This is a genomic window from Variovorax sp. 10N420 (assembly GCF_056394705.1).
The window spans coordinates 222,126-332,195 of the sequence record NZ_JBFTIJ010000007.1; the positions used below are offsets into that span (position 1 = coordinate 222,126).

Sequence of the window (110,070 nt, forward strand, 5' to 3'; positions counted from 1 at the left end):
CCGCAGACCAGGAAGCCGAGGCTCAAGTAGCGATAGCTCGGCGTTCCGATCGCCTGGCCGATGGCTTCGCGTGCAGTAAGCGGCTTGATGCCGCTGGCGGCCGCGGACTGCGCTGCGAGTTGATTCGAGTTGCCCTTCAGCACCAAGACGGCAGGCAGCGCCAGCAGGATCAGAACGGCCAGCCATTGCATTGCGCTCGCCCAGCCAACGGTGGCCATCAGGCCGATTGCGATTGGCGCCATGGCGAACTGGCCGAAGGAGCCGCCCGCATTCACCACACCCGTGGCAAGACCGCGCTTGTGCGCCGGTACGAGGCGCGTCGTCGCGGCCATCAGCACAGATGGCCCGGCCATGCCTGCGCCTCCGGCGGCCAACACGCCGATGGCGAAGATCAGGCCACCCGTCGTGCTCATCAGCGGCGTAATGAAGGTGCCGAGCGCCACCAACACCACGCCCATGAAGACCACGCGCCCCGTGCCGATGCGATCGGCCACCGCGCCCGCAAAAGGCTGCGTCAGGCCCCACCAGAGCTGCCCGAACGCGAACGCGAGACTGATGCTGCCGATGCCCAGGCCGGTCGACGTGTTCAGCGACGAGAGGAACAAACCCATCGTCTGCCGCACGCCCATGGTCAGCGCGAAGGTGCCGGCGGCCGCGAGAAGCACCAGGCCGATGGCGAAGCCCGCGGCTGGTGCGACTGGTGCGACAGGCGCTGCAGCGGTGATGTTTCGATCATTCATGGGCGTTTTCCTCGGTCAGTTGGTCGGCGATCTGCAGCAGTTCGATGCTTTCGTCGATCAGCGCATGCAGAGCCACCACACGCTCGATCCCGAGCACTTCATTGAGCTGCTCTTGCGCCGCGCGCCAATGGCGCTGGGCTTCGGCGCGCTTCTCGCGGCCTTCGTCCGTGATTTCGATAAGGCGGCTGCGCGCGTCGGGTCCCTCGCCCTGCAAGAGCCAGCCGGCGGCAATCATCGGCTTGAGATTGCGCGTCAGCGTCGACGCTTCAACGCCCATGGCCTGCGCCAGGTCCACCGGCCGCAGCGGCCCCAGGTGAAGCACGTGCGACAGCAACGAGTACTGCGTGGTCTTGAGCCCGCTCTTGGCGACCTCCGCGTCGTAGTGGCGCGCGACCTGCCGCATCAAGTGACGCAACCTGAAATTGGTGCAGCCCTGGGGTTTGACGGTGGCATTCATGCGAACGATTGTAGCTACAATCATTGCATATGCAACTGTTAAGGAAACCTGAATGACATCGACGGATCGACTGGCTGCCTGGATCGCCGAGGAAGACGCCATCAACAAGCGGCTCGACGCTGGCCCTGGGCCCGGTCTCGCAAGGCCAGACCAGATTGCCGGCAAGACCGGACTTGAAGTGATGCAAGCGATGCTTCAAGCGGAGATTCCGTACGCCCAAATGGCGAAGACCCTGCATTTCCAGCTGATCGACGTCGCGGCAGGTCGCGCGGTCTTCCAGGGAACGCCGCTGCAAGAGCACCTGAATCCGCTCGGCACCGTCCACGGAGGCTGGTTTGCCACGCTGCTCGATTCGGCACTCGGCTGCGCGGTGCACACCATGATGCCGGTCGGCCGCGCCTACACCACGGCTGAGTTGAGCGTGAACCTGGTCAAGGCGCTGACGCCCAAGGTCCAGCGCGTGCGCGCCGAAGGCACTGTGATCCACTGCGGCAGGCAGCTTGCGACCGCCGAAGCCCGGCTCGTCGGCGCGGACGGCACCCTGTATGCACATGCGACGACGACCTGCCTGGTGTTCGAGATGCCGAATCGCTGATCCCGCGCCCAAGCGCGACAATCGTCGACCAACAATTTCAACGGCGACCCACGAGATGCGAATCCTCCACACCATGCTGCGCGTTGGCAATCTCCAGCGCTCCATCGATTTCTACACGCAAGTGCTCGGCATGCAACTGCTGCGCACCTCCGAGAACTCCGAATACAAGTACAGCCTCGCGTTCGTCGGCTACGAAGGCAATCCGGCCCAGGCTGAAATCGAACTGACCTACAACTGGGGAACGGAAAGCTACGAGCTCGGCACCGCCTACGGCCACATCGCACTGGGAGTCCCTGACGCATACGCGGCGTGCGAAAAGATCAAGGCGTCCGGCGGCAACGTCACGCGCGAAGCCGGCCCGGTCAAGGGCGGCACCACGGTCATCGCTTTCGTGACGGACCCGGATGGCTACAAAATTGAACTGATCCAGCGCGCCGAAGCCGCTGCGGGCGGCGGACTGCGCTAGAGCACCGGCTCGGCGGCGTCGCTGATCCGGATGTGATCGGGCGCCAAGCCGCGCTGATGGCGGTCCCACATCGCCTCGTAGGCCGCTTCGATCCGCCGTGCGAAAAGCGGCGAATCGAACAGCGGCATGGTCTTGCGATTCATCTGCAGTCGGCCACGAAGTTCGGCGAGGCGTTCCGGCGAGGTCGCCAGCGCCAAGGCCAATGCTTCGTACGCCTCAACGGTGTGGGTCACCAGCTCGGGCAGGCCTACTGCGCCGAGTAAGCTCGCGCAGACGCGTGAAGCGAAGGTCGGGCCGGCCAGCGTCAACACGGGAAGCCCACTCCAGAGCGCATCGCCCCCCGTCGTGTGCGCGTTGTAGTGGAAGGTGTCCAGGAACAGATCGGCATGGGCGTGCCGCGCCAGATGCTCAGCCAGCGGCATGCGCGGCGCCCAGACGATGCGCTCCGCACCCGCGCCGCGCCGGCTCGCTTCGGCCTCGATCGCACTGCGGGCATCGGCGTTGCCCTCCAGCAGCCACAGCACACTACTGGGCACGTTTCGCAGCAACCGCATCCAGACGTCGAACACGTCTGGCGTGATCTTGTAGTTGCTGTTGAAGCACGCGAAGACGAAACCATTGGGCGGAAGGCCCGAGCTTTCGCGGGTGGTCATTCCCTCGGCGACGCGCTTCGTGTTGTCGTTCGCTTGGTAGGAGTCCGGCAGCACGACGATCTTTTCCGCGTAGTGCGCGTATTCGTCCGGCGCGATGAGCGTCGCATCGGCCACGATGTAGTCCATGTAGTCGCAGCCCATGGTGCCGGGGTAGCCGAGATAGTTGACCTGCACGGGCGCCGCGCGCCGCGCGAAGATGTCCGGCCGCGCGCCTTCGGTAAAGCCGTTGAGGTCGACCGCGATGTCGATGCCGGCATCACGCGCCATGGTTGCGATGGCTGCATCGCTTCGGTCCCCGACATGCGCGAAATGATCGAAAGCCGCCGCAATGCGCGCGCCCATCTCGTCGCGCACCGGAGGCCCAAGCGCAAAGCCGAACCATTCGAAGCGACCGCGATCGTGGCACTCCAGCACGCGCGCAATCAGCTGCGAGACCGGATGCTCGCGGAAGTCGGTCGAAAAGTAGCCGACCCGCAGCTTTCGCCCCGGGTCACGTACAACCGGAGCGAGAACTGCTGTCGGCTCGCGCGCGGGGTGCTTGTCCTGCGCATAGGTGCGAGCACATTTCAGCAAGATGGCCGAACTCGCGGGCGTCGCGGTGAGCGCGAAAGGCATCGCCGCCTTTTCACCGGCTTCGACCCGCGCCACGATGTCACCGACCTGATCCGCCCAGCCGTCCCATCGGCCGACGAACATCGCCGCATGCAGCCGCTGCCCGCGCAGATAGTCCGTATCCGGCGCAAGACGGGCGACCTCGTCATAGCAGGAGAGCGCTTCGGCGTGTCGCTTGAGCACGGTCAGCGTGGCGGCGCGGTTCATCAAGGTGGGCACGTCTTCAGGCGCCAGCGCCAATGCGCGTGTATAGCTTTCAAGTGCGTCCGGCCCGCGACCGAGTTCGGTCAGCACCGTGCCGCGATTCGCCCAAGCCTGTACGAATTTCGGATCGAGCGTCAGCGCGCGGTCGTAGTGCTGGAGCGCCTGCCCGAATTGCTGCAATGCCGCCAGCGTGTCCGCAAGGTTGGACTGCAATTCGCGCGATCGCGGATTGAGACGCTCGGCCCGCCGAAAAGCCTGCAAAGCGGCGTCATGCGCCCCGAGCGCACTGTGCGCTACGCCCAATTCGTGCAGCCCCTCGAAGAATTCTCCGGCCTGCTTCATCGCGCGATCGAACGATCCCACCGCCTCGCGCGCCCGCCCGCGTTGCAACTGCGCTCGTCCGAGATAGAACAGCGCTTCCGGGGAACACTGGGGCAGGGCTGCCGCCTTCTCCAGGAATTCCTCGCATGCCGCCAGGTCCTGGCGATTGCCGCAGATGTACGCCAGCAGCTCGTAGGCCTTGGCGACCTTCGGATCGCGCGCGATCACCTTGCGCAACAGATCCTCGGCAAGCGCGGCTTGCCCGGCCCTGAAGTGGCGCTCCGCCTGAGCCGTTTGCTGCGCCGTGGATTGAAGCATCAGCAGCCCAGCAGATCCGCCAGATGGCCGATGTCGCGAGCGTGCAGCGTGTTCTCGGGCTGGGGCGACACATCCTTAGGCCGCGAAGGTCCGAATTCAAGCGGCCGCTCGATGTAGCCGGTGCGCAGTCCGCAGGTCCGCGCAGCGGCCAGGTCATCGTGATGCGCAGCCGCCAGCATCACCTGCCCGGGAGATACGTCGAAGACACTTGCGACGCCGACATAGGTGCGCGGGTCCGGCTTGTAGGCCTTGAACACTTCGGCGGAAAGCACGCAGTCCCATGGCAGTCCGGCGTGCTTGGCCATTTCCGTCAGCAGGCCGATGTTGCCGTTCGAGAGCGTGCAGATGATGTACTTGCGCTTGAGCCGTGTCAGCCCCTCCACCGTGTCGGCCCACGCGGGGAGCCGGTGCCATGCCTTGTTGAGGTCGCGCTTTCGCGTCGCATCGAGATCATCGATGCCGAAGTCGCGCAGCACGTTGCCGAGCATGCCCATGTGCAGTTCGTCAAGCAGCGTGAAACCGCCCTCGCCTGCCGCGATTCGCGCCATCACGCTCCGCATGGCGGGCTGGTAGCCTGCCCGCCAGGCCAGCGCAAAGGCGCCTCCGTCGACGCCCGGGACGATTCGCTCGGCCTCGGCGGCAATGCCGGAATACCAGTCGACGACCGTGCCGAAGACGTCGAAGGCGATGACCTTCAGGTCACCGAGCTCAGCCGTGCCGCTCATCGCGCCAGCTTGCTCGCCTCGCGCGCGAGCGCCTCGATCCGGGACCAGTCACCGGCGGCAATTGCGTCCGTCGGTACGATCCACGACCCACCGACGCAGGCGACATTGGCGAGCGCAAGAAACTCACGCGCATTGCCCGCGTGAACGCCGCCAGTCGGGCAGAACTTGACGTCGCCGAAAGGCCCCTGCCAGGCCTTCAACATGGCAAGCCCCCCCGCCTGCACCGCAGGAAAGAACTTGAGCTCGGTGAAGCCATCCTCCTGGGCAAGCATGATTTCGCTGCCCGTGGCAACGCCCGGGAGCAGCGGCAGACCCAGGTCGTGGCAAGCCTTGCCCACCGCGCGCGTGTAGCCAGGGCTCACGCCGAACTTCGCGCCCGCCAGCGCCGACGCCTGCGCATCGGCGGCGCTGCGGATCGTGCCCGCACCGGCGACGGCCTCGGGCACTTCCTTGGAGATGATCTCGATGCATTCGAGCGCTTCGCGGGTGCGCAGCGTCACTTCGAGCATGCGGATGCCACCCGCCACAAGGGCGCGCGCCAGCGGCACTGCGTCCTTGACGTCGTGCAGCACGATCACCGGAATCACTGGCGCATCGCGCATCACGTCGAGCGCGGAAATCGATTCGGTCACAGCCATGTGCAGGCTCCTTCTTCTGCTGTCAATGCATTGCGGCGCATGCCGGCGAACAAGTCGCGGCCCAGGCCTACGCCGTTGGCCACGCGCTGCTCCGGCGATTGGGTCGCGGGCTGGCGCGACGTCCATTCGTCTTCGGGAAGCAGCACGGTCAGCGTGCCGGCCACCGCGTCGAGCCGGATCAGGTCGCCGTCGAGCACCTTGGCGAGCGGACCGCCGGCGGCGGCCTCGGGAGACACATGGATCGCCGCCGGCACCTTGCCTGAAGCGCCGCTCATGCGCCCGTCGGTGACCAGCGCCACCCGGAAGCCCTTGCCCTGCAACACGGACAGAGGCGGCGTCAACTTGTGCAGCTCGGGCATGCCGTTGGCCTGCGGGCCTTGCCAGCGCACCACGCAAACCACGTCGCGCTCCAGCTCGCCGGCGTTGAATGCCTGCTGCAGCGCGCCTTGCGAGTCGAACACGCGGGCCGGCGCCTCGATCACGTGCCGATCGTCCGGAACGGACGAAACCTTGATCACGCTCCGGCCGAGATTGCCGCTGAGCAGCTTCAGCCCGCCTGTCGCGCTGAAGGGCGCGGACACGGGTCTCGTCACGGCGTCATTCCGAAGCGGAGCGGCGGGCTGCCACTTGAGCGAATGCTCGTCAGAGGGCGCACCGGACAGCGCCGGAATATTCGCGAACTCGCGAATGCCGCCAGCCCGCACCGTCAGCACGTCTGCGTGCATCAGGCCGGCGTCGAGCAGTTCGCCGATCACGAAGCCCGGACCGCCTGCAGCCTGGAATTCGTTGACGTCGGCGCTGCCGTTGGGATAGACCCGCGTCAGCAGCGGCACGACATCGGAAAGCTCCGAGAAGTCGTTCCAGTCGATGAGGATCCCGGCCGCACGCGCGACCGCAACCCAGTGGATCAGGTGGTTGGTCGAGCCGCCCGTCGCAAGCAGTGCAACCATCGCATTGACGATGACGCGCTCGTCGACCATTTGGCCGATCGGAGGCACGGCATGGGGTGCATCGGAAGCGCGCCCCAGCACGGTGCGCGCAGCTTCGCGCGTCAAAGCCTCGCGCATCGAATCGCCGGGCTGGATGAACGCCGTTCCGGGCACGTGCAGTCCCATGGCTTCAAGCAACATCTGGTTGCTGTTGGCCGTGCCGTAGAAGGTGCACGTGCCTGGGGCGTGATAGGCCTGCATTTCGGCCTCGAGAAGCCCCTGCCGCCCGACCAGCCCCTGGGCCGCCTGTTCGCGAACCTTGGACTTGGCGCTGTTGGAGAGCCCCGAAGGCATCGGCCCCGCCGGCACGAACACCATCGGCAGATGCCCGAAGTGCAAGGCGCCGATCAGCAGCCCCGGCACGATCTTGTCGCAGACGCCGAGCAGCAGCGCGGCATCGAACATGTCGTGCGTGAGCGCCACCGCCGTGCCCATCGCGATGACGTCCCGGCTGAAGAGGCTGAGCTCCATGCCGGGCGTTCCCTGCGTCACGCCGTCGCACATCGCCGGCACGCCTCCCGCGACTTGCGCGGTGGCGCCCTGGCGGCGAGCCTCGTGCTTGATGATGTCCGGATAGCCTTGGTACGGCGAATGCGCCGACAGCATGTCGTTGTAGGCTGTGACGATGCCGATGTTGGGTGCGCGCTCGGCCACCACCTTGATCTTGTCGTTGGCAGGAATACCCGCAACGGCATGGGCCACATTCGCGCAGCCCATGCGGTCCGAACCGCGATCACGGTCGCGGATTTCGCTCAGACGCTGGAGGTAAGCGCTGCGCAGCGGACGGCTGCGCTCGCGGATACGGTCGGTGACATCGCGGACTGTGGGGTGTGTAGTCATGGAATTTGTCGCACTGCCGATGAGCTGCCATGTGCGGCAGCTCGGGGGTGAATCGTACCGGCTCCCGCGAGGCACTGGTGGAGGCACTGGTGTAGGGCTAATCCACCAACTTCACTTCGACCCGGCGCGCTTCCGCGTCGTCGCCGGTGCCGGCGGTCACGGGCGGTCGCTTCAGCTCGATCTTGTCCGCAGGCACGCCCAGGCCGGTGAGGACATCGCGAACCATTCCGGCGCGCTTCTTGGCGAGTTCCTCGTTCAGCGCCGCGTCTCCGGTGGTGTCGTGGAAGCCGGACACGACTGCCTTGTGGCCGGCTTCGACGCCCTTGATCACGATCGCCAGTGCTTCGGCAGCGCCGGGCGCGATGTCGGCGCTGGCCGTTGCGAAATAGAAGTTCACGACGTCGCCCGCGACGCGAATGCTCGCGCCTTCCGGAATCACGACGGTCACGGTTTCCGTGACGACGGCCACGGTGGTCGCCGGCGCGGCTGCGGACGCGGCGACGGGCCCGGCCGGCGCGGCGCTCATGTGATTCCTCTGGTAGAGCACGATGCCGATCACGAAGAGGATCACCAACGCTATCAACCCCATGACCAAGGCGAGGATGAAATTCTGCTGGCTGTCGTCTTCGTTCATCACTGACATGGGCGGGTCTCCGTAATCGAGGGGTCGGTAAATAATGGTGCGGTGAACCATGATCACGAAATTGTAGGCGTCGCCCTCAGCAACCAAGCTGCCGACCCGGGCCCTCCGGGGCTGGACCCGATGCCCAAGCCCCTGCGGGACCCGAAGCCCATGCTCGACCGTGTGATCGACGAATGGGGCGGCCACCAGGATCTATGGCTCTTCGGCTATGGGTCGCTGATCTGGCGGCCGGAGTTCGGCTTCATCGAGCGCCTGCCGGCACGAGTGCACGGCTGGCACCGCGCGCTCAAGATGTGGAGCCGCGTCAATCGCGGCACCGTCGAAAACCCCGGGCTGGTGTTCGGGCTGTTGTCGGGTGGATGCTGCCGGGGGATGGTTTTTCGCGTGCCGGCCGCCGATGGGCTCGAAACGCTCGGACGACTCTGGCTGCGGGAGATGCCGACTGGCGTCTACGACCCGCGCTGGCTCGAATGCGAGACGCCGCATTCGACGGTGCGCGCACTCGCCTTCACCCTGTCGCGGCACAGCCCGAATTTCACCGGCGAACTGACTGACGAGCGCTATCGGCACATCTTCGAGACCGCGGTCGGCCGCTATGGGAGTTCGCTGGACTATGCACAACAGACATTGCTGGAGTTGAAGCACCACGGCATCCACGACGCGGCGCTGGCGAGGCTGGTCAAGCTGGCCGAATCCCGCCTGTCGTCGCAGGCCATTGGCAGCGATCAGCCGCCTCCGGTATACCCTTCGGAGCCATCGCTCTCACCCACGCCTCAACCCAAGGAGTAACGCCAATGCCGCACCTGCCGAGCCGATTGATCGCCATCGCTGCCACCTTTGCATCTGCCAGCCTGATCGCTGCTTGCGGCACCATGGGCTCGGGAGTGGGCGCCACCGCCAATCTCGCGCCGACCGCAGCGATTTCGCCGAACCCGACCATGGGCAAGGTGACTTTCACGCCGCTCGAACATGGCGTGCGCGTCGCGGGCGAAGTGCGTGGTCTTCCGCCTGGCACCGAGCATGGCTTCCATATCCACGAAAAAGGCGACTGCGGCGACAACGGCAACGCGTCGGGCGCCCACTTCAATCCATCCGGGGGCACGCATGGCAAGTTCGCAGCGCCGGGCAGCCATGCGGGCGAGTTGCCCAGCTTGGTCGCCGATGCCAGCGGTGCAGCCAAATTCAGTGTCGACGTGCATTCGATTTCGCTGACGGAAGGCGCGGTGAACAACGTGGTCGGACGGGCGCTGGTCGTACATCGCGACCGCGACGACTTCACCTCGCAGCCGGCCGGCAACTCGGGCCCGCGCATCGCCTGCGGGCTGATCACTCGCGGCTGAGCCGCTCCAGCAGCAGCGATTCGGCGTGCGCCAGCTGCTCGGGCGTGTCGATGTCGGTGACGATGCCGACATCGTCCACCTCGATCTCGGCGACCTGGTGCGTCTCCCGGAGCGCCCGTAGCACGGCCGCTGCTCCCACATTGCCGGACAGCGCTGCCAGTTGCGCGCCGCATGCCGCCGCAAACCCGACCGGGTGACCTCTCTGGCCGTCGTAGTGTGGCTGAGCGGCGCGCATCGGCTCGACCAAGGCCCGAGCGATGGCGAGCAGAGTGGCCGGCTGGACCAAGGGCAGGTCGGCCGGAAGAATCAGCCAGCCGCCCGCATCGGGCGTGGCGCGCACGGCCGCTGCGATCGAGTCGCCCATGCCGGGGTGCCCCACGTCCTCGACATGCCATGGCAAGCCGCTCGCACGCACCGAGGCGAGCGTGTGCGCAAGCACTGTCGCACTGCCCAGCGGCGCCTGGAGTTTGTGTCCGACGCCGCCGGCCGCCTTGAAGCGCTCGCCACGGCCGGAGGCCAGCACGATGACCGTCGGCCGACGGGGCTCGGACGCTTCGTTCAGCTCATTCATCTCCGCAGTATCTTCCCTTCGCATGCGCAACAATGGCGGCATGAGTTCTCCCACCGAATCGCTGGCCGCACTGCGCAAGAGCTACGAGCGCGCCGAACTTGACGAAAACGGCAGCGCCGCCGATCCGCTGCAGCAATTCGAACGCTGGCTGGCCGAGGCTATCGACGCCAAGCTCCCCGAGCCGAACGCGATGACGCTGGCCACCGTCGGCGGCGACCTGCGACCTTCCACCCGCATCGTCTTGATCAAGGGCTACGACGCTCGCGGAATCGTCTGGTACACGAACTACAACAGCCGCAAGGGTCAGGACCTCGCCGGCAACCCGTACGCAGCGCTGCAATTCCACTGGGTCGAACTCGAACGGGTGGTGCGCATCGAGGGCCGCGTCGAAAGGGTCAGCGACGCCGAAAGCGACGCCTACTTTGCAAGCCGCCCGCTCGATTCGCGCATTGGCGCGTGGGCCAGTCCGCAAAGCGAAGTCATCAGCGGGCGCGACGTGCTGGTGAAGAACGCCGCGGTGCAGGCGGCGCGACATCTGCTTTCGCCGCCACGGCCGCCGCATTGGGGCGGCTTTCGGCTGATGCCCGATCGCTGGGAATTCTGGCAAGGCCGCAAGAGCCGCCTGCACGACCGGCTTCGCTATCGGATCGAAAGCGGCGCCTGGGTGCGCGAACGCCTCGCACCCTGACGCGCGCTGGCGCCCCTGCGCTAGAGGTGATTCGCGAGCGCCATGACGAGGGTCAGCGTGACGAGCGCCAAAGCCGTGGACACGACCATGCTGGCGGTCACGAGTTGTTCGGCGGTGCGATAGCGCTGCGAAAACAGGAAGACATTGGCGCCGATGGGCAGTGCCGCGGCCACCACCATCACCGTGAGCGGTATCCCCCGCAGTCCCAGCGCCAGACCGATGCCGGCCACCAGCAGCGGGTGCACCAGGTTCTTGACGAGCGCCTGGACCAGCGCGCCACGCCAGTGCTCGCCCACGGGCGTCAACGCCAGCGTGATGCCGACCATGACCAGCGCAACCGGACTGAAGGCGCCCCCCAGCAAGGCGATGGGCGTGTCGATGGCCTCCGGCATGTGCAGCCCCGATTGAGCGAACAGAAGACCGGCAATGATCGGCAGCGGCACTGGATGAATGATCGCGTGATAGAGCGCCCGACCGACGACTCTCGCCGAGGCCGGACGCGCTTCGCCGCTGCTCGCGGCATGCTCGTGCGCCACTGCCATTTCGAGTACGACGGTCGCGCTGGTCAACAGCACCAGCGAATGCAACGAGACCAGCGTCAGCAGCACGACCATGCCCTCGGGTCCATACGCCAGACTGACCAGCGCAATCCCGATCATCACCGTGTTGCTGTAAGTGTTGGCGAGCGCGAGAACAGCGGCCGTGCGGTTGAAGCCCCGCCACAGCATCGTCCCCCCGAAGATCAGCCCGGCCGCGATGAAGTACGCGGCCACCGGCCGAAGGCTGAGTTCCTCCACGCGCACGGTGCTCATCGACCGGAAGAGCAGCGCCGGCGCCAGAAGGAGGAAGATCAGGTTCGACAGGTCACGCAGTGCGCCCCCGCCGACCCAGCCCATTCGCCCTGCAAAGAACCCGACGGCGATGAGCAAGACGACAGGCAACAGTGAGGCGAGGACGGAAGCATTCACGGCGGCGAGGATACCGGCCTAAGCGGTGGGCAGGCGTTCGAACCCATCCAGCCTCTTGGAAGGCCGCTGCACGTCCGTAACCTCGATCGAGTCGACCCGCGCTCCCGGAACACCCGTGCGCAGCCACTCGCACATGTGCGCCAACTGGCTCGGCCATCCTTGCAGCAGGACTTCGACCGAGCCGTCCGCCCGATTGCGCACCCAGCCGGTGACGTCGAGCGCGCGTGCATGCCGCACGCACGCTTCGCGATAGCCCACGCCCTGCACCCGGCCGCGGACCCGGACGGACCGGCTCTCCAGCCCGCCCGTTTCGCTGGAACTCATCGAGCGCTCCGAGTCAAGCTTTCAGATACGAAGCGAAGGTCTTCTGGAACTTCTCGACCTTCGGCCCGACGACGAAAGAGCAATAGCCCTGGTTCGGGTTGTTCAGGAAGTAGTCCTGGTGATAGGCCTCGGCCGTCGAGTAGTTGTCCAGCGCCTTCACCTCGGTCACGATGGGCGAGCGATAGGTCTTGCTTTCGGTGATCTCGCGGATCACGTCTTCGGCCACCTTCTTCTGCGCATCGTTCGTGTAGTAGATGCCGCTGCGATACTGCGTGCCGACGTCGTTGCCCTGGCGGTTGAGCGTGGTCGGGTCATGCACGACGAAGAAGATCTCCAGGATCTGTCGAAGCGAGATCTCGACGGGGTCGAATTGCACCTTCACGACTTCGGTATGGCCGGTGCGCCCAGTGCAGACCTGTTCGTAGCTCGGATGCATGACCTGGCCGTTGCTGTAGCCGGATTCGACGTCGACCACGCCGCGGACGCGATCGAACACGGCTTCGGTGCACCAGAAGCAGCCGCCGCCGAGGACGATGGTTTCCGTTTGCGCCGTCGTTTTCGTCGTGGCTGCCGTTGTGGTTGTCGGGTCGGTCATGAGGGCTCCAGAGACGTATTTGTCGAACCAGCATTTTGACGGCTTGACGCAAATTGGGCGCCTCACTACATTACTAACCCGCCAGTCAGTAACCCAATGCCAGCCCCCCGATTCCTCAGCGACAAGATCTGTCCGGTGCGCGCCAAGCGCGAGCGCCGCAAGGAAGCCCGTCCGGGCGAGTTGCTCCAGGCCGCGCTTGATCTGTTCGTGGAAAAGGGCTTTGCCGCCACCCGATCGGAAGAGGTCGCGGCGCGGGCCGGCGTCTCCAAGGGCACGCTCTTTCTCTACTTCCCGAGCAAGGAAGAGCTCTTCAAGGCGGTCGTCGTCGAAAACCTCTCCGGCCGATTCACTGAATGGAACCGCGAGTTCGAAGCCTTCGAAGGCTCCACGGCCGACATGCTGCGCTATTGCATGCGCATCTGGTGGGAGCGCGTCGGCTCCACCCAAGCCTCCGGCCTCGCCAAGCTCATGCTGAGCGAAGGCCGGAATTTCCCTGAGCTCGCCGAGTTCTATCGGCGCGAAGTGGTCCGCCCCGGACACGCGCTGCTGCGGCGCATCGTGCGGCGCGGCGTCGACAGCGGCGAGTTCGCGCCGGTCGACGTGGACCTTGCCATCTATGCCGTCATCGCTCCGATGATGTTCCTGATGCTGTGGAAGCACTCTGCTGCCATTTGCGTCGACGGAGAATCCGAAATCGACCCCCAGAAGTACCTGGCCCTCCAGGCCGAAATCGTCCTCAACGGCCTGCGTGCGCCCAAGGCCGGCGTATGAAGCGTTCCATCAAGTGGGTCGCCGCGGCCCTCATCCTCGTTCTTGTGCTCGGCGGCATCGTGCGCGCCATTGGCGCCCGCAAGGCGCATCAGGCAGCCGTTGCGGCAAGCGCCAAGCCGGCCGCAACCGTGGTGGAGCTTTCATCGGCCGACGTGGTGCGGGCGACCCGCCGCGAACTCGCCGAAACCCTGGCGGTGTCGGGCACGCTCAAGGCGGTCGACTGGGCAGCGGTCAAGGCACGCGTGGCGGGCGAACTCATCGGTCTCACGGTGCGTGAAGGCGATACCGTCAAGGCAGGCCAGGTCATCGCACGCATCGACCCGATCGAATACCGCTCCCGCATGCGTCAGGCCCAGGAACAGGCCGATTCCGCCCGCGCCCAGGCCGAAGTGGCACAGCGCACCTTCGACAACAACAAGGCCCTGGTCGACCAGGGCTTCATCTCGCGAACGGCGCTGGACACCTCGCAGTCGAATCTCAATTCCGCACTCTCCACGCATCGCGCGGCGCTTGCCGCCGTGGATGTGGCCCGCAAGTCGCTCGACGACACGGTGCTCAGGAGCCCCATCACCGGACAGGTGGCTCAGCGGCTGGCGCAGTCCGGCGAGCGCGTGGCCATCGACACCAAGGTGATCGAAGTCGTCGACCTGAGCCGCATCGAAGTCGAAGCCACGCTGGCCGCCGCCGACTCAGTGGCGGTTCGTGTGGGCCAGCGTGCGGTGCTTCAGATCGAAGGCGGCGGCGCCGACCGCCAAGGCAGCGACCGCAGCCTCGGCGCGACCGTGGTGCGCGTCAACCCCAGCGCGCAGGCAGGCAGCCGCAGCGTGCTCGTCTATCTGCAACTGGACCGCAGCACCGGCTTTCGCCAGGGGCTCTTCGCTCAAGGCACGATCGACGTGGGCCGCACGGAAACACTCGCATTGCCTTTGTCCGCGGTGCGCACCGACAAGCCCGCACCTTACGTGCAAATCGTGATCGACGGCCGCATCGCGCATCGCACGGTCGAAACGGGCATGCGTGGCCACGCGGAAGGACAGACCATGGTGGCGGTGCGCGGCATCGACGATGGCGCGACAGTGATCGCGGGCAGTGTCGGTCCGCTTCGCGAAGGCACCGCGGTGCGTCTCACGCCGGTCGCCTCGGCCGGCTCGGTTGCGAGCGCGGTCGTGCGTTCCAACCCCTGAGCGGCGCACCATGTGGTTCACCCGTGTCAGCCTGAAGAATCCCGTCTTCGCGACGATGCTGATGCTCGCGCTGGTCGTGCTCGGCGCCTTCTCTTACCAGCGCCTGCAGGTCGATCAGTTTCCGAACATCGACTTTCCGGTGGTGGTCGTGATCACCGAATACCCCGGCGCATCACCTGAAATCGTCGAAAGCGAAGTCACCAAGAAGGTCGAGGAAGGCGTCAATTCGATCGCCGGCATCAACGCCCTCACCTCTCGCAGCTATGAAGGCCAGTCGGTCGTCATCATCGAATTCCAGTTGTACGTCGATGGACGCAAGGCGGCAGACGACGTGCGAGAAAAGGTCGCGTCGGTGCGCCCGCTGTTCCGCGACGAGGTCAAGGACCCCCGCGTGCTGCGCTTCGATCCGGCCTCGCGCGCGGTCTGGTCGGTGGCCGTGCTGCCCGACGGCAAGAAGGACACGCAACCCAGCGCCGTGGAGTTGACCAACTGGGCCGATCAGGTCCTGAAGAAGCGTCTCGAAAACGTGCGTGGCGTGGGCTCTGTGACGCTCGTCGGCGGCACCCGGCGCGAGATCAACATCTATCTCAACCCGCAAGCGATGGAAGCCTTTGGCGTCAGTGCGACGCAGGTGGTCGATGCGGTCCGCAACGAAAACCAGGCGTTGCCGGTCGGCTCCGTGCGTTCGCTCGAGCAGGATCGCGTGGTGCAGGTCGATGCGCGCATGGAGCGGCCCGAGGACTTCGGCAAGATCATCATCATGCGCAAGGGCGGTGCACCGATTCGCGTGGAGCAGGTCGCGACGGTGAGCGACGGCGCCCAGGAAATCGACAGCCTCGCCCTCTTCAATGGCCAACGCACGCTGCTGTTGTCGGTGCAAAAGGCGCAGGACGAAAACACGATTCAGGTGGTCGATGGCCTGACCAGGGCGATTGCCGAGATTCAGCCCCAACTGCCGCCGGGCGTCAGGCTCGAACCCATCGCGGATGCCTCGCGGCCGATCCGTGTCGCGGTCGAGAACGTTCGCCACACGCTGATCGAAGGCGCGGTGCTCACGGTGCTGATCGTGTTCCTGTTCCTGAACTCGTGGCGCTCGACGGTCATTACCGGCCTGACCTTGCCCATTGCGCTGATCGGCACCTTCTGGTTCATGGCGATGTTCGGCTTCACCATCAACATGGTCACGCTGATGGCGCTGTCGCTGTGCGTGGGGCTGCTGATCGATGACGCCATCGTGGTGCGCGAGAACATCGTGCGCCACGTGCAGATGGGCAAGACACCCTTCGCGGCTTCGCTCGACGGCACGCAGGAAATCGGCCTTGCGGTGCTTGCGACCACGCTTTCGATCGTCGCGGTGTTCCTGCCGATCGGCTTCATGGAAGGGATCATCGGCAAGTTCTTCCACGAGTTCGGGATCACCATCGTTGCCGCCGTGATGATCTCGATGTTCGTGAGCTTCACGCTCGATCCGATGATGTCGAGCATCTGGCACGACCCGGCGATCGATCGGCAAGGCAAGCGCGAGGCGCCGGTCACCTTCTACGACAAGACCATCGGCCGTGTGACCGGATGGTTCGATTCGGCGACCGAGCGGATGGCCGAGGGCTATCAGGGCATTCTGCGCTGGGCGCTCGTGCACAAGCTCACGACGCTGCTCGCGGCACTCGGCATCTTCATCGGCAGCATCTTCATGGTGCCGCTCCTGGGCACCGAATTTGTTCCCAAGGCCGACTTTTCAGAGACGGCGATCAACTTCTACACGCCGGTCGGCTCATCGCTCGAAGTGACCGAAGCCAAGGCGCGGCAAGTGGAAGCCGTGCTGCGCGAAATGCCCGAGGTGCGCTACACGCTCACCACCATCAACACCGGCGATGCCCAAGGCAAGATGTACGCGAGCATCTACGTGCGGCTGGTGGACCGCAAGGCGCGCAGCCGCAGCGTCGACCAGATGTCGACGGTGCTGCGGGAGCGGCTGCGCTCGGTGCCAGGCATCACGGTTACGCACGTCGGGCTGCGCGATTCCGTCGGCGGCAACAAGCCCATCGAGTTCTCGCTGCAAGGCACGGATTTCAAGGAACTCGAACGGCTCACGCAACGCGTGATGGATGCGATCCGTCCCATTCCGGGGCTGGTCGATCTGGATTCCAGCCAAAAGCCGAACAAGCCGACGGTGAGCGTGGTGGTGCGGCGCGATGCCGCATCGGACCTCGGCCTAGGCGTCGCGCCGATCGCTGCTTCGTTGCGCACGCTGGTGGCGGGCACCACGGTCGGCAATTGGCGCGCCCCGGACGATCAGACCTATGACGTGAACGTGCGGCTCGCTCCAAACGTGCGCAATTCGCCGGCCGACCTCGCGCGGTTGCCGTTCGTCAGCACGGCCGTGGGCGCCAACGCCGACGGGTCGAGCCGCATCGTGCGGTTGCAGCAGGTGGCCGAAGTGCGTGAGTCGACCGGGCCGAACCAGATCAACCGCCGTGCGCTGGCGCGCGAAGTCGCCATCAACGCCAACGTCGATGGCCGCTCGGCGGGCGAGGTGTCGGCGGACATCCGCAAGGTACTCGCGGAAATCGCCTTCCCGCCCGGCTATGGTTGGCAGTTCAGCGGATCGACCAAGAACATGCAGGAATCGTTCGGCTATGCCGTCTCGGCGCTGGCCCTGGCGATCATCTTCATCTACATGATCCTCGCGAGCCAATTCAAGAGCTTCCTCCAGCCGCTGGCGCTCATGACAGCGCTGCCGTTGACGTTGATCGGCGTGGTGCTGGCACTGCTCATCTTCGGCTCGACGCTGTCGATGTTCTCCATCATCGGCATCGTGATGCTGATGGGCCTCGTGACGAAGAACGCCATCCTGCTGGTGGACTTCGCGATCCGCTCGCGCGAGCCGGGCATCGATCAAAACGGCACCGCGGTGCCTGGGTTGCCCCGGTCGGAAGCGCTGCTGCTGGCCGCTCGCGTGCGCCTGCGTCCGATCCTCATGACCACGCTGGCGATGATCTTCGGCATGGTGCCGCTGGCCTTTGCGGTCAGCGAAGGCTCCGAGCAGCGTGCGCCGATGGGACAAGCGGTGATCGGCGGCGTCATCACCTCGTCGCTGCTGACGCTGGTCGTCGTGCCGGTCGTCTATTGCTACATGGACGATCTGGCGAACTGGGCTCGCCGACGCTGGGGCCGTACTCCGAAGGCCGCTCCCGCCGGGGCAACCCTGGAGCCCGCGCCTAAAATTGAAGGTTTGTCCTGAGCCCGACGTAGGAAAAGCACATGAATCCCACCCCTTCTCTGGAGCGCCTGCGCTTCAACATGATCGAACAGCAGATCCGCCCCTGGGATGTGCTCGATCTCGAGATCCTCGCCCTCCTCTCGAAGATGCGTCGTGAGGACTACGTTCCCCAGGCGCACCGTGGCCTGGCCTTCTTCGACATGGAAATCCCGCTCGAAGACGTCAGCACTCCCAGGGAACCCGGCCAGTGCATGCTTTCGCCCAAGGTCGAGGCGCGCATGTTGCAAGACCTCCACGTCCAGAAGCACGAATCCGTGCTCGAAATCGGCACGGGTTCCGGCTTCATGGCCGCACTGCTCGCTCAACGCGCCGCGCAGGTGCTGACGCTCGAAATCGACCCCAAGCTCGCCGCCACCGCCGCAGAGACGCTGCGCCGCAATGGCGCGATGAACGTCGAGGTGCGCCATGCGGACGGCTCCAAGCCGCTGCCGAGCGGCCCGACCTTCGACGTGATCGTGCTGAGCGGCTCTGTCGCGCGCATTCCGCAGGGCCTGCTGAGTTCCCTCAAGCCGGGCGGCCGGCTTGGAGCGATCGTCGGTGACGAGCCGATGATGCGCGCCAACTTCGTCACCCGCGTGAGTGAAGGCAAGTGGGACACCACGCAGCCGTGGGACATCGTTGCGCCCCGCCTGCTCAACTTTCCTGTGCCTTCGCGATTCAACTTCTGATCCCCGCCCTTTCATGATCGATCAAATCCGACCCGCCGATCTCGCCGATTGGTTCGCACGAAACCCGAACGCGACGCCGGTGGTTCTCGACGTGCGCGAGCCGTGGGAACTGCAGACGGCCAGCGTGGACCCGAAAGGTTTCACATTGGCGACGATCCCGATGAACGAGATTCCGGCGCGGGTCGGCGAGCTCAATCCAGGGCAGCGCATCGCCTGCCTGTGCCATCACGGCGCACGCAGCCAGCGCGTCGCGGCATTCCTCGTGCAGAACGGCTTCGACGAAGTGGCCAACATCGTTGGCGGCATCGACGCGTGGTCGGCTCAACGCGATCCTGGCGTACCACGGTACTGATGGCTCGCCCCCAGGCTTCGCGCACTTCGTGTCGCTTCGCCCACCCCCTGCCGGGGGCAACACCGGCGGCCTGGCAAAGCCAGTTCCGCGGTGTTCCTGGGTTTGGCTGCGAGGGCGTTCGCTCGATGCTCGGCAAATTTGCTTTTGATTCTTTCAAGGACGTTTCATGCCCGTTCCCAGGCTTCTTCCTCTTTCGGCAGCGCTCGCGACGTTGTTCGCAGCGGCGATCGCGCTGCCGGCTCATGGCCAGAGCCTGATTGAACTTTATGACTCGGCGCGCAGCTATGACGCTACGTACCAAGGGGCGCGTGCTCAGTTCGATGCGAGCTTGGCGCGGGCTGCGCAGGCCAAGGCTGGGATCTTGCCGACGGTCGGGCTTTCGGCCAATGCCTCGTCCACGCACCAGGAGCTGTCGACCGACAACTTGTCGGCCACTCGCGGCTTTCCAAATCAGTCTGCCGGCATCAACGCGACGCAGCCGCTGTACCGCCCCGCCAACTGGGCGCTCTACGAGCAAAGCAAGCGCCAGGTCGACATTGCACAGGCGACCCTCACGATCGCTGAGCAGGATCTGGTCGTGCGGGTGAGCCAAGCCTATTTCGACGTGCTTTCCGCGCAGGACAGCCTGGCGCTGGTCCGCGCGCAGAAAGTCGCGGTGGCCGAACAGTTCGCTTCGGCCAAGCGCAACTTTGAGGTCGGCACTTCCACCATCACTGATTCGCGGGAGGCACAGGCGCGCTACGACCTCGTTCTCGCACAGGAGATCACGGCCGAGAACGATCTGCAGGTCAGGAAGATCGCGCTTGACCAACTGGTCGGCCGCACAGGAACCAACCCGACGCCATTGGCCGCGCCGGTGGTTCTGCCACCGGTGCTGCCGGCCGACATGAACGCCTGGGTGACACAGGCGGAGGCTGTGCATCCCGCCATTCAGCAGGCGCAACTCGGACTTGACGTGGCCAAGCTCGAAGTCGAGCGGGCCGAAGCCGGTCACAAGCCGACACTGGACGCGCAGCTTGGCTACAACGCCACGAACAATCCGCAAGGCACCAGCACAAGCACCAGCACTGGCCGCGTGAACGTGCGGGCGGCGAGCGTGGGAGTGGTGTTCAACCTGCCGCTCTTCGCGGGCTTCGCGACCGAAAACCGCATCAAGGAAACGCTTGCGCTCGAAGAGCAGCAGCGCCAGTTTCTCGAATCGACCCGACGCAACGTCTCGCAAAGCACGCGCTCGGCGTACCTGGGGCTCATCTCGGGCGCGGGACAGGTCAAGGCGCTCGAAGCCGCGGAGGCTTCCAGCCAGAGTGCGCTTGACGCCAACCGGCTCGGCTATGAGGTCGGCGTGCGGATCAACATCGACGTGCTGAATTCGCAAAGCCAGCTCTTCCAGACCAAGCGCGACCTCGCGGTGGCACGCTACAACGTGCTGGTGGGCAATCTCAAGCTGCGGCAGGCAAACGGCACGCTGACGGCGGACGACCTGCTTGCGGTGAACAACACACTCGCGACCAATGGCCGCGCGAGCGTCGACAGCGCCGCCTCACCGGACCAGCCTTCGGCGGCAACGCAGAGCCCGGTACCTGTCGAGCCGACGCCGAGCCTGACCCCACCGCCGAGGATGGCCGTGCCGCCACCGCCGCCGGTCATCGCGCCGCAAAGGCGCTAGTTGCCGGACCGAATAATCGCAAATCGTCGTTTGCAGGCAACTCCCCAAACGCTCACAATCGACGCACAATAGGTTACGGGTGTTCCGGTTCTTCCCGCGTTCTCCCGCGGTTTCCGGGTCATCGGATGGGTCCAGAAGGAGGGTTCGGCCGTGCGTGATGCGTCTCCTCTGTCAGCGGGCAGGTCGCCCGGGCAACGCGTACCGCGGTTAGCGGTCGCTGCCGCACTGTGCGCCGGCAGCGTTGGTGCTTATGCGCAGCAGTGTCCTACGTCCGGCTTCGGCGCGGCCGCCCTTTGTTCCGCCGGCCGCCCGAGCAATTTCAACAGCGATGCCGCGGCCGATGTCACGCAATGGTCGCTCTTCAGCGGAACCGACCGATTGCACCTGGGCACCACCGTCACCAGCGACCCGACACGCCTCGGAGACTCTCCCGGCGGCAGCATGGGTATCTACGGCACCTGGTACCAGGACGATCGGACTCGGCAAGGCTGGTACGCCGACCTGCGCGGGCAGTTCGGCGCATCCGACAACCGCGTGGCGCCCCTCTCCTTGGCCGGGACGGATGGCCGTTCCCGCGTGGGCCTTGCGTCTGCCGAACTCGGCTATGCCATCCCGCTCGGCGAGGCAGGCGGCTGGACACTGCAGCCTCAAGGGCAGCTGATCTATCTGCGCAACAACAACTACAACCTGCTCGACACCGACTTTTCCAGCATCGAGGCCAGCAAGCGCGCTGGCTGGGCATCGCGAATCGGTATTCGCGTGCAGCCGAACTGGGTGCAGAACTCGGGCTGGCGCTTTCGCCCCTATGCCGCCATGAACTGGTGGCACGACGATCTCAGCGATGAAATGCTGATCACCCAGCCGCCGACGCGCGACCTCTATCCGAGCAACCGCTACGAGTTGAAGGCCGGCGTCAACGTCGACTTCAAGCAGGGTTTGGGCGCCTGGGGAGACCTCGGGTGGCAATGGAACAACCAGTCGACCCAGCCCTATCAGGCCTGGACCGTGCGCGCCGGCATGAAGTACGCCTGGTAGATCTCCAGCGCCGCAGTCACTCCAGGTGAGGCTCGGCCCGCTCTTCGGGCTCGGTGGGCGACGCCCGCTCGGCGATCTCAAGCAATGCAGCGGCGGTACGTTCTGCCGCGCCGCGATTTGATGAAGCAAAGGCGAACGCCGCCTGGGCCATCGCTTCGCGCCGTTCGGGTTTTTCGACCAGCTTGAGCGCAGCCCTCACCGCCTGCTCCATGTCGGCCACGCGTGCCGAAGCACCGGCGGCCAGAGAGAGTTCCGCCGCTTCGGCGAAGTTGAAGGTCGATGGGCCCATGATGACGGGGCATCCGCAGGCTGCGGCTTCAATGAGGTTCTGCCCACCGAGCGGCTCGAAGCTGCCGCCCAACAGGGCGACGTCAGCCAAGCCGTAGTAAAGCGCCATCTCGCCCAGCGAATCGCCGAGCCAGATTTCGGCTTCGGTTGGCGCACCGGCGGCGCTGCGTCGCGCTACGGCGAATCCGTTCGATTCGATGAGAGAGGCCACTTCGTCGAAGCGCTGTGGATGGCGCGGCACGATCATCCACTGCACATCGTGTACGCGCTTGGCAATCGACTGCACCGCATCTTGCGCGGGAGGGACCGGCGCCAGGGCACCGAAGCGCTTGAGCACGTCCAGCAACTGCTGCTCCTCGCCGTCGCGCGAACTTGCGAAGATGATCACCGGCCGCGGAAGCTGGGTGCGCAGCTTGGCCGCCGCCGCGAGTTGCCGGGCGTCAGGCGTGGCGTCGAACTTGAGATTGCCAAACACGCCAGCGACTTTCGCGCCCAGCGACACCAGCCGGTGCGAATCGGCCTCGGTCTGCGCCCACACTGCTGCGAGAGATGAATACGCGGGCCGTGCAAGCCAGCCCAGGCGTTCGGCCCCGGCAAGCGACTTCTCGTTCAGGCGCGCGTTGGCGAGCACCAGCGGAATCCCGCGCTCGGCGCAGGCTGCGGTCATCTCGGGCCACACTTCGGTTTCCATCAGCACGCCGATGCGCGGACGGAAGCGATCGAGAAAACGCGCCACCGGCTCCGGGGCGTCCCACGGTTGCCACACCTGCAGATCGCCCGGTTCGAGCAATTTGGCCCCTTCCTCCCGACCGGTCGCGGTGCCGTTGGTCAGCAGGATCGGAATACCGGGCAACTGGCGGCGGAGTTCTTCGATGAGGATGGCCGCAGCGCGCGCCTCGCCGAGGGACACGGCATGGATCCAGCACCAGCCCGTCCCCTTGGCCGCTTCGTCGTAGTGGCCGAAGCGCTCTTCGACGGCCAGCGCGTAGCCCGGCTCGGCAGCCGCGCGCCGCCGAAGCTTGCGGCGCACCAGCGGCTTGGCCAGCGTTGTGACGGCGCCGTAGAAGCGCAACAGCAAGGAACGCACGCTTCTCGGCTTCAGTGGGCGGCTTCGGCGAGCGACGCGTCCGGCTTGACGCTCTTGAGCAGCGTGAGCATTTCTTCCTCGATGCGCTTCAGCGCTGAATCGGTCTGGCCTTCGAAGCGCAACACGAGCACCGGCGTCGTGTTGGAGGCACGAATGAGTCCGAAGCCATCAGGCCAATCGACGCGCAAGCCATCGATGGTCGACACCTTGGCAGGCGCTGCGAACTTTGCCTTTGCGACGAGTTGATCGACCACGGAATGCGGCTCGCCTTCGGCGCATTTCACATTGAGCTCGGGCGTCGAGAAGCTCGTCGGCAAGGCGTTGAGCACATCGCTAGCGTCCGGGCTCTTGCTCAGGATTTCCAGCAAGCGGCACCCGGCATACGTGCCGTCATCGAAACCGAACCAGCGTTCCTTGAAGAAGATGTGGCCGCTCATTTCGCCGCCCAGCGGCGAGTCGATCTCCTTCATCCTGGCCTTGATGAGCGAATGGCCTGTCTTGAAGATCATCGGCTTGCCGCCCGCGGCCTCGATGGCAGGCCCAAGGCGCTGCGAGCACTTGACGTCATACACGATGGTCCCGCCCGGCACGCGCGACAGCACGTCCTGCGCAAACAGCGCCATCTGCCGATCGGGAAAGATGTTGTTGCCATCCTTGGTGACGATGCCCAGGCGGTCGCCGTCGCCGTCGAAGGCCAGCCCCAGTTCGGCATCGCCGGCCTTCAGCGCGGCGATGAGATCCTTGAGGTTCTCGGGCTTGCTGGGATCGGGATGGTGATTGGGGAAGTTGCCGTCGACTTCGCTGAAGAGTTCGGTCACTTCGCAGCCGATGGCCCGCAGGATCGCCGGAGCGGTCGCGCCCGCGATGCCATTGCCCGAATCCACCACGATCTTGAGCGGCCGCGCAAGCTTGATGTCGCTGGTGATGCGCTGGGTGTACGCATCGGTCACGTCGACCTTGCGCACGCTTCCGCCGGGGGCCAGCTTTGCGCTGTCGGCTTCCATGACCTTGCGAAGGCCCTGGATCTCGTCGCCGTAGATCGCGCGACCCGCCAGCACCATCTTGAAACCGTTGTAGTCCTTCGGGTTGTGGCTTCCCGTGACCTGGATGCCGCTGGTGCACAGCATATGGGCTGCAAAGTAGAGCATGGGGGTCGTGACGGCGCCGACGTCGATCACCTCCACGCCGGTGGCGACCAGGCCCTTGATCAGCGCCTCAGACAGCGAAGGGCCCGAGAGGCGCCCGTCGCGTCCGACCGCCACCGCCTTCTCGCCGGCCGCGCGCGCAGCGCTGCCGAAGGCCTTGCCGAGCGCCTCGGCGACTTGCGCGTCGAGCGTGGAGGGAACCACGCCGCGGATGTCGTAGGCCTTGAAGATCGAAGCGCTGATCTGCATTAAGCAACCCCTGGAGTTCAGAAAATGAAGACGATTGTAGGCATGGCCTTTTGGAGCCAGATGTCCGGAAATGGCTACTCTTGGCTGAGCGCAAACGTATCATGCTTGCATGCCATCCACCCCCGCCCCCACAGCCGGACTCGAGAGCGACGCGTGCTATCTGGCCATGAAGGCGCACGATGCACGCTTTGACGGGTCCTTCTTCACGGGCGTGACGTCCACCGGCGTCTATTGCCGGCCGGTCTGCCGCGTGAAGGTGCCCCGGCGCGAGAACTGCTGCTTCTTTCGGCATGCCGCGCAGGCCGAGGCCGCCGGGTTCCGGCCCTGCCTGCGCTGCCGGCCGGAACTCGCGCCCCGCGCCGCGAGCTGGTCGACCGAGGACGCATCGCGCATCCTCGCGCTGCAGGCGGCGCGCTTGATCGACGAGCCCGACGCCTGGGCCGAGGACGGCCCCGGTGCGGCACGCATTGCCGCGCGCCTGGGCGTCAGCGATCGCCATCTGCGGCGCATCTTCGAAGCGCAGTTCGGCGTATCGCCGCTGCAGTATTTGCAGACACGGCGCTTGCTGGCCGCAAAGCAGTTGATCGCCGACACGCAGTTGCCCATGACGCAGGTTGCCCTTGCCAGCGGATTCGCGAGTGTGCGGCGATTCAACGCGGCTTTTCTGACCCACTACGGCCTGAACCCCAGCGCACTGCGCCGCGCCGGCGCCTCGGCTGGTGGAAAGGAGCGGGAAGGTGTCGATGTCAAGCTGGGGTTTCGACCGCCTTACGACAGCGTCGCGATGCTGGATTTCTTCGCGCGCCGCGCGCTGGGCGGCGTCGAGCTGCTGTCGGACATCAACGGCACCAGGCAGTTCGCGCGCACGCTACGCATCTCCAACAACGGCCGCACTTCGCAAGGATGCTTGCAGCTTCGCTTCGACCCGCAGCGCGAACAGGTGCTGCTGCGCGTCAGCGACTCGCTGGCGTCGGTGCTGCCCATCGTGATCAGCCGCGTGCGCGCCATGCTCGATCTCGATGCCGAACCCATCGCCATCAACAGCGCACTGCACGCCAGCTTTCCGCACGGCGATGGCCTGCGCGTGCCGGGCACGGTCGATGGCTTCGAGATTGCCGTGCGGGCGGTGCTCGGCCAGCAGGTCACGGTCGCGGCTGCACGCACGCTGGGCTCGCGGCTGGTGCAAGCCTTCGGCGAACCGATCGTCACGCCCATCGAAGGGCTGGACCGACTCTTTCCGACGCCCGCGGCCATCGCCGGCGCAAGCGGTGACGCGCTCGGCCAACTCGGCATCGTGCGGCAGCGCCAGGCGGCACTGCTCGCAGTCGCGCGCGAATTGATGGAGGGCCGACTCGCGCTGCATGCCGGCGCCGATGTGCCCGCGACCATCGCCGCGTTGCAGGCTTTGCCCGGCATTGGCGACTGGACCGCGCAATACATCGCAATGCGCGCCCTGCGCTGGCCCGATGCCTTTCCCGCGGGGGATGTCGCGCTGCAAAAGGCGCTCGGCGTCACCACGGCACGCGCTGCGGCGGAAGCCTCTGTAGCATGGCGGCCCTGGCGTGGCTATGCCGTGCTGCGCGCGTGGCACAGCCCCCCGTCCGCTCCGCCCGTCGACGCCGCGGCGGTCGTCCCCGCCACCGTCTGATGATCCCCATGAAATTCAAGACTTCAACGATCTACACCGCCCATCTCGACAGCAAGCTCGGGCGCATCATCCTGGCTGCGACGGACAAGGGCCTCGCCGGCGTCTGGTTCGAGCGCCAGCGCCACTCGCCTGACATGACCGGATGGCAGGCCGCGTCGGAGCATCCGGTCCTTCGCCAGGCGGCCGCACAACTCGAAGAGTATTTCGATGGCCGGCGCCAGCATTTCGATCTGCCGCTCGATCTGTCGCACGGCACGCCCTTTCAGCAGTCGGTCTGGCAGGCGCTGCTCGCAATTCCAGCAGGAGGAACCACCAGCTACGGCGCGATCAGTGCCGGTGTCGGCAAGCCCGCTGCCGTGCGTGCCGTGGGCGCGGCGGTCGGTCGCAACCCGATCAGCGTCATCGTGCCCTGCCACCGGGTTCTCGGCTCGGACGGTTCGCTCACCGGGTACGCAGGCGGCCTCGATCGCAAGACCGCGCTGCTCGAACTGGAAGGCGTGCTGGGCGCCGCGCTGACTGAGGTGTGTCCATGATGAGCGAAGCCGAATGCACAGTGGCCGCTCCAGCCATCGCGAATCCTGCGGCGTCGATCGTGAAACCCAAGCCAGCCAACCTTCGATGGCTCGTCGACCTGTTGCTGCTGGGCATGCTCTGGGGCGCATCGTTTCTTTTCATGCGTATTGGCGCGGCCGAATTCGGGGCGCTGCCGACTGCGGCAGTGCGCGTGGCGATCGCGACCATCTTCCTGCTGCCCTTGCTGTGGATGCGGGGGCAATGGTCGGCGTTCAGGCAGTACTGGAAGCCGGCGCTCGGCGTCGGCGTACTCAATTCAGGCATGCCGTTCGCATTCTTCGCATTTGCGCTGCTGACCCTCAACAGCGGCCTGGCGGCGGTGATCAACGCCACCGTGCCGATGTTCGGGGCGCTCGTCGCATGGGCATGGTTCGGCGATCGGCCCGACCGCTCGCGCATCCTTGGGCTGGTGATCGGCTTTGCCGGAGTCGCGATGTTGGCCGGGCGTGGCGCGGGATTTCATTCAGGCGCGGACGAAGGCGCCGCGCGCTGGGCGATTGCAGCGTGTCTTGCGGCCTGCGTCTGCTATGCGGTTTCGGCGAGCATGACCCGCAAATACCTGGTCGGCGTGCCTGCATTGGCAACCGCGACCGGCAGCCAGATCGGCGCCACGCTGGCGCTCGTGGTGCCGGCCGTCTGGCTCTGGCCCGCCCAGATGCCGAGCATGCATGCGTGGCTCGCGCTCGTTGCCGTCGGCACTGCTTGTACCGGCCTCGCCTACATCCTGTTCTTCAGGCTGATCGAGAACGCGGGACCGGCGCGCGCGCTGACGGTGACCTTCCTCGTGCCGGTGTTCGCCCTCTTCTATGGCGCCGTCTTCCTGGGCGAAGAGATCACGCGATGGATGCTGATCTGCGCGGTGGTGATCGTCTGTGGTGTCGCGCTATCGACAGGGCTGGTCAGACTGGGTCGCACCGGGCGCCAGGGTGCCTGAAGGCGCTGACGGCGGCGAAGGCGGCGACTGCATCGACGCAGCCACCACGTTGATGGACAGGGCCAGCACCAGCATGTTGAAGGTGAAGGCAAGGACCCCGTGCACGAGCGTGATGCGCCGCATCTCTCGCGATGTGACCTGCACGTCGGACACCTGCGATGTCATGCCGACCACGAAGGAATAGTAGAGGAAGTCGAAGTAGTCCGGCTCGGACTTGCCCGGGAACTTCAGGCCGGGATGCTCGGCATTGGGGCCCTTGGCGCTCTCTTTCTGCTCGCGCTGGTAGTAGCGATGCGCGTAGTGAAAGGCATAGATGGTATGAATCACCAGCCATGAACACGCGAGGCCCGCCAGCCCCAGGGCGATGTGGCCGACGCGGTGTCCGCCGCACAGCTGCGGCACCTGCTGCAGCAACATCGCGATCACTCCGACCGCGACACCGACCGCCACCAGCATGATCAGCAGGATCCACGCTTGCGGCTGATCGAGTTGCTGGGAGCGCATGCGCGTTCCCTCGGCTGTCGAGGTCTCCGCCATCCACCACGCGGGCAGCAGATACGCGACCGCCGCGACGCACCAACCCACCAGCCCGCGGGTCGCATAGTCGAGCGGCCAATGAAGAAGGGGAAGCGCCAGGCTCACAACCAAGCCGAGGAAGGCGCCGGACAGCAGACGCTGCCAGCCGGTCATCCTGGTGAAGTGCTTTCGCATGCCGGCAACTGTAGCGCCAGCGCTCGCGTCAGGTTGCAGGCGCTGAATTGGAGACGGAGGGGCCGTACAGCGCCATGCGCGGAAGGTGCAGTTCGATGCCTGAATGATCGAAAGCGATCTTGAGGCGACGCAGGTATTCGCGGCGAACGCTCCATTGCTGCAAGGGCATCACCTTGAAGCGGCAGCGCAGCACGACCGCGCCGTTCTCGAAACGCTCGACGCCTGCCATTTCCAGGTTCGCCAGGATTCTTGCCGCAAAGGCAGGATCGGTCTGCAGCATGGTGGCGACGTCCTCCATCAGGGACATGACGTGGTCGATGTTCTCGCGGGAAGAGACGCCGACTTCGACCACGGCCTGCGCGAAAGAGCGCGACATGTTGGTCACTGTCGTCACGAGGCTGTTGGGCACGAAGTGAACGTTGCCTTCGTAGTCGCGCAGCCGGACATGGCGCAGCGTGATGTCTTCGACGATGCCGCTGAGATCGGCGATGGTCACGAAGTCGCCCGTGCGGATCTGGTCCTCGAACAGGATGAAAAAGCCCGTGAAATAGTCCTTGACGAGGCTCTGCGCGCCGAAGCCGACGGCAAGCCCGACGACACCGGCAGCGCCAAGGATCGGCGCCAGCGATATGCCGAGTTCGGCCAGCACCAGCATGACCGCCACCACGCTCACTGTCAGTGCAATCAGGTAGCGGACCACGCGCCCGAGGGTCTCGGCGCGCTGAGGGCCATCGGCCGCGTCGAGCCGGGCCTCCACCCGAAGGCGAACGGCGCCGACGACCCGTTGCAGCACGAGGATCGCCATCCAGGCCGCAGCCACGATCAGCAAGATGCGCAGCCCCGACAAAACGGTTGCGCTCCACTGCTCCCAATCGATACGGCCGAGCGCTTGCAGGTATTGATTCATGCGATCGATTCTCCGGAGGTGCCGCCTTTTCTGCGGCACCGGAACGATCTGAAAATCACTGCGAACTGTCCGACTTCGTGTGCCGCAATCGCGTTACGCTCCGGCCTGCTCGATGTCAGCCAATGAATTCCGAATGAACATTCCCCGTCTTCTTGCCGCCCTGCTCACCGCTTGCGCCATGCCGGGACCGGCGCTTGCCGCACCGCCTGCGCCGGGGCACGTTCCCGACACCATCGAACAGCGCGTCGCCGCGTGCATTGCATGTCATGGCCGCGAGGGTTCGAGCACCGAGGCGGGCTATTACCCTCGCCTTTCCGGCAAGCCGGCGGGCTATCTCTTCAACCAGCTGCAGAGCTTTCGGGACGGTCGTCGCTTCAATTCGGACATGGTCCACATGGTGCGGCATCTGTCGGATGCCTATTTGCGCGAGATCGCCGAGTATTTTTCGTCCATCGACCTGCCCTACCCGCCCGTTCCCACCACCACCGACGCCACGCCCGAGATGCTGGCGCGCGGCAAGGCGCTGGTGTTCCAGGGCGATCCCGCGCGCGACATCCCGGCTTGCGTTCGCTGCCACGGCGAAGCACTGACCGGTGTGCTGCCCGGCATTCCCGCGCTTGTGGGCCTGCCGCGCCTCTATCTTTCATCTCAGCTGGGCGCCTGGATCACCAACGAGCGCCACGCGCTCGCGCCCGATTGCATGGCCGAAGTGGGCCGCAAGCTCACGTCGGCCGACATCAACGCGGCGGCGAGTTGGCTCGCGATGCAGCCGGTGCCTGCCAACCCGAAGCCGCAGGCCAACGCGCCGAGCCCCGTCCCGATGGCGTGCAGTGCGCTGAACAACAACTGAGCCGCCATGCGACGCTTTGTTTATCTGCTGACCTTCGTGATCACGCTCGCTGTTCTTGCGGGACTCGCCATCATCGGACTCAATCTGCGCGGCGAGGACAAGCTGCCGGACACACCTGCCGCCTTCGATCCCTCGCCGGCCCAGGTCGAACGCGGGCGCTATCTGGCGCTGGCGGGCAACTGCGCCGGATGCCACACCGCGCTCGGCGGCGCGCCGTACGCTGGCGGCGTCGGCATCGAGACGCCCTTCGGCACCGTCTTCGCGAGCAATCTGACGCCCGACCCGAAGGCGGGCATCGGCAACTGGAGCGCCGACCACTTCTGGCGGGCCCTGCACAACGGCCGCTCGAAGGACGGGCGTCTGCTCTATCCGGCGTTTCCATATCCGAACTTCACGCGCGTGACGCGCGAGGATTCGGACGCGATCTTTGCCTACCTGCGCAGTGTTCCGCCTTCGCCCATGCGCAACCTTCCCCACCAATTGCGCTTTCCCTACGACACACAACCGGCGCTTGCGGTCTGGCGGGCGCTTTCGTTCACCCCCGGCACCTTCGCGCCGAACACCGCCAAATCAGCCGAGTGGAACCGGGGCGCCTATCTGGTCGAAGGCCTCGGCCATTGCATTGCATGCCACGGCAGCCGCAATGTGCTCGGCGCCACTCAGGAGAAACTGGGTCTCTCAGGCGGGCTCATTGCGATGGAAAACTGGTATGCGCCTTCGCTCACCTCCAACCGCGAAGCAGGGGTTGCGGACTGGGATCCGCAGGATGTGGCCGAGCTGCTCAAGAACGGGCGGTCCGCGCGCGGCTCCGTCATGGGGCCAATGGCGGACGTCGTGTTCGGCAGCACCCAGCACCTCGAAGAGGCAGACCTGCACGCAATGGGCGTGTACCTCAAGGCACTGCCGAGCACCGCGTCCGCCGCGGCGCGGACCGCTCCGATCCGGCGCGATGCGCGCACCATGGAACGGGGCGCCAAAATCTTCGACCAGCGCTGTGCCTACTGCCATGGCGACTCGGGCCAGGGTGCCGAGGGCGCGTATCCGCCGCTCGCGGGCAACCGCGCGGTACTGATGGATTCGGCAGTGAACCTGATCCAGATCGTGCGGCACGGCGGCTTCCTCCCTTCGACCGGAGGCAATCCGCGCCCTTACGGCATGCCACCCTTCAGCCCGGTCCTGGACGACAGCGATGTGGCAGCCGTGCTGACCTACATTCGCGGCTCCTGGGGCAACGACGCACCGCCGGTTTCACCGCGCGACATGATGCGCCAGTGAGGGCGGGCGTTCGGTCCAAGTTCAATAGGAGCCGGGCGGCGGCTTGAAGCTCATCGCGTTCTTCGTCTTCATTGCATAAGACACGCGCGCCAGTGTCGACTGGGCGACGCCGATGACCTTGCCCAGCGGCGATTTGAGCGCATCCGCCACCGGCGACTCCCCCGGCTGCGCCGGCGACAGCCCGCACCTGCGCATCAGCCGGTTGAACTGGTGAATGCGCGCTGTCTTGCGCGTATGCGCGGTGTAGAAGTTCACGCCGATCGAGATCGCCACGCGGTCGCCGGGCGCCGTCCACTCCGCGTCCGAGCGCGTCATGTGAGGCGAAGTGCTCGGGAAGTAGATGCCATCCCCCGCCCGCGCCTCGAATTCATGGCTGCGCGCGCGGAACTCATCCTTGAGCCGGACCTTGCGCGCCGAGTGGGCCACGATGTAGTCCTCCACCGCCTCGGCCGGCACGACCACTCGATCGGTATGGTCCCAGACGTTCATCACTTTCCGTCCGTGCAGCATCAGCCAGAAATTATTCTCGCGGTCGATGTGGAACGGCGTCACCGAAGGCGGCGCCGAGATGAAGATGAAGCCGGTGACCATGAAGATCCCGCGCTGCTCTCGCATGATGGTTTCGCGCACGTTGTCCAGCACGTTTTCGAGCAGCGCCCGATATCGCGGAATGGCTTCGACGTCGTAGAGCGCGATCCATGAACCCGGCTCCTCGATGCGCCGGAAAACCTCCTCGATGCTGCGCCCGTCCGGATGATTGCTGTCATGCGCAAAGCCCGAAGCCTGCGTGATGCCGGGTCTCACGAAGCGGCATTGCTTGAGCGGGACGAGTTCTTTCGCGAGCGCCTCGAGTTCCGTCAACTGGAATAGCGGGTGCCGGTCATAGGTGTGATGCAGCCGCCCGACCTTGTGGGTCGTGAAGCCCGCGGGGTCATCCACCCACATCCGGCAATCGGCGGTCAGGCCCGTGATTTTGTCGATTTCGCTCGCTCCCATGAGACTTCCTTGAGGTGATCCCGGAAGAATACGTGGACGTAACAAAAAATACTAAATAACTTTCGATGTAGTACTAAAGGCCAATATGCGACGGAGCGGCTGGGCCCACTTGACCCCACTTGACCCTCCCATCATGGAAAGGTTGAAACTCACGGCACTTCGCATTGAGCACGAAACAGACAGGAAAACCGAATGAACAACAGCTTGGCGCTTTCGCCCGGCGCATCGAACGGGCTTCGCGAGTGGTCGCTTCCCATTGAAGGCATGACTTGCGCGTCCTGCGTCGCGCGGGTCGAACGATCGCTGGCCGGCGTACCCGGCGTCACCGAAGCCAGCGTCAATCTGGCGACGGAGGCGGCGAACGTACGCACTGATGGCTCGGTCGAACTCGCCACATTGCGGGCCGCTGTCGAAAAGGCGGGCTACAGCGTCGGCGAGGAAGAGGCCCCGCCCCCCCATGGCGGCGAGACGCCCGTTGCAGGCGCGCCGCCGGCGAAGCACCGCGGGCGCAACGATGCTTGGCCCGTTGTCGTCGCAGCCATCCTTTCCGCACCCCTCGTGTTGCCGATGTTCGGCATTCTCTTCGGCGAAGAATGGATGCTCGACGGCTGGCTGCAATTCGCCCTGGCAACGCCCGTCCAGTTCTGGCTGGGGGCGCGCTTCTATCGATCGGGATGGAAGGCGCTGAAGGCGCGCGCCGGCAACATGGACCTGCTGGTTGCGCTCGGCACGTCCGCGGCCTATGGACTCAGCGTTTATCTCCTGCTTTTCACCCCGGCCGACGAGGGGATGTCGCATCTCTATTTCGAGGCGTCGGCCGTCGTCATCACCCTGGTGCTGCTCGGCAAATGGCTGGAAACACGCGCCAAGCGACAGACCACCGAGGCCATCCGCGCGCTCAACGCGCTACGCCCGGAGCGAGCCCGCGTGCGAAAAGAAGACGGCGAGCACGACCTGCCCCTGGAGCAGGTCCGGATCAACGACCTCGTGGTCGTCCGGCCCGGCGAAAGGGTGCCGGTGGATGCATGGGTCGTCGAAGGCAACAGCGAAGTCGACGAGTCGCTGATCACCGGCGAAAGCCTGCCGGTCACCAAGCAGGCGGCCGACGCCGTCACGGGCGGCTCAGTCAATGGCGAGGGGCTGCTGCTCATCCGGACGACCGCGATCGGCGCGGAGTCGACGCTCGCGCGCATCGTTCGGCTGGTCGAATCCGCGCAGGCGAAGAAGGCGCCGATCCAGCGGCTGGTGGACCAGGTCAGCAGCGTCTTCGTGCCCGTCGTCATCGGCATCGCCCTGCTCACCTTCATCGGCTGGGGCATCGCAGCAGGCGACTGGGAGACAGCCATATTGAACGCCGTCGCGGTGCTCGTCATTGCCTGCCCCTGCGCGCTGGGTCTTGCGACGCCGACTGCCATCATGGCCGGGACCGGCGTTGCCGCGCGGCATGGCGTGTTGATCAAGGACGCTGAAGCCCTCGAAGTCGCGCACAAGGTCAAGGTCGTCGCGTTCGACAAGACCGGCACGTTGACCGAAGGGCGCCCGGTGCTCATTGCCTGCGAATCCGTCGACGGAAACACGCATTCGTTGCTGCGCGCGAGCGCCGCCATTCAGGCCGGCAGCGAACATCCCCTGGCGCGTGCGACGCTCGCCGCAGCGAAAGACGCCGGCATCGAAATCCCGCGCGCCAACGCCGTGCGAGCGATTGCGGGGCGCGGCATGTCGGCTGTGGTCGAGGGCCATGAGATGCGACTCGGAAGCAGCCGCTTCATGCAGGAGTTGTCGGTGCCGCTCGGCACGCTCGAAGGACTCGCTTCGCAGCTGCAGTCAGAAGGCCGCACCGTCTCATGGCTCGCGGACTTGACCGATGGCCGCACGCTGATCGGCATGCTTGCTTTCGGCGACACGCCCAAGGCATCTGCCGCCGAAGCCATTCGGCAGTTGCATGCGCAAGGCATTCGCACTGCACTGGTCTCCGGCGATAACCGCGGCAGTGCCGAAGCCGTGGCGCGCGCGCTCGACATCGACACCGTTCGCGCGGAAGTTCTGCCGGAAGACAAGGCGGACATCATTGCCCAACTGAGGTCCAACGGCGACTGCGTGGCGATGGTCGGCGACGGCATCAACGACGCGCCCGCGCTGGCTGCCGCCGATGTGGGCATCGCGATGTCCACGGGCACCGACGTTGCCATGCACGCGGCGGGCATCACGCTCATGCGCGGCGATCCGGCGCTGGTGGGCGATGCGATCGACATCTCACGCCGCACCTACGCCAAGATCCGGCAAAACCTGTTCTGGGCCTTTGCCTACAACGTGGTTGGCATTCCGTTGGCGGCGTTCGGACTGCTGAGCCCGGTGATCGCGGGCGCCGCGATGGCTTTCAGCAGCGTGAGCGTGGTGAGCAATGCGCTGCTGCTGCGGCGCTGGAAAGGCAATGCGCGATGAGAGCTGCAGGAACATCCATGGGCCCCTTCAACATCGGCGAGGCCGCGGCACGCTCGGGCGTTTCCGCGAAGATGGTGCGGCACTACGAGTCGCTCGGACTCGTGCCGAATGTGTCGCGCACCGATGCCGGCTATCGGCAATACACAGAGAGCAACGTGCATACGCTGCGCTTCATCCGGCGTGCGCGCGATCTGGGTTTCAGCATGGCCGAAATCGGCGAGCTCCTGAAGCTCTGGCAGAACAAGGGCCGCGCAAGCGCCGACGTCAAGCGCATCGCGCTTTCACACGCCGAAGACCTGCATCGCCGCATCGAGGAAATGACGGCCATGAAGCGCACGCTGGAGCGCCTGGCCGAATGCTGTCATGGCGATGAGCGACCTGATTGCCCGATCCTTGACGAGCTGGCGGACTAGGTCTGCGACTGGCAGTGCGTGCCAATCCACTGCCGCCACTGCGCAGCAGCAGCTGCGCGCACTGCCTGATCCGGCTCCATCGGATCGTAGGCGCCCAGCGATTCCCAAAGCGGTTCCCACTCACCGGCCTCGGGCATGGCCGATACCAGGGTCCGCAGCACGACGCATGCACGCTGGCGCGTGAGCGGGTTGGGCGCACCGAGCAGCGGCACGACGGCAGGCAATGCATCACGGCCGCGTGCAATCAGCACATAGGTGGCAACGGTATGGGGTGGATGAAGTTCATCCGGATAGTCGTCGATGGTGCGCACGAGCGCATCCAACGCGCGAGGGTCGCCGATGGACGCCAGCGCCTGCGCTGCGCGCGCACGGACCCGCGGCTCGGCGTCGTCCAGCGTGCTGGCCAGCGCTTCGGCGGCTGAGGGATCCGCGACTTCAGCGAGTCCCTCCGCCGCCATTTCGCGCGCTTCGGGCTGGGTGCTTGAAAGTGCGCGCAACAGCGTCGCCGTCGACGCACGGCCGGCCACGACCAAGGCGGCAAGTGCGCTGGCGCGATCGAGGGGGTCTGCGGCGTCGAGGCCGCCCATGTCCTGACTCATGGCGCCGTAGCGTGACAGCACACAAGCCGGGCCGATGTAGGCCACCGCCGCATGCCGCGATGCTCTCCTACGGCGGCCTCGTACCTCGCCTCACATCGAGCTCTCGCGACCGCATACAAAATCACGCGTCGCGTTGCTGCGCTAACCTCCCGCAATCCGGAGATTGAATGAAGGCACTAATCCCGGCCGCCACCAAAGCGGCCACCTTGACCCCTCTGTTGCAGTTTGGAGTACCGGGCCTGGACGACGTCCTCGGTGGCGGCCTCACGGCCCACAGGCTCTACCTGTTGGAGGGAGCGCCGGGCGCAGGCAAGACCACGGTGGCCATTCAGTTCCTTCTTGAAGGCGCATTGCAGGGTGAGTCGGTGCTCTACGTCACCCTCTCCGAAACGACGGGCGAACTCAAGAGCGTGGCTGATTCACATGGATGGGATCTGGGTGCCATCCAGATCCGCGAAATGCTGCCCGCTCACGACGCTCTGGAGCCCGACGAGCAATACACGATGTTCCATCCGTCCGAGGTGGAGCTCAGCGAAACGACGCTGAAGATCCTGGCGGACGTCGACGTGATCAAGCCGACGCGGGTCGTTTTCGATTCGCTGTCGGAGCTGCGCCTGCTGGCCGGCGGCTCGCTGCGCTATCGGCGGCAGATTCTGGCGCTGAAGCAGTTCTTCTCAGGCCGGCAATGCACCGTGCTTCTGCTGGACGACATGACCGCCATGGAGCATGACCTGCAAGTCCAGAGCATTGCGCATGCAGTTATTCGCCTGGAGCAAGTCGTGCCCGACTACGGATTGGCGCGGCGTCGCCTCACCGTCACCAAGTACCGCGGCATGGCGTTTCGCGGTGGTTATCACGACTACAAGATCGTGCGCGGCGGCCTGCAGGTGTTCCCGCGGCTCGTTGCGGCGGAACACGCGACCCCGATCGAGCAGACGCGCATCCCCAGCGGACTGTCTGCCCTGGACGACCTTCTCGGCGGCGGCATCGAGAGGGGAACCAGCACGCTCTTCGTCGGCGCTCCCGGCACCGGCAAATCGACCGTTGCCGTGCAGTTTGCGATTGCCGCAGCGATGCGCGGCGAGTGCGCAGCGCTCTTCTGCTTCGACGAGAGCATCAACACCTTGCGCACGCGTTGCGCCGGGATGAACATGGACCTGGGACCGCATCTCGATTCAGGCGCCATTCGCGTGCGCCAGGTCGACCCTGCAGAGCTTTCGCCCGGCGAATTCGTGCACGAAATTCGCGAGGTCGTGGCGAACCATGGCGCAACGATCGTCATCATCGACAGCCTGAATGGCTATCTCAATGCCATGCCCGACGAGCGCTTTCTCATCGTCCAGCTTCACGAGCTGCTGACCTATCTGGGCCAGGCTGGCGTCGCGACGATGCTGATCGGCGCGCAGCACGGCCTGATCGGCATGCAGATGCAGACGCCTGTCGATGCGAGCTACCTTGCCGACTCGGTGGTGCTGCTGCGCTACTTCGAGGACGAAGGCGAAGTGCGGCAGGCGATCTCGGTACTCAAGAAGCGCGGCGGTGCGCACGAGCGCAGTATCCGCTCCTTCTCACTGGGCAGCAACGGCATTTGTGTCGGGCCACCGCTGCGCAACTTCCGCGGCATTCTGTCGGGCATTCCCATCCCGCTTGATGGGGTTCGGGCCCAAACGTGAGCCATTGCGAGACGGAACTGGATTTCCGCATCCTGTTGCGGACGGCGACCTCCAGGGATGCATTGATGGCGAGCGCCGTGTTGAAGCGCGCCGGTTTCACAGCTTTCACCTGCGAGACCATGCAGCGACTGACACACGAGTTCGCCGCCGGCGCCGGCGCCCTGCTGCTGGCCGAGGAAGTGATCGCAGGCACCGCGATGGCGGAACTGGCTTCCACGCTGGCGCAGCAGGCACCCTGGTCGGACGTGCCCGTGATCGTCCTTGCGCGTCAAGGGATGGACACGCGCGCCATCGTGCATGTCATGGATGAGATCCCCAACGTCACGGTCATCGAGCGGCCCATGCGGGTGGCCTCACTGGTCAGCGCCGTGCGCACGGCCATGCGCTCGCGGCGGCGGCAGTATGAACTGCGCACGCTGCTCGACGGGCTCCGTGATGCGGACCAGCGCAAGACCGAGTTCCTCGCGACGCTGGCGCACGAGTTGCGCAATCCGCTGGCACCGCTCAGTACGGCGCTGGCGCTGCTGGCGCGCAAGAAGTTCTCCGCCGAAGAGGCCGACAAGTACCACCAACTGATGCGGCGGCAGGTCGACCACATGGTGCGCCTGGTGAACGACCTGATGGAGGTATCGCGCATCACCCGCGGCAAGATCCAGTTGCGCCGGAGCCCGGTGCGACTGCAAGCCGTGATCGAAGATGCGGTGGAGCTGAGCCGGCCGTTGATCGAGAACGCCCGGCATTCGCTGTCGCTCGACATCGAGTCCGGGCCGCTGGTCGTGCAGGGCGATGCAGTCCGCTTGACGCAAGTGTTCTCGAATCTCTTGAACAATGCGGCCAAGTACACGCCCGCAGGCGGCCAGCTGCAACTGAAGGCCTTTGCGGAAGGCCGCCGCGCCGTGGTGCAGGTCACCGATTCAGGAACCGGTCTCGCGCCCCACATGCTGGCTTCGATCTTCGACATGTTCGTGCAGGTGAGCGGAACCGCGAGGCAGGCCCAAGGCGGCCTTGGCATCGGCCTGACGCTCGTCAAGAGCCTGGTTGAACTGCATGGCGGCAGCGTCGAAGCGGCGAGCGAAGGGCTCGATCGCGGCGCCACCTTCACGGTCCGCCTTCCGCTGGCCAGGCAGACCGCCGTGACCGATGCTCGCGCGGAGCAGCGCAGCCGCGCGATGGCCAAGCTCGAGGGAACCATCCTGGTCGTTGACGACAACCGCGATGCCGCCGACAGCCTCTCGGAGTTGCTGGGGTCGATGGGTGCCGAATCGCTCGTCGCCTATAGCGGCGAAGAGGCCCTGCGGCTCGCTCGGCTGAACCCCGTGGAAACCGCCATCCTCGACATCGGCATGCCTGGCATGGATGGATGCGACCTGGCGCGGCTCCTGCGGGCGGAACCCGATGGCGCGGCGATCAAGCTCATTGCGCTCACCGGCTGGGGACAGCACGGCCACCGCGAACGCATCGAAGAAGCGGGCTTCGACCACCACTTGCTCAAGCCGGTCAACATCGACCACTTGCTGTCGTTGCTTTGACTCCGGCGTGGCTCAGGCCAGCCGCATCTTCTGCGCCGCCTCGCGAAGCTCGTCCCGAAAGTCCGGATGCGCAATCGCGATCAGCGCTTCGGCGCGTTGCTTGGCGCTCTTGCCGCGCAACTGCGCGACGCCGTATTCAGTCACCACGTAGTTGACGTCATTCTTGCTCGTCGTGACGTGAGTGCCCGGGCTCAACGTCGGCACGATGCGCGAAATGCTGTTGCCCTTGGCCGTCGACGGCAACACGATGAACGCCTTGCCGCCGTTCGATCGATTGGCGGCCCGCACGAAATCGCTCTGGCCGCCCGTTCCGGACACCGGCGAGAAGCCGAGGCTCTCGGAACCGCACTGCCCGATCAGGTCCACCTGCATCGTCGCGTTGATGGCGATGAGGTGGTCGTTCTGACCCGCAAGAAATGGATCGTTGGTGACGTCGACCGGGTGCAGCTCCAGCATCGCATTGCGATGCATGAACTGATAGAGCCGCTTGGAGCCCAGCGCGAAAGTCGCGAACATGCGCCCCGGATGAATGTTCTTCAGCCGATTGGTGACCGCGCCGGCTTCGACCAGCGTGAGGATGCCGTCGCCCACCATCTCGGTGTGGATGCCGAGGTCGCGCTTGTGCGTGAGCTGCATCACCACCGCGTCCGGAATGCCGCCATAGCCGATCTGCAGGGTCGCACCGTCCGGAATCATTTCGGCGACCTGCCTGCCGATGGCCTCCTGGACTGGGCCGATCGTCGGCAGGCCGACGACCGGAAGCTCGTCGTCTGATTCGACGAGCGCACTCACCTGCGACAGATGGACGCGGCAGGCGCCATATGAATACGGCACGTTGGGATTGACTTCGAGCACGATCGCTCGCGCCTCGCCGACGGCCGCCATCGTGTAGTCGGCCGCGAGGCCGAGCGAGAAGTAGCCCTCCTCGTCCATCGGCGAAGCCATGCTGAACACCACGTCGGCCGGCGTGAGGCCACGCTTGATCAGCACCGGCAGCTCCGAGAAATTGGCCGGCACGTAATCGCTCCATCCGTCCTGCCCACCCGCACGCGATGCGGGCCCGAAAAAATACGCGACATGCCGCACATGCTGAACCGTCTCCGGGTCGAAGTAGCCGAACTTCCCGAGCGGCAGGATCTGGGAAATGCGCACGTCGCGGAATTCCCGACGCTGCTCGGACAAAGCCGTCAGCAGGTGCGGCGGCTCTCCCGGTCCCGTCGGCACGATGATGGTGTCGCCGTCATGGACCAGTCGCGCCGCATCGGCAGCGGACATCCGCTTGCTCTGGTACTTCGATTCGAAAGCGAGGGTCATGACTTACTCCAGTGTGGGCGCACAATATCTGCCGTTCGAGGACTCAAGGAGCATGCCGTGTTACAGCAATCCCCTCTGTATGCCTACATCCCCGCCAAGGACGTCGCGCGAGCCAGGCAGTTCTACGAAGACAGGCTCGGATTCAAGCCGAAGGCCGAGCTCGGCGGCGGAGTGCATTATGAGTTCGGCGGCGGCACTGGGGCGTTTCTGTACCCCACGCCGAATGCAGGAACCTCGCGCGCCAGCCAGGCCTTCTGGCAGGTCCAAGACATCCGAAAGGAAGTCGCCGAACTGAAGGCGCGCGGCGTGGTCTTCGAGGACTACGACATGCCCGGCAAGGACGCCGACGGCATCGTGACGCAGGGCGGCGCGATGGCGGCGTGGTTCAAGGACACGGAGGGGAACATCCTCGCTGTCATCCAGAGCCTCTGATCAGGCGAGCAACTGTTCGGTGATCAGACGCCAATGCGCTTCATCGACCGGCGTGATCGACAGCCGGTTTCCTTTTCGCAGCACCAACATGTCCGCAAGCGCGGGCGTCGCACGCATCTCGGGCAACGCCAGCAGGCGCGTCTTGCGCAATGCCTGCACGTCCAGCAGCAACCAACGCGGCGATTCGGGCTTGGAAGCAGCGTCGTAGTACGGCGAGGCTGGGTCGAACTGCGTCGGGTCCGGACGGGTGCCCGATGCGACACGCGCGATGCCGACAATGCCCGGCTGCGGGCAGCTCGAGTGATAGAAGAGCACGCCGTCGTCCACATGCATCGCATCGCGCATGAAGTTGCGTGCCTGCCAGCTGCGAACGCCCGTCCAGGGCACGGTGGCGTTCGGCGCCGCAATGGCATCGTCGATCGAGCAATCGTCGGGTTCGGATTTCATCAACCAATACTGCGTCATCTGAGTCATGGACGTCCTCCAGCCTTCGGCGCGCGAAGGAAATCAAAGTCGGCTCCCTGGTCGGCCTGCGTGACCGTCTGAAGAAAAAGTTTGCGGTAGCCGCGTTCGGCCGTCGGCGGAATGATCGGCGATTCGTTGGCGCGGCGCGCGAGTTCGTCGTCGTCGACGAGCAACGACAGTTCACGGTTGGCAACGCTGAGCCGGATGCGGTCGCCGCTGCGCACATGCGCGAGCGGGCCACCGATGGCCGATTCTGGCGTCACGTGGAGCACGATGGTGCCGAAGGCCGTGCCGCTCATGCGGCCGTCGGAGATGCGAACGATGTCCTTGACGCCTGCACGCGCCAGCTTGCGCGGAATGGGCAGGTAGCCCGCTTCGGGCATGCCCGGCGCGCCCTTGGGGCCGATATTCTTGAGCACAAGGATGTCTTCGCGCATCACGTCGAGATCATCGCTGTCGATGCGCCGCGCGAGGTCTTCGAGGTTCTCGAACACGACTGCCCTGCCCTCGTGCTCCATGAGCGTTGCATCGGCCGCCGACTGCTTGATGATCGCGCCGCCCGGCGCCAGATTTCCCCGCAGCACCGCGATCCCGCCCTGCGGATAGATCGGCCGGCCGATGGGCCGCACCACGTCCTGCGCAAACTCCGGCCCGGCACGTTCGATTTCTTCCCCCAGCGTGCGACCGGTGACCGTCAGTGCCTCGAGACGAAGCAGCGGCTTGAGCTCGCGCAACAGGGTCGCCATGCCGCCAGCCGCATGAAAGTCTTCCATGTAATGCTGACCCGAAGGCTTGAGATCCAGCAGCACGGGCGTCTCGCGGCCCATGCGGTCGAGCGTCTGCAAATCGATGTCGATCCCCACGCGCCCGGCAATCGCCGCGAGATGCACGATGCCGTTGGTCGACCCGCCAATGGCAAGCAGCACCCTCATCGCGTTCTCGAAGGCGGCAGCTGTCAGGACCTTGTCGATGGTCAGCCGCTCGCGAGCGATCTGCACGGCTTGCGCGCCCGTCTGCTCCGCGATGCGAACACGATCGGCCGTGACGGCCGGGGGCGACGCGCCACCAGGTACCGTCATGCCCAACGCTTCAGCGATGCAGGCCATGGTGCTGGCGGTGCCCATCACCGAACATGTTCCCACGCTCGCCACGAGCTGGTTGTTCACTTCCACCGTCTCTTCGGCGTCGATCTCATCGGCACGAAAGCGAGCCCAGTACCGCCGGCAATCGGTGCACGCGCCCACGCGTTCGCCGCGATGGCTGCCCGTGAGCATCGACCCGGTGATGAGCTGAATCGTCGGAAGGCCCGCGGACGCCGCACCCATGAGCTGCGCCGGGACGGTCTTGTCGCAGCCGCCGATGAGCACCACGGCGTCCATGGGCTGCGCGCGGAGCATCTCTTCAGTGTCCATCGACATCAGGTTGCGAAGGTACATGCTGGTCGGCGCCGCGAAGCTCTCGTGGATGGAGATCGTCGGAAATGCCATCGGCAATCCACCCGCGAGCATCACGCCGCGCTTGACCGCCTCGATGAGCTGCGGCGAATTTCCGTGACAGGGGTTGTAGTCGCTGCCGGTGTCGGCAATGCCGATCACGGGTCGGTCGAGCGCCGCGTCGGTGAATCCCGCGCCCTTGATGAAGGCCTTACGCAGGAACAGCGAGAAGCCCTGGTCGCCGTAGCTGGTCAGCCCCTTGCGCATGCCGCCCTCGTCGCTGGCATCGATGGAGTCATCGGGTTCGAACGGAGAACTGGCCATGCAAACGCCTTCCGGGAGATCGTGAAAAAAATGTCATCGCTTTGTACGCGATCTACGCGATCCTGCACATCTTCGCCCGCCTTGCGGGTTGTGTGGGCGTCTCTTAAGCTGTCGCACGGTTTCGTCCTTGAGACACATGAAAGATGAATGATGAAAGGCGATCGGATGCTCAGACCGAAATGGATCATCGCCTGCGTGCTCGGCGCAACTGGCGCACTCACGCTGAACGCGCAAGCGCAGCCGGTGCGCTGGCGCGGCGACTTCGTCTACTTCGCGGATTCGGCCGTTTTCACCGATTGCGCGACCGGCACCCGGTGGCCCGTGGCGATGACTGGTGACTATCTCGCGCTGGAGCACGCCTACATGCAGTGGCGTTCCGAGCCGAAGGCGCCCCTGCTGGCGAACGTCGACGGCCGCCTCGAAACCATGGATCCAATGGAAGGCCCGGCGCGGGAACATATGGTGATCGATCGGTTTGTGTCGGTGCAGCCCGGATACACCTGCGAGTCCATGGCGGCCAGTCCGCCAGCAACCCCTCACTGAACCAGTACCAATCCCGTCATGGAAGCGACCAGTAACAGTTTGCAGCGTTCCAAACACGTCACATCCAGGTCGCAGAATGAACCAGCCGCCAGTCCCAACTCTTTTTGAGGAAAACCCATGAGCATTTTCAGCAGCATTCTTGCCAAGATCATTCCGCATGCAGCCGCTGCCCCGGCGCAAGAAACAGCGGCTCCTGCAGCGCCGGCCGCTCCCTCAGCGTCAGCCGCTGCTGCGCCACCGGCCGCCATCTCGGTGGTCGATGTCGAGGCGCTGCTCGATGGGATGCCCGGCGCAAAGAATCTCAACTGGCGTACGTCCATCGTCGACCTGTTGAAACTGCTCGGCCTGGACAGCAGCCTCGAAACCCGCAAGCAGCTCGCGCAAGAACTGAGCTACGGCGCGGACACGAGCGACAGCGCCAAGATGAATGTCTGGCTGCACCGGCAGGTCATGACCAAGCTGGCGGCCAACGGCGGCAAGGTGCCATCGGAGCTCATCGCCTGAACCACTAGGCAACCAGACAAACGGACAAATGGAGAACGCCATGGGATTGCTCGATCTGTTGCAGCAGGCGCTTGGCGCCAATCCGGAAGCGCACTTCGATCAGGTCGTGCAGAACGCTTCCACGGACCAGCTCGGCGCGGGCCTCGCCGCCGCGATGAAATCCGACCAGACGCCGCCATTCGCGGACATGGTTGGAAAGCTCTTCAACGTGTCGTCGTCATCGCAGCAAGCCGGCCTGCTGAACCAGATCCTCGCCACACTCGGCCCGGCGGCAGCGTCGGCGGTGGCGGGCGGCGCCCTGGGGCGCGTGCTGGCGCCGGGCCAGACCCAGGTGACCCCCGATCAGGCTTCGCAGCTCACGCCAGCGCAGGTCACCGAAATCGCGGCGCATGCCGAACAGGCGCATCCGGGCATCGTCGATCAGGTCGGCCAGTTCTATGCACAGCACGCCGGACTCATCAAGATGATCGGTGGCGCGGCCCTGGCTGTCACGCTTGCGAAGATGAAAGAGCACGCGACACAGCAACGCTGAGGCGTTGTCACGAGATCCGAGGTCTAGGGTCCGGGTTCAGCGCCCGCGATCCCGAAAATACGCGGGCGTCTGGCCCGTCCACTTCTTGAACGCCTTGCGGAAATTCGAGGCATCGGAAAAACCGCTGCGGCCAGCGATTTCCTCGACGGACATGTCGGTGCGCTCAAGAAATTCGATCGCCACGCGCTGTCGGATACCGTCGATGATTCCCTGAAAGCTCGTGCCGGCATCGACCAGCCGGCGGTGCAGTGTGCGGGTCGACAGATGCAGTCGCTCGGCCATCTGTTCGGCGCGTGGCAGGTCGCCGACGCTATCGAGACAGGCTTCCTTGATGGTCTTGACCAGCGGGTGCTCGCCCATGAACTCTCCCATCATGCGGCCGCAAAAATCGGCGGATACCTCCGCGGTGATGGGGTTCGCATTCGGCAAGGCCGCGCTCAGGAGTGCAGCATCGAACTGCCATTGCATGACACCCGCGTCGAAGGTCACGTCGCATTGCAGGATCTCTTCGTAGCGCTTTGCATACGCCGGGGCGGCATACGGCAGCAGCAGGCAACGACCTCCGTAATCACGCTCCAGCACGCGGCTCGTCAACGCGCGTATCGAGCTGAACCAGAACTCGGTCGCAAGAGGAAGGAGCGGCCCGAGGTCCATGACGTCCTGCGCCTCGAAGATCGCGACATCACCTTCGACGCGGAAGCTCTTCTCGAGCACAGGGCCGGCGAGCCGCACGTGCTGAATGCCGAAAGCCACCGCATCCGCCAGCGTGGCGCTGGTCAGCACTGCATAACCGAAGACGCCGAAATCCGAAATGCGCTGGCGCTGTCCGGCGACGAGCCCGATGGCCGGCTCCGGGCTGAGCCGATGGACGTTGCCGAAGAACGCGATCTTCTGGCGATGTGAAATGCGCGCCTGCGGATCGGAGATGGCCTCCGGCGAGATGCCGGTTCCGTCGAACAAGTCGCGCGTCGCCACGCCGAGTTCCGCGAGGGAATCGATGATCGCCGCCAGGCCGAGCATGCTGTGCGCCGGTGCATCCATGTCGGCGACGTAGCGGGCCGCCATGCGGGGCGTTGCCGTCGGGGTGGCGAGAGCTTCTTTGGGCACGGCGATCGGGTGAGATGGTTTGGCAGATTTTCACCCTAATGTGTCGAAGTTGAACCTGTGCGCAACCCTTGCAAAAGCCTACAGTCGCTTCCAGACGGCGCGACAGTTTCCCCTTGCAAGCTCGCGTCCATGGAGACAACACATGAACGACACCACCGATCTGGCGCATGCAGCAGCAACTGTCGACGCAACCGAACGCGTCGGTCGCCTCTTCGCGGCGCAACGAGCGGCCTTCGCCTTGCAGCCTTGCCCGGACGCCGCGGAGCGCCGGTCCCGGCTGACTGCACTGAAGCGGCAGATCCAGCGCCACCAGGACGTCCTGACCGCAGCCATGAGCAAGGATTTTGGCTATCGATCGGAAGCCGAGTCAAAGATGCTCGACCTGCTGGGGTCGGTTCTGGAGATCGACCATGCGGTCTCGCACGTCCGGCGGTGGATGAAACCCAGCCGGCGATCGACCGAATTGCTTTTCCTCGGCAACCGCGTCGAGGTGCGCTACCAGCCCAAGGGCGTGGTCGGCGTGATCGTGCCGTGGAATTTCCCGCTCTATCTGGCAATCGGCCCTCTTGCCGCAGCCGTGGCGGCAGGCAATCGCGTGATGATCAAGATGCCGGAAGTCACGCCGACCACCAACGCGGCGCTGAAGGCGTTGCTCGCCGAAGTCTTCTCCGAGGATCTGGTGTCGGTCGTCGGCGAAGAACTGGCGGACCCGAACGTCTTCACATCACTCCCTTTTGACCATATCGTGTTCACCGGCTCGCCCGCCGTCGGCCGCATCGTGATGCGAACCGCCGCCGAGAACCTCACGCCGGTGACGCTGGAGCTGGGCGGCAAATCGCCGGCAGTGGTCACGCGCAACTACCCGATTGCCGATGCGGCGAAACGCATCACGCATGGCAAGTCGACCAACAGCGGACAAATCTGCGTGTCGCCCGACTACGCACTGGTGCCGCGCGAACGCATGGAAGATTTCATCGCGGGCGTCAGGAACACGTTCAGCCGCTTCTACGACAACCGCACCCACGGCAACGCCGACTACACGGCCGTGGTCAATCAGCGGCAGATGGACCGCATCCGCGGCATCCTCGAAGACGCGCGGGCCAAGGGCGCACGCATCGAAGCCTGTGCGCCTGATCCGCAAGGCGCCGGTCGCCAGATGCCGCTACACATCGTGACCGGCCTGACGCCGGACATGCGCATGATGCAGGAAGAACTCTTCGGCCCCATCCTCCCGATAGTGCCTTACGACACGACAGACGAAGCGATCGCCTTCGTCAATGCGAGGCCGCGTCCGCTGGCGCTCTATTGCTTCACCCACAGCGGCGCGGAGCGCGACGAACTGCTGCGCCGCACGCATTCCGGCGGGGTCGCCGTCAATGACTGGGGATGGCAGGTGGTGAACCACGACGCGCCCTTTGGCGGCATCGGCAATTCGGGCATGGGCACCTATCACGGCGTGGAGGGCTTTCGGGAACTGTCGCATGCGCGTACCGTCTTCCAGCGCAACCGCTTCTTCCCGATCGACCTGTTCTATCCGCCCTACGGCAACTTCGTGCAGCGCTTGGCGCTGAAGTTCTACCTCCGAAGCGCCGACCCGAAGCTCGCGGCCCAGCACACCGCTGATCGCCCATGATCCGCGCCGGCTGGCCCTCCGCTTTCCCGCTTTCGCTTTCCTAGTTCACGACGACCGACAGCGTGCTGCCCGGCGGAACCCGGACGACTTCGCTGTAGGTGCCTTCGATCTTGGACCGGATCACTGGAAAGCTCGCAAGCGCCTGCAGAAACTGCGGCGCAGCGCGCGGCAGCTTGCGGTTGGCTTGCCCGAGACTGGCCGGGTCGATGGCCGGCAACCTGAAGATGTCGTCGTTGCGCGCCGGCATGCTGTATTCGGCAATGCCTGCACCCAGCGGGATCAGCCCCGCCGACGCCGCGGTGAATCGGCGCAGCTCTTGTCCGGTGCTCGAATCCGGACGGCGCGACTTGATCGCCTGGTCGAGGATGTCGGCCGACTTTGTCTTGGGTGGACCATTGAGCAGCGCCTTGTAGAAGTCGAGCCCGAACTGGCGATTCAGGAAACCGCCGAACGACCCGTTCACCGCATAGCTCTCGCAATTCACCCCCATCGGCGTCCATTCGGTCAGCCCGCAGTTGTAGCTGCCCGCACCGTTGTAGCTGAGATAGTACGGATAGCGCGAATCGCGGATGGCGTTGTGCGCGGGATCGATGTTGAAGCTCGCCCAGTCTTCCATCATCAATGCGGACATTTCTTCGAGCCAGGTATCGAACGTGGAGTCGGGCCCCATCTTCACACCTCGGCGATAGAAGTTCTGCATGTGCATGCCTTCATGCGCCATCACCGTCGCGATCTGCTTGACGCCCGTTTCACCGTCCAGATAGAGCGACTCCGAATCCAGGTACAGGCTCAAGGATTCATTGCTGTAGGCCAAGTCGGCAGCGCCCTTCTTGAAGTTGTTCAAGGCCCAGAAGTAGCCCACGAGGCCGTACGGCTGACGGTCGCGGTCGAAGTTGACGATGAAGATGTCGACTGGCTGCCCACTGCCCGGCAACAATTGCATCGTGTCGTGATCGCCCCAAAGGGGCCCGCCGACTCGAACGAGCATGTCGTAGATCCCCCCCGGCGCCGCGAATTTGTCCAGCATGCGCGTCACCAGCGTGTCCGACACGGCAGAAGGTGAGAGCTCGGCCGCCTCGACCCACACGTTCACCATCGTGCCGTCGCCGGCCGGGCGCCGAGCCGCGAGTTTGACCGTCCGCTGCGATTGGTCGTAGAGATAGATGCTGCGCTGGTCATTGACTGCGTAAGCGGCAAGCGGCGCCATCGATTTCATGATGCCCGACGGCTGCTTGGTCTGAGGATCCAGCAGTTTGGCGAATCCGGAGCGGTTGAAATCGTCGATCGCGCTGCGGTAGTCGCCCACGCCATCATGCGGTTCCACGATCGCCTTGTTTGCCGTTGCGACTATCTCGGCGCTCGCACGCACGTTCAAACCCGGCAGCGCCTCGGCCGAGTTGCCCTCGTTGGTCAACACCAGCGTCACCGTCTGCCCCTTGAGGCCAGAGATCGAGAGCGGCACATCCACCGGAGCCTGCGAGGCGTTGACGCCCTGCCAGACTCCCGTGCCGGTGCCCGCGTAGGTTCCGTCGTCGAGCGCTCCGCACGAATTGCACGTCGCCTTGACCGCGTTGGTTACTGTCAAATCGCTGGGAGGATTCGATGCCGTCGCCGGTGAAGTCTGCGCAGTTGCATAGCCGGCACCTCCGCCTCCAGCCCCACCGCCGCCGCCTCCGCCGCATGCGGACAAGAACATTGCAGCCACCAGCAGTGCCGTTGGTCTACACACTTGGTCGAATCGCGAATTGCTGCGCATGAGATCTTTCCTGTACGTTGAAGACACGTGCAATCGAAAGTGCTCGTTGCCGTGCAGAGCTTCTCGGGCTCCACCCGGATATCGGCAGCAGGGGCTGAAACTTGAATGTCGGACGGGCAGTTCGCCAGTTCCGTCAAGCTCATCGAACGCCCCCTTCAGAAGTGGCGGCGGCCCGACGAACTCCCTAGCATCTGGCGGACGCCATATTCACTGAAAGGATCCCAATGAAACTGATGACTGCATGCTGTGCATCGGACGATCACAGCCCCACTAGCAACGGCCGCCGGTCGTGGTTGAAAAAGGCAGCCGCAGGTGGCGGCGCCGCCGTCCTGATGGCCAGCATCGGCTTGCGAACAGATGACGCCGAGGCCGCCTCGCTGAACCAGGCGCAGCGCGACGCGATGACCCCAGACCAAATCATCGAGATGATGAAGAAGGGAAATCAGCGGTTCCGGTCAGGAAAGATGAAAGCGCACGACTATCTTGCGCAGAAACGCTCCAGCGCCTCCGGGCAATACCCGGCGGCTGTCATCCTGAGTTGCATCGATTCGCGTGCGCCGGCCGAGATCATTCTGGACATGGGCATCGGCGACAGTTTCAACGCACGCGTTGCGGGGAACATCTCCAACAAGGACATGCTGGGAAGTCTCGAGTTCGCTTGCGCCGCAGCGGGCGCAAAGGTAGTCCTCGTCATGGGACATACCGCTTGCGGCGCAATCAAGGGCGCCATTGACGGGGTGGAACTGGGGAGCCTGACCGGTCTGCTTGATGTCATCAAGCCCGCCGTCGCTGCGACGACCTACGCAGGCGAACGATCCGCCAAGAACGCCGAGTTCGTCGATGCGGTGGCTCGCACGAATGTGCAGCAGACGATGGACGCACTGCGCAGTGGAAGCTCGACCCTCGCAGATCTCGAAAAGAAGGGGCAGATCAAGATCGTGGGATCGATGTACAACCTTGCAAATGGTGTTGTCACGTTCATGGCTTGAACGAACAAAAAAAGCCGTTGCAAGTAACTTGCAACGGCTTTTTGCTTTTTGGCGGAGCGGACGGGACTCGAACCCGCGACCCCCGGCGTGACAGGCCGGTATTCTAACCAACTGAACTACCACTCCTGGTAGACAACGTTCGCTCCGACTGGAGCCAAGTGTTGCCACTTGTGCCTTCTTCACCTGATGGTGAAAACTGGCGACCCTACGGGGATTCGAACCCCGGTACTCACCGTGAAAGGGTGATGTCCTAGGCCTCTAGACGATAGGGTCAAAACCTGGACTGTTTTCTCGACGCCCTGTTGGTGGAGGTAAGCGGGATCGAACCGCTGACCTCTTGCATGCCATGCAAGCGCTCTCCCAGCTGAGCTATACCCCCATGTGGGTGTCGAGCCTCAAATTATATACAGGTTTTCACACCTTCCTGAGCCTCTCAATCACTTTCTCGCGAGAAAAAAGTGAGAGCACTGCATCGAGGGACGGGGTCTGCGGCGTACCCATGACAAGCACACGCACGGGCATCGCAAGCGCGGGCATTTTGATGCCGTGTTCAACCAACACTTCCTTGATTGCAGATGAGATCGCAGCCTTATCCCAAGTGACATTCGCGAGCTTGTCCGCCAGCGTCGCAATCACCGGGCGCACGGCGTCGGTGAGGTGCTGCGCGCGATCCGCTTCGCTTGCAGCCACATCCGAATAGAAGGCTGCTGCCCAGCCGGCGAGTGCAACCGTGGTTTCGCACCGATCCTTGAAGAGTCCGCAGATCGCCGGGAGGCGGTCGTCGGCCGCGATGCCGCGCTTCTTCAATTGGTCTGCGACCAAAGGCGCCAGCGCATCGTCAGCCATTGCCTTCAGATGTTGCGCATTGACCCAGCGCAGCTTGGCTTCGTCGAACTGTGCCGCGCTGCGGCCGAGGTGATCCAGATTGAACCACCCGATGAATTGCTCACGCGAGAAGATCTCGTCATCGCCGTGGCTCCAGCCCAGCCGAGCGAGGTAGTTCACCATCGCGTCAGGCAGAAAGCCTTCATCGCGGAATTGCGTGACCGGCTTTGCGCCGTTGCGCTTGCTCATCTTCTCGCCCTGCTCATTCAGAACAGTCGGCAGATGCGCGTACACCGGCGGCTCCTTGCCGAGCGCCCGAAAGATATTGATCTGGCGTGGCGTGTTGTTCACATGGTCGTCGCCGCGGATCACATGCGTGATGGCCATGTCGATGTCGTCGACCACGACGCAGAAGTTGTAGGTGGGTGTTCCGTCCGGGCGAGCGATCACAAGATCGTCGAGCTCGTCGTTGCCGATCTCGATGCGGCCCTTGACCTTGTCATCCCACGCGACCACGCCACCCTGCGGATTGCGAAAGCGAAGCACGGGCTGTACGCCTTCTGGAACCGGCGGGAGGGTCTTGCCGGGTTCCGGGCGCCAAGTGCCGTCATAGCGCGGCTTTTCCTTGGCAGCCATCTGCTTTTCTCGCAGGGCGTCGAGTTCGGCCATGCTCATGTAGCACCGATACACCAGACCGGTGGCCTGCATTTCGGCGAGCACTGCCTTGTAGCGGTCCATGCGCTGCATCTGGTAATACGGGCCTTCGTCGTGGTCGAGGCCCAGCCACTGCATGCCGTCCAGGATGACGTCGACGGCCTCCTGCGTCGAACGCTCCACATCGGTATCTTCGATCCGGAGAATGAAGTCGCCGCCGGTCGAGCGCGCAAAGGCCCACGGATAGAGCGCGGAACGGATGTTGCCGAGATGGATGAATCCCGTCGGCGAAGGGGCGAAGCGTGTACGTGTCTTTTGCGTCATGCGAGGGTGCTCAGGCCGCGCAGCAGGTCGGCCTTGATGTCGTCGATGTGGTCGAGCCCGACCGCGATGCGGATCAGGCCTTGGCTGATGCCGGCCGCCTGGCGTTGCGCTTCGCTGAGGCGCCCGTGCGAGGTGGTGGCTGGATGGGTGATGGTGGTCTTGGTGTCGCCGAGGTTGGCCGTGATGCTCAGTACGCGCGTGCTGTCGATGACCTGGAAAGCATTGGCGCGCGCCGCCTCGGGACCGTCGCCACGCACGTCGAATGACACGACCGCCCCGCCCTGCCCCGACTGCTGGCGCATTGCCAGTTCATGCTGTGGATGCGAAGGCAGTCCTGGGTAGTAGACCCGCGCCACACCGGCTTGTGTCTCGAGCCACTGCGCGAGCGCCAAAGCGCCTTCGCAATGCGCTTTCATGCGGATGCCGAGCGTTTCGAGCCCCTTGAGCACGACCCACGCGTTGAATGGCGACAGCGCCATGCCCGCAGTGCGCACGACGGGACCGAACACCTCGTTGATCAACTTTGCGGAGCCGCAGATCGCACCCGCCAGGACACGCCCCTGCCCTTCGAGGTACTTGGTGCCCGAATGAATGACGAGATCGGCGCCGAGTTCACTGGGCCGCTGCAAGGCCGGCGAACAGAAGCAGTTGTCTACGACCAATAGTGCGCCTGCGTCGTGCGCAAGATCGGCGAGAGCGCGAATGTCGCAGATGTCGGTCAGCGGATTGGTCGGCGTTTCGGCGAACAGCAGCTTGGTCGTCGGTCGGATGGCGATCTGCCATTCGGCGACGTCCGTCTGCGAAACGAAGGTGGTTTCAACGCCGAACTTGCCGAACTCGCGCCCGATGAGATTGAGCGTCGAACCGAACACCGAGCGCGAGCACACGACGTGGTCCCCCGCTTTGAGCAAGCCCATGCACATCATGAGGATCGCGCCCATGCCGCTGGATGCGCCAATAGCTGCTTCGGTGCCTTCGAGGGCCGCCAGCCGCCGCTCGAAGCTGGCGACTGTCGGGTTGGACGTGCGCGTGTACGTGAAGCCGTCTTCGGTGCCGGCAAATCGGCGTGCCGAGGTCTCCGCGTCCGGCTGCACGAAGCTGCTGGTCAAGAAGAGCGCTTCGGAATTCTCGCCGTACTGACTTCTTTCGAGCGCAGTGCGCACCGCCAGCGTGTCGCGGTGAAGTCCGGGTGGCAGGGGTCGATCGGTCACGTTGTTTCAGCTCAGGTTAGGAAGGGCCAGGCGGGACGAATCTTCTTCCGTCTCTTCGATGCGAGGACGATTTCCGTTCATCCTCGAGATGGCTTCCGTGTCGATGTCGCCGGTCACGTAGACGCCGTCGAAACAGGACGCATCGAACCCATCGAGCTTCGCGTTCAACGAACCGATTGCGCGCTTCATCGCGTCCACATCCTGGTAGATCAGCGCATCGCAGCCGATCAATTCGCGGATCTGTTCGATGGTGCGGTCGTGCGCCACCAGTTCGTCCTTGGTCGGCATGTCGATGCCGTAGACGTTGGGAAAGCGCACCGGCGGGGCAGCGCTGGCAAGGTACACCTTGCGTGCGCCCGCGTCACGCGCCATTTGCACGATCTCGCGGCTGGTGGTGCCACGAACGATGGAGTCGTCGACCAGCAGCACGTTGCGTCCCTTGAACTCGCTGGCGATCACGTTGAGCTTCTGGCGCACAGACTTCTTGCGGACCCCCTGGCCCGGCATGATGAAGGTGCGGCCGACATAGCGGTTCTTCACGAAGCCTTCGCGATAGGGCACGCCGAGCAGATGCGCAAGCTGCGTCGCGCTCGGCCGGCTGGATTCCGGAATGGGAATGATGACGTCGATCTCGCTTGGAGGGACCGTCGAAACCACACGCTTGGCCAAGGTCTCGCCGAGGTTCAGTCGCGCCTGGTAAACCGAGATGCCATCGAGCACGGAATCGGGCCGCGCCAGATAGACGAACTCGAAGATGCACGGGTTGAGCGTCGGCGAATCGGCACATTGCTGGGCATGCACTTGCCCCTGCAGATCGACGAACACCGCTTCGCCCGCGCCGATGTTCCGTTCGAAGACGTGGCCGGAACCTTCGAGTGCAACCGATTCGCTTGCGACCATCACGGTGCCGTCTGCGCCGCGACCCAGGGCGAGCGGGCGGATGCCATAGGGATCGCGAAACGCCAGCAAGCCATGCCCGGCGATCAGTGCCACGACGGCATAGGAGCCGCGCAGACGACGGTGCACGTTGCGCACTGCTTCGAACAGCGTTGCCGAGTTGAGCGCCCCGCCTCGCGTCGAGCGATCGATCTCGTGAGCCAGCACGTTGAGCAACACTTCGGAGTCGCTCTCGGTGTTGGTGTGACGGTGGTCGGTCGAGAACAGTTCGGCGCGCAGCGCATGTGCGTTGGTGAGGTTGCCGTTATGCACCAGCACGATGCCAAAGGGCGCATTCACGTAAAACGGCTGCGCCTCTTCCTCGCTGTAGGCGTTGCCGGCCGTGGGGTAGCGCACCTGGCCCAGCCCGACGTCGCCGGGCAGTGCGCGCATGTTGCGCGTGCGGAACACGTCGCGAACCATGCCCTTGGCCTTGTGCATGAAGAACTTGCGTTCCAGCAGTGTGACGATGCCGGCCGCGTCCTGGCCGCGGTGCTGCAGGAGCAGCAGTGCGTCATAGAGCAGCTGATTGACGGGGGCGCTACTGACAACGCCGACGATTCCACACATGAAGCAATCCTCTCAGGGCAGGTAGCTTGCCAACTTTTCAGGCAAAGCGGGTTTCAGGCCCTGCAATGCCGCATCGAGAACAATGGCGCTTCGCGATTCGTGCCACCAGGCACTGTCGCTCAACGCCAGCAAATGAACAACCACCGCAACGGCCAACAAAGCCGTCGCGCCGCGAGCCACGCCGAAGACGCCGCCCAGTATTCGATCGACGGGCCGCAATCCAATCGCGGTCACCAGCTTGCGCGTGAGCGAAGCAACCAGCCCCACTCCGAAGACCACCGCCACGAACACCAGCACGAAGCCTGCCGCATAGCGCCAGGTCGCGGCCGGATCGCCAAAAGGCAACCACCTGCCGACGTCTTCCGCAAGCCATTGCGCGCACAGGAAGGCAGCCACCCATCCGGCGAGCAACATCACCTCGAAGACCAGGCCGCGCATCAGCCCCAGCAACATCGAAACCACCACCAGGGCGACGGCGATCCAGTCGAGGAGGGCCACTTGGTTGGGTGCAGGCTACAAGCTGAGGATGGCTGCCGGCAAAGACAAGCCCTTGACCTTGCTTGCAGCGCGATCTGCCTCCGCGCGCGAAGCAAAGGGGCCGACACGCACACGCGTGCGTTCGCCATCGGCAGTCTTCGCGACGTGCATGTAGGTCTTGAGTCCTGCCTTTTCGAGTTTCTGGCGCACTTCCTTCGCCTTGTCTGCATCGGCGAACGCGCCGACCTGCACCACGAAACGGCCGTTTTCGTCGGATGTGGCGGCGGCGGACTTTGTGGTCGTTGCAGTGGAGGCAGTGGACTTGCCCTCGAGCAAGGCGCGCGCACGGCCGCCGTCATCCGATGCAACCGCTGGCTTCGGCGGCGCGGATTTCGGCTCGGGTTTGGCTTCGGCTTTGGGCTCGGGCTTAGGCTCGGGTTTTGGCTCGGCTCTGGCCTCCGCCTTTGGCTTCGGCTCAGGTTTGGATTCAGGCACAGGCTCGGAATTGGCGTTTGCCGGCGGCGCTGCGGCAGTGGCCTTGCCCTGCGGAATCTCGCTGCCGTCCGCTGCCTCAGTGATGATGCTGTCGTTGGCCGATGCGCTTGCACCGGGCTTGCCGGAGGCAGCGGGTGCGGGTGCCGGCGTGGACGGAAGCGTCAGTGGCTTGGCCTTGGCTCGATCCGGCACTTCGATGGGGATGTCGACAGGGACGGGACGCGGCTGCGTGTCGAACAGCAGGGGGAAACCGATGACGCCGATCAACACCAAAACGGCAGCGCCGACAAGGCGATGGCGTGCGCGCCGGCGCATTGCCTCGACGCTCTCCGCCGGTGGTGCCGAGGCGGCGGTGTTTCGCCCTTCGTTGCCCTGAGGACCGCGTGCGCGGAACTTGAAGAACGCCATGAAATTCGTTTTCCTGATGGAGTGCAGCGTGAGGTGGAAAAAGCGCCGGAGATCAGGCTGTTTCAGGAGCCCGGCGACAAGTGCCTGGCCCCCAGACGAGGGGTTCCGTGCTCGAGCACGCCACCCACGGTGAAGAACGATCCGAAGACGACGATTCTATCAGTGGGGTCCGCGTGCTCGATGGCCGCCTGCAGCGCTTCCACGGGTGTGTGGTGCGCGCTTCCGCTGACGTCCGAACGCTTGTTTTGAGCTTGCCAGCGAGCCAGCAAACCGTCCGCCTTGGCTGCGCGCTCCGTTGGCAAATCAGTGAAGTACCAGCGATCGATCATCGGCCCGATCCGGGACAGGATGGGCGCCAGATCCTTGTCGGCCATGACGCCGAAGACGCCATGGGTGGTCGGGTAGAAGCCCATCGCGTCGAGGTTTTCGGCGAGCGCGGCAACTGCGTGCGGGTTGTGCGCAACATCGAGCACCAGCGTCGGCTCGCCGGGGATGATCTGGAAACGCCCTGGCAGTTCGACCATCGCCAGCCCGTTGCGCACGGCCTGTGCGGTCACGGGAAGGCACTGCCGCAGTGATTCGAGCGCCGCGAGCACCCCTGCGGCATTGATCAACTGGTTGGCGCCACGCAATGCCGGGTAGGCCAAGCCACTATAGCGGCGGCCCCGGCCGCTCCAGCCCCACTGCTGCTTGTCGCCCGAAACATTGAAGTCGCGGCCGACGAGCCATAGATCGGCGCCGATGGCATTGGCATGATCGATCACGCTCTGGGGTGGAACCGGATCGCTGACGATCGCCGGACGCCCGGCTCGCAGGATGCCGGCCTTCTCGAAGCCGATGCTCTCTCGGTCGGGACCGAGGAACTCCATGTGGTCAAGATCGATGCTCGTGATCACGGCGCAATCCGCGTCGATGATGTTGACCGCATCGAGCCGGCCGCCTAGCCCGACTTCGAGGATGGCGACGTCAGGCTTGTTTTCCGCAATGCACAACAAAATGGCGAGCGTCGTGAATTCGAAATAGGTGAGCGCGACATCGCCGCGGCCGCGCTCGACGGCTTCGAAATGCTTCGCCAGTTCGGCGCCGTCGACTGCTTCGCCGCGCAACCTGAGCCGCTCCTCGAAATGCACGAGATGCGGAGAGGTGAAGACGGCCGTTCTGTAGCCGGCATGCGCGAGGATCGACTCCAGCATGGCGCAGGTCGAGCCCTTGCCGTTGGTGCCGGCTACTGTGATGACGGGGCAGTCGAAGGAAAGGCCCAGCCGCTCGGCGACTGCGCGGACCCGGTCGAGCCCGAGTTCGATGTTCTTGGGGTGCAGGCGCTCAGCGTGCGCCAGCCATTCGGCGAGGGTTTTCATGGAGCCCGGAATTGTCGCCGACGCGGGCCCGGGGCATCATCGAGGCATGACAACCCTTTATGGCATTCCGAACTGCGACACGGTCAAGCGCGCCCGCGCCTGGCTTGACGAACACGGTGTCGCGTACCGATTTCACGACTTCAAGAAGGAAGGCGTCCCCGAAGCCCGCCTGGACCAATGGCTGCTCGCGCCAGGTTGGGAAGCGCTGGTCAATCGCCGCGGAACCACATGGCGCCGCCTCGACGACGCGGCTCGCGCGACGGTGATCGATGCACCGTCCGCTCGCGCCGCCTTGCTCGCCAATCCAAGCCTGATCAAAAGGCCGGTGGTCGAGTGGGGGCCCTCCGCGGGCGTAACGACCGGATTTGATGCCGACCAATGGAAAAGCCATGTCGTGTAAACGGTTGAACCCAATCCAGGCCAGCGCGTCAAATCCGGTCATCGGGGCATGCGGCCCATTTTCAGGAGTTATGACATGAACACGAACACCCCTCGCAAGATTTCGGCACTTTCGGTATTGGCCGCCGCGCTGGCAAGCGGCGCCACCATGGCTCAGGCAGAACAGGTGTTGGCGAGAGTGATTTCCACCTCGCCGGTGACCGAGTCGAACGGGCACATCAGCTTCAATGTCACTTACGAATATGCAGGGCGCCAATACACCACCCGAACAGACACGCCTCCGGGGGCGAGCATTTCGGTGGACGTCGGCAACTATGGCGTGACCACGACGCCGGTGGCGCCGCAGTCCCAGATCGGACAGGCACCGGCGCCTCAGAACTGGGACAACGTCGTTCCGGAACAAGGTCTGGTGGTCTCCGGCGGCGGGGCTCCGATGCCAGCGCCCGTCTACGCACAGCCGGCCCCCGTGTACGTGCAGCCGGCGCCTGTCTACTACCCAGCGCCCGCTTACTATGCGCCGGCTTACGCCTATCCGCCAATCGGCATTTCGCTGGGCTTCGGCTACTCGCGCGGGTGGGGCGGCCGCTGGCGCTGAGTCCGGCATCGCGCCGCAGGCCCGGAGGGCCGGCCGGGAAGCCTAAAATCACCGGCTTTTCCAACCGGCGCCGACCGCGTCCGGTGCCACGCCCCTCCAATTTCATGAGCACAACCGAATTCCTCCAGAGCGCCTCGGTATCGACCAAGGCCAACGTGTACTTCGACGGCAAATGCGTGAGCCACAGCCTCACGCTCGCTGACGGCACCAAGAAATCGGTCGGCGTGATCCTGCCGTCCACCCTCACTTTCAGCACCGGCGCGCCGGAGATCATGGAAGGAACCGGCGGCAGCTGCGAATACATGCTTTCAGGTAGCAGCGAATGGGTGGCGTCGGGCCTTGGCCAGAAGTTCAGCGTGCCAGGCAACTCCAGCTTCCAGATCCGCGTGAGCGGCGAGCCCTACAGCTACATCTGCCATTTCGGCTGAACTGGTAATCAGAGCATGTCCACCATTCTCCAGAACGTTCCCGCCGGCCAGAAAGTCGGCATCGCCTTTTCGGGCGGCCTCGACACCAGCGCCGCGCTGCATTGGATGCGCAACAAGGGCGCCATTCCCTATGCCTACACCGCGAATCTCGGCCAGCCGGATGAACCGGATTACGACGAGATTCCCCGCAAGGCGATGCTCTACGGCGCCGAGAACGCCCGCCTGATCGACTGCCGCACCCAACTCGCCGCCGAAGGCCTTGCAGCGCTGCAGGCCGGCGCCTTCCACGTCACCACGGCCGGAGTGACCTACTTCAACACCACGCCGCTCGGGCGTGCGGTGACCGGCACCATGCTCGTTTCGGCCATGAAGGAAGACGATGTCAACATCTGGGGCGACGGCAGCACCTATAAGGGCAACGACATCGAGCGCTTCTACCGATACGGCTTGCTCACCAATCCGGCGCTGAAGATCTACAAACCCTGGCTCGACCAGACCTTCATCGACGAGCTGGGCGGCCGCGCCGAGATGTCGGAATTCATGCAGAAGGCCGGTTTCGCCTACAAGATGTCTGCAGAGAAGGCCTACTCGACCGACTCCAACATGCTGGGTGCAACGCACGAAGCCAAGGACCTCGAGCACCTGAACAGCGGCATGAAGATCGTCCAGCCCATCATGGGCGTCGCCTTTTGGAAGGACGAAGTCGAAGTCAAGCGCGAAGAAGTCATCGTGAGCTTCGTCGAAGGGCGGCCGGTCGCCATCAACGGCGTCGAATACGCGAGCCTGGTCGACCTGATTCTCGAAGCCAACCGCGTGGGCGGCCGCCATGGCCTGGGCATGAGCGATCAGATCGAGAACCGGATCATCGAGGCGAAGAGCCGCGGCATCTATGAGGCTCCCGGTCTCGCGCTCCTCTTCATCGCCTACGAACGCCTGGTGACCGGCATCCACAACGAAGACACCATCGAGCAGTACAGGGACCAGGGACGACGGCTCGGCCGCCTCCTCTATCAGGGCCGCTGGTTCGATCCACAAGCCATCATGCTGCGGGAGACCGCTCAGCGCTGGATCGCCCGCGCCATCACCGGCGAAGTGACCATCGAACTGCGCCGCGGCAACGACTATTCGATCCTGAACACCGTATCGCCCAACCTCACCTATCAGCCTGAGCGCCTGACCATGGAAAAGGGCGAATCCAGCTTCTCGCCCGCCGACCGCATCGGCCAACTCACCATGCGCAACCTCGACATCGTCGACACCCGCGACAAACTCGCCATCTACACCCGCGCCGGGCTCCTCTCCTCCACCCAAGGCGCCGCCCTCCCCCAGCTAAAAAACGACGACCCCAAGTAACCCCGCGCAAACCCAGAAACACCGCAGAACCGGCTCCGCCGGGCTGCTGGTGTTGCCCCCGGCAGGGGGTAGGCGAAGCGACACGAAGTGCGCGCAGCTTGGGGGCGAGCTAAATGACCACTGGCTCGGGCTCGAGACGGATTCCGAACCGTTCGTAGACGCTGGTCTGGATGGCCTTGGCAAGTGTCATCACCTCGCCGCCGGTCACCGGGTCCGTCTTGCCACCGCGATTGACCAGCACCAGCGCTTGCCGCTCATAGACGCCGGCATTGCCGACCGACTTGCCTTTCCAGCCGCAGGCGTCGATCAGCCAACCGGCCGCGAGCTTGATGGTGCCGTCCGCCATCGGGTAGTGAACGATCTTCGGGTCGCGCGCAATGATGTCAGCGCACTGTTCGGGCGTGACGGTCGGGTTCTTGAAGAAGCTGCCGGCATTGCCGAGCACGCGCCAATCGGGCAGCTTGGCGCGGCGGATCGCGCAGATCCAGTCGAAGATTTCCATTGCGCTGGGCGTGAAGTTGCCGGTTTCGGCCATCTTGCGTTCAAGGTCCAGATACCCGAGCACTGGCTTCCAGGGCTTTGGCAGGCGGAAACGCACTCGGGTGATGAGCGCACGCCCGGCGAGGCCAAAGTCGTTTACGCGCGTAGCGACATGCTTGAACACCGAATCGCGGTAGCCGAACGCACACTGCGCCGCGTCCAGCGAGAAAGCGCGGCCTGTGTCGAGGTCGATGGCATCCAGCGAATCAAATCGATCTTGCAGTTCGACACCATAGGCGCCGATGTTCTGCACCGGCGACCCGCCCACGGTCCCGGGAATGAGCGCCAGGTTTTCAAGCCCCGGGAAGCCTTGCTCGAGTGTCCACAAGACCGTGTCGTGCCAGACTTCGCCCGCGCCGGCTTCGACGACCCAGGCGTGCGACGTCTCTTCGAGCATCCTGAGCCCCTTGATCTCGACCTTCAGCACGAGCGGCTTGACGTCGCCGGTCAGCACGATGTTGCTGCCGCCGCCGAGCACGAACTTGGACATCGAGTGCCATTGCGCATCAGCCAGCAGCGCCGCCACGTCTGCATCGCCGGCGACGCGTGCCAGATGCTGCGCACGGGCCACGATGCCAAAACTGTTGTGCTGTTGCAGCGGTACGTTGTGCTCCACGATCATGGGAGAATTGTCGCATTCGCACCGCCGCGCGGCACTGCGCGTGGCCCTTTCAATTTGTTGCCGCCCGGAGCCTTCATGCCGTCTTTTGACACCGTTTGTGAACCCAACTTGCCCGAGGTCAAGAACGCAGTGGAGAACACCGCAAAGGAAATCGGAACGCGCTTCGATTTCAAGGGCACAGCGGCCGCTGTCGAGCTCAAGGACAAGGAAATCACCATGATCGGTGACGCCGAATTCCAACTCGTGCAGGTCGAGGACATCCTGCGCGCAAAGCTCACCAAGCGCAGCGTCGACGTCCGCTTTCTCGACAAGGGTGACGTCCAAAAGATCGGCGGCGACAAGGTCAAGCAGGTCATCAAGGTCAAGAACGGGATCGAATCCGAGACGGCCAAGAAGATTCAGCGCCTGATCAAGGACAGCAAGCTCAAAGTGCAGGCCGCCATCCAGGGAGATGCGGTACGGGTCACTGGCGCCAAGCGCGACGATCTCCAGGCAGCGATGGCACTGATCAAAAAGGACGTGCCCGACATGCCACTGACGTTCAACAACTTCAGGGATTGAGTGGCACACCCCCAGGCTTGCCCACTTCGTGTGGCCGCCCACCCCCTCGCCAGTGGAAACACCGGCTCGCCCCCAGGCTCGCGCACTTCGTGTCGCTCTCCACCCCCTACCGGGGGCAACACCGGCGGCCTGGCAAAGCCAGTTCCGCGGTGTTCCTATTTTTCGAGCGGCCCGGCTAAGTCGGTTCCGCGGTGTTCCTGGTCTTGGCGGGTGGGCGCGCTGGCGTTACTGGTGGCGGGCTGTACTTTGGCTCAGGCTCAGTCGGTGATGCTGACGGGGACTATTGGGAGCCGGGCGATACTGATGGTAGACGGCGGTTCGCCGAAGACCGTGGCGGTGGGCGAGACGTTCAAGGGGGTCAAGTTGCTGGCGCTGCAAGGTGAGCAGGCGACTGTCGAAGCCGGCGGCAAGCGCATGGCGCTGCGTATGGACACGCCGGCGAGCATCGGCGGAGCATCCAGCGTCGCAGGTGGGACGCGGATCGTGCTGCCTGTGTCGAGCGGCGGCCATTTCATGACGCAGGGAGCCATCAACGGGCGGGCCGTGACGTTCATGCTGGACACAGGCGCGACGAATGTCTCGATGTCGGCTGCCGACGCGCAACGCATCGGGCTCGACTTCAGCAAGGGGCAACCCGTGCGCATGAACACCGCCAATGGCCCTGCGCAGGGCTATCGCCTACGCCTCGATTCAGTGCGGGTCGGCGACGTGGAAATCTACGACGTCGATGCGATCGTCTCGCAGCAGCCGATGCCCTACGTCCTGCTCGGCAACAGCTTCATCAGCCGCTTTTCAATGCGGCGCGATGCCGACCAGATGGTTCTCGAAAAGCGGTTCTGAGGCTCAAGCAGCCGCGGCCGTCACAACGATTTCGATCTTGTAGCCGGGGTTAGCCATTGCGGCCTGCACCGTCGCGCGTGGCGGCGTGTTGTCGGCGGGAATCCAGGCGTCCCACACTTCGTTCATCGCGCCGATTTCAGCGATGTCGGCCAAAAAGATCTGCGTCATCAGGATGCGCGATTTATCGCTGCCGGCCTCGGCAAGCAAGCGGTCCACCATGGCGAGAACCTGTGCGGTCTGGCCGCGGATGTCCTCGGTGGTGTTGTCCGCCACCTGACCGGCAAGATAGATAGTGCCGTTGTGCACCGCCGTCTCGCTCAGGCGCGGACCGACGTGGAAGCGTTGAATGGTTGGCATGTTTTGTCCTTCTGTTTATTTACGAGCTTTGGAACCGAGCCTGGATTCGGTGCCAGCGGCAAGGCGCCGGATGTTCTCGCGATGCCGCCAGATCAGGAGCAGGCTCACGGAAACCAGCGACAACAACACCGTGAGGTCCAGCGGCCACGCGATGTCGCCGCCGATCAGGTAGTAAGCCGGCGCAAAGAAAGCGGCCACGATCGAAGCCAGCGACGAATAGCGAAAGAAAATGGCAATGATCAGCCATGTGGCGCCGGTCGCCAGCCCGAGCAGCCACGCGATGCCGACGAGTACCCCCGCCGCAGTGGCGACGCCCTTGCCGCCCTCGAAGCCGAAGAAGACGGGGTAGAGGTGTCCGAGAAATGCCGCCAAGCCGGCGAGCGCTGCAACACCCTGCCCCATGCCGAAACCCGCGCCGAAGTGCTGGATCAGGAACACGGGGATCCAGCCCTTGAGTGCATCGAGCAGAAGTGTCGCCAGCGCCGCGCCTTTGTTGCCCGAACGCAGCACGTTCGTGGCGCCCGGATTCTTGCTGCCATAGCTGCGAGGGTCCGCCATGCCGAGCGATTTGCTGACGATCACCGCAAATGACAAGGATCCGAGCAGGTACGAAAGAACGATCGCGATGAGCGAAGGAAAGTAAGAACTCACAGTGTCTCCGGGCCGGCAAACCCGGCGGCACGCCTCCGAATGAGGCAGCCGGCTATTCTGCCAGCGCGCACTGCACCGGCTTTGCGCCCAGCAGCTTCACGCAGACCTGCGGGTCGATCCCGATCAGATAGCCCCGCCGTCCGCCATTGATGGCGATGCGAAGCAGTTCAAGGATGGTCGACTCCACGTAGACCGGCATCTCGCGCCGCGTGCCGAACGGCGACGTGCCGCCGACAAGATACCCACTGTGCCGGTTCGCCACTTCGGGTTTGCAAGGTTCGACCGATTTCGCGCCGATCTGTCGCGCGAGATTCTTGGTCGAAACGGTGCGATTGCCGTGCATGAGCACGATCAGCGGCTTGGCGTCCTGGTCTTGCATCACGAGTGTCTTGACCACCGTGAAGGGATCGAAGCCGAGCACTTCGGCGCTGTGTTGCGCGCCGCCGTGTTCGAGATATTCGTACGGATGTTCGGTAAACGCGATGCCGTTCGCCCGCAGCAACTGGGTTGCGGGCGTTTCGGAAACGTGCGTTTTCTTGCTCACGTCGCCGTCATCAGGCTGCGGGATCGCGCATTTCCCAGCGGATCTTGTCGATCTCGGCCAACACCTGGGGCGAGAGCTTGGTGCCCCAGGCGTCGAGGTCCTCTTCAAGTTGGGCAAGCGAAGTCACACCGATGATCGTGCTCGCAACCTGCCATTTGGTGTAGCAGAAAGCCAAGGCGAGCTTTGTCGGGGTGAGACCGTGCGCCTTTGCCAGCGCGTTGTAGCGCCGCGCTGCCGCGAGCGCGTCGGGACGGCCCCAGCGCTGCTTGCGCACCGATTCATATCCCGAAATGCGCGCACCCTTGGGTGCCGAAGGGCCTTCGGTGCCGCTCTCGTCGTACTTGCCGGTCAGCAGGCCGAAAGCCAACGGCGAGTAGGCCAGAAGCGAAACACCAAGCCGATGCATCGTCTCGTCGAGGCCGTTTTCCAGCGCACGGCTGATCAGGCAATAGACGTTCTGTACGGTCGCAACCCGTGGCAGGCCGTGCTGCTCGGAAAGCCGCACGAATTCGTGGACCCCGTAGGGCGTTTCGTTCGAAAGCCCAATGGCGCGCACCTTGCCCGCCTTGACGAGCTTGCCCAAGGCTTCGAGCTGCTCATGAATCGACGTGGCCGACCTCTCCTTCGTCGGGTCGTAGTAGATCGAACCAAAGGCCGGCACATGGCGCTCCGGCCAATGGATCTGATAGAGATCGATCACGTCCGTCTTCAGTCGCTTCAGGCTTGCGTCACATGACGCGGCGATGTCGGCGGGCGTCATGCCCTCGCCTTCTCGCACCCACGGCATGCCGCGCGACGGTCCGGCAACTTTGGTCGCCAGCACGATCTTCTGGCGCATGCCGGGGTTCTTGTCGAACCAGTTGCCGATGATGGTTTCCGTAGCCCCGAAGGTTTCCTTGCGGGCCGGCACGGCGTACATCTCCGCAGTGTCGATGAAATCGATGCCGCGCTCGAATGCACGATCGAGGATCGCGTGAGCGGTCGGCTCATTGACTTGCTCACCGAAAGTCATGGTGCCGAGGCAGACCGGGGTGACGTGGAGGTCGCTCTGACCGAGTTGGATTTTTTGCATGGGCGAAATGCTACCTGCTGCCGCCTCCGCATGTCTTGCACCGGACTGCGCGGCGCTGGCGGCATCCGTATCATTCGAGCCCGATGTACCAAGCTCTCCGCGTCTCGCGCAGCGAATTCGTTCCTGTGCGCAATCTGAATTACCACGTGCGCCTGTGGGGCTCGCCTTCGACTGCGCGACCGCCGCTGGTGCTGCTTCACGGCTGGATGGACGTTGCAGCGTCCTGGCAATTCGCGGTCGACGCAATGGCGGACGATCGCTGGATCATTGCGCCGGATTGGCGAGGGTTCGGCCTCACCAGTGGCGGCAACGTCGACAACTACTGGATGCCCGACTACCTCGCAGACCTGGACTGGCTGCTGGACCACTATGCGGGTGAATCCCCCGTCGATCTGGTTGGGCACAGCATGGGTGGCAACGTGGCCATGCAATATGCCGGCGTGCGCCCGCAACGGGTCCGCCGGCTGGTCAACCTCGAAGGCTTCGGCATGCCTGCGTTTGTCCCCGAGCAGGCGCCGGAGCGCTATGGCAAGTGGATCGACGAACTCAAGCGTCTGCACCGCGGTGAAATGGCGCTGGCCGGCTACTCGCAGGTGGACGGCGTCGCCCGCCGGCTCATGAAGACCAATCCGCGTCTCACCCAGGACAAGGCCGACTGGCTCGCTGCTCACTGGTCGGTCGGCAAACCGCACCCGGACGGCGGTGATCGGTGGGAAATCCTCGGCGACCCGGCGCACAAGATCATCAACGCCCATATCTTCCGGGTCGACGAGACGTTGGCCCTCTATGCCGCCATCACCGCTCCGCTGCTGGCCGTGGAGGCCTCGGACGACAGCCTCAGCCAATGGTGGAAGGGACGCTACACGCTGGCGGAATTCCACGAGCGCCTGAAGAAAGTGCCGAACGCTCGCATCGCCCGGATCGAGGACGCCGGCCACATGCTGCACCACGACCAGCCTGCACGCCTGGCATCGTTGATCGAGGAATTTCTGAGCTCTTGAAAGCGGTTCCGGGCAGGCCGCCCTCCCCCGGACCCGGCCATGGCGGGCATGAGAAAATGCCCGGTTTTCCCCGAACACAGTCAGGACACCCCATGGATGCAGAGCAAATCAACCAAATCGGCGCAACCCTCGCGGACCTGACCGCCCGGACCGTCGATTTACGGAGGTATCTTTGACTACGATGCCAAAGCCGAACGCCTGAGGACGGTCAACGCATCGCTCGAAGATCCCAACGTCTGGAACGATCCCAAGAAGGCCCAGGAGCTGGGCAAGGAAAAGAAGTCGCTCGACGACGTGGTCGTCACGCTCGACCGCCTCACCAGTGGCCTGTCGGACAACACCGAGCTCTTCGAAATGTCGAAGGACGAAGGCGACATGGATGGCCTGCAAGCCATCGCCGATGACGCCGCCAAGCTCGAAGCGGACATCAAGCAGCTCGAATTCCGCCGGATGTTCAACAACCCGGCAGATCCGCTGAACGCATTCGTCGATATCCAGGCTGGCGCCGGCGGTACCGAAGCTTGCGATTGGGCCAGCATGCTGCTGCGCCAGTACCTCAAGTACGCCGAGCGCAAGGGTTTCAAGACCCAGATCGAAGACGAGACGCCGGGCGATACCGCCGGCATCAAGGGCGCAACTATCAAGGTCGAAGGTGACTACGCTTTCGGCTTGCTGCGTACCGAAACAGGCGTGCACCGGCTGGTGCGCAAGTCGCCCTTCGACTCCTCGGGCGGGCGGCACACCAGCTTTGCGAGCATCTTCGTCTACCCGGAAATCGACGATTCCATCGAGATCGAGATCAACCCGGCGGACGTGCGCACCGACACCTTCCGCGCCAGCGGCGCTGGCGGCCAGCACATCAACAAGACTGACTCTGCCGTGCGGCTCACGCACATTCCGACGGGCATCGTCGTGCAGTGCCAGGACGGCCGAAGCCAGCACAGCAACCGTGACGTCGCCTGGAAACGCCTGCGCTCGCGCCTGTATGACCACGAGATGCGCAAGCGCCAGGAAGAGCAGCAAAAACTCGAGGACAGCAAGACCGACGTGGGCTGGGGTCATCAGATCCGCAGCTACGTGCTGGACAACAGCCGCATCAAGGACCTTCGCACCAACGTCGAAATCTCGGCCACGCAAAAGGTGCTGGATGGCGACCTCGATGCTTTCATCGAAGCCTCGTTGAAGCAAGGCGTCTGATGCAGGGCGCGATGGAAAAGCCCGAAGCCCTGATCTTCGACATGGACGGCACCATGATCGACTCCATGCCCTGGCACGCCAAGGCCTGGGTCGAGTACGGGCGCCGCAACGGCCTCGATATCGACGTGCCTCATTTCATGCGGCGCACCACCGGCCGTACGGCGTTCGAATGCGCCTGCGAGCTCATGGGCCGCGAAGTCACGCCGGCAGAAAGCGCTGAGATCACGCACGCCAAGGAATCGATCTACCGCGAGCTGTTCGGTGCGGCATTTCGCGAGGTCGACGGTTTTCGGGCTTTCGCAAGCGCAGCGGCAGCACGAGGCCTCAAGATCGCTGTTGGCACCGCCGGGGACAAGCACAACATCGCCTTCACGATGTCGAATCTCCGCCTGGAGCGGGCTCCCCTGGCCATTGTTGGCGGCGACGAAGGGTTTCCGGGAAAACCCGAGCCAGCCATTTTTCTCGAAGCGGCGCGCCGCATCGGCGTCGCTCCTGAGCGCTGCGTCGTCTTCGAAGACGCCCCCTTCGGCATCGAGGCCGCCCGCCGTGGCGGCATGATGGCCGTGGCGGTCTGCACCACCCACAGCGCCTCCGAACTCGCGGGGCCGCATGTGATTGCGGCCGTGCGTGACTACAACGAACTCGCAAACTCAAACTTTCTGGAGACATTCGATGCTGTTGCGTGATGCCCAAGGCCAGCCCGTGGCGATTCGCCGCGAGGACTACAGCGCGCCTGCCTACTGGATCGATACGGTCGATCTCACCTTCGACCTGGACCCCGCCAAGACGCGAGTGCTCAACCGCATGCGGCTGCGCCGCAATCCGGACATGGCGCCGGAGCCGTTGCGCCTCGACGGTGACGAGCTCAATCTCGCCCGCGTGCTGGTCGACGGCCAGGGTGCGTCCTTTCGCATGGAAGGCGATCAGTTGGTGATCGACAACCTGCCAGAAAGCTTCGAGTTGGAGATCTTCACCACCTGCTGCCCGAGCAAGAACACCAAGCTCATGGGCCTCTTCGTCAGCGAGGACACCTTCTTCACGCAATGCGAAGCCGAGGGCTTCCGCCGCATCACTTATTTCCTGGACCGCCCGGATGTGATGGCGAGCTATACCGTGACACTGCGCGCCGCCAAGGCCGCCTACCCGGTGCTGCTGTCCAATGGCAATCTCGTCGAGCAAGGCGAACTGCCCGAAGGCCGCCACTTCGCGAAATGGGTCGATCCCTTCCGCAAGCCGAGCTACCTCTTCGCGCTGGTCGCTGGCAAGCTGGTGGCGCGCGAGCAGCGCATCAAGGCGCGCAATGGCAAGGAGCATCTGCTGCAGGTCTATGTTCGCGCGGGCGACCTCGACAAGACCGAGCACGCAATGAATTCACTCATCAATTCGGTGATGTGGGACGAAGCCCGCTTCGGCCTGCCGCTGGACCTCGACCGCTTCATGATCGTCGCGACCTGCGACTTCAACATGGGTGCGATGGAGAACAAGGGCCTGAACATCTTCAACACGAAGTACGTTCTCGCCAACCAGGCCACCGCGACCGATGCCGACTACAGCAACATCGAAAGCGTCGTCGGGCACGAATACTTCCACAACTGGAGCGGCGACCGCGTGACTTGCCGCGACTGGTTCCAGTTGTCGCTCAAGGAGGGCCTCACCGTCTTCCGCGACCAGGAGTTCAGCCAGGACCTGTGCGCCGATGCGTCGGCTCGCGCGGTCAAGCGCATCGAGGATGTGCGGGTCCTGCGCACCGCGCAGTTTCCCGAAGACGCCGGCCCGATGGCGCACCCCGTGCGGCCCGACAGCTATATCGAGATCAGCAACTTCTACACCGTCACCATCTACGAGAAGGGTGCCGAGGTCGTTCGCATGATGCAGACGCTGGTCGGCCGCAAGGGTTTCGAGCGCGGAATCACGCTCTATTTCGAACGCCACGACGGCCAGGCCGTGACTTGCGACGACTTCGCGCAAGCCATCGCCGATGCGAATCCCGAGTCCGATCTGGCGCGCCTGCTGCCCCAGTTCAAGCGCTGGTACAGCCAGGCAGGCACGCCGCGCGTCGCCGCACACGGCGTCTATGACGCAGCCAGCCGCAGCTACACGCTGAGCTTTGTTCAAAGCTGCCCGCCCACACCGGGCCAGCCTGTCAAGGACCCATTCGTGATTCCGGTGAACATCGGCTTGCTGAGTGCCGACGGGCGCGAACTGCCGCTGCAACTCGAAGGCGAAGCCGAGGCGACGCAAGGCACGCGCACCCTCGTGCTCACGCGTGCCGGCGAGCAAATCACTTTCGTCAATGTCGACGCGGAGCCGGTGCCTTCGATCCTGCGCGGGTTCAGCGCACCGGTGATCCTCGACTACGACTACGCCGACGCGCAGCTGCTGACGCTGCTCGCCAACGATCCCGATCCGTTCAACCGCTGGGAAGCCGGACAGCGCCTGGCCCTGCGTGCCGCTCTGCGAGCCATTGCGTCGCCGGCAAGTCCGGGCGAACTGCCGCTGAACGACGCGTTCATCGACGCGATGCGCAGTGTGCTGCGCCATCCCCAGCTCGATGCGGCCTTCAAGGAACTCGTCCTGACGCTGCCGTCGGAGACCTATATCGCCGAACAGCTCGAGGTGGTCGACCCCCAGCGCGTGCACGCAGTGCGCGAAGCCATGCGGGCGCAAATCGCCACCGCACTCTTCGCCGACTGGGAACAGGTCTACGAGCAGAACCGCGACACCGGCGCCTATACGGCAGACCCGGTTTCGTCTGGCCGCCGCGCCTTGGCGGGCATCGCGCTCACGCACCTGTGCCTTGCCGCGCGTGCATCCGGCGACACCGTGTGGCCCGGCAAGACGCTTCAGCGGTTCAAGGACGCGGGCAACATGACCGATCGATTCAACGCCCTGAACGCGCTGGTCTCCTCCGGCCATGCGCTCGCTGCACAGGCATTGGCGCGCTTCCACGAGATCTTCAAGGATGAAGCGCTGGTGATCGACAAGTGGTTCTCGCTGCAAGCAGGTGCACCCGACCGCGGCGGCGACATCCTGCCGCTGGTCAAGCAACTGATGAAGCACCCGGACTTCTCCATCAAGAACCCGAATCGCGCACGCAGCGTGATCTTCAGCTACTGCAGCGGCAACCCCGGCGGCCTGCACCGTCCAGACGCCGCGGGCTATGTGTTCTGGAGCGACCGAGTGATCGAACTAGACGCGATCAACCCGCAAGTGGCCGCACGTCTCGCGCGCGCGCTCGACCGCTGGAGCAAGCTCGCCGAACCCTACCGCAGCGCCGCACGCGAAGCCATCGCCCGCGTCGCCGCCCGCCCCGACCTCAGCAAGGACACTCACGAAGTCGTCACACGCGCATTGGCCGCCTGACCGATCAAGGACCTCCCTACATGGCTCAACACAAGATTTCACTCACCCGCTACCTCGTCGAACAACAGCGCGCCGACGGGTTGATCCCCGGCCAGTTGCGCCTGCTTCTCGAAGTGGTCGCCCGCGCCTGCAAGAGCATCAGCCAAGCCGTCAACAAAGGCGCGCTCGGCGGCGTACTCGGCTCGGCCGGCAGCGAGAACGTGCAAGGCGAAGTACAGAAGAAGCTCGACATCATCGCCAACGAAGTGCTCATCGAAGCCAACGAATGGGGCGGCCATCTCGCCGCGATGGCGAGCGAGGAGATGGACAGCATCTACGTCGTGCCCAACCGCTATCCGCAAGGCGAATACTTGCTCCTCTTCGATCCCCTCGACGGATCGAGCAACATCGATGTGAACGTGAGCATCGGCACCATCTTCAGCGTGCTCAAGAAGGCGGACGACACGCCCGGTGTTCAGGAAAGCGATTTCCTCCAGGCGGGCAGCAAACAGGTTGCTGCGGGCTACTGCATCTACGGCCCGCAGACCACGCTGGTGCTGACAGTCGGCGCGGGCGTCGCGATGTTCACGCTCGATCGCGAGCAAGGCTCCTTCATGCTCACGCAGGAAGACATCCAGATCCCGGCCGACACCAAGGAATTCGCGATCAACATGAGCAACATGCGCCACTGGGACGCCCCGGTGAAGCGCTACATCGACGAATGCCTCGCCGGCAAGGAAGGCCCGCGCGGCAAGGACTTCAACATGCGCTGGATCGCCAGCATGGTGACCGACGTGCATCGCATCCTGATGCGCGGCGGCATCTTCATGTACCCGTGGGACAAGCGCGAGCCTGAAAAGGCAGGCAAGCTGCGCTTGATGTACGAGGCCAATCCGATGAGCTGGCTCGTCGAACAGGCCGGCGGCGCGGCCACCAACGGGCGCACACGCATCCTCGATCTGGAGCCTTCGAAACTGCACGAACGCGTTGCTGTTGTGTTGGGGTCAAAGAATGAAGTCGAGCGAGTGACTGGCTATCACGAGACGCTATAATCGCGAGCTTAGCCGGTGTAGCTCAGTCGGTAGAGCAGCTCATTCGTAATGAGAAGGTCGGGTGTTCGATTCATCTCTCCGGCACCAATCGCAGGTAAAAAAGTCCGCTATCAAATCGATAGCGGACTTTTTTTGTTTTTGGTCTTCCTTAGGCAACTGCAGGCAAGTTCAAGCGGCATGGGCGCCTCGCATCTTTTCTCCAACGCATGGAACACAAGCCGATGCAGAAAGCTCTGCAACTCGAGGTCTTGGAAGACGAGCTTCGGGCCTGCCTATGGAACACAGTGGCGAAAGGCCTCTGGTTCCGCACTCGGGGATGCGCCGATGTCTGGCGGCTGCTGGCGCCATGAACTTGAATTCAGAACCCGGCGACCACACCAGCGTCAATAGCGAATGGCAACCGGATCGTCTACAGTCTGCGACTAGGACGGAGGACGCAGCATGCTCGAAGACACCTGGAGTCTCTTGAAGCTTGTGTTTGGATCAAGCCTTGTTTCGGGCGTCGTCAGCGTCCTTATCGTGGCGCCGCTTACCGCGACTTTGATCGAACGCCGACGCCGAAACAAGCTGCGAGACCTTCGTCAAGTCACGCTTTCGGTGCTGTTGGAAGACTTCCGCGCCCTTGCCAGGCCGTTGCTGATGAGCTGGATCAATTTTCAAGCGATGGAACGAGACAACGCCTTCGCCCCCACTCTGCTTGCGATCGCGCACAAATCCCACGCTAAAGCGATCGAATGGGACATCGCGAAGTTGGAGGATCTAAAGTTTTCCCGAGCCGTGGTCAAACAGCAGATCGATCAATTCGATAAATATCGAAAGGAGGCGATTAGGTGGCTCGAAGACTTCGAAGCGGCAGTGACCCGCACACTTGCGCAGACATCGTATTTCTCCGACAAGCTCGAACCCACCGAGTTCACCGCGGTGCTGGTAATCCGTGCGGAGCTGACGGAAGCAGTCCGTTGCACTCGCTCCTGGATCTTCTTCCTGCAAAGCGGACAACCTGGAGCAACACAGGAGCCGCTGAGTTTCAACTACTCGGGGGCTCTTTCAAGATTTCCGCAATACGTAGAGCAGTTCGGAAAAAGAGAAGACAACGATCCACCTCTTGTTCGAATCCTGGATCGTCACCTTGTTCCACTCGCCTATCCGAGGGAAGAGATTGAAAAATGGCTGAATACACCGCTATATACGTACTCTGAAGCGGACCTGTCAGAAGAGGTTCGAAATACTCTCGGCAGCAGCTTCGCAGACATATTGAAGGCACTCCCCAGCGTCGATGAACAACGACGCATGTTCAAAGCACTCGCTGAAGTCGATCGCAGCGCATTTGCGGAGTACCTTGCCGACTATGAGCACTGGCTACGGACCAAAAAGGAGGCAGCCGTTGGCCAACCTTCGACTTCGTCCTGAGCATTGGCCGGTGACGGGACCCAGTTCGTGTTCAGTTGCTCGTGGCTCGGCAGCCCCATGAACGTTCAGGGCCGCGCTTGTACCCGTCGCCGGCTTGTTGACCGGCCCGACCACCTCTCAGCATTGAAACCTGCGCCTCTTTCCCCCGCGCCTACGTGAAGTAATAGGCATACTTCAGTACTAAATCCAGCACCCCGCGAGCCAAAAACCACTCGCCGTTCGGAGAATCCGGTTGAAACGCTTGGAACTCCATGAACAACAACCGCGTCGGCTATCGCTTCGCCATCCTCGGACTCGTCTCTCTCGCTTTGGGCATCGCCTGCGTCGGCTGGGCGCCTTTATTGGGCGGCTTCAGCTTTGTCGGCGCGACCGCGTCGGTGTTCCTAGCGATGCTCAGCTTCAGCAAGTTGGCAGCCCTTCGTCGGCTGTTGCCGGATGCTCCCTCCACTCCGACCCCGGAAGCCAAGCGCGAGTCAGTGCGCGCGCCGATCGTCCCCCGTCAGCGCGGCGAAGTTGACGATCAGGTCAATGACGACGATGACGATGAGGAGGCGGAGCTCGCGGCCAGGCTGGCTGCATTGCGTGCCGCTGTGCAAGGTCCGAGCGAGCACCGTCCTGCCCCACGCGAGCCCGAGCAGGCGCATGGCGAGGAGCAAGCGCCCGATGCAGGAATCACGGTCATCGAGGAAACACCGCTCGAGCCGGAACTGGCCACTCTGTTCGAGCCCCCCGCAGTCGAAGCGCCGCCCGCGCCGACAACGCCCGCCTCCGGAATGCGGCAAATGGATGATCTGCGCGCAGAGCTCGCGCGCCTTCGGGAGAACGCCCGGATGCGGCAGGCTGCGACACCTGTCAGCGTTGCACCGCCAAACTTCCTCGAGGCGCCGTCGCACGCATCGGCAGCACCAAGCGCCAGTGATGCCGCGCTCCACGCTCCCGAGCTATTCGCTCGAACGGAATTCTCCGGGCTGCCAGGCGAGCGGCCCGCGCAGTCATCCCTGCAAGAAGAAGAATTTCCGAGAACGGAGTTCGCAGGCCTCAGGGCTCCGTCCCCCTCGCGCACATAGCGCACCCCTTCAGAGCAGCTCCTTGAGCCGAGCTCTCAGGCGACTGATCGCCTGGCTGTGCAGTTGACAGACGCGACTCTGGCTCACCTCGAGGATCGCGCCGATCTCGCGCAGGTTGAGTTCTTCCTCGTAGTAGAGATTCAGCAGCAACTGGTCGCGCTCTGGCAGGGCCGAGATGGCATCGACGAGCTGATGCCGAAATCCGCTTTCCAGCAGTTGCTCCAGCGGATCGTCGCTGTCGCGCTGGCCCCGCCGTGCATCCTGCGCGTGCAAATCGAGGAACGGGTTCTCCGCGTCTCCCTTCGCAAAATCTTCGACGTAGAGCAATTGGCAACCCTGGATCTCCTGCAGCAGCGACTGATAGCCCTCCAGGTCCATCTTCAGCTCCTTGGCGATCTCGCCTTCAGTCGGGGAGCGTCCAAGGCGGTGCTCCAGCTTCTGGATGGCCTTCTCGACGCCGCGCGCCGATTGGCGCAAGCCTCTCGACCCCCAGTCGCTGGCGCGCAGTTCGTCGAGCATCGCGCCGCGGATGCGCTGGCTGACGAAGGTCTCGAACTGCGCGCCCTTGTTGTCCTGATAGCGCGACGATGCATCGAGCAGGCCGATCATGCCGGCCTGAATGAGGTCGTCGAGTTCGACGCTGGCGGGCAGCTTGGCGATCATCTGCAGTGCGATGCGCCGCACGAGCGGCTGATGCTGCTCCAGAAGATGGGACTTCTCGATGGTTCCCTGAGCGGTGTACACGTCCGGTCCTTGTTCCGATGTTCAGGTTTTGCTGTTCAGGCGGCGACTGCGCGCGACGCGCGGGTCGCACCAGCAATCGAAGTTGCAATGCGGCGTTCGCGCGTGGCTTGCGCGGGCATGCGCCACGGCCATTGGCCCATGTCGCTGGCGACGCGGCGGAAGTCCACCGCGACGGGGCTGGCCGGAAAGGCCTCCACCATCGTCTGGCTCAATCGCCGTGCGTCCGCAAGGTGTGCATCTGCGCGAACCCAGCCGGCGGGCTCCAGCGAGACAGCGAGGTAGCGGCTGCCGGTGTTGGCGAGGTTGCCCATGACCGTGTGCGCCTCTTCGGCGTTCGAAGCCTTGTTTACCAGGAAGCGCAACTGCTTCAATCCGTGTGCGTAGTGCAGCCTCTTGATGCCCGAGTACGCGGTGGTCACTGAAGCGGCATTGGGTTGCAGCACGAGCACCAGTTCGTCCGCACCCTGCGCGAGCACTGACAACCGCCCCTCGGCATCGAGCGCGGCATCGATCAGGACGACGCCACCGCGGCACAGCGAACGCACATCCGCTTTCGCATGCACCATGCCGATCGGCGCTGGCAGCACGTCGACACCGCAACCGGCGCGGGCTGCCGCACCAGCGCACGTCAAGCGGCGATCGGCCACGTCGGCGAGCAAGCCTGGCGGCTCGACCGCCCACAGCGCGGCCGCGGAATCGGCGGCGGGATGATGCTCGTCAAGCAGCAGGACGTCCTTCCCCTGATGCACGAGGGCCGCACCCAGGTTCATGGCGGCGGTCGTCGCACCGTCGCCGCGGCGCATGCCCGCAACGGCAATCACCCGCGTGGGCGTGTGCGACAGGAGGCGGCGCAGTCCGTCCGCCTGGTCGGTCACCAGCTTGGTCATACAGCGCTCCTCAATCTTGCTTCTCCATCGGCTTCGGCTGCTGCGTAGGCGCGGTCGATTCGGTCCCGAGCGCCTCCAGCAACAGGAAGAGCTTGCTCACGCCGACATACAGCGCGTTTCCGGTCAAAGGCCGGCTCGACCGCACAGGACGCCCCGTCAACTGGTTGAGCAGCATTCGCGTGCGCTCGGCCCACTCGCCGTCTGCATGCAGCAGACGCCAGACGGTCGTGCCGACTTGTCCGGCGATCAACAGCCGCTTCATCATGTCGGGGTCACCCAGTTCACCGATGCCGCCGACGAGTTGCACGCCCTGGCGGATCAGCCGGAAGCACGGCTCCACTTCGGCAGCCCATGCCTGCCACTGTGCGAGCTGCCGGGCCGATACATGCATGCCGATGTTCGACAGCAGATACGTCTGCGCGATGATCTTGTTGCCCCGCGCATCGGTCACGCGCGTCACCACGCAGCGCAACGTCGGCACAGTGCATTGGTCAGGGACGCCGCGAAGCTGCACTTCGACATGGGCTTCGCACTGCATCGCCGCCTTGCCGCGGAACATCACCACCCTCGCCTCACCGAACGCATATTCGAGACGCGACAGCTTGCTCGATGCGCCGTTCTGCGGATCGATCACGCCCGTCGAGCCCGGCGCGCGCGCAAACCACTTCTGCCCTTGCGCCTGCCATTCAGCCATGAACTCGAAGGCGGGCAGGCGCGGCAGCACATGCACGAGCGCTTTGCCGAAATCCTGCTGCCGGAGCCATTGCACCTGTCGCGCGCCGGGCTTGCGTCGCGCATCGGCGCCGCCACCGACAGCCGCTGTCGACAGCCACTGGTTGGGAGCGGAAAGCGGTTGGCCGGTGCGATCCGACATCAGAAGGCTGCCCTGGCATTCATAGGCATCGCCGCCTTCGTTCGAACGCAGGCCGACTTGTCCGCTCAGCGCCAACACATGCTGATCGCAACCGCCCGCGATCTCGCCGCGAGCGTGCGTCATGAGGTCCTGCAGCACTGTCTTCTGGACGACGCCTTCGTCACCCGCATTGCGCCAGAGGCGGCGTGCTGCCTCGAAGCCGATCGGCGCGCCAGCGAGCGCACCGGCGGCGGTCGCCAGCTCTTGCGCGTCGTGCGCCATGGCGCGGATGAGGTTCTGGTATTGCGTGCGAAGCCGGTCGGCTTCCGCGCGTGCCTGGACGACTTGCGCCGATGGCGCCGCGCCCGAAGGCTCGTCCTGCATGTCGATCTCCGCGGGCACGAAGAGCGGGTTGTGCCGGCGAGGCTGGAACACACTGTCCACCAACTGTGCGCGATCGGCCTGCATCAGGTTCTCCGGCACCTTCTGGCCGCTGGAGATGTAGTGCACCGGGAGCCGGTGGCGGATCACGGTGTCGATGAGCGCACCCGGATGCGTGGCCTCGTCAACCTTGGTGAAGATACAGCCGGCCAGCTCGTTGCCGCCGCCATGGCGATAGGCGTGTACGACTTCATTGAGCGTGTCGCCGTGGCTCGTTGCATTCAACAGCAGCAGCCGCTTGACGGGCCGATGGCTGTTGCAGAGCATCGCGATCTGATCCGAGACCGCACGGTCGCGCTGGCTCATGCCGACGGTGTCGATGAGCACCATGTGCTTGTCACGCAGGTCCTGCAGCACGAGGTGCAGATCGGCAGCGTCCTTCACGCCGTATACCGGCACGTTGAGGATTTGTCCGTAGATGCGCAATTGCTCGTAGGCGCCGATGCGATAGCTGTCGGTGGTCACCAGCGCCAGCTTGTCGGCGCCGAAGCGCATCACGCAGCGCGCGGCCAGCTTGGCGGTCGTGGTGGTCTTGCCGACACCAGTGGGTCCCATCAGCGCATACACCCCGCCTTGCGCCAGCAGGGCATCTTCGTCTTCAAACACGGGCACGGCGCGAATCAACTCGGCCCGGGCGAAGGCCATGCCTTGCCCGTAGGTCTGGCCTGTGGGCAGCTTTTCCAGCATGGCCTTCGACAGGCGCGCGCTGAAGCCGGCACCGAGCAGCGTTCGCAGCAGGCGGCCACGCACGGGATCCTGCCGCTGCTTGTCGTTCCACACGACGCTTGCGAGTTGCTCTTCGAGCATGCCGCGCATGGAATGCAGTTCGTTGAGAACAACGTCGGTGTGAACAGGCGCGGCCTCTGGCTCGGCCTTTGCCGCCACTGCAACCGGCGGCACAGCTGGCTGGACCGGCGCCATCGGCGCAACCGGCGCCGTCGGCGTCGGCGAAGCAGTCGGCTCAGCGGCCTTCGCGGACACCATCGGCACTGCGCTTCGGAGCGCCTGCGTAACGTCGCCTTCGACCATCGCCACGATCTCGACGCCGTCGGGCAGCGCCCGATTGCTCAACACGATGGCCTCGGCGCCGAGGGCTTCGCGCACCAGGCGCAGTGCTTCACGACTGGTCGTGGCAACGAATTTGCGGGCCGTGGCCCGCACGTCTGTAGAAATACTCAACCTCTTCCTCCAATGGTGGCGGTGACTTTGATGTTGCGAGCGTCAGGGATCTCCGCATGGGAGAGCACCTTAAGTTGCGGCAGGCTGCGCCGCAGGAAACGGGAAAGCAGGACGCGCAAGCCGTGCTGAACGACGAGCACCGGTGCAAGGCCCATCTGCTCCTGTCGTGCGATGGCTGCCTGTGTCTGGCGCAGCAGGTTGTCGGCGAGTCCGGGCTCGATGCCGCTGCTGCTGGTCATCGCCTGCTGCAGCACGCCGTCGAGCGAACCGTCGAGCCCGATGACCTGCAATTCCGTGTCGCCGGGGAACAGGTGCTGCACGATCGCGCGGCCCAGCGCGAGGCGCGCCAGCGTCGTGAGTTCGGTCGCGTCCTTCACGGTCGGCGCGTGCTCGGCCATCACGTCGAGGATCGTGCGCATGTCGCGGATCGAGACTTCCTCGTCGAGCAGGTTCTGCAGCACCTTGTGCAGCGTGCTCAGCGAGACGACCTTCGGCACGAGGTCCTCGGTGAGCTTGGGCGCCGTCTTGGCGATCTGGTCGATCAGTTGCTGAACTTCCTGGCGGCCGAGCAGTTCGGCAGCATGCGTCTGGATCAGGTGGTTCAGGTGCGTCGCCATCACCGTGCAGGCATCGACCACCGTGTAGCCGTAGATCTGCGCTTGCTGGCGCAGGTTGCCGTCGATCCACACCGCCGGCAGGCCGAAGGCCGGGTCCTGCGTCACGGTTCCCGTCAAGGTGCCGGTGACCTGACCGGGGTTGATCGCCATCCACTGGTTGGGGAAAGCCTCGCCGCGCCCAATCTCCACACCCTTGAGGCTGATGACGTAGCTGTTCGGCTTGATCTCCAGGTTGTCCCGAATGTGGACCACTGGAACGAGGAAGCCGATCTCCTGCGCAATCTTCTTGCGGATACTCTTGATGCGGCCGAGCAGTTCGCCTTGCTGCGACTGGTCCACCAGCGGGATCAGGCGATAGCCGACTTCCATGCCCAGCGGATCGACCAACGCAACGTCGTCCCAGGTGGCCTCCGCCGCTTCGGGCGACGGCATCACCGCAGCCTGCGCCGCAGCCGTCTGCTCCGCGGTCACGACCGGCTTGCGGAGGAACACACGCCGGCCGGTCCAGGCCAGGCCGCCCGCGATCAGCAGGAAGGCCAGGTTCGGCATGCCCGGGATCATGCCCATCAGGCCGATGATCCCGGCGGTCAGAAACAGCACTTGCGGGTTCGAGAAGAGCTGGCCCGTCAGTTGCCGGCCCACGTCCTCGTCCGTCGCGACGCGCGACACGATCACGCCGGCCGCGGTCGAGATCACCAGCGCCGGAATCTGCGCGACCAGGCCGTCGCCGATCGCGAGCAGCGTGTAGGTCGTTCCGGCCGTCGAAAAGTCGAGGCCATGCTGAACCACGCCAACGACGAGCCCGCCGATGATGTTGATGACCATGATCAGCAAGCCGGCAACCGCATCACCACGAACGAACTTGCTCGCACCGTCCATCGAGCCATAGAAGTCCGCTTCCTGCGCGACTTCGGTACGGCGCTTGCGTGCGACGTCTTCGCCGATCAGGCCGGCGTTCAGGTCGGCATCGATCGCCATCTGCTTGCCCGGCATCGCATCCAGCATGAAGCGGGCGCCGACTTCCGCGATGCGGCCCGCACCCTTGGTGATCACCATGAAGTTGATAAGCACCAAGATGATGAACACCATCACGCCCACTGCGAAGTTGCCGCCGACCAGGAAGTGCCCGAAGGCCTCGATCACCTTGCCTGCCGCGTCGGGCCCGGTGTGCCCATGCATCAGCACCACGCGGGTCGACGCCACGTTGAGCGACAGCCGCAGAAGCGTGGAGAACAGCAGCACTGCGGGAAAGGCGGCGAAGTCCAGCGCCTTCATGGTGTACATGCTCACCAGCAGCACCATCACCGACATCGCGATGTTGAAGGTGAACAGCAGGTCCAGCAAGAAGGCCGGCAGCGGCAGCACCATCATGCTCAGGATCATGATGATGAGGATCGGCCCGGCCAGCCCCTTGAATTGGCTGCCGGAGAACATTTGCGTCGGCAGACGCATCAGGTTTGCCATCGAGTTCATGCGGCCTTCACGGTGTATTCGAGTGATTCAGGGATCGGCAGGTCGCGCGGCGTTCGCGGCGCTTCGCCGCCTTCGTCCTTCCAGCGCTTGAGCTGGTAGACCCATGCGAGCACCTCGGCCACGGCCGTATAGAGGCCCGACGGGATCTCGTCGCCCAGCTTGGTGTGCTTGTAGAGCGCCCGCGTAAGAGGCGGCGCTTCGAGGATCGCAACCTTGTTGGCTGCAGCGATCTCACGGATGCGCAGGGCCACCTGATCGGTGCCCTTGGCCACCACGCGAGGGGCGCGCATGTCGCTGTCGACGTATTTCAGTGCCACGGCAAAGTGCGTGGGGTTCGTCACGATGATGTCCGCCTTGGGCACTTCGGACATCATCCGGCGCCGGGCAACCGCCTGCTGTTGGCGGCGAATCTGCGCCTTGATGTGCGGGTCGCCTTCGCTCTCCTTGTGCTCCTGGCGAAGGTCTTCGCGCGACATGCGCAGCTTGCGGTAGTAGGTCCACAGCTGCCAGGGCACGTCGATCAGCGCAACCAGCAGCAGTGCGCCTGCAATCAACGCGCAGTTGCGTCCGACGAACATCATGGTTTGCGGCAGTGCGGCGCTGGCCGGAAGCGCCGTCAGCTGGATCACCCCGGCAATGTTGCGTGAGATGACCAGGTATGCCACGCCGCCGATCAGCATCGACTTGGCCAGTGCCTTGGTCAGCTCCACCAGCGATTGCGTGGAGAACATGCGCGCCACGCCGGCCAAGGGATTGAGCTTGCCGAAGTTGGGCGAGACCGCCTTGCCCGAGAACAGCCAACCGCCAAGCAGCATCGGTGCGACGACGGCGGCCACTACCATCATCGCGAAAAGAGGGGCGAGGGCCAGCAGCGTTTGCAGTGCCATCTCTCCGGTGCGCAGCATCATCTGCGACGGATCGAACACCGCGTCGCGTTCGAAGTGCAAGCCCTTGCGGAGCGCAGCGTCCATGGTGCCACCGAGGGACGCTGCCGAGAACCACAGGCCTGCGATGGCCGTGCCCAGCATCACGAACGTGGTCAGTTCCCGCGAGCGGGCCACGTTGCCTTCTTCGCGCGCCTTCTCCAGGCGCCGCGCAGAAGCCGGTTCGGTTTTTTCGAGATCGCTTTCCTCAGCCATGGCTGATTATTCGATTCGTGGGCACCGAACAATCGCCCGATCAAGCGTGCTATCGCCCTCCTTCTCTGCGAATCAAGTGATCAGAAGCCGAGGCTTTCCAGCAGGTCGTCGACCTGCGACTGGTCCGTTACCGCGTCGGGATTCCCCGGCACGATCTGCGGCCCGTTCATCAGGTTGTTGCTGCTGATTTCCTGTCGCTTCTCGGCGGGCGAGTTGTCGATCAGCACCTGCAGCAGTTGCGTCTCGACCTCGTTGACCACTTCCATCATCTTCTTGATGACCTGGCCGGTCAGATCCTGGAAATCCTGCGCCATGAGGATTTCCATGAGCTGCGAGTTGATGGCGCTCGCCTTCTGCGGCACGTCCTGGAGGTAGCCGCGCGTGTCCATCACCAGTTCGCGCGCGTGGTCCAGCTCGATCGGGTTCGCAAACCATTCGTCCCAGCGTTTGCTCAATCCTTTCGCATCGGTCGCGAGGCCTTCCTGGAGCGGCTGCGCCACGTCGATGGCATTGAGCGCCCGATGCGCCGCGCGCTCGGTGGTCTCGGCGACATAGTTGAGCCGGTCCCTTGCGCCGGGGATGGCCTGAGCGGCCTTTTCCACCTGCTTGTCCAGGCCCAGCTCGCGCATGCCTTCGCGCAATTGGCGCGTCAACTGCCCGATGCGGCCCAGCAGTTGCTCGGCGGTGTTCCCCTGTTCTCGTTCGGAGGGGTTTGGGTTCATGGCTTGCCCCTTACTTGTTCAATTTCTCGAAGATCTTGGTGATCTTCTCTTCGAGCGTTGCGGCCGTGAATGGCTTGACCACATAGCCGTTTGCACCGGCCTGGGCCGCAGCGACGATGTTTTCCTTCTTGGCTTCGGCGGTCACCATCAGCACGGGCAGCTTGCCCAACTCGGGGTCGGCACGAATGGTCTGCAGCATCGTGAGGCCGTCCATGTTCGGCATGTTCCAGTCCGACACCACGAAACCGAAATTGCCGCCGCGCAGCTTCTCGATGCCGGCGGCGCCGTCTTCCGCTTCGTCGACATTGAGGAAGTCGAGTTCTTTCAGAAGATTGCGCACGATGCGCCGCATGGTGGGGAAGTCATCCACAACCAAAATTTTGATGCTCTTGTCGATCACGATTTCTCTCACTCCAACAGTTCGTTTCAAACCCGATTCGTACGCGCACCGAAAGTGCGCAAATGCGCCAGCACGCGCCGGCTCATTTCTCCCAGTGGTGCGACTTCATCAGCCGCACCCAATGCAATCGCCTCCTTCGGCATGCCGAAGACGACGCAGCTCGCCTCGTCCTGCGCCAGCGTGTAGGCGCCGGCCCGTTTCATGCGCAGCAAGCCTTCGGCACCGTCCCTGCCCATGCCGGTGAGGATCATCCCGATGGCGTTCTTGCCGGCGTGCTTGGCCGCCGAGTCGAACAGCACGTCGATGGAGGGGCGATGGCGGTTCACCGGCGGCTCCTGATCGAGATGCGCAACGTAGTTCGCGCCGCTGCGGCCCAAGGAGAGATGGAATGCGCCAGGCGCGATGTAGGCATAGCCAGGCAGCACACGCTCGCCGTGCTCGGCCTCCTTGACGGTGATGCGGCAGAGCCCGTCCAGGCGCTGCGCGAAAGAGCGCGTGAATCCCGCCGGCATGTGCTGCGCGATGAGCACCGCCGGACAATCCGGCGGCAATGGCTGCAGCACCTCGCGAATGGCTTCGGTGCCACCGGTCGACGCGCCGATGATGATGAGCTTTTCGGTACTCAGCAGAGGGCTGCGCAGCAGCGCTTCCGGCGGAGCATCGCCCGTCGACTTCGCCGGTCCGCCATGGCGTGAAGGCAGCAGGCGCGCGCTGAAGGCAGTACGGATCTTCCCCGTGATCAGCTCCGTGTAGTTGAGCAGGCCGTCGCGCACGCCGAGCCTCGGCTTGGTGACGAAGTCGATGGCACCGAGCTCCAGGGCACGCAGCGCGATCTCCGAGCCGCGTTCGGTCAACGAAGACACCATCACCACCGGCATCGGCCGCAGGCGCATGAGCTTGTCGAGGAATTCGAGCCCGTCCATGCGCGGCATCTCGACGTCGAGTGTCAGCACGTCGGGGTTCGTAACCTTGATGAGGTCGCGCGCCACCAGCGGATCGGCCGCGGTGCCAACCACCACCATATCGGGCTGGCTGTTGATGATTTCGGTCATCACGCTGCGTATCAGCGCCGAATCGTCGACGCACAGCACCTTGATCTTGTTCGCGCTCACCAGTTGCCTTTGTTCTTGGCCACGGACATCGTCTCGGCCGCGGAATTGTTGGACTTGTAAGGGCTGAGGCCTGCGCGAGGCGCGGCCAGCTTGCGAAAAAGCTCGCCCTCTTCTTTTTGAATCAACTGCACATCGGCGCTTGCGCGGAGCTTTCGCACCACGGCCTTTCCACTGGCCGGCATGAAGCACACGCGTCGCGCGTGCTGCCCCCGCAGATCCTGTGCGGCGACGCTGATTCGCTCGGCGTTCAGGTAGCGCAGCACGAAGTCCGCATTGCGATCGCCGATGTTGAGCGTGGTCATGTTCGCGAGCACCGCCGCGCCGCCGAACACCTTGGCCTGCAGGCGATCGCGGCGCGCACCCGAGCGGATCAGTTCGCGAATGAGCACGTCCATTGCATAGGCGCCATAGCGCATGGATTCGGTCTGGTCGCGCGCGGTCGAATCGCCTTCCTCGGGCAGCATGAAGTGGTTCATGCCCGCCACTCCGTTGTCGATGTCCACAATGCACGCCGCCACGCATGAGCCCAGCACCGTCGTCAGCACCGTATCGGTCGTCGTCACGTAGTACTCCGAAGGCAACAGCTTCACTGCCATCTCGCCGACGTCGCGATCGAAGTAGTGGTGGGTCGCGACCGCGCCCGGCACGGCGGTCATGGGGACACCTTGGCCCCGCCTCGTGCGAGTTCGTACACCGTGTGGCCCAGCGGCTTGAAGGTCTGGTTCACGAGCGAAGCGTTTTCCGAATGGCCGGCAAACAGCAGGCCGCCGGGCTTCAGCAACGGCGCGAAGCGGTCCAGCACCTTCTTCTGCGTCGGCTTGTCGAAATAGATCATCACGTTGCGGCAGAAGATCGCGTCCACCGGGTCCTTGACCGACCACGACGGGTCGAGCAGGTTGAGCCGCGAGAACTTCACCATGGCGGCCACCTCGGGGCGGATGCGCACCTTGCCGGCGTTGCAACCTGTGCCCTTGTTGAAGAAGCGCCGAAGGCGTTCCGGCGAGAGCCGCGCGACCTGCTCGCTCGTGAAGACGCCGGCCGCCGCCTTGGCAAGCACCGCCGTGTCGATGTCCGTCGCGATCACCTTCGCCGAAGCCGCGCGCTCCCCGAGCGCCTCAATCAGGGTGATGGCAATCGAATAGGGCTCCTCGCCGGTCGACGCGGCCGAGCACCAGATGGTGATCGGCTGCTGCAGCTTGCGCGCATGCTCGGCCAACACCGGAAAGTGATGGGCCTCACGAAAGAACGAGGTCAGATTGGTCGTCAGCGAATTGATGAACGACTGCCACTCCTCGCCGTCCTGACGAGATTCAAGCAGGTCGAGGTATGACGAGAAGCCCGAGAGCTGCAGTTCCCGAAGCCGGCGCGAAAGCCGGCTGTAGACCATCTGCCGCTTCTGCTCGCCGAGCGCGATGCCCGCGCGACGATGAATGAGCGTCCTGATCTTCGAGAAGTCGCTGTCGGTGAAATGGAATTCAGTGTTCACGGCCGATGTCTGTGCATGGCTTTCAATGTACATAGCAGGCTCTCGTCGCAATGGGTCGATCAAGGGGGCATTTGCGGCGCATATCGCAACATGCGGCGGGCTCAGTCCGTGCGGTCGAGTGCGCTGGCCTCGTGCGACCAGACCATCGCGGCAAGATGAACCGCGTTCACCTGGCCGGCACTCACGAAGAGCGCTTCTGCGCGGCGCGCGGCTTCCGCGCCGTCGGTCTCGCAGGCCTCCACCAGCGCAAGAAACGGCGCATAGACGCCCTTGCGCTCGAGGATCGCCTGTTGCACCGAATCGGCGAGTTGCACCTTGGCGAGCACTTCCGCCATCGGAATGCCCAGCAGTTGATCGATGAGCGAGAGCATCCCAACGACGAACAGGTTGTCGGATTCGCTCGGAGGCAGCATGCCCTGCCCCATCAGCTCGACGAAGCGTCCGCGCAAGATCGCCTGCTTCATCATGAACGGCGAGCTCGCCCTGTTGCTGGTGGCAAGCAGTATCGACAGCCACCGAAAAAGCGGCGAATAGCCCAGCATGGCCACCGCATGGCGCAAGGAGGTGATCTCCACGCCCGCTCCGATGGCCGGTGAGTTGATGTGGCGCAGCAGGCGGTAGGTCAGTGCCGCATCGCGCTTCAGAGCCGATTCGATGGAGCGCACGTTCTCGTTGCGCTGGAGCATGTGCATCAGGCGCACGATGAGCACCGACTCGGGCTGCAGCGAGTCGCCGGTGAGCTCCGCCAGCGGACGGCCCTGTGTTCCGTCGACGAAGACATCCACGCGCCGACCGGCCAGTGCCTCGAAGTCGCTCCAAGCCTTCATGCGAGTTGCGATCAACTGCATGGGCGGGCGGCCAGGCTCTTCGTTGAGCCGGATCTGCGCGATCAGTTCCGGATCGCCCTCGCCGACGTCCAGGTGCGTGACGATCTCCAGTAACTCAGGCTCGCTCGGCAGCGCCTTGGCGCCCCTCAGCATGAAGCTGAAGCCCTGCTCACGCAGGAAGAGCAGCATCGAACGCGTGTCCGCATCCGCCATGTCTTCCATTCCCATGCAGAGGACCACGTTGCCGGATGGGAGGCTCTGCAACTCGTTGAGAAAGAGCGCGTCGACCGTCACGTCCAGAAACGCGACAAGCTGCCCAAGCCGCCAGCCACCGTTGGCAGCGACAAGGTGTTTGGAGATGCACGACAGCAGCGCCCTGAACTGGGCCGAAGCATCCGGCAAAGTCGAATCGTCGCCGACGGCACGCCAGCCGAAGCGGTAGCCCTTGACGCGCATTTGTGCGTCGAGCTGCAGCGCATAGCTGATGTAGCCGTTGGACTCGGATGACAGCAGCGCGTCTTCGACACTCCGGCCGGCGTTCTCATCAGTCTGGCCCGGCGCGGCCCCGGGAACAATCGTGCCATCCGTCGATACCGGGCGGCGGAAAAAGTCAAAGCGCATTGCGGGGGTCTCCGTCAGAAACTTGAATCAAGCACCCCGTCTCAACAGGATGGCCGGGGCAATGCATGGAAAGGATTAGGCAGCGATCGCCGTCATCCTCGAAGCACCGGCCAGTGCCGCGGCACCTGCGGCCTGCGCGCGCTGGATACGGGGCATGGCTGCGACGTCGATGATGAAAGCCACGCTGCCGTCGCCAAGAATGGTTGCCGCGGAAATTCCGGGGACCTTGCGGTAGTTGGTCTCCAGGTTCTTCACCACCACCTGGTGCTGACCGAGGAGTTCGTCGACCATCAACGCAAAGCGTGTGTCGTCGGCCTGCACGATGACGAGAATGCCCTGTGTCGGATTCACCTGCGCGGCGGCGACGTCGAAGACGCGATGCAGTTCGATCAGCGGCAGGTATTCGCCGCGCACCTTGATGACGTGGCCGTCGCTCGTGATCGAATGCAGATGGTCCGGCAGCGGCTGCAGCGACTCGATGACGTAGCTCAAGGGCAGGATGTAGGCTTCATTGCCGACCTTGACGGACATGCCGTTGAGGATCGCCAGCGTCAGCGGCAGCACGATGCGCGTGGTGGTGCCGTGTCCGCCGCGCGAGTGGATTTCCACGTGGCCGCCCATCTCCTGGATGTTGCGCTTGACCACATCCATTCCGACGCCGCGTCCCGAGATGTCGGTGATCTGCTCGGCCGTCGAAAAGCCCGGCGCAAAAATCAGCTGCCAGACTTCTTCGTCGGGCATCGACTCGTTGACCGGCAGGCCCTGTTGAATGGCCTTGGCAAGGATCTTCTCGCGATTGAGCCCGGCGCCGTCGTCGCTCACTTCGATCACGATGTTGCCGCCGTGATGCTGCGCGGACAGTAGCAGTTGGCCTGTAGCGTCCTTGCCTTTCGCGAGCCGGACGTCTGGCGTCTCGATGCCATGGTCGAGGCTGTTGCGCACGAGGTGCGTGAGCGGGTCGACGATGCGTTCGATCAAGCCCTTGTCGAGCTCCGTCTCCTTGCCGAAGGTGTCCAGCCGGACCTGCTTGCCCAGCTTGGCGCTGACGTCGCGGATCACGCGCGGGAAGCGGCTGAAGACGTAGTCCATCGGCATCATGCGAATCGACATGACCGATTCCTGCAGGTCGCGCGCGTTGCGCTCCAGATGGCCGAGGCCGCTCAGGAAGCGCTCGTACGCCACAGGGTCGAGCATGGTGGCCGCCTGCGTCAGCATCGATTGCGTGATGACGAGTTCGCCGACGAGGTTGATGAGCTGGTCGACCTTCTCGACGTCCACGCGGATGGAGCTGGATTCCTTGCCGCCCTGCGCCGCCGGCTGTGCTGCCTGTGCGACCGGTGATGCGACCGGTGATGCAACCGCCGCTGCCTGCGGCTTTGCGCTCTCGGCGGGCTGCGCCACGGCTGGTTCAGCCGCTGGCAATGCTGGAGCCGGTGCAGCTTCTGCGGCAGCGCCCCGCGCAATGTCGATCTGCGATTCATCGATGACGAAGCAGCAAACGGCAATGATGTCGTCCGGCTCGCAGGTGGTCTCGAGCATCACGGTCAGCTGATCGTTGGTGCGCGTGCGCGATGCGACCTTGCCGAGGTTGCCCAGTTCGTCCGCCAGCAGATCGCATTCGCTGTCCGACAGGCCCGACAGGCGGATGCACAACGTGCCCGGGGCTGCGGCAGGCGCTGCAACGGGCGCGGGCGCCGGAGCGGCCACTGGAGCGGCGCCGGGCTTGTCCCCGCCGCTGTTTTCAAGTGCGAGTTGCTGAAGCACCGCGCAGATCTGCGCGACTCGCGCGGGCTCGGGCTCTTTGCCCGCCTGATAGGCGTTGAGTTGTTCTAGCAAGGCGTCCTTCGTTTCCAAAAAGGCATCGATCATCGGACCGCTCAGGCGAAGCTGCCCGTGGCGTGCCCGGTCCAGGAGGTTCTCCAGCAGGTGCGTCGTTTCGGTCAACGCAGTGAAGCCGAAGGTGGCCGCGCCGCCCTTGATCGAATGGGCCGCGCGAAAGATGGCGTTGAGTTGCTCGCTGTCCGGCGAGGCCACGTCGATTTCGAGGAGCAGTTGCTCCATCTGCGCCAGAAGCTCGATGGCTTCGACAAAGAATGCTTGGGAAAACTGGCTGAGGTCCATCTTGATGTTCCGCTGTTATTGCGTCGCTGCTGAAGGCTTGAGAGACGACGACTTCACGATGTCGCCGCCTGCGTCGGTGGACAGCGACGTGCCGGCCCTGGTGGTGGCGACTTCGCCGCTGTTCTCGCGTTCGATGCGATCCTGCGTCTGCCGGTTGAGCAGGATGATGCTGATGCGTCGGTTGATCGGATTGCGCGGGTTCGCGTTGTCCAGATGCATGCTGTCGGCCAGGCCGACCACGCGCAGGACCTTGCCTTCGGTCATGCCGCCGGTGACGAGCTCGCGCCGCGACGCGTTCGCGCGGTCCGCCGACAGCTCCCAATTGCCGTAGGCCTTGTCTCCATTGGAGTAGACGATCGCATCGGTGTGTCCCGACAGCGTGATCTTGTTCGGCAGGTCGTTCAGCGTCGGGCCGAGTTCGCGCAGGATCGCGCGCATGTGCGGCACCACGCGCGCGCTGGCGAGATCGAACATGGGGCGCTTGTCGCTGTCCACGATCTGCAGGCGAAGGCCCTCCGTGGTGATGTCGATCAGGATCTGCGAGCGGAATTGCTTGAAGACGGGGCTGTTCTCGATGAGGGAATCCAGCCGCTTCTTCATGTCGGCCAACCGTGTGGCGTCCTCCATCTCCTCGCGTTCGGCGTCGGAGAGCTTCACTTCACCTTCGGTCTGCATGACGTCGGCGCCGCCGCCAGGAATCATGCTGGTGCTCAGGCTGCTCTTCTCGCCGCCGGCCAGCGCGACTTTCAATGGCATGCGGAAGTGCTCGGCAATGCCCTCGCGCTGCTTGGGCGACGAAATCGACAAGAGCCACATGACGAGAAAGAAGGCCATCATGGCCGTCATGAAGTCGGCATAGGCGATCTTCCAGCCGCCGCCGTGATGGCCGCCGCCGTCGCCCGCGGCAACCCGCTTGACGATGATGCGGTTCTTGTCTGCGGACACGTCAACGCGCCTTGACTTCGCGGACGTGGTCGTCCAGCTCGGTGAATGACGGGCGCTCTGTCGAGAAGAGCACCTTGCGGCCGAACTCCACGGCCAACTGCGGTGCGTAGCCATTCAGGCTGGCGAGCAGCGTGACCTTGGCGCACTGGTAGACCTTCATGCCCTCTTCCACCTTCTGGTCGATCACGGTCGCCAGCGGCGTCACGAAGCCATAGGCCAGCAGCACGCCGAGAAAGGTACCGACCATCGCGTGCGCAATCAGCGCGCCCATCTCCGACGGCGGCAGGTTGGCCGAACCCAGTGCATGCACAACGCCCAGCACTGCCGCGACGATGCCCAGCGCAGGCAGTGCATCGGCCACGCGCGCGAGGCTGTGCGAAGGCACTTCGGCCTCGTGGCGGATGGTCTCGATTTCGTGGTCCATCAGCGCCTCGATCTCGAAAGCGTCGGTGTTGCCGCTGATGAGCAGGCGCAGGTAGTCGCAGAGGAACTCCATCACGCCCGCGTCCGCCATGATCGACGGGTAGCGGTTGAAGATCTCGCTTTCGGCCGGCGACTCGACGTCGTTCTCCAGCCGCATCATTCCTTCCTTGCGTGCCTTGGCGAGCAACTCATACAGCAGCGCGAGTAGGTCCATATAGAGCTGCCGGTTGTGCTTGGACGTACGCAGCAGCAACGGCAGTTCCTTCATCGTCGCCTTGATGACTTTGCCGTTGTTGCCGGCGATGAAGGCACCGAGTGCGGAGCCGCCGATCATCAGCAACTCGACCGGCTGGAACAGGACGCCAAAATGCCCGCCCATGATGGCGTAACCCCCGAACACGGCCCCGAGGACCACCAGATATCCAACCAGCACGAGCACACGAGTCCCCTTCGCCCTGAGGCGTCAATTCAAAAAGCCTGAAAGCCTGGATTTCGACCAGACCTGTTCAGCGGGCGGCGTCCCCTGTGGCAGACAGGACGGGTTCCGCCAGCGGCGGAAGCGAGGCGTCGGAAGCGGCTTGCGCCTCCGGGTCGAGGTCGATGCGCTTGGGGCCGCGCGCCTTGCCCGCACGCGAAGGCGGCCGGCAGAGAACACACACATAGCCGCGCTTGTTGTCGTGCGCATGCGCGACGAATTGCCCGCCGCAACGGCTGCAGGCGCTCAACTGGAGCATGTCGCTGTCGAAAAAGCGGACCATCGTGTAGGCACGTGTGAAATCCAGCACGACTTCGCCCCCGTGCGCCTCGATTTGCTCCATATAGAGCCGATAGCTCTTGATCAACGCCTGGAGTTCGCTTTCATTGGCTTCCACCAGCATGAAGCGGTACATGTTGTAGAACATCGACGAGTGGATATTCGCCAGCCAGGTCATGTACCAGTCGGTTGAAAACGGCAAAAGGCCCTTGGGCGGCGAAACACCCTTCAATTCCTTGTAGAGCCTGATCAAGCGCTCGCGACTGAGCCCGACTTCCGCCTCCAGGAATTGAAGACGGGCGCCGAGCTCGATGAGCTCAATTGCCAATTGAACCTGGCGAACTTCGCCGAGAACGCTTTTCTTGGTCATGCCATTGCGCCCGTTTCGCGTGCCTGCATTTGCCGGGCCGCCATCAGGATGGCCATGTGCGCCTGCTGCAGGGTCGAGTCCTTGCCTTCGCCAAAGACGGCGAACATGGGGTGATCGTCGAGCCGAAAACTGCAAAGCAGAAAATTCGAAGCTGCCAATTTGACGATCTGCGTGAGCGACATATTTGCGAGCAAATCGGCCAATTCACGACCCACACCCAATCTGTACATCGCCGCAGCACGATCTTGTTTGGCAAGCTTCTGTGCAAGCAGCATATAAGCGAGATTAATGTCGCCTATCTCTTTCGAGATTTCGCCATTGTTCGCGCCGCTGTCATTTTCCAATTCCACTCTGCACTCCGTTTGGTTCGGTATCTAGTCTAAACACAAAATTTACAATCTTTAACACTCATCCAACACTATCGCGGAAAGTGAGACTTTTCTTACAAGCCCGTCAGCCTCGGGGCACATGCAAAGCCTTTTGTATTCTTTATGTAAGACAAAGGCATACATCTAAACATCCGACAGCGTTCAATTGGAGTATTAAAAAAGTATTAAGGACAGATTTACTTTCCTGAATGCCGGCTTAATTCAAAACCTTCTCAATGAAATTTCATTCATGTCGAACCACAAGATTCCATAAATAGAGCGTGAAATATTTCATGCCGCACGCGCCCGTGACGCTTGAGCGTCACCTTCGAGACCGTGAATCCACACCATGACCTCGGCGACGGCGAGGTACAGCGCCGGCGGGATCTGGCGATCGAGGTTCACTTGCATCAAGAGCTTGACCAGCTCCGGTGAGGAATGGACGTAGAGCCCGTTCGCCCTGGCCTCTCGCATGATCGATTCCGCCACCACCCCGTAGCCCTTCGCCACCACGACCGGCGCCTTGGAGGAATCCGCATGAGACAGCGCCACGGCGCCACGGCGATCGTCGGCCAATGCGTTCATGGCTGCGGCTCCATGGCCTCGACGTGAAGCTCCTGCAGGCGCAGTCCCGCGGTCTTCATGCGCCGCGAGAGTTCGCCGCCATCGGCGCGCATGCGCTCGACCGTCGACGCGTCGCGCGCTTTCAGTCGTGCTTGCACGCTGTCGCCACTGAGGCTCAAGCGAAGATCCACGGCGCCGAGGCGCGGCAAGTCGAGCGCTACGGTAGTCGACCATGGCCGCGGGGCTTCTTCCTCGCCGGCGCCACGCCCTTCGTTGTATCCGCGGTCTGCGCGCTCTTCGGTCTGTTGATGCACCGACCAATCCATCGGCACACCGGGCCAAGCCTGGCCATTCCACCTGAAGACGGACGTGGCGAGCAAATCGAGTTGCTGGTGCACCAGCGTCACTGCCTGCGGATGAATCATCTCGGCCGCAGCCGGCGAGCTGGCAATCGAGGCAGCTGCCACATGGCGCGAAGCCGTCGCTTCGGCCGCCTTGGCTGTGGGTGTGGCATCGCGGTCGATGATGGGTGCCGCTTCGCTCCAGCGGTAAGCCGCCTGCACGCGAGCAACGTCGGGATGAGCAGCATCCGCCTCCGCAACAGCCGCATGGTCGCTCGGCAAGTGCGGGGCGGCCGGCGGCTTCGCATCGGCGTGCATGGGGCGGGCACTGTCCGCTGGGCTCTGCCTGGATGACGCATCCTGGAGGATCGTGTCCACCGAAGTGCCCGTTGATGCGACGGTCTGCTGAGAAACATCGCTCCAGGCGCCCGCGGCGGGGGCCGTCGACGTCGATGTCGTTGTGCTCGTCGGCATGGCGCCAGGCCACTGCGCTTGCGGCTCGCGTGCGATTTGCGCCAGCGTGCGGCTGCCTGCCGCGAACTCGGCGAGGTGCGATTCGTAGAAGAGCCCGCTTTCCGCCACTGTCTGCGAGAGCGCTCCAGCCACCGCCGCCGCTGACGGCCTCTGCGCCGAAGGCCATGCCGGCGCCGGGCCGCGCACAGGACCTGCGTCGCCATGGAGGTCCGCCAGCAACGCGCTGATAAGACGGGCGGTGACGGAGAGCTCCGCCTGCACGGAGCGCGGAGCGCCTTCGGGATGCGGCGTGCCCGGGGCTCCCGCAGCAATCAGCCGATCGAGCGCGGCATTGGAAGGCAGCCGCACGTCGTTGCCGACTTTGCCCACACCGAGCACCGGGCCGGGTGCGCCGATCTCCGCCTCACCCTTGATCGCGAGCACATCCAGCCGCGGCAAAGCCTTTGCCGTCAGCAGGGTGTCGATCAATCCGGACAGTCCGATCATGGCGATGTCGAGCTATTCAGTGCGAAGGGCCGTAGGCCTTGCCGAGGCTTCGCTGCTGGCTCAGGAAGCTCATGCGTTCGATGAGCTGCACGATCTGCGGCTTGACGAGTTGGCACACTTCTTCCTGGTCGGCGCGAATGCGCCCAATCAGCCGCCCGATTTCATCGAGCTGAGCCGGCTCCAGCGTCTCGAGCGGCTCCAGCACCTTGAGCCGGTCGACCACTGCCGAGCATTGGGCTTCGAGTTCGGGAAGCCGACCCCATTCCTTTGACCGCGCGAGGTCCGCCATGAGCGCGACGCGCGAAGCCAGTTGGTCGTAGCAATGCACGACTTCACTCCTGATTGACATGTTGTCCCTTGTGTCTTTCATTGCCGCATCAGCCGCTTCAACCGCGTGCAGCACCGGCGTCAATCTCGCGCCATGCCGAGCCGATGCTCTCGAGAAGTTGCTCGGCTTCGCCCAGCGCTTGCACGTCGTTGCGCAGGTTGGCGAACATGAGCCGCTGGATGATGTAGTCGTAAAGCGCAGACAGGTTCGCCACCAGCGCCTCTCCGGCAGGCCCTGCCGCATTCGCATCGAGGCTCGCCTTGAGGCCGTTGTCGACGATGCCGATGGCATTGGAGATCGCAGTGCCCTTGGCGACGATTTCGCCGGCCACCATGTGGTGGCGCGCCATGCCGATCGCCGTCTTGGCGCCATCGAAGAGCATGCAGATGAGCTGGTGCGGCGAAGCGCTCATCGCGCTCGTTTCCACGCCCAGGCGCGCATACGCGCCAGCGCCGGACCTGAATTGGTGTGATGTGTACATACGAGCCTCCGCAATCTGCTTACTTCTTGCTCACGTTGTTCATGGCGTTGAACTGCTGGGTCAGGTAGTTCATGGTGCTGTTCATGCTGCTGACCAGAACGTCGAGGGCCGTGAACTGCGTGCGGTAGCGGTCCATCGTGGCGTCGACCCGCGTCTGCATCGCGGCGTATTGCACATCGAGTTGCTTGATCGTGGCAGTCACGCCGTCGGTCGCCACCTTAAGGCTGCCGCCCGTCTTGTTGAGGTCGTCAACGATCGACGAGATCTGCTTGCCATAGCCAGCTGTGCCGGTGGCATCGCTTGCGAAGAGCTTCGAGACGCCCTCCAGGTTGGTGTCGAGTGCCTTCGAGAGCTTGGTCGAGTCCACCGCAAGCGTTCCATCCTTCTGGAACGACACACCGATCTCCGTCAGCACCTTCATGTCATTGGGGCCACCACTCTGGGGGGCGGTGAGCGCCTGGCGAATACGGGTCTGGAGATTGCGCAAGGTCGAGTCGCCGACGAGCGCGGCGGCGGTCTTGGTGTCCGCGTCGTAGCTGGTCAAACTGGTCGCGGTGCTTTGCAGGCTGTTGTAGGCCTTGACGAAGTCGTTGATTGCGGATGTCACCGATGTCGTGTTCGCCTTCATCGAAAGGCCTGTCGTACCGGTCTGCACCAGATTGATCGTGGTGCCTTGAATGGCTTCCTTGACGGAGTTGGTGGCGCTGGTGATTGCAATGCCATTGACGTTCAGCTTCGCGTTCTGTGCCGCGAGCGTCTGCTGCAGGTTCTGGGTGCCTGCCGGGTCGTTGTTCAGGAGGTTCTGGAGCGGAGCATCGCCGGCGACTGAAATCCGCATGCTCGAGGACTCTCCGGTCTGCGAGGAGACCAGCACCAGCCGAAAGGGTGTGCCGCTGCCGTCATTGATGATGCTGGCAGTGACGCCCGCATCGGCCGCGTTGATGGCGTCGCGGATGCCGCTCAACGTGTTGTTGCTCGAATCGATGGTGATCGACTTTGCGGGGCGCGTGGCATCCGCAGTGAAGCTGGCACCGCTGTACTTGCCAGTCGCCGCGTCCAGGGTGCCGCCGGTGATAGTGCCGAAATCGATCGTGATCTTGCCCTTGCCGATGGCCGTGGTGGTGCTCGACTGTCCCGCTGCAATTGCCGATTGAGCCTGCGCCAGTTGCGAGACCGTGATGTTGTAGTTGCCCGCCGAACTCGCGTCGGTGGACGAAGCGGACAGGATTCCGCTCACCGTGGGCGTACCGGTCACGGTCTGGAACAACGCCGGATCGGCCAGCTTCTTTGCCGCGGCTTGAAGCGTGCCGAGCGCGCTCTGCACCGTGCCGTAGGCCGACAGCTTGCTCGTATAGCTTTTTGCAGTCGCATCGAGCGCCACCAGCGGCTGGCTTTCAGCCGTCTGGAGTTGGGTGAGGAGGCTGCTCAGGTCAAGATTGGAGCCGACGCCGACGCTGCTGATGGTCATGTTGTTGTTCCTGGATTGCTATGAACAATTTCGCTTTCCTCTGGAGCCTCGCCACCGGTGTGGCCACAGAGGAAAGCGCAGGCCGAGGCCTGCGGCCACCAGGACCTTCCCTTGCGGGAAGGGCCCGGGGGCTTGCTCCTGTTCTCTCTTTCGCGATTAACGCAGGAGGGACAGCACGCCTTGCGTGGTCTGGTTGGCCTGCGCCAGGACCGAGGTACCGGCTTGTTGCAGGATCTGGGCGCGCGTCATGTTCGACACTTCCACCGCATAGTCCGCGTCTTCGATGCGCGAGCGCGACGACGACAGGTTGGTGATCGTGGTGCCGAGGTTGGCGATCGTCGAGTCGAAACGGTTCTGCACGGCACCCAGCGAAGAGCGCAGCTTGTCGACCTTCGACAGGGCGGCGTCGATGGCCTTGAGCGGATCGGCTGTCGACGTGTTGCCACTGCGAGCGTTCAGGGTGAACGTGCCAGCCTTGGCCGAGTCGTCGTAGACCGCATTGCCTGCGCCGTCCGTCACTGCGCCATTGGCGTGCTCGAAGTACGAGGTCGTGGTGGTCGTTGCGGTGGTCAAGGCACCCGCTGCATCGGTGAATGCCGCTGCGCCACCGACCGTGACAGCACCGTTGGCTGCCACGTCATAGGTGGTCGGGCCACCGGCGGCAACGGTGGCGGAATAGCCAGCCGCATTGCCGAGGTTCGTGAGCGCTGCGGCAGAAATCGTCGCGCCGGTCACGTCGAAGACGTCGCCAGTCGCCGAGTCAGCAGTCAAAGTCGTGCTGCCAACCTTGATCGTGCCACCCACACCGTCAGTACCGTTGGACAGGGCAGCCAGAAGGTCACCAGCAGCAGCTGCGGTGGCCAAGTCGGCACTGCCCGCGCCGTTGACGTTGGCTTGCGTCAGGGTACCGCCGCCGTTCTTGGTCAGATTGCCGGTTGTGTCCAGGTACAGTGCCGTGCCGTCGTCAGCCGCGGTGAGTTTGCCGGCGCTGTCGATCAAAACGTCCTGCGACGTGCCGCCGATGGTGATCGTGGCGGCCTTGCTCCCGCCTGCGGCGGGCGTCAGGAAGCTGCTGCTGTTGGCCGTAGAGACATCGGCAACATCGAAGGAGAACGAGCTGTTGGCCGCGCTGTAGGTGTAGCTCGCGGTAGCTGCCTTGCCGAAACCCGTGTCCGTACCGGTGTAGGCAACGGAATCGCCCGTAGCCAGCTTGGACATCACATTGGCCGAGGTCGCCGCCTTGTTGGGGGTGACCACATCCCACTGCTGAGTGCCGTTGACGAGAGAACCCTTGGTAGCGCCAGCCAACACCAGGTCGTCCTTGGTGGTCGCCTTGTTCACCGTCCCGATACCGTTGACGTTGAAGCTCTCCAGGCCCAGCGTCTTGGCGCTGATTTCTTGCAGGTCGATGTCGATGGTTTCGCCATCGTTCGCACCGACTTGCACGGTCAGCTTGCCGGCGTCGGCCGAGAGGACCTTCACGCCGTTGAACTGGGTCTGTTGCGAGACGCGGTTGATTTCGTCCAGGCGCTGCGTGATTTCACCCTGGATCGAATCCAGGTCGCTCTGCGAGTTCGTGCCGGTGGCGGCTTGCACCGACAGTTCGCGAACGCGTTGCAGGTTGTTGTTGACTTCGGTCAGCGCGCCTTCGGTCGTTTGAGCGATCGAGATGCCGTCGTTGGCGTTGCGCGATGCTTGCGTCAGGCCCTTGATGTTGGCCGTGAAGCGGTTTGCGATGGCCTGGCCGGCGGCGTCATCCTTGGCGCTGTTGATGCGCATGCCGGAAGACAGACGCTCGATGGCCGTGTTCAGCGACGACTGCGACTTGTTGAGATTGTTCTGCGTGAGCAGCGAGAGACTGTTGGTGTTGATGACTTGCGCCATGCTCGACTCCTGTTGACAAAGGTTGTGGACTACTTCCGGCCTCTGGCCGTAACGCTGGACCTGAACTCACCGTGAGACTCAAGCCATCGTTGGTGTTGTTATCGGCAGCAGTTTCCAAACCTTTAGGGACGTGTCGGAGAAAACCCTGGACCAGCCAACTACGCGGGGAGGTTCATGACCTCCTGATAGGCAGACACGAGGCGATTGCGCACTTGCAGCCCAGTCTGGAACGCGACGTTCGCCTTCTGCAGGTCGACCATCACGTCATTGAGCGCGACGCCCGGCTTGCCAAGTTCGAAAGCTTCCGCCTGGCCGTAGGCCCGCGTCTGCGCACCGCTGATGTTGTCGAGCGAACGCTTGAGTTCGGCAGCAAAACCGCCCGCCTCCGCGGGAGCTGCGGGCGTGGTGGGCGCAAAGCCGGCTTGCAGCGCGGTGACCCGCATCTGTTGCAAGACGGATTCGATGGCGGAGATCGACATGGAAGGACTTTCTCTGGAGAGCTTTGAGCTGGATATGGAAGCGCCTTGGCGCTCCCCCGTCCTTTCAGCGTAACAAGGGAAGGTCCCTATGCAAGCGGTCAACAGACGGGAAAAACCACCGCTGTTCAGCCCATCGAATTTGTTACGCCTGCTGACAATCGATCGCGAAACGACAAGTCCGTTGACCCGATCAGCGACCTCCGGCATGAACCCTGAACAACCAATCTCCACCTTCAACATGAAGACGGACGGCGCCAGCGCCCCGGCCATGGCGAGGGCTCGCGCATGAGCGCCCTGGCCCCGGCGAGCAGCATGGTGCCTGCGGCGCCGTCGCTCCCTCCGATCCTGGAAAGAATGCGAGCGCAACCAAAGCTGCCGATGATCCTCGCCGGCGCTGCGCTGGTGGCTGCCGCGGCAGCGTTCACGCTCTGGAATCGCGGGCCCGACTACAAGGTGCTCTACACCAACGTGTCGGACCGCGACGGCGGCGCGATCATCGCGTCGCTCCAGCAGATGAACGTGCCCTACAAGTTTGCCGAAGGCGGCGGCGCGATCCTGGTGGCCGGGGACAAGGTGCCCGAAGTGCGGCTTCGGCTCGCGGCGCAAGGCCTGCCCAAGGCGGGCGGCGTCGGCTTCGAGCTGATGGACAACCAGAAGTTCGGCACGAGCCAGTTCGCCGAACAGGTCAACTACCAGCGCGCGCTCGAAGGCGAACTTGCCCGGTCCATCGAATCGATCGGCACGGTCGATTCGGCGCGCGTGCATCTGGCGCTGCCCAAGCCGTCGCTCTTCGTGCGCGAACAGAAGAAGCCCTCGGCCTCGGTCGTGCTGACGCTCCACCGCGGACGCAGCATCGACGAAGGCCAGGTCAGCGCGATCGTGCACATGATCTCCAGCAGCGTGCCGGAACTGGACGCGAAAAGCGTCACGGTGGTCGACCAGCGCGGCAACCTGCTCTCGGCGGCCAACGGCGAGGCGCGCGGCCTGGACGTGAGCCAGCTCAAATATGTGCAGGAGATCGAGCAAGGCTACATCCGCCGCATCGAGGCGATCCTGCAGCCGATCGTCGGCGCGAGCAACGTTCGCGCGCAAGTCGCCGCGGACATCGATTTCTCGGTCGTCGAGCACACGGACGAGAAGTACCAGCCGAACCAGAACCCGACCTCCGCTGCGATTCGGAGCCAGCAGTCGAGCGAATCGAGCCAGCACGGCTCCCCTCCGCCAGGAGGCATACCCGGCGCGCTGACGAACCAGCCGCCGGTGAATCCGACAGCGCCGATCACGACGCCGAAGCCGCCGGCTCCCGCTGCGCCGGGCAAGCCGGGCGCACCCAATGCGACGGCCGCCGCCGCTTCCTCGGTCACGACTCCTGCGCCCACAGGACCCGGAAGTTCGCGCAAGGACGTCACGACCAACTACGAACTCGACCGCTCGATCCGCCACGTCCAGCAAGGCGCAGGCGCCATCAAGCGGCTGTCCGTCGCGGTGGTCGTGAACTACAAGGAAGCGGCGAATGGCGGCAAGACCGCGGCGCGCGCATTGACGCCGGTGGAGATCGACCAGATCAGGAATCTCACCAAGGAAGCCATGGGCTTCAGCCAGGATCGCGGCGATTCGCTGAACGTGGTCAACAGCGCATTCGCCGAAGACCGCGAGCCGCCGGCACCCGAACTTCCAGTCTGGCGCGACCCCGAGAACATCGAACTCGCCAAGACCGCCGGCCAGTACCTGCTGCTCGCAGCGCTCGCCCTCTTCGCCTGGTTCGCTGTGCTGCGGCCAATCCTGCGCAAGCATCTTGCGCCGCCGCCAGCGCCCCCGCTGCCATTGGTAACCACGGACGCGACCCAAGAACAGGCACTCGAACCGCTGGTCGAGCTCGAAGCGCCGATCTCGCAGGAAGACGCCCTTCGCGTGCGAGAAGCAGCGCGCCAGAAGGCCGACATGGACTACGCCCATCAGACCGCCGACCAGGATCCCAAGCTGGTGGCGACGCTGATCCAGCACTGGATGAACAGCAATGATCAGTGAAATCGGAACCCGCAAGAGCGCCATCCTCCTGATGGCACTGGGCGAAGACCGTGCGGCCGCCGCCCTGCACCATCTGCCCACGGCCGAAGTGCAGACGCTGGGCCTCGCCATGGCCAAGCTCGCGTCAGTCTCCAAGGATGAACTCAACACCGTGCTGGCCGAGTTCCGGCATGAGACCGAGCAGCTGTCGGCGCTTCATCTCGGATCGAGCAGCTACATCCGCGCAGTGCTCAGGAAGGCGCTCGGCGAAGACCGCGCCAGCAATCTTCTCGAAGACATCCTGCAGGCTGAAGAGCCGCACAGCGGCATCGAGCGCCTCAACCAACTCGAAGCCGGCGAAGTGGCCGAGCTCATCCGCGACGAGCATCCGCAGATCCTCGCGACGGTGCTCATCCACCTGGACCGCATGAAAGCATCGGAAGTGCTCGAGAAGCTGCCGACACGCCTGCGGCACGACGTCATCATGCGCATCGCCACTTTCGGCGGCGTGCAGCCGTCGGCGCTCAACGAGCTCACCGACGTGCTCACCGAAATGCTCTCAGGCCAGGGGCTCAAGCGCAGCAGGCTGGGCGGCGTGAGGACCGCGGCGGAGATCGTCAACCTCATGACGAGCGCGCAGGAAGAAGAGGCCATCGCCCACGTGCGGGAGGCCGACGAGGCCCTCGCCCAGCGCATCGTCGACGAGATGTTCGTGTTCGAGAACCTGCTCAGCCTGGAAGACCGGAGCATCCAGCGTCTGCTCAAGGACATCGAGTCCGACTCGCTCATCATCGCGCTCAAGGCTGCGCCGCAAGCGCTGCGGGACAAGTTCCTCAACAACATGTCGCAGCGCGCGGCCGAAACGCTTCGCGAAGACATGGAGCTTCGCGGGCCGGTCCGTGTGTCGCAGGTCGAGACCGAACAGAAGGCCATCCTGCAAGTCGCACGACGCCTCGCAGAGATGGGCGAAATCGTGATTGCCGCGCCAGGTACCGATGACTTTGTCTAAGCACAACTTTGCCCCGGGCGCGCGCGGCCGGCTGGCGTCGGCCTATGCGGCGCCCGCCGCAGCGGCCAGTCCAACGCCCGCGCCGAAGCATCCCAAGCCCGTGTTGTCGGCTTGGCAACGATGGGAGATGGACACGCTCAACGATCCCGCGCCGCCCGCCTCCCCGGCGCGGTCGAGACTGGCGTCTGCCGAGGCTCCGCCGTCGCTTGCACTGATTCATGCGACCGAGCTTGCACGGCTTCGCCGTGAAGCGCGCACCGCCGGCGAGGCCGAAGGCCACCGCGAAGGCCTGGTGAAGGGCCGCGCCGAAGGCTTTGCCGAAGGGCGCACGGAGGGCTTGGCCGCCGGGCTCGCCGCCGCCAGCGCGCACGCCGAACAGTTGCGTGCACTTGCCACGAGCCTGCCTGAAGCCATGCGCCGCGCCGAAACCGAGATGGCCGATGCGCTGCTGACGCTCGCCCTGGACGTGGCACGGCAGGTCGTGCACCGCACCTTCCGCGCCGAGCCCGAATGGGTGCTGCCCATGGTGCAAGACCTTCTGCATGCAGAACCTGCGCTGCACGGCGAGCCGCGCCTGCTGCTCCATCCGGACGACGTCGCACTGGTGAAGAACAGCCTCGGCAACGAGCTTCAGGCTGCGGGCTGGCAGGTGCGTGCCGACGAGACCATCACGCGCGGCGGCTGCCGTGTGCAATCAGCGAACGGCGAAGTCGACGCCAGCCTGGAGATGCGCTGGAAAAGCGTGACGGCCGCGCTGCAACGCGATGCCGATGCGCAGGGAGTCTGAGCCGATGACGACCGCCGCCAATCCGCACCTTCAGTCCTGGCTGGCGACGCTAGGCAAGGCGCGCTCCGACGTGAGCCGATGCGCCATGACCACCCAATCGGGCCGCCTCACGCGCGCCGTCGGCCTCGTGCTCGAAGCCGTGGGCCTGCAACTGCCGGTGGGCAGCGACTGCCTGATCGAATTGCCGCCGGGTCATCCACAGCGCCATGCGGAGGCCGAAGTGGTCGGCTTCGCGGGCGATCGATTGTTCCTGATGCCACAAAGCGAAGTGGCCGGCCTTCTGCCAGGGGCGCGCGTCATTGCGCGACCGGGAACAGCCGGCTCTCCCCTCACCGGCGATGCCCATACCAAGCGCCTGCCCGTGGGCGAAGGCATGCTCGGCCGCGTGGTCGACGCTGCCGGCCGGCCGCTCGACGGCCTCGGCCCGCTGGACATCAGCCGCAAGGTGCCGCTCTCTTCGCCGCCGATGAACCCGCTGTCGCGCGCGCCGATCGACTCGGTGCTCGACGTCGGCGTGCGCGCCATCAATGCAATGCTCACCGTCGGCCGCGGCCAACGCATGGGCCTCTTCGCAGGCTCCGGCGTGGGCAAGAGCGTGCTGCTGGGAATGATGGCGCGCTACACCAGCGCCGACGTCATCGTGGTGGGCCTGATCGGGGAGCGCGGACGCGAAGTCAAGGACTTCATCGAGAACACGCTGGGCGAAGAAGGCCTCGCGCGCGCGGTGGTCGTTGCCGCGCCTGCGGACAACTCACCATTGCTGCGCCTGCAGGGCGCCGCCTATGCCACCTGTCTGGCGGAGTATTTCCGCGACCAGGGCAGGAACGTGCTGCTCATCATGGATTCGCTGACCCGCTACGCCATGGCGCAACGAGAGATCGCGCTGGCAGTGGGCGAGCCGCCGGCCACCAAGGGCTATCCGCCTTCGGTGTTCGCGAAGCTGCCCGCGCTGGTGGAACGCGCCGGCAACGGCGCACGCGACGCCGAAGGACGCGGCGGATCGATCACCGCCTTCTACACAGTGCTCTCCGAGGGGGACGACCAGCAGGACCCCATCGCCGATTCGGCCCGCGCCATCCTCGATGGCCACGTCGTGCTGTCGCGCACCTTGGCGGAGGCGGGGCACTATCCCGCCATCGACATCGAGGCGTCCATCAGCCGTGCGATGACCGCGCTCATCCCGCCGTCCCAGTTCGAGGTGGTGCGGCGCTTCAAGCAGATGCTGTCGCGCTACCAGCGCAATCGCGACCTGATCAGCGTCGGCGCCTACGCGCCCGGCCATGACGTGCAACTGGATCAGGCGATCGCGATGTACCCGCGCATCGAAGCCTTCCTGCAGCAGGCCATGGAAGAGCGCACCGACTACACCGCCTCGATCGAGCGCATGAGCAAGCTCTTCGAGACCGCCTGAACAGCCTTGAATCACCGCATCCAGCGCAATCACAGCAAGGAACACCATGCCCCAGCGACTCCCCCTCGAAACGCTGACCGATCTCGCACGCACGCAGACTGACGACGCCGCGCGGCGGCTCGGCGCATTGCAGAGCGCCCAGCTCAGCGCGGCCCAGAAGCTGGACATGCTTGTGCAATACCGCAGGGACTACGACCTGCAGTTGCAGGCGCTGATGAGCCAGGGGCTGCCCACCGCGAAGTGGCGCAACTACCAGGCCTTCCTCGGCACACTCGACGGCGCCATCGAACAGCAGCGCGCCATCGTCCTCCAAGCCGACAAGCGCCTCGACCACGGCCGCAGCGACTGGCAGCACCAGAAGCGCCGACTCAATTCCTTCGACACCCTTGCCGAGCGCGTGCGTCGCCAGGAACTGCTTGTGCAGGCCAAGCGCGAACAGCGCGACAGCGATGAACGATCGGCCCGGAAGTACTTCGACCGCGCCGCCAATCCGACCCTTTGAAGCTTCCCCGGAGCCCGCCATGCCTACAGTCACACCGCCATCCATCAATCTGCCGGCCCCATCGGCATCGTCGGCGTCTTCGGCGAGCGCTCCAGGCGCACGTGGACGCAGCACCGAGCAGCCTGAAGGCCGGAGCTTCGGCGCGGTTCTCGATCGCTCGCGCGCGGCGAGCCGTCCCGCCGCGGACGATGCAGCCAGCACCGCCTCCGCCACGCCGGGCGCGAGTCGCAAGCCAGGGCGCGCCGGCGAGAGAAAGAGCGATCTCAGCGCGGCGGACGTGATGGCGATGCTTGCGCCGCTGCCGGCACACATTGCACGCGCCGCAGCCGGTGCGAAGTCCGATGCCGTTGGAAGTGCGAGCGGCACAACAGCCGCCGGCGCCGCCCACCGAGCAGCGTCGGCCGACGCTTCGATCGTTGGAGCAGCGGCAGAGAAAGCCGGCGCTGACTCCGCGTCGACCACACCGGCCGTCACTGAGGACGCCGACGCCAGCGACGATGCCGTGCCCGAAGGTGCTGTTGACGCGACGGCACGCACCGGCGCACAGGCCTCCACCGCCGACGCCAAGCTTCAAGCAACCGCGGCTTCGGCCACATCCACATCAGGAGCTGGTGCGCACGCCGATGCCGCCGTCTCGCAGACGGCTGACGCGCTGATGCCGCAGCAGCCGACCGCCATGGCGGCAGCGAGCGCCGCATCGCCGGCGAAGACAGCATCCACCAAGGATGCAGCGGCTGGGGCCGCCTCGAACAGCACGTCGTCCACGCCGGCGCCCATCGCGCTTGAAAGCACAAAGGCATCCACCACATCCGCGTCGCCCGCAACCACTGATTCCACCGACGGCAGCGTCCTCGACGTCGACACCGCCGCGCCGCAGCCGCTGCCGCAAATGCAGACGATCGCCGCCGCCAGCGACCGCGCCGCCGCGCCGGCAGGCTCGACGCCTGTACTGTCAGTGGCACCGCCCGTCGGCAGCGACCAATGGGGTCCGGCCATCGGCCAGCAGATGATCCGCATGAGCGCCAGCGGCCACCACGTCGCGGAGCTCAACCTCAATCCGACCGGCCTCGGCCCGCTCAAGGTCACGCTGACGATGGGTGACAACCAGGCGCAGGCGATGTTCATGTCCGCGCACGAAAGCGTCCGCAAGGCCGTGGAAGCGGCCCTGCCGCAGTTGCGCACGACGCTCGCCGAACAGGGCATCAGCCTCGGCCAGACCTCGGTCGGCGCCGAGACCCGCCAGTCCTTCCAGGGCAGCGCCTTCGCGGACCAGAACCCCTCCCGGCCCCAGCAGGGGTCGCGCGACTATCCGGGCGCCAGCCGCGCCGACAGCGCCGCTACCGCCACGCGTCTTGCGCCCGCACTGGCAACCGCCGTGCGCGCGGGTGCGGGCCTCGACACCTTCGCCTGAAGGCGCCGTTCACGGCTTGCCGCACGTCCCGGCAATGGACGGATCTGAAGCGCTTTTCCACGCTTGATCAGCCGTTCGCCTGCCGGGCAGTTCGCAAAGAATAGACCGAACAAGAAATCCAGCTCCATATGGCTACCTCCACTCCTGCCGCAACCGCAATTCCCGCCGCACCCCGTTCCTCGAAGCTGCTGATCGTGCTTCTGGTCGGCGTCGGCGTCCTCGCCGCCTGTGCGGCCGCCTACGTCTTCCTCGGCCACCGGGACGCACCCGCCGAATCCGCCAAGGTGGTCGTCGAAAAACCCATCTTCGTGCCCATGGAGCCACTGACCGTCAACCTCCAGAGCGAAGGCCGCGGCAAGTTCCTGCACGTGGGCATCGCTCTCAAGATGCGCGACGAACCGTCGAAGGCGCAAGTCACCGAGTTCATGCCCGAGCTGCGCAGCCGCGCGCTCTTGCTGCTGTCCAACCGGGCGCCGGATTCACTGATGACGACCGATGACAAGACCAAGCTCGCCGACGAGATCCGCACCGAGCTGAATCGCCCGCTGAACGACAAGTTGCCCGAGCAGGGCATCGCCGGCGTCTCGTTCAACACCTTCGTGGTGCAGTGACCTCCTCCAGGCAAGCGACACATGGCCTATGAACAAGTCCTCTCGCAGGACGAGGTCGATGCCCTGCTGCAAGGCGTCACTGGCGGCAGCGTCGACCAGACTGCATCGCCCCCTCCGCCGGCCGACGGCCTTCCGGCCTACGACCTCGGCGCGCCCGACCGCGTGGTGCGCAGCCGCATGCACACGCTGGAGGTCATCAACGACCGCTTTGCGCGTGGCTTGCGCGCCGCACTGCTGAACTTCATGCGCCGCAGCCCCGACATCAGCGTCGGCCCGGTGCAGATCCAGCAGTACGGCGAATTCGTGCGCCACCTTCCGGTGCCCGCGAACATCAACATGCTGCACATGAAGCCGCTGCGCGGCACGGCGCTTTTCGTGTTCGACCCGAAGCTGGTGTTCCTCGTGGTGGACAACCTCTTCGGCAGCGACGGCCGCTATCACGTGCGCGTGGAAGGCCGCGACTTCACGCGCACCGAGCAGCGCATCATCAAGCGCCTTCTGGACCTTTCGCTGCAGTGCTACGGCGAGGCGTGGAAGCCGGTGTATCCGCTCGACTTCGACTACCAGCGTGCGGAAATGCACGGCAAGCTGGCCAACATCGTCGCTCCCAACGAGGTGGTGATCAACACCACCTTGCAGATCGAGTTCGGCCCCATCGGCGGCTTCCTGCACGTGTGCATTCCCTATTCGATGATCGAGCCGATCCGCGACCTTCTGTCGAATCCGATCCAGGACGAAGTCGAAGTCGACAAGCGCTGGGTCAAGCAGATGTCCCGGCAGATGCAAGAGGCCGACGTCGAACTCGTCGCCGACTTCGTGTCGATGTCGTCGACCATTGGCGAAGTCCTGAAGCTGCAGGTCGGCGACGTACTGCCCATCGAGCTGCCGACCACCGTCATGGCCAAGGTCGATGGCGTTCCGGTGATGGAGTGCGGCTACGGCATCGCGAACGACCGCTACGCACTGCGCGTGAAAAACATGATCACTCACCAAGACAGCGATTTGAAGAACGACCATGACTGACAACACTTCTTCCGTCAGCGACACCGACGACTGGGCCGCGGCGCTCGCCGAGCAGACCGCCTCCTCGCCACCCGCATCGGCATCGGCATCGGCATCCGAGCCCGCTCCGGCGCCCGCCACGATGCAGGTCTTCCAGCAGATCCAGGAAAAAGCCGCGGCCGCCGCCGACGCCTCGGGCGTCGATATCGCGCGCGTGATGGACGTGCCGGTGCAGCTCACGGCCGAGATCGGCCGCACGCGCATCACCATCAAGAGCCTGCTCCAGCTGTCGCAAGGATCGGTGGTCGAACTCGACGGCCTGGCCGGCCAGCCCCTGGACGTGCTGATCAACGGCTACCTGATCGCGCAGGGCGAAGTGGTGGTGGTGAACGAGAAGTACGGCATTCGCCTGACGGACATCATCACGCCCTCCGAGCGCATGCAGAAGCTAGCTCGGCAATGACTCACCCCCAGCCTCGCCCACTTCGTGTGGCTCGGACACCCCCTTTCAGGGGGCAATCCCGGCGGCCCGGCAAAGCCGGTTCCGCGGGATTTCTGGACTTCCTTGGGCTGAGCGCGCGGTTTCTGACCGCGGCGATGGCCTTTGCGGCGCTGCCGGTGCATGCGGTGCTGCCTACGGTGCCGTCGCACAGCGTCGAGGCCGCGCCGGCGGTCGGGGCGTCGGGGTTGATGCAGGCGGGCCTGGGGATGATGGTGGTGCTTGGGCTGATCTTTCTGTGCGCGTGGCTTGCGCGGCGGTTTGGTTTGCAACGCTTTGGCGGGGGCCATGTGGTGAAGGTGGTGTCGAGCTCCAGCATCGGGCAGCGCGAGCGGGTTGTCGTGGTTGACGTCAACGGCACTTGGCTGGTGCTCGGCGTCACGTCCAGCCAGATCAATACGCTGCACACACTGCCCGCGCAGGCTGTGCCGCATGCATCCCAGGCATCCCATGCATCCACCAGTACCGTGCGGGTGGCTGCGAAACCCCTTGACCTCTTCGCGCAGAAGCTGCGCGAATCCCTTACCGGCAAGACACATCCGGCTCCGTGATGCGCAACATTCTTCGTCGAAGCCTCAAGGGCGGCTTCGTGCTGCTCGCCGCCGTGCTGCCCATGGCGGCCTGGACGCAGGGCCTGCCCGGCCTCACCAGCACGCCCGGCCCCGGCGGCAGCCAGACCTGGTCACTCAGCGTGCAGACGCTGGTGATGCTGACCTCGCTGACCTTCCTGCCCGCGCTGCTGCTGAGCATGACCAGCTTCACGCGCATCCTCATCGTGCTCGGTCTGCTTCGCACCGCCATCGGCACGCAGTCGTCGCCGCCGAACCAGGTGCTCGTGGGGCTGTCGCTGTTCCTCACCTTCTTCGTCATGTCGCCGGTGCTCGACAAGGCCTACAACGACGCCTACAAGCCCTTCTCCGAGAACAAGATCAGCACCGACAAGGCCCTGGAGCGCGGCATCGAGCCCTTCAAGACCTTCATGCTGCGCCAGACCCGCGAGAACGACCTCGCCCTCTTCGCCAAGCTGGCGAAGGTGCCTGAGATGCAGGGCCCGGAAGAAGTCCCCCTGCGCATCCTGCTGCCCTCCTTTGTCATCAGCGAACTGAAGACCGCCTTCCAGATCGGCTTCACGATCTTCATTCCCTTTCTCATCATTGACCTCGTGGTGGCGAGCGTGCTGATGTCGATGGGGATGATGATGGTGCCGCCCGCCGGCATCGCGTTGCCCTTCAAGCTGATGCTGTTCGTGCTCGCCGACGGCTGGCAACTGCTGATCGGGGCCCTGGCGCAGAGCTTCTATACGTAGGGAGTTCGAAATGACACCCGAAACCATCATGACGATGGGCAACCAGGCGATCCAGGTATCGCTGGTGCTCGCAGCGCCACTCTTGTTGGTGGCGCTCATCGTCGGCCTGATCATCAGCGTCTTCCAGGCCGCGACGCAGATCAACGAACAGACTCTCTCGTTCATTCCAAAGCTGTTGGCGATTTTTGCGACCCTTGTCATCGTGGGGCCGTGGATGCTCGAGCAAATGCTGGACTACATCCGCGCGCTGTTCATGAGCATTCCCCAGCTCATCGGCTGATGCCGCAGGTCTTCTCCGTCACCTCGGCACAGCTCACCGCCTGGCTCGTCGCCTTTCTCTGGCCGTTCGTGCGCATGTTGGCGCTCGTGAGCACCGCCCCTGTGTTCGGCGAAACGTGGGTGCCCAAGCAGGTGAAGGTGGCCATCGCGGCGCTTCTGGCGTTGGTGCTGGCGCCGACGCTGGGGCCGATGCCCGATGTGCCCGTTGTGTCCGCGGGCGGCGTCTGGATCATCGTGCAGCAGGTGCTGATCGGCGTCGCCATGGGGTTCACGATGAAGCTCGTCTTTGCCGCCGTCATGGCCGCGGGGGAGTACATCGGGCTGCAGATGGGCCTTTCGTTCGCTTCCTTCTTCGATCCGATGAACGGCGGGGCGACGATGGTCGTGGCTCGGCTTTTGAATATGTTGGCGATGCTGATCTTCGTGGCGCTCGATGGGCATCTCTTGATGATCTCCGCGCTGGTGGAGAGCTTTCAGGTGTTGCCGGTCAGGGATGGGCCGATGTCGGGACAGGGGTGGATGGTGCTGGTGGCGGGTGGGGGGCAGATTTTTGCGAGCGGGTTGATGTTGTCTCTGCCGCTGGTGACTGCGCTGCTGACACTCAATCTGGCAATGGGGATTTTGAATCGGGCTTCGCCGCAGTTCAGTATTTTTGCTGTGGGGTTTCCGTTGACTTTGTTGGCGGGGATTTGGATGTTGCAGTTGTTGATGCCGCAGCTCAGGGGGTTTTTGGAGCCTCGGTTTGGGGAGGGGATCTCTGGGATGCTGGGGGTTGTGTCTGGGTTGATGAGGTGAGTCTTTTTGGGGGCTGTTGGGTATGGGAGGCTGTTGGCCGGGACTCGCCCCGGCGGGCGACTTCCTTTTCTTTGCTTCGCCAAAGAAAAGGAAGCAAAAGAAAGGCGACCCTGCTGTGGGCGTCCCTTCGCTGCGCTACGGGCAACCTGCGGTGCTCGCTTTTCGTGGGGTCCGCGCAAAC

At 64.3% G+C, this 110,070-nt stretch carries 109 protein-coding genes and 4 tRNA genes (1 of these 113 cut by a window edge); 54 read left to right on the forward strand and 59 right to left on the reverse strand.

Annotated features, from left to right (window positions below; genetic code table 11):
• Window positions 1–740, reverse strand: the 5' portion of a protein-coding gene (locus AC1DEK_RS19795) for an MFS transporter (RefSeq protein WP_478126973.1). It extends 532 nt beyond the left edge of the window; the window shows 740 of its 1,272 coding nt (coding positions 1–740); its start codon is at window positions 738–740; its stop codon lies beyond the left edge, outside the window.
• Complete coding sequence (locus AC1DEK_RS19800) at window positions 733–1,197, reverse strand: MarR family winged helix-turn-helix transcriptional regulator (protein WP_478126974.1); 465 nt, start codon at window positions 1,195–1,197, stop codon at window positions 733–735. Before AC1DEK_RS19800 ends, AC1DEK_RS19795 begins: the two co-directional genes overlap by 8 nt.
• A 52-nt stretch (window positions 1,198–1,249) precedes the next feature.
• On the opposite strand from AC1DEK_RS19800, the gene AC1DEK_RS19805 reads away from it, so the two are divergent.
• Together AC1DEK_RS19805 and gloA are read left to right on the forward strand one after the other, a co-directional pair.
• A complete protein-coding gene (locus tag AC1DEK_RS19805) occupies window positions 1,250–1,792 on the forward strand; it encodes a PaaI family thioesterase (protein WP_478126975.1) in 543 nt (180 codons plus the stop codon).
• Between the two features lie 55 nt (window positions 1,793–1,847).
• Complete coding sequence (gloA, locus tag AC1DEK_RS19810; RefSeq protein ID WP_478126976.1) at window positions 1,848–2,258, forward strand: lactoylglutathione lyase; 411 nt, start codon at window positions 1,848–1,850, stop codon at window positions 2,256–2,258.
• Here the strand turns inward: gloA and AC1DEK_RS19815 are convergent.
• The 5 genes from AC1DEK_RS19815 to AC1DEK_RS19835 all read right to left on the reverse strand — a co-directional run bounded on the left by AC1DEK_RS19815 (window position 2,255) and on the right by AC1DEK_RS19835 (window position 8,192).
• Window positions 2,255–4,366 carry an O-linked N-acetylglucosamine transferase, SPINDLY family protein gene (locus AC1DEK_RS19815; protein WP_478126977.1) on the reverse strand — a complete coding sequence of 704 codons (2,112 nt, stop codon included), beginning with the start codon at window positions 4,364–4,366 and terminating at the stop codon, window positions 2,255–2,257. The genes gloA and AC1DEK_RS19815 overlap by 4 nt on opposite strands.
• Entirely contained in the window at window positions 4,366–5,091 is a 726-nt protein-coding gene (locus AC1DEK_RS19820; RefSeq protein ID WP_478126978.1) for a haloacid dehalogenase type II, read from the reverse strand. The genes AC1DEK_RS19815 and AC1DEK_RS19820 overlap by 1 nt, the downstream gene beginning before the upstream one ends.
• Window positions 5,088–5,729 carry a bifunctional 4-hydroxy-2-oxoglutarate aldolase/2-dehydro-3-deoxy-phosphogluconate aldolase gene (gene eda / locus AC1DEK_RS19825; protein ID WP_478126979.1) on the reverse strand — a complete coding sequence of 214 codons (642 nt, stop codon included), beginning with the start codon at window positions 5,727–5,729 and terminating at the stop codon, window positions 5,088–5,090. Before eda ends, AC1DEK_RS19820 begins: the two co-directional genes overlap by 4 nt.
• On the reverse strand, window positions 5,720–7,558 hold the full coding sequence (edd, locus tag AC1DEK_RS19830) for a phosphogluconate dehydratase (RefSeq protein WP_478126980.1): 1,839 nt from the start codon (window positions 7,556–7,558) through the stop codon (window positions 5,720–5,722). Before edd ends, eda begins: the two co-directional genes overlap by 10 nt.
• A 97-nt stretch (window positions 7,559–7,655) precedes the next feature.
• Window positions 7,656–8,192 carry an OmpA family protein gene (locus tag AC1DEK_RS19835; RefSeq protein WP_478127088.1) on the reverse strand — a complete coding sequence of 179 codons (537 nt, stop codon included), beginning with the start codon at window positions 8,190–8,192 and terminating at the stop codon, window positions 7,656–7,658.
• 129 nt (window positions 8,193–8,321) lie between these two features.
• Here AC1DEK_RS19835 and AC1DEK_RS19840 point away from each other — a divergent pair, with 129 nt between their 5' ends.
• A complete protein-coding gene (locus AC1DEK_RS19840) occupies window positions 8,322–8,990 on the forward strand; it encodes a gamma-glutamylcyclotransferase (RefSeq protein ID WP_478126981.1) in 669 nt (222 codons plus the stop codon).
• A gap of 5 nt (window positions 8,991–8,995) precedes the next feature.
• Entirely contained in the window at window positions 8,996–9,541 is a 546-nt protein-coding gene (locus AC1DEK_RS19845; RefSeq protein ID WP_478126982.1) for a superoxide dismutase family protein, read from the forward strand.
• On the opposite strand, the gene AC1DEK_RS19850 is transcribed toward AC1DEK_RS19845, so the two are convergent.
• Window positions 9,528–10,112, reverse strand: coding sequence for a nucleotidyltransferase family protein (locus AC1DEK_RS19850; protein ID WP_478126983.1), 585 nt, complete (start codon window positions 10,110–10,112; stop codon window positions 9,528–9,530). The two genes, AC1DEK_RS19845 and AC1DEK_RS19850, sit on opposite strands and share 14 nt — an antisense overlap.
• A gap of 22 nt (window positions 10,113–10,134) precedes the next feature.
• Here AC1DEK_RS19850 and pdxH point away from each other — a divergent pair, with 22 nt between their 5' ends.
• The gene (gene pdxH, locus AC1DEK_RS19855) at window positions 10,135–10,800 is read left to right on the forward strand and encodes a pyridoxamine 5'-phosphate oxidase (protein WP_478126984.1); all 666 of its coding nucleotides are present in this window, start codon (window positions 10,135–10,137) and stop codon (window positions 10,798–10,800) included.
• 20 nt (window positions 10,801–10,820) lie between these two features.
• On the opposite strand, the gene AC1DEK_RS19860 is transcribed toward pdxH, so the two are convergent.
• From AC1DEK_RS19860 to msrA, 3 genes are read right to left on the reverse strand one after another with little or no spacing between them, the layout of a single operon-like run.
• Window positions 10,821–11,768 carry an AEC family transporter gene (locus AC1DEK_RS19860; protein WP_478126985.1) on the reverse strand — a complete coding sequence of 316 codons (948 nt, stop codon included), beginning with the start codon at window positions 11,766–11,768 and terminating at the stop codon, window positions 10,821–10,823.
• An 18-nt stretch (window positions 11,769–11,786) separates the two neighbouring features.
• A complete protein-coding gene (locus AC1DEK_RS19865; RefSeq protein WP_478126986.1) occupies window positions 11,787–12,092 on the reverse strand; it encodes an acylphosphatase in 306 nt (101 codons plus the stop codon).
• A gap of 13 nt (window positions 12,093–12,105) precedes the next feature.
• Entirely contained in the window at window positions 12,106–12,687 is a 582-nt protein-coding gene (gene msrA / locus AC1DEK_RS19870; protein ID WP_478126987.1) for a peptide-methionine (S)-S-oxide reductase MsrA, read from the reverse strand.
• Window positions 12,688–12,783: 96 nt separating this feature from the next.
• Here msrA and AC1DEK_RS19875 point away from each other — a divergent pair, with 96 nt between their 5' ends.
• The 7 genes from AC1DEK_RS19875 to AC1DEK_RS19905 all read left to right on the forward strand — a co-directional run bounded on the left by AC1DEK_RS19875 (window position 12,784) and on the right by AC1DEK_RS19905 (window position 21,643).
• A complete protein-coding gene (locus AC1DEK_RS19875) occupies window positions 12,784–13,458 on the forward strand; it encodes a TetR/AcrR family transcriptional regulator (protein ID WP_478126988.1) in 675 nt (224 codons plus the stop codon).
• Window positions 13,455–14,642, forward strand: a complete 1,188-nt coding sequence (locus AC1DEK_RS19880; protein WP_478126989.1) for an efflux RND transporter periplasmic adaptor subunit — start codon at window positions 13,455–13,457, stop codon at window positions 14,640–14,642. Before AC1DEK_RS19875 ends, AC1DEK_RS19880 begins: the two co-directional genes overlap by 4 nt.
• Window positions 14,643–14,652: 10 nt before the next feature.
• On the forward strand, window positions 14,653–17,883 hold the full coding sequence (locus AC1DEK_RS19885; protein ID WP_478126990.1) for an efflux RND transporter permease subunit: 3,231 nt from the start codon (window positions 14,653–14,655) through the stop codon (window positions 17,881–17,883).
• 20 nt (window positions 17,884–17,903) lie between these two features.
• Window positions 17,904–18,590 carry a protein-L-isoaspartate O-methyltransferase family protein gene (locus AC1DEK_RS19890; RefSeq protein WP_478126991.1) on the forward strand — a complete coding sequence of 229 codons (687 nt, stop codon included), beginning with the start codon at window positions 17,904–17,906 and terminating at the stop codon, window positions 18,588–18,590.
• Window positions 18,591–18,603: 13 nt separating this feature from the next.
• Window positions 18,604–18,942, forward strand: coding sequence for a rhodanese-like domain-containing protein (locus AC1DEK_RS19895; protein ID WP_478126992.1), 339 nt, complete (start codon window positions 18,604–18,606; stop codon window positions 18,940–18,942).
• 166 nt (window positions 18,943–19,108) lie between these two features.
• A complete protein-coding gene (locus tag AC1DEK_RS19900) occupies window positions 19,109–20,608 on the forward strand; it encodes a TolC family outer membrane protein (RefSeq protein WP_478126993.1) in 1,500 nt (499 codons plus the stop codon).
• Between the two features lie 150 nt (window positions 20,609–20,758).
• A complete protein-coding gene (locus AC1DEK_RS19905; protein WP_478126994.1) occupies window positions 20,759–21,643 on the forward strand; it encodes an autotransporter outer membrane beta-barrel domain-containing protein in 885 nt (294 codons plus the stop codon).
• A gap of 16 nt (window positions 21,644–21,659) precedes the next feature.
• On the opposite strand, the gene AC1DEK_RS19910 is transcribed toward AC1DEK_RS19905, so the two are convergent.
• Window positions 21,660–23,018 carry a 3-deoxy-D-manno-octulosonic acid transferase gene (locus tag AC1DEK_RS19910; protein ID WP_478126995.1) on the reverse strand — a complete coding sequence of 453 codons (1,359 nt, stop codon included), beginning with the start codon at window positions 23,016–23,018 and terminating at the stop codon, window positions 21,660–21,662.
• Window positions 23,019–23,029: 11 nt separating this feature from the next.
• Window positions 23,030–24,412, reverse strand: a complete 1,383-nt coding sequence (locus AC1DEK_RS19915) for a phosphomannomutase/phosphoglucomutase (RefSeq protein ID WP_478126996.1) — start codon at window positions 24,410–24,412, stop codon at window positions 23,030–23,032.
• 109 nt (window positions 24,413–24,521) lie between these two features.
• On the opposite strand from AC1DEK_RS19915, the gene AC1DEK_RS19920 reads away from it, so the two are divergent.
• From AC1DEK_RS19920 to AC1DEK_RS19930, 3 genes are read left to right on the forward strand one after another with little or no spacing between them, the layout of a single operon-like run.
• A complete protein-coding gene (locus AC1DEK_RS19920) occupies window positions 24,522–26,060 on the forward strand; it encodes a DNA-3-methyladenine glycosylase 2 family protein (protein WP_478126997.1) in 1,539 nt (512 codons plus the stop codon).
• A gap of 8 nt (window positions 26,061–26,068) precedes the next feature.
• Window positions 26,069–26,593, forward strand: a complete 525-nt coding sequence (locus AC1DEK_RS19925) for a methylated-DNA--[protein]-cysteine S-methyltransferase (protein WP_478126998.1) — start codon at window positions 26,069–26,071, stop codon at window positions 26,591–26,593.
• On the forward strand, window positions 26,593–27,567 hold the full coding sequence (locus tag AC1DEK_RS19930) for a DMT family transporter (protein ID WP_478127089.1): 975 nt from the start codon (window positions 26,593–26,595) through the stop codon (window positions 27,565–27,567). The genes AC1DEK_RS19925 and AC1DEK_RS19930 overlap by 1 nt, the downstream gene beginning before the upstream one ends.
• Here AC1DEK_RS19930 and AC1DEK_RS19935 read toward each other — a convergent pair.
• The gene (locus AC1DEK_RS19935; RefSeq protein ID WP_478126999.1) at window positions 27,517–28,278 is read right to left on the reverse strand and encodes a DUF1345 domain-containing protein; all 762 of its coding nucleotides are present in this window, start codon (window positions 28,276–28,278) and stop codon (window positions 27,517–27,519) included. The genes AC1DEK_RS19930 and AC1DEK_RS19935 overlap by 51 nt on opposite strands.
• A 28-nt stretch (window positions 28,279–28,306) precedes the next feature.
• Window positions 28,307–29,185 carry a mechanosensitive ion channel family protein gene (locus AC1DEK_RS19940; RefSeq protein WP_478127000.1) on the reverse strand — a complete coding sequence of 293 codons (879 nt, stop codon included), beginning with the start codon at window positions 29,183–29,185 and terminating at the stop codon, window positions 28,307–28,309.
• 133 nt (window positions 29,186–29,318) lie between these two features.
• Between AC1DEK_RS19940 and AC1DEK_RS19945 the strand changes: the two genes are divergently transcribed.
• Complete coding sequence (locus tag AC1DEK_RS19945) at window positions 29,319–30,035, forward strand: c-type cytochrome (protein WP_478127001.1); 717 nt, start codon at window positions 29,319–29,321, stop codon at window positions 30,033–30,035.
• 6 nt (window positions 30,036–30,041) lie between these two features.
• Complete coding sequence (locus tag AC1DEK_RS19950; protein WP_478127002.1) at window positions 30,042–31,310, forward strand: cytochrome c; 1,269 nt, start codon at window positions 30,042–30,044, stop codon at window positions 31,308–31,310.
• 21 nt (window positions 31,311–31,331) lie between these two features.
• Here the strand turns inward: AC1DEK_RS19950 and AC1DEK_RS19955 are convergent, their stop codons facing one another.
• The gene (locus tag AC1DEK_RS19955; RefSeq protein ID WP_478127003.1) at window positions 31,332–32,306 is read right to left on the reverse strand and encodes a cupin domain-containing protein; all 975 of its coding nucleotides are present in this window, start codon (window positions 32,304–32,306) and stop codon (window positions 31,332–31,334) included.
• 192 nt (window positions 32,307–32,498) lie between these two features.
• On the opposite strand from AC1DEK_RS19955, the gene AC1DEK_RS19960 reads away from it, so the two are divergent.
• On the forward strand, window positions 32,499–34,748 hold the full coding sequence (locus AC1DEK_RS19960; protein ID WP_478127004.1) for a heavy metal translocating P-type ATPase: 2,250 nt from the start codon (window positions 32,499–32,501) through the stop codon (window positions 34,746–34,748).
• A 17-nt stretch (window positions 34,749–34,765) separates the two neighbouring features.
• Window positions 34,766–35,161: a Cu(I)-responsive transcriptional regulator gene (gene cueR, locus AC1DEK_RS19965; protein WP_478127005.1), complete on the forward strand. Its 396-nt coding sequence runs from the start codon at window positions 34,766–34,768 to the stop codon at window positions 35,159–35,161.
• On the opposite strand, the gene AC1DEK_RS19970 is transcribed toward cueR, so the two are convergent.
• On the reverse strand, window positions 35,158–35,805 hold the full coding sequence (locus AC1DEK_RS19970; protein WP_478127006.1) for a HEAT repeat domain-containing protein: 648 nt from the start codon (window positions 35,803–35,805) through the stop codon (window positions 35,158–35,160). The genes cueR and AC1DEK_RS19970 overlap by 4 nt on opposite strands.
• 122 nt (window positions 35,806–35,927) lie before the next feature.
• Here AC1DEK_RS19970 and AC1DEK_RS19975 point away from each other — a divergent pair, with 122 nt between their 5' ends.
• Both AC1DEK_RS19975 and AC1DEK_RS19980 read left to right on the forward strand, forming a co-directional pair.
• Entirely contained in the window at window positions 35,928–37,433 is a 1,506-nt protein-coding gene (locus tag AC1DEK_RS19975) for an ATPase domain-containing protein (RefSeq protein WP_478127007.1), read from the forward strand.
• Between the two features lie 119 nt (window positions 37,434–37,552).
• Window positions 37,553–38,962 carry a hybrid sensor histidine kinase/response regulator gene (locus tag AC1DEK_RS19980; protein WP_478127008.1) on the forward strand — a complete coding sequence of 470 codons (1,410 nt, stop codon included), beginning with the start codon at window positions 37,553–37,555 and terminating at the stop codon, window positions 38,960–38,962.
• Window positions 38,963–38,974: 12 nt separating this feature from the next.
• Here AC1DEK_RS19980 and AC1DEK_RS19985 read toward each other — a convergent pair whose 3' ends face one another.
• Window positions 38,975–40,276 carry an acetyl-CoA hydrolase/transferase family protein gene (locus AC1DEK_RS19985; protein ID WP_478127009.1) on the reverse strand — a complete coding sequence of 434 codons (1,302 nt, stop codon included), beginning with the start codon at window positions 40,274–40,276 and terminating at the stop codon, window positions 38,975–38,977.
• Window positions 40,277–40,333: 57 nt separating this feature from the next.
• On the opposite strand from AC1DEK_RS19985, the gene AC1DEK_RS19990 reads away from it, so the two are divergent.
• A complete protein-coding gene (locus AC1DEK_RS19990) occupies window positions 40,334–40,708 on the forward strand; it encodes a VOC family protein (protein ID WP_478127010.1) in 375 nt (124 codons plus the stop codon).
• On the opposite strand, the gene AC1DEK_RS19995 is transcribed toward AC1DEK_RS19990, so the two are convergent.
• The gene (locus AC1DEK_RS19995; protein WP_478127090.1) at window positions 40,709–41,173 is read right to left on the reverse strand and encodes an EVE domain-containing protein; all 465 of its coding nucleotides are present in this window, start codon (window positions 41,171–41,173) and stop codon (window positions 40,709–40,711) included. It lies immediately after the preceding gene.
• Between the two features lie 5 nt (window positions 41,174–41,178).
• Window positions 41,179–42,930: an IlvD/Edd family dehydratase gene (locus AC1DEK_RS20000; protein ID WP_478127011.1), complete on the reverse strand. Its 1,752-nt coding sequence runs from the start codon at window positions 42,928–42,930 to the stop codon at window positions 41,179–41,181.
• A 165-nt stretch (window positions 42,931–43,095) separates the two neighbouring features.
• Here AC1DEK_RS20000 and AC1DEK_RS20005 point away from each other — a divergent pair, with 165 nt between their 5' ends.
• The 3 genes from AC1DEK_RS20005 to AC1DEK_RS20015 all read left to right on the forward strand — a co-directional run bounded on the left by AC1DEK_RS20005 (window position 43,096) and on the right by AC1DEK_RS20015 (window position 44,509).
• The gene (locus AC1DEK_RS20005; protein WP_478127012.1) at window positions 43,096–43,473 is read left to right on the forward strand and encodes a hypothetical protein; all 378 of its coding nucleotides are present in this window, start codon (window positions 43,096–43,098) and stop codon (window positions 43,471–43,473) included.
• A 117-nt stretch (window positions 43,474–43,590) separates the two neighbouring features.
• Window positions 43,591–43,977 carry a DUF3597 domain-containing protein gene (locus AC1DEK_RS20010; protein WP_478127013.1) on the forward strand — a complete coding sequence of 129 codons (387 nt, stop codon included), beginning with the start codon at window positions 43,591–43,593 and terminating at the stop codon, window positions 43,975–43,977.
• A 40-nt stretch (window positions 43,978–44,017) separates the two neighbouring features.
• Window positions 44,018–44,509, forward strand: coding sequence for a hypothetical protein (locus tag AC1DEK_RS20015; RefSeq protein WP_478127014.1), 492 nt, complete (start codon window positions 44,018–44,020; stop codon window positions 44,507–44,509).
• 36 nt (window positions 44,510–44,545) lie between these two features.
• Here the strand turns inward: AC1DEK_RS20015 and AC1DEK_RS20020 are convergent, their stop codons facing one another.
• Window positions 44,546–45,616 (reverse strand): AraC family transcriptional regulator, encoded by a 1,071-nt coding sequence (locus AC1DEK_RS20020; protein WP_478127015.1) that lies wholly within the window; start codon window positions 45,614–45,616, stop codon window positions 44,546–44,548.
• A gap of 142 nt (window positions 45,617–45,758) precedes the next feature.
• Between AC1DEK_RS20020 and AC1DEK_RS20025 the strand changes: the two genes are divergently transcribed.
• On the forward strand, window positions 45,759–47,249 hold the full coding sequence (locus tag AC1DEK_RS20025; RefSeq protein WP_478127016.1) for a coniferyl aldehyde dehydrogenase: 1,491 nt from the start codon (window positions 45,759–45,761) through the stop codon (window positions 47,247–47,249).
• 40 nt (window positions 47,250–47,289) lie between these two features.
• On the opposite strand, the gene AC1DEK_RS20030 is transcribed toward AC1DEK_RS20025, so the two are convergent.
• The gene (locus AC1DEK_RS20030; protein ID WP_478127017.1) at window positions 47,290–49,005 is read right to left on the reverse strand and encodes a M30 family zinc metallopeptidase; all 1,716 of its coding nucleotides are present in this window, start codon (window positions 49,003–49,005) and stop codon (window positions 47,290–47,292) included.
• Window positions 49,006–49,229: 224 nt separating this feature from the next.
• Between AC1DEK_RS20030 and AC1DEK_RS20035 the strand changes: the two genes are divergently transcribed.
• A complete protein-coding gene (locus AC1DEK_RS20035; protein ID WP_478127018.1) occupies window positions 49,230–49,994 on the forward strand; it encodes a carbonic anhydrase family protein in 765 nt (254 codons plus the stop codon).
• A gap of 49 nt (window positions 49,995–50,043) precedes the next feature.
• Here AC1DEK_RS20035 and AC1DEK_RS20040 read toward each other — a convergent pair.
• The 9 genes from AC1DEK_RS20040 to folC form a co-directional block, all read right to left on the reverse strand.
• Window positions 50,044–50,120, reverse strand: a tRNA-Asp gene (locus tag AC1DEK_RS20040).
• A 71-nt stretch (window positions 50,121–50,191) separates the two neighbouring features.
• Window positions 50,192–50,267: transfer RNA gene (locus AC1DEK_RS20045), tRNA-Glu, on the reverse strand.
• Window positions 50,268–50,297: 30 nt separating this feature from the next.
• A tRNA-Ala gene (locus AC1DEK_RS20050) sits at window positions 50,298–50,373 on the reverse strand.
• A gap of 35 nt (window positions 50,374–50,408) precedes the next feature.
• Complete coding sequence (gene gltX / locus AC1DEK_RS20055; protein ID WP_478127019.1) at window positions 50,409–51,797, reverse strand: glutamate--tRNA ligase; 1,389 nt, start codon at window positions 51,795–51,797, stop codon at window positions 50,409–50,411.
• A complete protein-coding gene (locus AC1DEK_RS20060) occupies window positions 51,794–53,008 on the reverse strand; it encodes an O-succinylhomoserine sulfhydrylase (protein ID WP_478127020.1) in 1,215 nt (404 codons plus the stop codon). Before AC1DEK_RS20060 ends, gltX begins: the two co-directional genes overlap by 4 nt.
• A 6-nt stretch (window positions 53,009–53,014) precedes the next feature.
• A complete protein-coding gene (gene purF, locus AC1DEK_RS20065; RefSeq protein WP_478127021.1) occupies window positions 53,015–54,514 on the reverse strand; it encodes an amidophosphoribosyltransferase in 1,500 nt (499 codons plus the stop codon).
• A 12-nt stretch (window positions 54,515–54,526) separates the two neighbouring features.
• Window positions 54,527–55,012: a CvpA family protein gene (locus tag AC1DEK_RS20070; RefSeq protein ID WP_478127022.1), complete on the reverse strand. Its 486-nt coding sequence runs from the start codon at window positions 55,010–55,012 to the stop codon at window positions 54,527–54,529.
• A gap of 15 nt (window positions 55,013–55,027) precedes the next feature.
• Window positions 55,028–55,894, reverse strand: coding sequence for an SPOR domain-containing protein (locus AC1DEK_RS20075; RefSeq protein ID WP_478127023.1), 867 nt, complete (start codon window positions 55,892–55,894; stop codon window positions 55,028–55,030).
• A gap of 62 nt (window positions 55,895–55,956) precedes the next feature.
• Entirely contained in the window at window positions 55,957–57,264 is a 1,308-nt protein-coding gene (gene folC, locus AC1DEK_RS20080; RefSeq protein WP_478127091.1) for a bifunctional tetrahydrofolate synthase/dihydrofolate synthase, read from the reverse strand.
• 34 nt (window positions 57,265–57,298) lie between these two features.
• Between folC and AC1DEK_RS20085 the strand changes: the two genes are divergently transcribed.
• The 4 genes from AC1DEK_RS20085 (at window position 57,299) to argG (ending at window position 60,027) form a co-directional block, all read left to right on the forward strand.
• Window positions 57,299–57,652 (forward strand): ArsC family reductase, encoded by a 354-nt coding sequence (locus tag AC1DEK_RS20085; RefSeq protein WP_478127024.1) that lies wholly within the window; start codon window positions 57,299–57,301, stop codon window positions 57,650–57,652.
• A gap of 75 nt (window positions 57,653–57,727) precedes the next feature.
• Window positions 57,728–58,246, forward strand: coding sequence for a hypothetical protein (locus AC1DEK_RS20090; protein ID WP_478127025.1), 519 nt, complete (start codon window positions 57,728–57,730; stop codon window positions 58,244–58,246).
• 104 nt (window positions 58,247–58,350) lie between these two features.
• Entirely contained in the window at window positions 58,351–58,674 is a 324-nt protein-coding gene (gene ppnP, locus AC1DEK_RS20095) for a pyrimidine/purine nucleoside phosphorylase (RefSeq protein WP_478127026.1), read from the forward strand.
• Between the two features lie 15 nt (window positions 58,675–58,689).
• Window positions 58,690–60,027, forward strand: coding sequence for an argininosuccinate synthase (argG, locus tag AC1DEK_RS20100; protein ID WP_478127027.1), 1,338 nt, complete (start codon window positions 58,690–58,692; stop codon window positions 60,025–60,027).
• A 109-nt stretch (window positions 60,028–60,136) separates the two neighbouring features.
• Here argG and murB read toward each other — a convergent pair whose 3' ends face one another.
• Window positions 60,137–61,189: a UDP-N-acetylmuramate dehydrogenase gene (gene murB / locus AC1DEK_RS20105; RefSeq protein ID WP_478127028.1), complete on the reverse strand. Its 1,053-nt coding sequence runs from the start codon at window positions 61,187–61,189 to the stop codon at window positions 60,137–60,139.
• A gap of 75 nt (window positions 61,190–61,264) precedes the next feature.
• Here murB and AC1DEK_RS20110 point away from each other — a divergent pair, with 75 nt between their 5' ends.
• Entirely contained in the window at window positions 61,265–61,750 is a 486-nt protein-coding gene (locus AC1DEK_RS20110; protein WP_478127029.1) for a YajQ family cyclic di-GMP-binding protein, read from the forward strand.
• Between the two features lie 267 nt (window positions 61,751–62,017).
• On the forward strand, window positions 62,018–62,590 hold the full coding sequence (locus AC1DEK_RS20115; protein WP_478127092.1) for a retropepsin-like aspartic protease family protein: 573 nt from the start codon (window positions 62,018–62,020) through the stop codon (window positions 62,588–62,590).
• Window positions 62,591–62,593: 3 nt separating this feature from the next.
• On the opposite strand, the gene AC1DEK_RS20120 is transcribed toward AC1DEK_RS20115, so the two are convergent.
• From AC1DEK_RS20120 to AC1DEK_RS20135, 4 genes are read right to left on the reverse strand one after another with little or no spacing between them, the layout of a single operon-like run.
• Window positions 62,594–62,947 (reverse strand): RidA family protein, encoded by a 354-nt coding sequence (locus tag AC1DEK_RS20120; RefSeq protein ID WP_478127030.1) that lies wholly within the window; start codon window positions 62,945–62,947, stop codon window positions 62,594–62,596.
• Between the two features lie 15 nt (window positions 62,948–62,962).
• Window positions 62,963–63,598 carry a glycerol-3-phosphate 1-O-acyltransferase PlsY gene (gene plsY, locus AC1DEK_RS20125; RefSeq protein WP_478127031.1) on the reverse strand — a complete coding sequence of 212 codons (636 nt, stop codon included), beginning with the start codon at window positions 63,596–63,598 and terminating at the stop codon, window positions 62,963–62,965.
• Window positions 63,599–63,650: 52 nt separating this feature from the next.
• Window positions 63,651–64,142 carry an aminoacyl-tRNA deacylase gene (locus AC1DEK_RS20130; RefSeq protein ID WP_478127032.1) on the reverse strand — a complete coding sequence of 164 codons (492 nt, stop codon included), beginning with the start codon at window positions 64,140–64,142 and terminating at the stop codon, window positions 63,651–63,653.
• Between the two features lie 10 nt (window positions 64,143–64,152).
• Window positions 64,153–65,214, reverse strand: a complete 1,062-nt coding sequence (locus AC1DEK_RS20135; RefSeq protein WP_478127033.1) for an aldo/keto reductase — start codon at window positions 65,212–65,214, stop codon at window positions 64,153–64,155.
• An 83-nt stretch (window positions 65,215–65,297) separates the two neighbouring features.
• Between AC1DEK_RS20135 and AC1DEK_RS20140 the strand changes: the two genes are divergently transcribed.
• The 8 genes from AC1DEK_RS20140 (at window position 65,298) to AC1DEK_RS20175 (ending at window position 74,283) form a co-directional block, all read left to right on the forward strand.
• Complete coding sequence (locus AC1DEK_RS20140) at window positions 65,298–66,215, forward strand: alpha/beta fold hydrolase (RefSeq protein ID WP_478127034.1); 918 nt, start codon at window positions 65,298–65,300, stop codon at window positions 66,213–66,215.
• A gap of 92 nt (window positions 66,216–66,307) precedes the next feature.
• Window positions 66,308–67,412 (forward strand): peptide chain release factor 2 gene (gene prfB, locus AC1DEK_RS20145; RefSeq protein WP_478127035.1). Its coding sequence is split into 2 segments (ribosomal slippage): window positions 66,308–66,388 and window positions 66,390–67,412, totalling 1,104 coding nucleotides; the frame shifts between segments, so codons are not numbered across the junction.
• An 11-nt stretch (window positions 67,413–67,423) separates the two neighbouring features.
• On the forward strand, window positions 67,424–68,098 hold the full coding sequence (locus tag AC1DEK_RS20150; protein WP_478127036.1) for an HAD family hydrolase: 675 nt from the start codon (window positions 67,424–67,426) through the stop codon (window positions 68,096–68,098).
• Complete coding sequence (gene pepN / locus AC1DEK_RS20155) at window positions 68,085–70,775, forward strand: aminopeptidase N (protein WP_478127037.1); 2,691 nt, start codon at window positions 68,085–68,087, stop codon at window positions 70,773–70,775. Before AC1DEK_RS20150 ends, pepN begins: the two co-directional genes overlap by 14 nt.
• A gap of 20 nt (window positions 70,776–70,795) precedes the next feature.
• Window positions 70,796–71,806, forward strand: coding sequence for a class 1 fructose-bisphosphatase (locus AC1DEK_RS20160; protein WP_478127038.1), 1,011 nt, complete (start codon window positions 70,796–70,798; stop codon window positions 71,804–71,806).
• A gap of 11 nt (window positions 71,807–71,817) precedes the next feature.
• Window positions 71,818–71,893, forward strand: a tRNA-Thr gene (locus AC1DEK_RS20165).
• 354 nt (window positions 71,894–72,247) lie between these two features.
• Entirely contained in the window at window positions 72,248–73,216 is a 969-nt protein-coding gene (locus AC1DEK_RS20170) for a hypothetical protein (RefSeq protein ID WP_478127039.1), read from the forward strand.
• A 251-nt stretch (window positions 73,217–73,467) separates the two neighbouring features.
• Window positions 73,468–74,283 (forward strand): hypothetical protein, encoded by an 816-nt coding sequence (locus AC1DEK_RS20175; protein WP_478127040.1) that lies wholly within the window; start codon window positions 73,468–73,470, stop codon window positions 74,281–74,283.
• Window positions 74,284–74,292: 9 nt separating this feature from the next.
• Here AC1DEK_RS20175 and AC1DEK_RS20180 read toward each other — a convergent pair whose 3' ends face one another.
• From AC1DEK_RS20180 to fliE, 23 genes are all read right to left on the reverse strand, one after another.
• Window positions 74,293–75,027, reverse strand: coding sequence for an RNA polymerase sigma factor FliA (locus AC1DEK_RS20180; RefSeq protein ID WP_478127041.1), 735 nt, complete (start codon window positions 75,025–75,027; stop codon window positions 74,293–74,295).
• Window positions 75,028–75,062: 35 nt separating this feature from the next.
• Window positions 75,063–75,914, reverse strand: a complete 852-nt coding sequence (locus tag AC1DEK_RS20185) for a MinD/ParA family ATP-binding protein (protein ID WP_478127042.1) — start codon at window positions 75,912–75,914, stop codon at window positions 75,063–75,065.
• 10 nt (window positions 75,915–75,924) lie between these two features.
• A complete protein-coding gene (gene flhF / locus AC1DEK_RS20190) occupies window positions 75,925–78,387 on the reverse strand; it encodes a flagellar biosynthesis protein FlhF (protein ID WP_478127043.1) in 2,463 nt (820 codons plus the stop codon).
• On the reverse strand, window positions 78,384–80,477 hold the full coding sequence (gene flhA, locus AC1DEK_RS20195) for a flagellar biosynthesis protein FlhA (protein ID WP_478127044.1): 2,094 nt from the start codon (window positions 80,475–80,477) through the stop codon (window positions 78,384–78,386). Before flhA ends, flhF begins: the two co-directional genes overlap by 4 nt.
• Window positions 80,474–81,616, reverse strand: a complete 1,143-nt coding sequence (gene flhB, locus AC1DEK_RS20200; protein WP_478127045.1) for a flagellar biosynthesis protein FlhB — start codon at window positions 81,614–81,616, stop codon at window positions 80,474–80,476. Before flhB ends, flhA begins: the two co-directional genes overlap by 4 nt.
• Window positions 81,617–81,696: 80 nt before the next feature.
• Window positions 81,697–82,338 (reverse strand): protein phosphatase CheZ, encoded by a 642-nt coding sequence (cheZ, locus tag AC1DEK_RS20205; RefSeq protein WP_478127046.1) that lies wholly within the window; start codon window positions 82,336–82,338, stop codon window positions 81,697–81,699.
• Window positions 82,339–82,348: 10 nt separating this feature from the next.
• Entirely contained in the window at window positions 82,349–82,735 is a 387-nt protein-coding gene (cheY, locus tag AC1DEK_RS20210; protein WP_478127093.1) for a chemotaxis response regulator CheY, read from the reverse strand.
• Between the two features lie 29 nt (window positions 82,736–82,764).
• Entirely contained in the window at window positions 82,765–83,790 is a 1,026-nt protein-coding gene (locus AC1DEK_RS20215; RefSeq protein WP_478127094.1) for a protein-glutamate methylesterase/protein-glutamine glutaminase, read from the reverse strand.
• Window positions 83,791–83,846: 56 nt separating this feature from the next.
• Entirely contained in the window at window positions 83,847–84,506 is a 660-nt protein-coding gene (gene cheD / locus AC1DEK_RS20220; protein WP_478127047.1) for a chemoreceptor glutamine deamidase CheD, read from the reverse strand.
• Window positions 84,503–85,369, reverse strand: a complete 867-nt coding sequence (locus AC1DEK_RS20225) for a CheR family methyltransferase (RefSeq protein ID WP_478127048.1) — start codon at window positions 85,367–85,369, stop codon at window positions 84,503–84,505. Before AC1DEK_RS20225 ends, cheD begins: the two co-directional genes overlap by 4 nt.
• Window positions 85,370–85,437: 68 nt before the next feature.
• Window positions 85,438–86,784 (reverse strand): EAL and HDOD domain-containing protein, encoded by a 1,347-nt coding sequence (locus tag AC1DEK_RS20230; RefSeq protein WP_478127049.1) that lies wholly within the window; start codon window positions 86,782–86,784, stop codon window positions 85,438–85,440.
• Between the two features lie 75 nt (window positions 86,785–86,859).
• Window positions 86,860–88,905 (reverse strand): chemotaxis protein CheA, encoded by a 2,046-nt coding sequence (gene cheA, locus AC1DEK_RS20235; protein ID WP_478127050.1) that lies wholly within the window; start codon window positions 88,903–88,905, stop codon window positions 86,860–86,862.
• A 15-nt stretch (window positions 88,906–88,920) separates the two neighbouring features.
• Complete coding sequence (gene motB / locus AC1DEK_RS20240) at window positions 88,921–89,850, reverse strand: flagellar motor protein MotB (RefSeq protein WP_478127051.1); 930 nt, start codon at window positions 89,848–89,850, stop codon at window positions 88,921–88,923.
• Window position 89,851: 1 nt separating this feature from the next.
• Window positions 89,852–90,712: a flagellar motor stator protein MotA gene (motA, locus tag AC1DEK_RS20245; protein WP_478127052.1), complete on the reverse strand. Its 861-nt coding sequence runs from the start codon at window positions 90,710–90,712 to the stop codon at window positions 89,852–89,854.
• Between the two features lie 67 nt (window positions 90,713–90,779).
• A complete protein-coding gene (gene flhC / locus AC1DEK_RS20250; protein WP_478127053.1) occupies window positions 90,780–91,397 on the reverse strand; it encodes a flagellar transcriptional regulator FlhC in 618 nt (205 codons plus the stop codon).
• A complete protein-coding gene (gene flhD / locus AC1DEK_RS20255) occupies window positions 91,394–91,747 on the reverse strand; it encodes a flagellar transcriptional regulator FlhD (RefSeq protein WP_478127054.1) in 354 nt (117 codons plus the stop codon). Before flhD ends, flhC begins: the two co-directional genes overlap by 4 nt.
• Before the next feature lie 309 nt (window positions 91,748–92,056).
• Window positions 92,057–92,350, reverse strand: a complete 294-nt coding sequence (locus AC1DEK_RS20260; protein WP_478127055.1) for an EscU/YscU/HrcU family type III secretion system export apparatus switch protein — start codon at window positions 92,348–92,350, stop codon at window positions 92,057–92,059.
• Window positions 92,347–93,630 carry a flagellar hook-length control protein FliK gene (gene fliK, locus AC1DEK_RS20265; protein WP_478127056.1) on the reverse strand — a complete coding sequence of 428 codons (1,284 nt, stop codon included), beginning with the start codon at window positions 93,628–93,630 and terminating at the stop codon, window positions 92,347–92,349. The genes AC1DEK_RS20260 and fliK overlap by 4 nt, the downstream gene beginning before the upstream one ends.
• Window positions 93,631–93,646: 16 nt before the next feature.
• Entirely contained in the window at window positions 93,647–93,979 is a 333-nt protein-coding gene (locus AC1DEK_RS20270) for a flagellar protein FliT (protein WP_478127057.1), read from the reverse strand.
• A gap of 37 nt (window positions 93,980–94,016) precedes the next feature.
• Window positions 94,017–94,439 (reverse strand): flagellar export chaperone FliS, encoded by a 423-nt coding sequence (gene fliS, locus AC1DEK_RS20275; protein ID WP_478127058.1) that lies wholly within the window; start codon window positions 94,437–94,439, stop codon window positions 94,017–94,019.
• Window positions 94,440–94,458: 19 nt separating this feature from the next.
• Entirely contained in the window at window positions 94,459–95,907 is a 1,449-nt protein-coding gene (gene fliD, locus AC1DEK_RS20280; RefSeq protein WP_478127059.1) for a flagellar filament capping protein FliD, read from the reverse strand.
• A 156-nt stretch (window positions 95,908–96,063) separates the two neighbouring features.
• Window positions 96,064–97,791, reverse strand: a complete 1,728-nt coding sequence (locus tag AC1DEK_RS20285; RefSeq protein WP_478127060.1) for a FliC/FljB family flagellin — start codon at window positions 97,789–97,791, stop codon at window positions 96,064–96,066.
• A 158-nt stretch (window positions 97,792–97,949) separates the two neighbouring features.
• The gene (fliE, locus tag AC1DEK_RS20290) at window positions 97,950–98,270 is read right to left on the reverse strand and encodes a flagellar hook-basal body complex protein FliE (protein ID WP_478127061.1); all 321 of its coding nucleotides are present in this window, start codon (window positions 98,268–98,270) and stop codon (window positions 97,950–97,952) included.
• Window positions 98,271–98,555: 285 nt separating this feature from the next.
• On the opposite strand from fliE, the gene fliF reads away from it, so the two are divergent.
• The 13 genes from fliF to fliR all read left to right on the forward strand — a co-directional run bounded on the left by fliF (window position 98,556) and on the right by fliR (window position 109,889).
• The gene (gene fliF / locus AC1DEK_RS20295; protein ID WP_478127062.1) at window positions 98,556–100,298 is read left to right on the forward strand and encodes a flagellar basal-body MS-ring/collar protein FliF; all 1,743 of its coding nucleotides are present in this window, start codon (window positions 98,556–98,558) and stop codon (window positions 100,296–100,298) included.
• Window positions 100,288–101,286, forward strand: a complete 999-nt coding sequence (fliG, locus tag AC1DEK_RS20300; protein WP_478127063.1) for a flagellar motor switch protein FliG — start codon at window positions 100,288–100,290, stop codon at window positions 101,284–101,286. Before fliF ends, fliG begins: the two co-directional genes overlap by 11 nt.
• Window positions 101,273–102,073 (forward strand): flagellar assembly protein FliH, encoded by an 801-nt coding sequence (gene fliH / locus AC1DEK_RS20305; protein ID WP_478127064.1) that lies wholly within the window; start codon window positions 101,273–101,275, stop codon window positions 102,071–102,073. The genes fliG and fliH overlap by 14 nt, the downstream gene beginning before the upstream one ends.
• Window positions 102,057–103,484 carry a flagellar protein export ATPase FliI gene (fliI, locus tag AC1DEK_RS20310; protein ID WP_478127065.1) on the forward strand — a complete coding sequence of 476 codons (1,428 nt, stop codon included), beginning with the start codon at window positions 102,057–102,059 and terminating at the stop codon, window positions 103,482–103,484. Before fliH ends, fliI begins: the two co-directional genes overlap by 17 nt.
• Before the next feature lie 46 nt (window positions 103,485–103,530).
• Window positions 103,531–103,986, forward strand: a complete 456-nt coding sequence (fliJ, locus tag AC1DEK_RS20315; RefSeq protein WP_478127066.1) for a flagellar export protein FliJ — start codon at window positions 103,531–103,533, stop codon at window positions 103,984–103,986.
• Window positions 103,987–104,005: 19 nt separating this feature from the next.
• Window positions 104,006–105,397, forward strand: coding sequence for a flagellar hook-length control protein FliK (locus AC1DEK_RS20320; protein WP_478127067.1), 1,392 nt, complete (start codon window positions 104,006–104,008; stop codon window positions 105,395–105,397).
• Between the two features lie 128 nt (window positions 105,398–105,525).
• The gene (locus AC1DEK_RS20325; protein WP_478127068.1) at window positions 105,526–106,008 is read left to right on the forward strand and encodes a flagellar basal body-associated FliL family protein; all 483 of its coding nucleotides are present in this window, start codon (window positions 105,526–105,528) and stop codon (window positions 106,006–106,008) included.
• A 21-nt stretch (window positions 106,009–106,029) separates the two neighbouring features.
• On the forward strand, window positions 106,030–107,031 hold the full coding sequence (gene fliM, locus AC1DEK_RS20330; protein WP_478127069.1) for a flagellar motor switch protein FliM: 1,002 nt from the start codon (window positions 106,030–106,032) through the stop codon (window positions 107,029–107,031).
• A complete protein-coding gene (gene fliN, locus AC1DEK_RS20335) occupies window positions 107,024–107,473 on the forward strand; it encodes a flagellar motor switch protein FliN (RefSeq protein WP_478127070.1) in 450 nt (149 codons plus the stop codon). The genes fliM and fliN overlap by 8 nt, the downstream gene beginning before the upstream one ends.
• Before the next feature lie 134 nt (window positions 107,474–107,607).
• Complete coding sequence (gene fliO / locus AC1DEK_RS20340; RefSeq protein ID WP_478127071.1) at window positions 107,608–108,060, forward strand: flagellar biosynthetic protein FliO; 453 nt, start codon at window positions 107,608–107,610, stop codon at window positions 108,058–108,060.
• On the forward strand, window positions 108,060–108,815 hold the full coding sequence (gene fliP, locus AC1DEK_RS20345; protein ID WP_478127072.1) for a flagellar type III secretion system pore protein FliP: 756 nt from the start codon (window positions 108,060–108,062) through the stop codon (window positions 108,813–108,815). Before fliO ends, fliP begins: the two co-directional genes overlap by 1 nt.
• Before the next feature lie 10 nt (window positions 108,816–108,825).
• A complete protein-coding gene (gene fliQ, locus AC1DEK_RS20350; protein ID WP_478127073.1) occupies window positions 108,826–109,095 on the forward strand; it encodes a flagellar biosynthesis protein FliQ in 270 nt (89 codons plus the stop codon).
• Window positions 109,095–109,889: a flagellar biosynthetic protein FliR gene (gene fliR / locus AC1DEK_RS20355; protein WP_478127074.1), complete on the forward strand. Its 795-nt coding sequence runs from the start codon at window positions 109,095–109,097 to the stop codon at window positions 109,887–109,889. The genes fliQ and fliR overlap by 1 nt, the downstream gene beginning before the upstream one ends.
• The last annotated feature ends 181 nt before the right edge of the window (window positions 109,890–110,070 follow it).

Excerpts from the sequence above, each read along its gene's own strand:
- AC1DEK_RS20215 (WP_478127094.1), bottom strand. The coding sequence starts at position 83,790 with ATGACCGAAATCATCAACAGCCAGCCCGATATGGTGGTGGTTGGCACC.
- AC1DEK_RS19820 (WP_478126978.1), bottom strand. The coding sequence starts at position 5,091 with ATGAGCGGCACGGCTGAGCTCGGTGACCTGAAGGTCATCGCCTTCGAC.
- AC1DEK_RS20325 (WP_478127068.1), top strand. The coding sequence starts at position 105,526 with ATGGCTACCTCCACTCCTGCCGCAACCGCAATTCCCGCCGCACCCCGT.
- AC1DEK_RS20230 (WP_478127049.1), bottom strand. The coding sequence starts at position 86,784 with ATGCGCTTTGACTTTTTCCGCCGCCCGGTATCGACGGATGGCACGATT.
- AC1DEK_RS20030 (WP_478127017.1), bottom strand. The coding sequence starts at position 49,005 with ATGCGCAGCAATTCGCGATTCGACCAAGTGTGTAGACCAACGGCACTG.
- fliO (WP_478127071.1), top strand. The coding sequence starts at position 107,608 with ATGGCCTTTGCGGCGCTGCCGGTGCATGCGGTGCTGCCTACGGTGCCG.
- AC1DEK_RS20170 (WP_478127039.1), top strand. The coding sequence starts at position 72,248 with ATGCTCGAAGACACCTGGAGTCTCTTGAAGCTTGTGTTTGGATCAAGC.
- AC1DEK_RS19950 (WP_478127002.1), top strand. The coding sequence starts at position 30,042 with ATGCGACGCTTTGTTTATCTGCTGACCTTCGTGATCACGCTCGCTGTT.
- AC1DEK_RS20185 (WP_478127042.1), bottom strand. The coding sequence starts at position 75,914 with ATGACCAAGCTGGTGACCGACCAGGCGGACGGACTGCGCCGCCTCCTG.
- AC1DEK_RS19805 (WP_478126975.1), top strand. The coding sequence starts at position 1,250 with ATGACATCGACGGATCGACTGGCTGCCTGGATCGCCGAGGAAGACGCC.
- AC1DEK_RS20175 (WP_478127040.1), top strand. The coding sequence starts at position 73,468 with ATGAACAACAACCGCGTCGGCTATCGCTTCGCCATCCTCGGACTCGTC.
- fliE (WP_478127061.1), bottom strand. The coding sequence starts at position 98,270 with ATGTCGATCTCCGCCATCGAATCCGTCTTGCAACAGATGCGGGTCACC.
- AC1DEK_RS19915 (WP_478126996.1), bottom strand. The coding sequence starts at position 24,412 with ATGCAGATCAGCGCTTCGATCTTCAAGGCCTACGACATCCGCGGCGTG.
- fliM (WP_478127069.1), top strand. The coding sequence starts at position 106,030 with ATGGCCTATGAACAAGTCCTCTCGCAGGACGAGGTCGATGCCCTGCTG.
- cueR (WP_478127005.1), top strand. The coding sequence starts at position 34,766 with ATGGGCCCCTTCAACATCGGCGAGGCCGCGGCACGCTCGGGCGTTTCC.
- fliD (WP_478127059.1), bottom strand. The coding sequence starts at position 95,907 with ATGACCATCAGCAGCGTCGGCGTCGGCTCCAATCTTGACCTGAGCAGC.
- AC1DEK_RS19920 (WP_478126997.1), top strand. The coding sequence starts at position 24,522 with ATGCCATCCACCCCCGCCCCCACAGCCGGACTCGAGAGCGACGCGTGC.
- AC1DEK_RS20260 (WP_478127055.1), bottom strand. The coding sequence starts at position 92,350 with ATGAACGCATTGGCCGACGATCGCCGTGGCGCCGTGGCGCTGTCTCAT.
- gloA (WP_478126976.1), top strand. The coding sequence starts at position 1,848 with ATGCGAATCCTCCACACCATGCTGCGCGTTGGCAATCTCCAGCGCTCC.
- pdxH (WP_478126984.1), top strand. The coding sequence starts at position 10,135 with ATGCGCAACAATGGCGGCATGAGTTCTCCCACCGAATCGCTGGCCGCA.
- AC1DEK_RS20160 (WP_478127038.1), top strand. The coding sequence starts at position 70,796 with ATGGCTCAACACAAGATTTCACTCACCCGCTACCTCGTCGAACAACAG.
- flhB (WP_478127045.1), bottom strand. The coding sequence starts at position 81,616 with ATGGCTGAGGAAAGCGATCTCGAAAAAACCGAACCGGCTTCTGCGCGG.
- AC1DEK_RS19875 (WP_478126988.1), top strand. The coding sequence starts at position 12,784 with ATGCCAGCCCCCCGATTCCTCAGCGACAAGATCTGTCCGGTGCGCGCC.
- AC1DEK_RS19975 (WP_478127007.1), top strand. The coding sequence starts at position 35,928 with ATGAAGGCACTAATCCCGGCCGCCACCAAAGCGGCCACCTTGACCCCT.
- fliP (WP_478127072.1), top strand. The coding sequence starts at position 108,060 with ATGCGCAACATTCTTCGTCGAAGCCTCAAGGGCGGCTTCGTGCTGCTC.
- AC1DEK_RS20025 (WP_478127016.1), top strand. The coding sequence starts at position 45,759 with ATGAACGACACCACCGATCTGGCGCATGCAGCAGCAACTGTCGACGCA.
- AC1DEK_RS19880 (WP_478126989.1), top strand. The coding sequence starts at position 13,455 with ATGAAGCGTTCCATCAAGTGGGTCGCCGCGGCCCTCATCCTCGTTCTT.
- AC1DEK_RS19895 (WP_478126992.1), top strand. The coding sequence starts at position 18,604 with ATGATCGATCAAATCCGACCCGCCGATCTCGCCGATTGGTTCGCACGA.
- AC1DEK_RS19980 (WP_478127008.1), top strand. The coding sequence starts at position 37,553 with ATGCAGCGACTGACACACGAGTTCGCCGCCGGCGCCGGCGCCCTGCTG.
- AC1DEK_RS20035 (WP_478127018.1), top strand. The coding sequence starts at position 49,230 with ATGAAACTGATGACTGCATGCTGTGCATCGGACGATCACAGCCCCACT.
- AC1DEK_RS19995 (WP_478127090.1), bottom strand. The coding sequence starts at position 41,173 with ATGACGCAGTATTGGTTGATGAAATCCGAACCCGACGATTGCTCGATC.
- cheZ (WP_478127046.1), bottom strand. The coding sequence starts at position 82,338 with ATGAACCCAAACCCCTCCGAACGAGAACAGGGGAACACCGCCGAGCAA.
- fliK (WP_478127056.1), bottom strand. The coding sequence starts at position 93,630 with ATGATCGGACTGTCCGGATTGATCGACACCCTGCTGACGGCAAAGGCT.
- msrA (WP_478126987.1), bottom strand. The coding sequence starts at position 12,687 with ATGACCGACCCGACAACCACAACGGCAGCCACGACGAAAACGACGGCG.
- argG (WP_478127027.1), top strand. The coding sequence starts at position 58,690 with ATGTCCACCATTCTCCAGAACGTTCCCGCCGGCCAGAAAGTCGGCATC.
- AC1DEK_RS19955 (WP_478127003.1), bottom strand. The coding sequence starts at position 32,306 with ATGGGAGCGAGCGAAATCGACAAAATCACGGGCCTGACCGCCGATTGC.
- AC1DEK_RS20135 (WP_478127033.1), bottom strand. The coding sequence starts at position 65,214 with ATGCAAAAAATCCAACTCGGTCAGAGCGACCTCCACGTCACCCCGGTC.
- AC1DEK_RS19900 (WP_478126993.1), top strand. The coding sequence starts at position 19,109 with ATGCCCGTTCCCAGGCTTCTTCCTCTTTCGGCAGCGCTCGCGACGTTG.
- AC1DEK_RS19800 (WP_478126974.1), bottom strand. The coding sequence starts at position 1,197 with ATGAATGCCACCGTCAAACCCCAGGGCTGCACCAATTTCAGGTTGCGT.
- AC1DEK_RS19815 (WP_478126977.1), bottom strand. The coding sequence starts at position 4,366 with ATGCTTCAATCCACGGCGCAGCAAACGGCTCAGGCGGAGCGCCACTTC.
- AC1DEK_RS20140 (WP_478127034.1), top strand. The coding sequence starts at position 65,298 with ATGTACCAAGCTCTCCGCGTCTCGCGCAGCGAATTCGTTCCTGTGCGC.
- AC1DEK_RS19840 (WP_478126981.1), top strand. The coding sequence starts at position 8,322 with ATGCCCAAGCCCCTGCGGGACCCGAAGCCCATGCTCGACCGTGTGATC.
- AC1DEK_RS19835 (WP_478127088.1), bottom strand. The coding sequence starts at position 8,192 with ATGAACGAAGACGACAGCCAGCAGAATTTCATCCTCGCCTTGGTCATG.
- eda (WP_478126979.1), bottom strand. The coding sequence starts at position 5,729 with ATGGCTGTGACCGAATCGATTTCCGCGCTCGACGTGATGCGCGATGCG.
- fliI (WP_478127065.1), top strand. The coding sequence starts at position 102,057 with ATGCGCAGGGAGTCTGAGCCGATGACGACCGCCGCCAATCCGCACCTT.
- AC1DEK_RS20115 (WP_478127092.1), top strand. The coding sequence starts at position 62,018 with ATGCTGACGGGGACTATTGGGAGCCGGGCGATACTGATGGTAGACGGC.
- flhA (WP_478127044.1), bottom strand. The coding sequence starts at position 80,477 with ATGAACTCGATGGCAAACCTGATGCGTCTGCCGACGCAAATGTTCTCC.
- AC1DEK_RS20270 (WP_478127057.1), bottom strand. The coding sequence starts at position 93,979 with ATGTCAATCAGGAGTGAAGTCGTGCATTGCTACGACCAACTGGCTTCG.
- AC1DEK_RS19890 (WP_478126991.1), top strand. The coding sequence starts at position 17,904 with ATGAATCCCACCCCTTCTCTGGAGCGCCTGCGCTTCAACATGATCGAA.
- ppnP (WP_478127026.1), top strand. The coding sequence starts at position 58,351 with ATGAGCACAACCGAATTCCTCCAGAGCGCCTCGGTATCGACCAAGGCC.
- AC1DEK_RS19930 (WP_478127089.1), top strand. The coding sequence starts at position 26,593 with ATGAGCGAAGCCGAATGCACAGTGGCCGCTCCAGCCATCGCGAATCCT.
- AC1DEK_RS20225 (WP_478127048.1), bottom strand. The coding sequence starts at position 85,369 with ATGTACATTGAAAGCCATGCACAGACATCGGCCGTGAACACTGAATTC.
- gltX (WP_478127019.1), bottom strand. The coding sequence starts at position 51,797 with ATGACGCAAAAGACACGTACACGCTTCGCCCCTTCGCCGACGGGATTC.
- AC1DEK_RS19935 (WP_478126999.1), bottom strand. The coding sequence starts at position 28,278 with ATGCGAAAGCACTTCACCAGGATGACCGGCTGGCAGCGTCTGCTGTCC.
- AC1DEK_RS19845 (WP_478126982.1), top strand. The coding sequence starts at position 8,996 with ATGCCGCACCTGCCGAGCCGATTGATCGCCATCGCTGCCACCTTTGCA.
- AC1DEK_RS20320 (WP_478127067.1), top strand. The coding sequence starts at position 104,006 with ATGCCTACAGTCACACCGCCATCCATCAATCTGCCGGCCCCATCGGCA.
- AC1DEK_RS20010 (WP_478127013.1), top strand. The coding sequence starts at position 43,591 with ATGAGCATTTTCAGCAGCATTCTTGCCAAGATCATTCCGCATGCAGCC.
- AC1DEK_RS20120 (WP_478127030.1), bottom strand. The coding sequence starts at position 62,947 with ATGCCAACCATTCAACGCTTCCACGTCGGTCCGCGCCTGAGCGAGACG.
- fliH (WP_478127064.1), top strand. The coding sequence starts at position 101,273 with ATGACTTTGTCTAAGCACAACTTTGCCCCGGGCGCGCGCGGCCGGCTG.
- AC1DEK_RS19925 (WP_478126998.1), top strand. The coding sequence starts at position 26,069 with ATGAAATTCAAGACTTCAACGATCTACACCGCCCATCTCGACAGCAAG.
- AC1DEK_RS20075 (WP_478127023.1), bottom strand. The coding sequence starts at position 55,894 with ATGGCGTTCTTCAAGTTCCGCGCACGCGGTCCTCAGGGCAACGAAGGG.
- AC1DEK_RS20150 (WP_478127036.1), top strand. The coding sequence starts at position 67,424 with ATGGAAAAGCCCGAAGCCCTGATCTTCGACATGGACGGCACCATGATC.
- AC1DEK_RS19850 (WP_478126983.1), bottom strand. The coding sequence starts at position 10,112 with ATGAATGAGCTGAACGAAGCGTCCGAGCCCCGTCGGCCGACGGTCATC.
- fliG (WP_478127063.1), top strand. The coding sequence starts at position 100,288 with ATGATCAGTGAAATCGGAACCCGCAAGAGCGCCATCCTCCTGATGGCA.
- murB (WP_478127028.1), bottom strand. The coding sequence starts at position 61,189 with ATGATCGTGGAGCACAACGTACCGCTGCAACAGCACAACAGTTTTGGC.
- fliF (WP_478127062.1), top strand. The coding sequence starts at position 98,556 with ATGAGCGCCCTGGCCCCGGCGAGCAGCATGGTGCCTGCGGCGCCGTCG.
- AC1DEK_RS19960 (WP_478127004.1), top strand. The coding sequence starts at position 32,499 with ATGAACAACAGCTTGGCGCTTTCGCCCGGCGCATCGAACGGGCTTCGC.
- fliS (WP_478127058.1), bottom strand. The coding sequence starts at position 94,439 with ATGTACACATCACACCAATTCAGGTCCGGCGCTGGCGCGTATGCGCGC.
- fliR (WP_478127074.1), top strand. The coding sequence starts at position 109,095 with ATGCCGCAGGTCTTCTCCGTCACCTCGGCACAGCTCACCGCCTGGCTC.
- AC1DEK_RS19945 (WP_478127001.1), top strand. The coding sequence starts at position 29,319 with ATGAACATTCCCCGTCTTCTTGCCGCCCTGCTCACCGCTTGCGCCATG.
- AC1DEK_RS20110 (WP_478127029.1), top strand. The coding sequence starts at position 61,265 with ATGCCGTCTTTTGACACCGTTTGTGAACCCAACTTGCCCGAGGTCAAG.
- fliN (WP_478127070.1), top strand. The coding sequence starts at position 107,024 with ATGACTGACAACACTTCTTCCGTCAGCGACACCGACGACTGGGCCGCG.
- AC1DEK_RS20285 (WP_478127060.1), bottom strand. The coding sequence starts at position 97,791 with ATGGCGCAAGTCATCAACACCAACAGTCTCTCGCTGCTCACGCAGAAC.
- edd (WP_478126980.1), bottom strand. The coding sequence starts at position 7,558 with ATGACTACACACCCCACAGTCCGCGATGTCACCGACCGTATCCGCGAG.
- AC1DEK_RS19985 (WP_478127009.1), bottom strand. The coding sequence starts at position 40,276 with ATGACCCTCGCTTTCGAATCGAAGTACCAGAGCAAGCGGATGTCCGCT.
- AC1DEK_RS20090 (WP_478127025.1), top strand. The coding sequence starts at position 57,728 with ATGAACACGAACACCCCTCGCAAGATTTCGGCACTTTCGGTATTGGCC.
- AC1DEK_RS20085 (WP_478127024.1), top strand. The coding sequence starts at position 57,299 with ATGACAACCCTTTATGGCATTCCGAACTGCGACACGGTCAAGCGCGCC.
- AC1DEK_RS20000 (WP_478127011.1), bottom strand. The coding sequence starts at position 42,930 with ATGGCCAGTTCTCCGTTCGAACCCGATGACTCCATCGATGCCAGCGAC.
- cheD (WP_478127047.1), bottom strand. The coding sequence starts at position 84,506 with ATGACCGCCGTGCCGGGCGCGGTCGCGACCCACCACTACTTCGATCGC.
- purF (WP_478127021.1), bottom strand. The coding sequence starts at position 54,514 with ATGTGTGGAATCGTCGGCGTTGTCAGTAGCGCCCCCGTCAATCAGCTG.
- AC1DEK_RS19865 (WP_478126986.1), bottom strand. The coding sequence starts at position 12,092 with ATGAGTTCCAGCGAAACGGGCGGGCTGGAGAGCCGGTCCGTCCGGGTC.
- AC1DEK_RS19885 (WP_478126990.1), top strand. The coding sequence starts at position 14,653 with ATGTGGTTCACCCGTGTCAGCCTGAAGAATCCCGTCTTCGCGACGATG.
- fliQ (WP_478127073.1), top strand. The coding sequence starts at position 108,826 with ATGACACCCGAAACCATCATGACGATGGGCAACCAGGCGATCCAGGTA.
- pepN (WP_478127037.1), top strand. The coding sequence starts at position 68,085 with ATGCTGTTGCGTGATGCCCAAGGCCAGCCCGTGGCGATTCGCCGCGAG.
- fliJ (WP_478127066.1), top strand. The coding sequence starts at position 103,531 with ATGCCCCAGCGACTCCCCCTCGAAACGCTGACCGATCTCGCACGCACG.
- AC1DEK_RS20005 (WP_478127012.1), top strand. The coding sequence starts at position 43,096 with ATGCTCAGACCGAAATGGATCATCGCCTGCGTGCTCGGCGCAACTGGC.
- flhC (WP_478127053.1), bottom strand. The coding sequence starts at position 91,397 with ATGACCAAGAAAAGCGTTCTCGGCGAAGTTCGCCAGGTTCAATTGGCA.
- AC1DEK_RS19940 (WP_478127000.1), bottom strand. The coding sequence starts at position 29,185 with ATGAATCAATACCTGCAAGCGCTCGGCCGTATCGATTGGGAGCAGTGG.
- AC1DEK_RS20015 (WP_478127014.1), top strand. The coding sequence starts at position 44,018 with ATGGGATTGCTCGATCTGTTGCAGCAGGCGCTTGGCGCCAATCCGGAA.
- cheA (WP_478127050.1), bottom strand. The coding sequence starts at position 88,905 with ATGGACCTCAGCCAGTTTTCCCAAGCATTCTTTGTCGAAGCCATCGAG.